General features: G+C 48.8%; 92 protein-coding genes, 1 tRNA gene, 1 other RNA gene, 1 riboswitch and 1 other annotated feature (1 of these 96 only partly in view). Of the genes, 86 read left to right on the top strand and 8 right to left on the bottom strand.

Translation table 11 applies throughout. The features are described 5' to 3' along the window. On the bottom strand, positions 1-872 hold the 5' portion of the coding sequence (locus DWV73_RS03250; RefSeq protein WP_117795667.1) for an MATE family efflux transporter. 508 nt of this gene lie to the left of the window's left edge; 872 of the gene's 1,380 nt are visible here — the first part of the coding sequence; it begins with the start codon at positions 870-872; the stop codon falls past the left edge of the window. Positions 873-1,109: 237 nt separating this feature from the next. Here DWV73_RS03250 and DWV73_RS03245 point away from each other — a divergent pair, with 237 nt between their 5' ends. The 11 genes from DWV73_RS03245 to DWV73_RS03195 all read left to right on the top strand — a co-directional run bounded on the left by DWV73_RS03245 (position 1,110) and on the right by DWV73_RS03195 (position 16,731). Beyond that, the gene (locus DWV73_RS03245; protein WP_022360338.1) at positions 1,110-1,346 is read left to right on the top strand and encodes a hypothetical protein; all 237 of its coding nucleotides are present in this window, start codon (positions 1,110-1,112) and stop codon (positions 1,344-1,346) included. Between the two features lie 375 nt (positions 1,347-1,721). Beyond that, positions 1,722-2,507 carry a ZIP family metal transporter gene (locus DWV73_RS03240; RefSeq protein ID WP_117795818.1) on the top strand — a complete coding sequence of 262 codons (786 nt, stop codon included), beginning with the start codon at positions 1,722-1,724 and terminating at the stop codon, positions 2,505-2,507. 421 nt (positions 2,508-2,928) lie between these two features. Then, on the top strand, positions 2,929-4,848 hold the full coding sequence (locus tag DWV73_RS03235) for a DNA gyrase subunit B (protein ID WP_117795665.1): 1,920 nt from the start codon (positions 2,929-2,931) through the stop codon (positions 4,846-4,848). Between the two features lie 85 nt (positions 4,849-4,933). Further along, a complete protein-coding gene (locus DWV73_RS03230) occupies positions 4,934-7,177 on the top strand; it encodes a DNA topoisomerase (ATP-hydrolyzing) (RefSeq protein WP_117795663.1) in 2,244 nt (747 codons plus the stop codon). Between the two features lie 53 nt (positions 7,178-7,230). Continuing rightward, on the top strand, positions 7,231-7,953 hold the full coding sequence (deoD, locus tag DWV73_RS03225) for a purine-nucleoside phosphorylase (RefSeq protein WP_117795661.1): 723 nt from the start codon (positions 7,231-7,233) through the stop codon (positions 7,951-7,953). Between the two features lie 46 nt (positions 7,954-7,999). Further along, complete coding sequence (locus tag DWV73_RS03220) at positions 8,000-9,571, top strand: nitrite/sulfite reductase (protein WP_117795659.1); 1,572 nt, start codon at positions 8,000-8,002, stop codon at positions 9,569-9,571. Positions 9,572-9,825: 254 nt separating this feature from the next. After that, positions 9,826-10,911 (top strand): aspartate-semialdehyde dehydrogenase, encoded by a 1,086-nt coding sequence (asd, locus tag DWV73_RS03215; RefSeq protein WP_117795816.1) that lies wholly within the window; start codon positions 9,826-9,828, stop codon positions 10,909-10,911. Between the two features lie 698 nt (positions 10,912-11,609). After that, positions 11,610-12,659: an aldose epimerase family protein gene (locus tag DWV73_RS03210; RefSeq protein ID WP_117795657.1), complete on the top strand. Its 1,050-nt coding sequence runs from the start codon at positions 11,610-11,612 to the stop codon at positions 12,657-12,659. Positions 12,660-12,705: 46 nt separating this feature from the next. Next, positions 12,706-13,596, top strand: a complete 891-nt coding sequence (locus tag DWV73_RS03205; RefSeq protein WP_117795655.1) for a DMT family transporter — start codon at positions 12,706-12,708, stop codon at positions 13,594-13,596. 53 nt (positions 13,597-13,649) lie between these two features. Next, positions 13,650-15,947: a DNA topoisomerase gene (locus DWV73_RS03200; protein ID WP_117795653.1), complete on the top strand. Its 2,298-nt coding sequence runs from the start codon at positions 13,650-13,652 to the stop codon at positions 15,945-15,947. A gap of 58 nt (positions 15,948-16,005) precedes the next feature. Further along, a complete protein-coding gene (locus tag DWV73_RS03195; protein ID WP_117795651.1) occupies positions 16,006-16,731 on the top strand; it encodes a UDP-N-acetylglucosamine pyrophosphorylase in 726 nt (241 codons plus the stop codon). Here the strand turns inward: DWV73_RS03195 and mgtE are convergent. Continuing rightward, the gene (mgtE, locus tag DWV73_RS03190) at positions 16,723-18,174 is read right to left on the bottom strand and encodes a magnesium transporter (RefSeq protein WP_242995717.1); all 1,452 of its coding nucleotides are present in this window, start codon (positions 18,172-18,174) and stop codon (positions 16,723-16,725) included. The genes DWV73_RS03195 and mgtE overlap by 9 nt on opposite strands. 418 nt (positions 18,175-18,592) lie before the next feature. Beyond that, complete coding sequence (locus DWV73_RS03185; protein WP_107000022.1) at positions 18,593-19,177, bottom strand: TetR/AcrR family transcriptional regulator; 585 nt, start codon at positions 19,175-19,177, stop codon at positions 18,593-18,595. Between the two features lie 410 nt (positions 19,178-19,587). Here DWV73_RS03185 and DWV73_RS03180 point away from each other — a divergent pair, with 410 nt between their 5' ends. Genes DWV73_RS03180 through DWV73_RS03165 form a run of 4 tightly spaced genes read left to right on the top strand, consistent with a single transcriptional unit; the run spans position 19,588 to position 26,305 of the window. Further along, a complete protein-coding gene (locus DWV73_RS03180) occupies positions 19,588-20,220 on the top strand; it encodes a cytidylate kinase-like family protein (protein ID WP_117795649.1) in 633 nt (210 codons plus the stop codon). Positions 20,221-20,266: 46 nt separating this feature from the next. Continuing rightward, positions 20,267-21,214 (top strand): cell surface protein, encoded by a 948-nt coding sequence (locus DWV73_RS03175; RefSeq protein ID WP_181986205.1) that lies wholly within the window; start codon positions 20,267-20,269, stop codon positions 21,212-21,214. A 35-nt stretch (positions 21,215-21,249) separates the two neighbouring features. Continuing rightward, positions 21,250-23,691, top strand: coding sequence for an MMPL family transporter (locus tag DWV73_RS03170; protein ID WP_117795647.1), 2,442 nt, complete (start codon positions 21,250-21,252; stop codon positions 23,689-23,691). Beyond that, positions 23,675-26,305, top strand: coding sequence for a hypothetical protein (locus DWV73_RS03165; protein ID WP_117795645.1), 2,631 nt, complete (start codon positions 23,675-23,677; stop codon positions 26,303-26,305). Before DWV73_RS03170 ends, DWV73_RS03165 begins: the two co-directional genes overlap by 17 nt. Before the next feature lie 74 nt (positions 26,306-26,379). Here the strand turns inward: DWV73_RS03165 and ssrA are convergent. Then, positions 26,380-26,720: a transfer-messenger RNA gene (gene ssrA / locus DWV73_RS03160) on the bottom strand. A 593-nt stretch (positions 26,721-27,313) separates the two neighbouring features. Here ssrA and thrS point away from each other — a divergent pair. From thrS to radA, 14 genes are all read left to right on the top strand, one after another. Further along, positions 27,314-29,251 carry a threonine--tRNA ligase gene (gene thrS, locus DWV73_RS03155; RefSeq protein WP_107000018.1) on the top strand — a complete coding sequence of 646 codons (1,938 nt, stop codon included), beginning with the start codon at positions 27,314-27,316 and terminating at the stop codon, positions 29,249-29,251. A gap of 355 nt (positions 29,252-29,606) precedes the next feature. Then, a complete protein-coding gene (locus DWV73_RS03150; RefSeq protein WP_107000017.1) occupies positions 29,607-29,921 on the top strand; it encodes a DUF1540 domain-containing protein in 315 nt (104 codons plus the stop codon). Positions 29,922-30,424: 503 nt separating this feature from the next. After that, a complete protein-coding gene (infC, locus tag DWV73_RS03145) occupies positions 30,425-30,919 on the top strand; it encodes a translation initiation factor IF-3 (RefSeq protein ID WP_107000016.1) in 495 nt (164 codons plus the stop codon). Positions 30,920-30,956: 37 nt separating this feature from the next. After that, positions 30,957-31,154 (top strand): 50S ribosomal protein L35, encoded by a 198-nt coding sequence (gene rpmI / locus DWV73_RS03140; RefSeq protein ID WP_022358435.1) that lies wholly within the window; start codon positions 30,957-30,959, stop codon positions 31,152-31,154. 31 nt (positions 31,155-31,185) lie between these two features. Continuing rightward, entirely contained in the window at positions 31,186-31,542 is a 357-nt protein-coding gene (gene rplT, locus DWV73_RS03135; protein WP_022358436.1) for a 50S ribosomal protein L20, read from the top strand. A gap of 525 nt (positions 31,543-32,067) precedes the next feature. Further along, on the top strand, positions 32,068-33,561 hold the full coding sequence (locus tag DWV73_RS03130) for an oxaloacetate decarboxylase subunit alpha (RefSeq protein WP_022358437.1): 1,494 nt from the start codon (positions 32,068-32,070) through the stop codon (positions 33,559-33,561). Between the two features lie 372 nt (positions 33,562-33,933). Further along, positions 33,934-36,468, top strand: coding sequence for an SH3 domain-containing protein (locus DWV73_RS03125; protein ID WP_117795643.1), 2,535 nt, complete (start codon positions 33,934-33,936; stop codon positions 36,466-36,468). 124 nt (positions 36,469-36,592) lie between these two features. After that, positions 36,593-38,977: a cadherin-like beta sandwich domain-containing protein gene (locus tag DWV73_RS03120; protein WP_117795641.1), complete on the top strand. Its 2,385-nt coding sequence runs from the start codon at positions 36,593-36,595 to the stop codon at positions 38,975-38,977. A 359-nt stretch (positions 38,978-39,336) separates the two neighbouring features. After that, positions 39,337-39,711 (top strand): GntR family transcriptional regulator, encoded by a 375-nt coding sequence (locus DWV73_RS03115; protein ID WP_022359631.1) that lies wholly within the window; start codon positions 39,337-39,339, stop codon positions 39,709-39,711. Between the two features lie 73 nt (positions 39,712-39,784). Continuing rightward, positions 39,785-40,351 (top strand): UvrB/UvrC motif-containing protein, encoded by a 567-nt coding sequence (locus tag DWV73_RS03110; protein ID WP_107000012.1) that lies wholly within the window; start codon positions 39,785-39,787, stop codon positions 40,349-40,351. Further along, complete coding sequence (locus tag DWV73_RS03105; RefSeq protein ID WP_117795639.1) at positions 40,335-41,369, top strand: ATP--guanido phosphotransferase; 1,035 nt, start codon at positions 40,335-40,337, stop codon at positions 41,367-41,369. Before DWV73_RS03110 ends, DWV73_RS03105 begins: the two co-directional genes overlap by 17 nt. A gap of 28 nt (positions 41,370-41,397) precedes the next feature. After that, complete coding sequence (locus DWV73_RS03100) at positions 41,398-43,845, top strand: ATP-dependent Clp protease ATP-binding subunit (RefSeq protein WP_117795637.1); 2,448 nt, start codon at positions 41,398-41,400, stop codon at positions 43,843-43,845. A gap of 124 nt (positions 43,846-43,969) precedes the next feature. After that, complete coding sequence (locus DWV73_RS03095; protein WP_022359635.1) at positions 43,970-44,383, top strand: hypothetical protein; 414 nt, start codon at positions 43,970-43,972, stop codon at positions 44,381-44,383. Positions 44,384-44,544: 161 nt separating this feature from the next. Beyond that, complete coding sequence (radA, locus tag DWV73_RS03090; protein ID WP_117795810.1) at positions 44,545-45,948, top strand: DNA repair protein RadA; 1,404 nt, start codon at positions 44,545-44,547, stop codon at positions 45,946-45,948. A gap of 251 nt (positions 45,949-46,199) precedes the next feature. Here radA and DWV73_RS03085 read toward each other — a convergent pair. After that, a tRNA-Trp gene (locus tag DWV73_RS03085) sits at positions 46,200-46,270 on the bottom strand. A 493-nt stretch (positions 46,271-46,763) separates the two neighbouring features. On the opposite strand from DWV73_RS03085, the gene DWV73_RS03080 reads away from it, so the two are divergent. Both DWV73_RS03080 and DWV73_RS03075 read left to right on the top strand, forming a co-directional pair. Further along, the gene (locus tag DWV73_RS03080) at positions 46,764-47,006 is read left to right on the top strand and encodes an HPr family phosphocarrier protein (protein ID WP_107000009.1); all 243 of its coding nucleotides are present in this window, start codon (positions 46,764-46,766) and stop codon (positions 47,004-47,006) included. Between the two features lie 355 nt (positions 47,007-47,361). Then, positions 47,362-49,800 carry an ATP-dependent DNA helicase gene (locus tag DWV73_RS03075; protein ID WP_117795635.1) on the top strand — a complete coding sequence of 813 codons (2,439 nt, stop codon included), beginning with the start codon at positions 47,362-47,364 and terminating at the stop codon, positions 49,798-49,800. On the opposite strand, the gene DWV73_RS03070 is transcribed toward DWV73_RS03075, so the two are convergent. Further along, the gene (locus tag DWV73_RS03070) at positions 49,736-50,659 is read right to left on the bottom strand and encodes a LysR family transcriptional regulator (protein ID WP_117795633.1); all 924 of its coding nucleotides are present in this window, start codon (positions 50,657-50,659) and stop codon (positions 49,736-49,738) included. The genes DWV73_RS03075 and DWV73_RS03070 overlap by 65 nt on opposite strands. A gap of 139 nt (positions 50,660-50,798) precedes the next feature. On the opposite strand from DWV73_RS03070, the gene DWV73_RS03065 reads away from it, so the two are divergent. The 24 genes from DWV73_RS03065 to DWV73_RS02955 all read left to right on the top strand — a co-directional run bounded on the left by DWV73_RS03065 (position 50,799) and on the right by DWV73_RS02955 (position 81,323). Next, the gene (locus tag DWV73_RS03065; protein ID WP_117795631.1) at positions 50,799-51,353 is read left to right on the top strand and encodes a sigma-70 domain-containing protein; all 555 of its coding nucleotides are present in this window, start codon (positions 50,799-50,801) and stop codon (positions 51,351-51,353) included. Positions 51,354-51,359: 6 nt separating this feature from the next. Further along, positions 51,360-51,998 (top strand): histidine phosphatase family protein, encoded by a 639-nt coding sequence (locus DWV73_RS03060; protein WP_117795629.1) that lies wholly within the window; start codon positions 51,360-51,362, stop codon positions 51,996-51,998. A gap of 358 nt (positions 51,999-52,356) precedes the next feature. Continuing rightward, a complete protein-coding gene (locus DWV73_RS03055) occupies positions 52,357-56,121 on the top strand; it encodes a phosphoribosylformylglycinamidine synthase (RefSeq protein ID WP_117795627.1) in 3,765 nt (1,254 codons plus the stop codon). Positions 56,122-56,499: 378 nt separating this feature from the next. Next, the gene (locus DWV73_RS03050) at positions 56,500-57,603 is read left to right on the top strand and encodes a hypothetical protein (RefSeq protein WP_117795625.1); all 1,104 of its coding nucleotides are present in this window, start codon (positions 56,500-56,502) and stop codon (positions 57,601-57,603) included. 234 nt (positions 57,604-57,837) lie between these two features. Next, a complete protein-coding gene (locus tag DWV73_RS03045) occupies positions 57,838-58,338 on the top strand; it encodes a DUF3783 domain-containing protein (protein WP_117795623.1) in 501 nt (166 codons plus the stop codon). Between the two features lie 52 nt (positions 58,339-58,390). Then, positions 58,391-59,899: a polyphosphate:AMP phosphotransferase gene (pap, locus tag DWV73_RS03040; RefSeq protein WP_117795621.1), complete on the top strand. Its 1,509-nt coding sequence runs from the start codon at positions 58,391-58,393 to the stop codon at positions 59,897-59,899. A 177-nt stretch (positions 59,900-60,076) separates the two neighbouring features. Continuing rightward, a complete protein-coding gene (locus DWV73_RS03035; protein WP_227589675.1) occupies positions 60,077-60,493 on the top strand; it encodes a VOC family protein in 417 nt (138 codons plus the stop codon). Between the two features lie 37 nt (positions 60,494-60,530). Beyond that, positions 60,531-61,796: an NAD(P)/FAD-dependent oxidoreductase gene (locus DWV73_RS03030; protein WP_117795619.1), complete on the top strand. Its 1,266-nt coding sequence runs from the start codon at positions 60,531-60,533 to the stop codon at positions 61,794-61,796. Positions 61,797-61,819: 23 nt separating this feature from the next. Beyond that, positions 61,820-62,521, top strand: coding sequence for a (d)CMP kinase (cmk, locus tag DWV73_RS03025; protein WP_117795616.1), 702 nt, complete (start codon positions 61,820-61,822; stop codon positions 62,519-62,521). A gap of 86 nt (positions 62,522-62,607) precedes the next feature. Continuing rightward, positions 62,608-63,369, top strand: a complete 762-nt coding sequence (locus DWV73_RS03020; RefSeq protein ID WP_147341922.1) for a hypothetical protein — start codon at positions 62,608-62,610, stop codon at positions 63,367-63,369. A 297-nt stretch (positions 63,370-63,666) separates the two neighbouring features. Next, a riboswitch (cobalamin riboswitch) is annotated at positions 63,667-63,844 on the top strand. A gap of 41 nt (positions 63,845-63,885) precedes the next feature. Continuing rightward, positions 63,886-65,115, top strand: coding sequence for a sirohydrochlorin cobaltochelatase (locus tag DWV73_RS03015; protein WP_106999997.1), 1,230 nt, complete (start codon positions 63,886-63,888; stop codon positions 65,113-65,115). A 5-nt stretch (positions 65,116-65,120) separates the two neighbouring features. Next, positions 65,121-66,044, top strand: a complete 924-nt coding sequence (locus DWV73_RS03010) for a hypothetical protein (RefSeq protein ID WP_117795806.1) — start codon at positions 65,121-65,123, stop codon at positions 66,042-66,044. A gap of 87 nt (positions 66,045-66,131) precedes the next feature. Beyond that, positions 66,132-66,383: a YlmC/YmxH family sporulation protein gene (locus DWV73_RS03005; protein WP_106999996.1), complete on the top strand. Its 252-nt coding sequence runs from the start codon at positions 66,132-66,134 to the stop codon at positions 66,381-66,383. Between the two features lie 122 nt (positions 66,384-66,505). Continuing rightward, positions 66,506-67,003: a transcriptional regulator NrdR gene (gene nrdR / locus DWV73_RS03000; RefSeq protein ID WP_117795612.1), complete on the top strand. Its 498-nt coding sequence runs from the start codon at positions 66,506-66,508 to the stop codon at positions 67,001-67,003. Then, positions 67,003-67,518 (top strand): YqeG family HAD IIIA-type phosphatase, encoded by a 516-nt coding sequence (locus DWV73_RS02995; RefSeq protein ID WP_107000417.1) that lies wholly within the window; start codon positions 67,003-67,005, stop codon positions 67,516-67,518. The genes nrdR and DWV73_RS02995 overlap by 1 nt, the downstream gene beginning before the upstream one ends. A 36-nt stretch (positions 67,519-67,554) precedes the next feature. After that, on the top strand, positions 67,555-67,686 hold the full coding sequence (locus DWV73_RS13065) for a hypothetical protein (RefSeq protein WP_270228417.1): 132 nt from the start codon (positions 67,555-67,557) through the stop codon (positions 67,684-67,686). Between the two features lie 70 nt (positions 67,687-67,756). Further along, entirely contained in the window at positions 67,757-68,314 is a 558-nt protein-coding gene (gene efp / locus DWV73_RS02990) for an elongation factor P (protein WP_022358740.1), read from the top strand. A 305-nt stretch (positions 68,315-68,619) separates the two neighbouring features. Further along, complete coding sequence (locus DWV73_RS02985; RefSeq protein WP_242995716.1) at positions 68,620-69,396, top strand: peptidoglycan recognition family protein; 777 nt, start codon at positions 68,620-68,622, stop codon at positions 69,394-69,396. Positions 69,397-69,592: 196 nt separating this feature from the next. Next, a complete protein-coding gene (gene argS / locus DWV73_RS02980) occupies positions 69,593-71,362 on the top strand; it encodes an arginine--tRNA ligase (protein ID WP_117795611.1) in 1,770 nt (589 codons plus the stop codon). A gap of 22 nt (positions 71,363-71,384) precedes the next feature. Further along, entirely contained in the window at positions 71,385-74,612 is a 3,228-nt protein-coding gene (locus DWV73_RS02975) for an SNF2 helicase associated domain-containing protein (protein ID WP_117795609.1), read from the top strand. A gap of 105 nt (positions 74,613-74,717) precedes the next feature. Then, complete coding sequence (locus DWV73_RS02970) at positions 74,718-76,400, top strand: ABC transporter ATP-binding protein (RefSeq protein ID WP_117795802.1); 1,683 nt, start codon at positions 74,718-74,720, stop codon at positions 76,398-76,400. Next, a complete protein-coding gene (locus DWV73_RS02965; RefSeq protein WP_106999992.1) occupies positions 76,397-78,262 on the top strand; it encodes an ABC transporter ATP-binding protein in 1,866 nt (621 codons plus the stop codon). The genes DWV73_RS02970 and DWV73_RS02965 overlap by 4 nt, the downstream gene beginning before the upstream one ends. Positions 78,263-78,512: 250 nt before the next feature. Beyond that, positions 78,513-79,499 (top strand): diaminopimelate dehydrogenase, encoded by a 987-nt coding sequence (locus DWV73_RS02960; protein WP_117795607.1) that lies wholly within the window; start codon positions 78,513-78,515, stop codon positions 79,497-79,499. Between the two features lie 405 nt (positions 79,500-79,904). After that, on the top strand, positions 79,905-81,323 hold the full coding sequence (locus DWV73_RS02955) for a D-alanyl-D-alanine carboxypeptidase family protein (RefSeq protein ID WP_117795605.1): 1,419 nt from the start codon (positions 79,905-79,907) through the stop codon (positions 81,321-81,323). Positions 81,324-81,436: 113 nt separating this feature from the next. Here DWV73_RS02955 and DWV73_RS02950 read toward each other — a convergent pair whose 3' ends face one another. Beyond that, entirely contained in the window at positions 81,437-82,576 is a 1,140-nt protein-coding gene (locus DWV73_RS02950) for a DUF362 domain-containing protein (RefSeq protein WP_117795603.1), read from the bottom strand. 308 nt (positions 82,577-82,884) lie between these two features. Between DWV73_RS02950 and DWV73_RS02945 the strand changes: the two genes are divergently transcribed. The 29 genes from DWV73_RS02945 (at position 82,885) to DWV73_RS12700 (ending at position 111,774) form a co-directional block, all read left to right on the top strand. Beyond that, complete coding sequence (locus tag DWV73_RS02945) at positions 82,885-83,976, top strand: glycosyltransferase family 2 protein (protein WP_117795601.1); 1,092 nt, start codon at positions 82,885-82,887, stop codon at positions 83,974-83,976. A 426-nt stretch (positions 83,977-84,402) separates the two neighbouring features. Further along, positions 84,403-85,416, top strand: coding sequence for an ATP-binding cassette domain-containing protein (locus DWV73_RS02940; RefSeq protein ID WP_117795598.1), 1,014 nt, complete (start codon positions 84,403-84,405; stop codon positions 85,414-85,416). A gap of 1 nt (position 85,417) precedes the next feature. After that, complete coding sequence (locus DWV73_RS02935) at positions 85,418-86,083, top strand: methionine ABC transporter permease (RefSeq protein ID WP_022358729.1); 666 nt, start codon at positions 85,418-85,420, stop codon at positions 86,081-86,083. A gap of 193 nt (positions 86,084-86,276) precedes the next feature. Beyond that, the gene (locus DWV73_RS02925; RefSeq protein WP_117795596.1) at positions 86,277-87,158 is read left to right on the top strand and encodes a MetQ/NlpA family ABC transporter substrate-binding protein; all 882 of its coding nucleotides are present in this window, start codon (positions 86,277-86,279) and stop codon (positions 87,156-87,158) included. Positions 87,159-87,353: 195 nt separating this feature from the next. Then, the gene (locus tag DWV73_RS02920; protein WP_207661035.1) at positions 87,354-88,286 is read left to right on the top strand and encodes a type II secretion system protein; all 933 of its coding nucleotides are present in this window, start codon (positions 87,354-87,356) and stop codon (positions 88,284-88,286) included. Positions 88,287-88,556: 270 nt separating this feature from the next. Then, positions 88,557-88,853: a binding site (T-box leader), on the top strand. Positions 88,854-89,039: 186 nt separating this feature from the next. After that, positions 89,040-89,231, top strand: coding sequence for a DUF6472 family protein (locus tag DWV73_RS02915; protein ID WP_107000412.1), 192 nt, complete (start codon positions 89,040-89,042; stop codon positions 89,229-89,231). A 110-nt stretch (positions 89,232-89,341) separates the two neighbouring features. Further along, positions 89,342-91,993, top strand: a complete 2,652-nt coding sequence (locus DWV73_RS02910; RefSeq protein ID WP_117795594.1) for a valine--tRNA ligase — start codon at positions 89,342-89,344, stop codon at positions 91,991-91,993. Positions 91,994-92,282: 289 nt separating this feature from the next. Next, positions 92,283-94,241: a fructose-1,6-bisphosphatase gene (locus DWV73_RS02905; protein WP_117795592.1), complete on the top strand. Its 1,959-nt coding sequence runs from the start codon at positions 92,283-92,285 to the stop codon at positions 94,239-94,241. Positions 94,242-94,604: 363 nt separating this feature from the next. Next, on the top strand, positions 94,605-94,856 hold the full coding sequence (locus tag DWV73_RS02900) for a hypothetical protein (protein ID WP_117795590.1): 252 nt from the start codon (positions 94,605-94,607) through the stop codon (positions 94,854-94,856). A 1-nt stretch (position 94,857) separates the two neighbouring features. Next, positions 94,858-95,634: a CpsB/CapC family capsule biosynthesis tyrosine phosphatase gene (locus tag DWV73_RS02895; protein WP_117795588.1), complete on the top strand. Its 777-nt coding sequence runs from the start codon at positions 94,858-94,860 to the stop codon at positions 95,632-95,634. Between the two features lie 79 nt (positions 95,635-95,713). Then, entirely contained in the window at positions 95,714-96,505 is a 792-nt protein-coding gene (locus DWV73_RS02890) for a Wzz/FepE/Etk N-terminal domain-containing protein (RefSeq protein ID WP_117795586.1), read from the top strand. Positions 96,506-96,511: 6 nt separating this feature from the next. Continuing rightward, positions 96,512-97,231 (top strand): CpsD/CapB family tyrosine-protein kinase, encoded by a 720-nt coding sequence (locus DWV73_RS02885; RefSeq protein ID WP_117795584.1) that lies wholly within the window; start codon positions 96,512-96,514, stop codon positions 97,229-97,231. Further along, positions 97,228-98,256, top strand: coding sequence for an LCP family protein (locus tag DWV73_RS02880; RefSeq protein WP_117795582.1), 1,029 nt, complete (start codon positions 97,228-97,230; stop codon positions 98,254-98,256). Before DWV73_RS02885 ends, DWV73_RS02880 begins: the two co-directional genes overlap by 4 nt. 37 nt (positions 98,257-98,293) lie before the next feature. Further along, entirely contained in the window at positions 98,294-98,929 is a 636-nt protein-coding gene (locus tag DWV73_RS02875; RefSeq protein WP_117795581.1) for a hypothetical protein, read from the top strand. A 114-nt stretch (positions 98,930-99,043) separates the two neighbouring features. Then, positions 99,044-100,504 carry a sugar transferase gene (locus tag DWV73_RS02870; protein ID WP_117795579.1) on the top strand — a complete coding sequence of 487 codons (1,461 nt, stop codon included), beginning with the start codon at positions 99,044-99,046 and terminating at the stop codon, positions 100,502-100,504. Positions 100,505-101,582: 1,078 nt separating this feature from the next. Then, positions 101,583-102,026, top strand: coding sequence for a DUF1972 domain-containing protein (locus tag DWV73_RS02865; RefSeq protein ID WP_242995715.1), 444 nt, complete (start codon positions 101,583-101,585; stop codon positions 102,024-102,026). After that, on the top strand, positions 101,990-102,331 hold the full coding sequence (locus DWV73_RS02860; protein ID WP_207661033.1) for a polysaccharide pyruvyl transferase family protein: 342 nt from the start codon (positions 101,990-101,992) through the stop codon (positions 102,329-102,331). Before DWV73_RS02865 ends, DWV73_RS02860 begins: the two co-directional genes overlap by 37 nt. Before the next feature lie 26 nt (positions 102,332-102,357). Further along, positions 102,358-103,365, top strand: a complete 1,008-nt coding sequence (locus tag DWV73_RS02855) for a nitroreductase family protein (RefSeq protein WP_117795575.1) — start codon at positions 102,358-102,360, stop codon at positions 103,363-103,365. A 32-nt stretch (positions 103,366-103,397) separates the two neighbouring features. Next, positions 103,398-104,810: an oligosaccharide flippase family protein gene (locus DWV73_RS02850; RefSeq protein WP_117795573.1), complete on the top strand. Its 1,413-nt coding sequence runs from the start codon at positions 103,398-103,400 to the stop codon at positions 104,808-104,810. A 259-nt stretch (positions 104,811-105,069) separates the two neighbouring features. Beyond that, positions 105,070-105,831, top strand: coding sequence for a nucleotidyltransferase family protein (locus DWV73_RS02845; RefSeq protein ID WP_242995714.1), 762 nt, complete (start codon positions 105,070-105,072; stop codon positions 105,829-105,831). Beyond that, entirely contained in the window at positions 105,800-106,006 is a 207-nt protein-coding gene (locus DWV73_RS02840) for a 4Fe-4S binding protein (RefSeq protein WP_242995713.1), read from the top strand. Before DWV73_RS02845 ends, DWV73_RS02840 begins: the two co-directional genes overlap by 32 nt. A 12-nt stretch (positions 106,007-106,018) precedes the next feature. Next, complete coding sequence (locus tag DWV73_RS02835) at positions 106,019-106,921, top strand: sugar phosphate nucleotidyltransferase (RefSeq protein ID WP_117795571.1); 903 nt, start codon at positions 106,019-106,021, stop codon at positions 106,919-106,921. Between the two features lie 143 nt (positions 106,922-107,064). Beyond that, a complete protein-coding gene (locus tag DWV73_RS02830; RefSeq protein ID WP_117795569.1) occupies positions 107,065-107,880 on the top strand; it encodes a hypothetical protein in 816 nt (271 codons plus the stop codon). Positions 107,881-108,098: 218 nt separating this feature from the next. Next, the gene (locus tag DWV73_RS12705; RefSeq protein WP_181986197.1) at positions 108,099-108,275 is read left to right on the top strand and encodes a hypothetical protein; all 177 of its coding nucleotides are present in this window, start codon (positions 108,099-108,101) and stop codon (positions 108,273-108,275) included. Between the two features lie 67 nt (positions 108,276-108,342). Beyond that, positions 108,343-108,660, top strand: coding sequence for a hypothetical protein (locus DWV73_RS02820; protein WP_117795565.1), 318 nt, complete (start codon positions 108,343-108,345; stop codon positions 108,658-108,660). Between the two features lie 140 nt (positions 108,661-108,800). Further along, the gene (locus DWV73_RS02815; protein ID WP_117795563.1) at positions 108,801-109,184 is read left to right on the top strand and encodes a VOC family protein; all 384 of its coding nucleotides are present in this window, start codon (positions 108,801-108,803) and stop codon (positions 109,182-109,184) included. Positions 109,185-109,186: 2 nt separating this feature from the next. Beyond that, positions 109,187-109,933, top strand: a complete 747-nt coding sequence (locus DWV73_RS12920) for a hypothetical protein (RefSeq protein ID WP_242995712.1) — start codon at positions 109,187-109,189, stop codon at positions 109,931-109,933. Between the two features lie 343 nt (positions 109,934-110,276). Then, positions 110,277-111,494 carry an ATP-binding protein gene (locus DWV73_RS02800; protein ID WP_117795559.1) on the top strand — a complete coding sequence of 406 codons (1,218 nt, stop codon included), beginning with the start codon at positions 110,277-110,279 and terminating at the stop codon, positions 111,492-111,494. A 121-nt stretch (positions 111,495-111,615) separates the two neighbouring features. Continuing rightward, positions 111,616-111,774 (top strand): hypothetical protein, encoded by a 159-nt coding sequence (locus DWV73_RS12700; protein ID WP_181986207.1) that lies wholly within the window; start codon positions 111,616-111,618, stop codon positions 111,772-111,774. Between the two features lie 168 nt (positions 111,775-111,942). On the opposite strand, the gene upp is transcribed toward DWV73_RS12700, so the two are convergent. Then, positions 111,943-112,572, bottom strand: coding sequence for a uracil phosphoribosyltransferase (gene upp / locus DWV73_RS02795; protein ID WP_022358719.1), 630 nt, complete (start codon positions 112,570-112,572; stop codon positions 111,943-111,945). A gap of 566 nt (positions 112,573-113,138) precedes the next feature. Between upp and DWV73_RS02790 the strand changes: the two genes are divergently transcribed. Next, a complete protein-coding gene (locus DWV73_RS02790) occupies positions 113,139-113,852 on the top strand; it encodes an IMP cyclohydrolase (protein WP_117795557.1) in 714 nt (237 codons plus the stop codon). Between the two features lie 300 nt (positions 113,853-114,152). Further along, positions 114,153-115,331, top strand: coding sequence for a phosphoribosylaminoimidazolecarboxamide formyltransferase (locus DWV73_RS02785; RefSeq protein WP_106999982.1), 1,179 nt, complete (start codon positions 114,153-114,155; stop codon positions 115,329-115,331). Positions 115,332-115,343 lie beyond the last annotated feature (12 nt).

The following is a 115,343-nucleotide window of genomic DNA, read 5'->3' as shown; positions in this document are numbered from 1 at the left end:
GTTGCAATTTCACGGATGGAGTTGATAACGGTCATAACACCGACGTAGAGATCGCCGCCGTATACCTGTAAGGTTGCGTTGCACATGATCTGGACGGTGCAGTTGGTGATCGCCATCGTGAAACCGGACAGACCGAGTCCGACGATTTTCCGGACCCTCCGTGCGGAAAGGCGCATCGAAGAACGTCTCAGTTTCAGAATTGTTTTGTCACTGGTTAAAAACCGCAGAATCCAGATGGCAGAGAGAAGCTGCGACAGGATGGTGGCGAGCGCCGCGCCGCGGATTCCCATGTGAAGCATAAAGATAAAAATCGGGTCGAGCAGGATATTGGCGGCAGCGCCCAAAAGGACGGTCATCATGCCGATGCGCCCGAATCCCTGTGAATTGATGAACGAGTTCATGCCGAGTCCGACCATCACGAACAGGCTGCCGAGCAGATAGATTGTAATGTAGGCGTCCGCATATGGATAAGTAGCGTCGCTGGCTCCGAACAGATACAGCATTGGTTTGCGGAATATCAGGCAGAGTACGGTCAGAAGCATACCGGAAATAACCATCATGGAGAAGGAATTTCCCATGATCGCCTCGGCTTCTTTGATATCCCCGCGTCCGCGCTCAATTGAGCAGAGCGGCGCGCCGCCCATGCCAAACAGGTTGGCAAATGCGATGACGAGCGTGATGATCGGCAGCGAAAGCCCGATGCCGGTCAAAGATAGGGTGGCATGATCGGGTATGCGTCCGATGTAGATGCGGTCAACGATGTTGTACAGGACATTGATAAGCTGCGCCAACGTCATCGGGATCGCGAGATTCATGATATTTTTAACGATACTTCCTTTGGAAAAATCGTTCTGTGTATTGGAAGCACTCATACAAACTCCTTTTTTCTTGCGTTTGGATACAATCTGATATTATAATAAGAAAAAAGAAATTTGTCCAGAGAGAAAGTCATTCAAAAGAGATTCAAAAAGGAAGTATATTATCAAAAAATGCGTTTTATTGAAATGGAGATTACTCTGATTGATGAAAAACTTGGTTTTTAAACGAATCGATATTGCACAAATAAGAGATTTGTGCTATTCTCAAAGAAAACGAAAGGGGTATGTATTATGCCGAGAGGACCGAAACGTTCTGCATTAGAAGTAAACAAAGAGAAGCTGGCAGCGGTAGAAGAGAAGCTGGCTAAATTAGAAGAAACCGTTAAAGCTCTGAAAGCAGAGAAAAAGGAATTAGCGGCTGAGATTCGTAAAGCTGAATTAAGCGAATTACTGGATGCGATCGAAGAGAGCAATTTAAGCGTAAACGATGTTCATGAGTTTATTAAACAGAATTCTGAGCAGAAATAAATTAAAGAGTGATAAATTATTGTATTCAAAGAATGAAAAGAGAACTGGAAATTAGGGACATCCTGATTTTTGGTTCTCTTTTTTTGTTTGCGGAAAGACGTTTGCAAACGAGAAACATATGAAAGAATGCCGATGTATAAACAGAGGGTTGTTTGAATCGGATTTGAGCCGGGATTGGTGGATGAAACTGGCTTAATGATAAAAAGGAACCGTGCAAAAGAAAGGCGCATATGCTACAATAGGAATATTCAATCAGAGGAACTTGAGATGACTTCTTTGAACGACCCGGTACATCAAAGAGAAATAGAAGAAAAAAAACGAGGTTCCGGGAAAAGAACCGTTCAGATATTTAAAAAGAAAAAGAAAGGAATGAATATGGATCAAAATACGCTTCTTGGGGTTTTGATTCCGTTTGTCGGTACGACGGCGGGAGCAGCCTGCGTCTTTTTTTTGAAAAATGAGTTAAAGCCGATCATCCAGAAAACGCTTCTGGGATTCGCATCGGGGGTGATGGTGGCGGCGTCGGTCTGGTCACTTTTAATTCCGTCGATGAATATGTGCGAAGCGATGGGGCATCTGGCATTTCTGCCGGCATCCATTGGTTTTATGGTGGGTATTCTGATGCTGCTTTTGCTGGATCGTGTGATCCCGCATCTGCATCTGGGAAGTGATGAGCCGGAGGGGCATGTGTGCGGGCTCAAGAAGACGACGATGCTGGTTCTGGCGGTCACACTTCACAATATCCCGGAGGGCATGGCAGTCGGAGTGGTGTTTGCCGGATTCTTAGCAGAAAAGAGCGGTATCACGCTTGCAGCGGCGCTGGCGCTTTCGCTTGGAATCGCGATTCAGAACTTCCCGGAGGGAGCGATCATTTCCCTGCCACTTCGGAGTGAGTCAGGGATGAGCCGGAAAAAGGCATTTGCGATGGGAACACTCTCCGGTATCGTCGAGCCGATCGGGGCGCTTGCGACGATCGCCGCGTACCGCTATCTGGAACCGGTTCTGCCGGTTCTCCTGGCGCTTGCAGCAGGGGCGATGATTTACGTGGTTGTGGAGGAACTGATTCCAGAGTCGGCGCAGGGCAGTCATTCCGATATGGGAACGATCGGATTTGCGGTTGGATTTGTGCTGATGATGATTCTGGATGTGGCGCTGGGATAAAAGAAAGCTGCCAGTGCTGGCATGGAATCTGGTTGCCTAGAGAAGAGACGAACATTTGTTCTAAAAAATGCATTGCAAAATTTTTGAATTTATGTAATAATATTTGTAGCTGTTCAGTAGGTCCGCGCATTTACTGCGCTGACCGTACGAAAACATGGACCAGCATGCAAAAATCCCATTGCCGCAGGCAATTTTTAATGGTTTTTTGCGCGTGACTGTGAAGGTACTGAACAGTTACTAATATTTTATAGTGAATGAGAACGGTTTACTACTTTTTTCAAAGTCATAAAATAGATATGTATTATTATTTTTATAAGTAGAAGAAATCAGCTTGACCTGTGAAATAAAAGCTGCCGTTTGCATCACACGTGTAAATGGCAGCCAATATTATTCCCAGGTCGGGCACAGGAGGAATGAATCTATGGGTAAAACACAGTATGATGCGGACAGCATAACGGTCCTGGAGGGGCTGGAGGCTGTCCGTAAGCGTCCTGGTATGTATATAGGAAGTGTGGGAACGAAGGGACTGAATCACCTGATCTATGAGATCGTGGACAACTCGGTCGATGAGCACCTGGCGGGCGCCTGTTCCCAGATCCGCGTGACGCTGGAGGCGGACGGCTCCTGCACCGTCCGGGACAATGGACGCGGTATTCCGGTGGAGATGCATAAAAAGGGTGTGGCGGCGGAGCGAATCGTACTCTCGACCTTGCACGCGGGCGGCAAGTTTGACAACAATGCGTACAAGACGAGCGGTGGTCTGCACGGCGTCGGTTCGTCGGTTGTCAACGCCCTCTCAGCGCATCTGGAGGTCAATGTATATAAGAATGGACAGATTCATCACGATGCGTATGAGCGCGGCATCCCGACGGTTGAGCTGATCGATGGTCTTCTGCCGGTGGTCGGAAAGACAAGAGAGACCGGAACGGAGATCAATTTCCTGCCGGATCCGGAGATTTTTGAAAAAACGCGGTTCAAGGCGGACTGGCTCAAGAGCCGCCTGCATGAGACGGCATATCTGAACCCAAAGCTGACGATTCTTTATGAGAATAAGCGGGCGGGCGAGGCTGAAAAGGTGACTTATTCGGAGCCGGACGGCATCGTGGCGTATGTGCGTGAGCTGAACAGCACGAAGACGCCGATTCATGATCCGATTTATTTCAAGGGCGTCAGCGACCAGATCGAGGTTGAAGTGGCATTCCAGTTTGTCGATGCATTTGAGGAAAATGTACTCGGCTTCTGCAACAATATTTTCACACAGGAGGGCGGCACGCATCTGGCGGGCTTTAAGACGCGTTTTACCCAGATGATCAACAACTATGCGAAAGAGCTGGGAATCCTGAAGGAAAAAGATACAAAATTTACAGGACCGGATACGAGAAACGGCATGACGGCGGTTGTGGCGGTCAAGCATCCGGATCCGATCTTTGAGGGGCAGACGAAGACAAAGCTGGCGAGTGCCGATGCGACAAAAGCGGTGTTCAGCGTGACAGGGGACGAGCTGCAGCTTTATTTTGACCGGAATTTAGAGGTATTGAAGGCGATCATCGCCTGTGCGGAGAAATCTGCAAAGATCCGGAAGGCAGAGGAACGCGCCAAGACCAATATGCTGACGAAATCCCGTTTTTCCTTTGACAGCAACGGAAAGCTGGCAAACTGTGAGAGCCGCGAGGCAGAGAAATGTGAGATTTTCATTGTCGAGGGAGATTCCGCGGGCGGTTCAGCTAAGATGGGACGAAACCGCCGCTATCAGGCGATCCTGCCGATCCGGGGCAAGATTTTAAATGTGGAGAAAGCTTCGATGGACAAGGTGTTGGCGAATGCCGAGATCAAGACGATGATCAATGCGTTCGGCTGCGGCTTTTCGGAAGGATATGGCAATGATTTCGATATTGCGAAGCTGCGTTACCACAAGATCGTCCTGATGACGGATGCCGATGTGGACGGAAGCCATATTGATACGCTGCTTCTGACTTTCTTATACCGTTTTATGCCGGAATTGATTCAGAACGGGCACGTATATATTGCGATGCCGCCGTTATTTAAGGTGATTCCGAAAAAGGGAAAAGAAGAGTATCTATACGATGAGAAAGCGTTGGAGCGCTACCGCAGAACCCACACAGGGGAATTTACCCTGCAGCGCTACAAAGGTCTGGGCGAGATGGATGCGGAACAGCTCTGGGAGACGACGTTAAACCCGGAGAACCGTGTGCTAAAGCGTGTGGAGATCGAGGATGCCCGAATGGCGTCGGAGATCACGGAGATGCTGATGGGAAGCGACGTGCCGCCGAGACGGCAGTTTATCTACGATCACGCGGATGAGGCGGAGATAGATGCTTAATAGAAAGATTATGAGTGACTGTGAAGGCACTGAACAGTTACGATTATGAAAGTATATGACAGGAATTTAGGAGATAGAAAATAGAATGGCTGAAACGATCATTACGACAGAATATTCAGAGGAAATGCAGCGCAGCTATATGAACTACTCGATGAGTGTCATCACGGCCCGCGCCATCCCGGATGCGAGGGATGGTTTGAAACCGGTACAGCGCCGCGTCCTTTACGATATGGGGGAGCTGCATCTGGGGCATGACAAGCCGCACCGGAAATCGGCGCGTATCGTCGGTGATACGATGGGTAAATACCACCCGCACGGCGACAGTTCGATCTATGAGACGCTGGTCGTGCTTTCCCAGAATTTTAAGAAAGGAATGCCGCTGGTAGACGGACATGGAAACTTTGGTTCCATCGAGGGCGACGGGGCGGCGGCGATGCGTTACACGGAGGCGCGTCTCCAGAAGTTTGCGGAGGAAGTATATTTAAAGGATTTGGATAAGACCGTCCGCTTTGTGCCGAACTACGATGAGACGGAGAAAGAGCCGGAGGTTCTGCCGGTCCGTGTGCCGAATCTTCTGATTAACGGTGCCGAGGGAATTGCGGTCGGCATGAGTACCAGCATTCCGCCACACAATCTGGGCGAGGTCATCGATACGGTGATGGCGTATATCGATCAGCCGGAGATGGAGACGGAAGCGCTTCTGAGCGTCTTAAAGGGACCGGATTTCCCGACAGGCGGCATCATTGCGAATAAGAGTGAGCTTCCGGCGATCTATGAGACGGGAATGGGGCGCATCAAGCTGCGTGCCCGGATGGAGGTGGAGCTTGGAAAACGCCGTTCTGACCGGGACAAGCTGATAATCACGGAGATTCCGTACACGATGATCGGCGCGGGCATCAATAAATGTCTGTCGGATATCGCAGATCTGGTTGAGTCCAAGAAACTTGCCGATGTGGTGGATATTTCCAACCAATCGAATAAAGAAGGAATCCGGATTGTTCTGGAACTCAAGAAAGATGCGGATATTGAGAAAATCCAGAATATTTTGTATAAAAAGACAAAACTGGAGGATACATTCGGCGTCAATATGCTGGCGATCACGAATGGACGCCCGGAGACGCTGAATTTAAAGGGAATCTTAAAGAATTACCTGGATTTCCAGTATGAAAATAATACCCGCAAGTATCAGGTACTTCTGGAAAAGGAACAGGAGAAGAAGGAGATCAAGGAAGGTCTGATCACAGCCTGCGACTGCATCGATCTGATTATCGCGATCCTGCGCGGTTCGAAGAATCTGAAAGATGCGAAAGCCTGCCTGATGGAGGGCGATATTTCCAAAATCCAGTTCCGCACACCGGGATTTGAGGAAGACGCCAAGAAGCTTCATTTTACGGAGAAACAGGCATCTGCGATTCTGGAAATGCGTCTCTATAAACTGATTGGCCTGGAGATCTTGGCATTGCAGAAGGAGTACAAAGAGACACTTCGCAAGATCAAAGAATACCAGAAGATTCTCGGCAGCCGTGAGGCGATGGATGAGGTGATTAAAGAAGATCTGCAGTCAATCAAGGAAGAGTTTGCAGTGGAACGCCGGACGAAGATCGAGGATGGACGCGAGGCGGTGTATGACGAGGCGGCGGAGAGCGCCAGACCGGGCGTGTTCGTGCTGGACAAGTTTGGTTACTGCAAGATTCTGGAACCGTCGATCTACGAGCGGAACCGGGAGACAGTGGACACGGAGAATGTGTATGTACTGCCGTGCCATACGACGGATAAGATCGGATTGTTTACGGATCTGGGTGCATTCCATCAGGTGAAGGTGACGGAGATTCCGTTTGGAAAGCTGCGCGATAAGGGCGTGCCGATTGATAACCTGAGTAAATTTGATGGCACCAAAGAACGTCCGGTCTGTGTGGTGAATGTGGCGCAGTTAAAGGGACAGAAGCTATTATTTGCAACGAAGGATGCGATGATCAAGATCGTGCCGGGCGGGGAATTTGAGACAAATAACCGGACAGTGGCGGCGACCAAGCTGCAGGAGAATGATATGCTTCTCTCGGTACAGCCGTCGGACGGCATGAGAGAGGCGGTTATCCAGACAACCAGCGGTATCTTCCTGCGATTCCCGATCGAGGAGATATCGGAGATGAAGAAGAATGCGAAAGGTGTGCGCGGCATCAAGCTGGGACGTACCGAGTCGCTGGAGGCAATCCATCTGCTGGACGGCACTGAGGACGATCCGATCGTTATGTATAAAGAAAAACCGGTTCATTTGAGCCGTTTGAAAATAGGGCACCGCGATGGCAAGGGAAACCGGGCGAGAAGCTAGAATCAAACAGAAAGATTCCGAGAGTACATTTACGAAAAAAGGAGGTATTTCATATGGCTGAACTTCAGAACACACCGACCCCTCATATCGGGGCAAAGCAGGGCGAGATTGCGGAGACGATTCTGCTTCCGGGCGATCCGCTGCGGGCAAAGTATATCGCAGAACATTTTCTGACGGATGCAAAACAGTTCAATACAACGAGAAATATGTACGGTTATACCGGCTATTATCAGGGCAAACGCGTGTCTGTCATGGGAACCGGCATGGGCTGTCCGTCGATGGGAATTTATTCGTATGAGCTGATTCATTTTTATGGATGCAGGAATCTGATCCGGATCGGAACTGCCGGTGCGCTGCGTCCGGAGGTAAAGGTGCGCGAGCTTATTTTTGCGATGGGCTCCTGTACGACATCCAACTATGTAAAACAGTTCCGCCTGCCGGGGGATTATTCCTGCGTGTGCAGCTATGAGCTGCTGGAAAAGGCAGTTGAGTCCGCGAAAAAGAGAAATTTAAAGTATCATGTCGGTAATATTTTGTGTTCCGATATGTTCTACAACCCGCCGCTTGAGCCGGCCGGGACTACCTGGGCGCAGATGGGCGTTCTGGCAGTGGAGATGGAGTCGGCGGCACTTTACAGCAACGCTGCCTATGCGGGCGCAAATGCGATCTGTATCCTGACCGTATCGGATTCGGCAGTGACCGGAGAGGCGACGACGGCAGAAGAACGCGAGAAGACGTTTACCAATATGATGGAAGTGGCGCTGGATCTGGTGTAAGATAAGCTGGTAAAAGTAGAATTTGAAGAGAAAACAGGAGAGAAAAATGATAGGAATTGCTCCAAAGGAGTGGAAAACAGATCTTCCGGAGTTTTGTGAAAAAACGAGGGATTTTTATGCAGGAAAGATGGATAAGGGCTCATATAAGGGCTTTTCAGGACGTTACGGCAGTTATGCACAGAAAGGCGGCGTGGCGAGCATGCTGCGTCTGCGTATGACGGCAGGATGTGTGTCGAAGGAGAAGCTTGCATTTATCGCAAAGGCAATCCGCGCATATCAGGTAAATATGGTACATTTTACGACTTGTGAGAGCGTGCAGTTTCACAATCTGGATGAGAAATCAGTCTGTGAATTGATGGAGCAGGCACTCGATGCCGGGATAGTGACGATGGGCGGCGGCGGAGATTTCCCGCGAAATGTGATGTGTTCTCCGCTTTCCGGTGTGGAAGAGGGCGAATATTTCGACGTTATGCCGTGGGCGAAGGCGGCGGGCGAATACCTGATGACCTTCATCAATGCGGAAAAGATGCCGCGCAAGCTCAAGGTTTGTTTCTCTAATTCACCGGCGAATGTGACGCACGCGACCTACCGAGATCTGGGATTTGCGGCTTGCCCGGACGGAACGTTTGAGGTATACAGTGCAGGCGGTCTGGGAAACAATCCGCAGTTTGGCGTTAAAGTTGCCGAGGGCGTTGCGCCGGAGAAGATTCTTTATTACATTAAGGCGATGTGGCTGACATTCCGGGCATATGGCAATTACGAAAACCGCGGAAAAGCGCGTACCCGGTATATGCAGGAAGCACTCGGCGGAGCGGAAAATTACCGGAAGGCGTATCAGGAAAAGCTTCAGGAGGTACTGGCATCCGGGGAACAGCTGGATCTTTCACGTGAGGAAGTGATGGCAGCGGCAGGAATGAAAGAAAAGCAGGGCAAAACAGGCGATGGAAGCAGCGCGTCGGGAGAACGTGTGCTGGAGCAGAAACAGCCGGGACTTTATACGGTTATCTGGCATCCGATTGGCGGACAGCCGCGCCCGGAGACGCTGGCATCCCTGGGAGAACTGATGCAGTCGATTGACGGCACAGAGCTTCGCTTGGCACCGGATGAAACTGCTTATATCATCAATTTGACCGGAGCAGAAGCAGAGAAGATCCTGGAGGCGACGAAGGAGACGGCTCAGACAAAGTTTGAGACATCGGTAAGCTGTATCGGTGCGTCGATCTGTCAGGTTGGTGCACGCGATTCGCAGGCTCTGTTACAGGCGTGTGTAAAGGCGGTCGGGGAGGCACAGATCCCGGACGGCGCACTTCCGCAGATTCATATTTCCGGATGTCCGTCTTCCTGCGGTACCCACCAGACTGGACCGATGGGATTCCGCGGAGGCGTGCGGATGGCAGATGGCAAGGCACAGCCGGCATTTGTATTTTATCTGGGCGGAAATGAGGTACAGGGAAAAGAGACGATGGGACGTGAGCTTGGCACGATGTTTGAGAGCGAGATTCCGTCGTTCTTAGTCAAACTTGGAAAAGAGATTGCGGCAAGGGGGCTTGATTTTGAGAGCTACCGGACGCAGTACCCGGATGGGATTGAGAAGGCTGCAGCGGAATACTTAGCTTAGAAGAACCTATTTTGAGTTAAAACATCGTTAAATCCGTGACAGACGTTATAAATTTATCAAATGTCCGCGAGTGACGTACAAATGTATTTTTCTTGCGGAAAAATGTTGATTTTTTGTTTGTTTTGTTATAGGATAGACAAGAATTACAGCGGCAGAGTGAAAACGTGTTGCAGAGCAGGAGCTTCCTATCCAAACTCCATCCTGCCATGAGAAGCTGAAAAAGCCGCTGTCAGAAGAGGAGAAAAACGATGAACATGGAAAAGAAATTACGTGTAGGCATTCTGGGAGCAACTGGTATGGTAGGTCAGCGTTTCATCACGCTTCTGGCAAATCATCCGTGGTATGAGATTACTGCGCTGGCAGCAAGCCCGCGTTCTGCAGGAAAAACATATGAGGAGGCAGTCGGCGGACGCTGGAAAATGCAGACCCCGATGCCGGAGTGTGTGAAGAAGATGGCCGTTATGAACGTAAACGAGATCGAGAAGGTAGCATCCGAAGTTGATTTCGTGTTCAGCGCCGTAGATATGACAAAAGAAGAGATCCGTGCGATTGAAGATGCGTATGCAAAGACAGAAACACCGGTTGTTTCCAACAACAGCGCACACCGCTGGACACCGGATGTTCCGATGGTAGTGCCGGAGATCAATCCGGAGCACTTTAAGGTGATTGAGTTCCAGAAAAAACGTCTGGGAACCAAGAGAGGCTTCGTAGCGGTAAAACCGAACTGCTCCATCCAGAGCTATGCACCGGTTCTGACTGCATGGAAGGAATTTGAGCCATATGAGGTAGTAGCTACGACGTATCAGGCAATCTCCGGAGCTGGCAAGACGTTCAAAGACTGGCCGGAGATGGAAGGCAACATCATCCCGTACATCGGTGGTGAGGAGGAGAAGAGCGAGCAGGAGCCGCTTCGTCTCTGGGGAGAGATCAAGGACGGCGAGATCGTGAAGGCATCCGAGCCGGTGATTACCTGCCAGTGCATCCGTGTATCGGTTCTGGACGGACATACAGCAGCCGTATTTGTAAAGTTCAGAAAGAAACCAACCAAAGAGCAGCTGATCGAGAAGCTGGTTAATTTCAAAGGACTTCCGCAGGAACTGGAGCTTCCGAGCGCACCGAAGCAGTTCATTCAGTATCTGGAAGAGGATAATCGTCCGCAGGTACAGCTGGATGTCAACTATGAGAAGGGTATGGGCGTATCTGTTGGCCGTCTGAGAGAAGACAAAGTTTACGATTGGAAGTTTGTAGGTCTCTCCCACAACACACTGCGCGGCGCAGCCGGCGGTGCGGTACTGTGTGCAGAGCTTCTGACCGCACAGGGATATATCCAGGCGAAATAAAGAAATCTGTTCAGAGAATCCGTGAAATAGAAAATTAAAACTGATAAAAGTAAGAACTGCCGCCCAGTGGCGGAGAGGCTGTTTAAAAAACGATGGCTGACTCTGTCCGGAACGGCAGTTTTTGTTTGTGTCATAGGAAACTTCGTCCTAAGACACAAAAATGCTCCGCGTGATGCGTCAAGGAACATTCTTTTTTATCTGAAATGGAATCTTGGTAATTGTTCACAGGTGGGAATTTTCTGAACTGAAAATTCCGTAAGATACAGTTCTGGCTGCAGCTTTTGCCGATTTGGAATGTGAAGCATCGGCAAAAGCCTGTTACTGGGCACACATGTGTGAACAGTAACGAATCTTTAAATTTTTATAATGGGATTTGGAAAAAATGGGTGTGCATGAGGGGAAAAGTATTGTATACTTAATAAATCAGCTATTTATCTCAGTCGAGAAGACGCCCACCTCTTCAGGTGGTGAGTAATAGCAAATTTGTCTCAGTGGAAGCCTTGTCTCCGACTGAGATAAACGCTCCGCGAGGATGCACAGTGATTCTGATAGGAATATGTCAGCTTCGCTGACCAGAATCACGCGCCAAGTCTCACGGACGTTCGACTTGAAAAGTTAAATAGATTTATTCTGACATAGGTAAGCATAAAAAATGCGAAAAATATTTTTCGGATTCTAAAAATGAAAGGGGATTTGGCATGGTTGAGAAGACAATCTTTGGAACAATGGAAGATGGCAGAGAGGTCAGCCGTTATACATTGACGAATCAGAATGGAGTTTCTGCATCCTTTTTAGATCTGGGTGCAATCTGGTCCACGATGCTGGTGCCGGATCGGAACGGAGAGATGGCGGATGTCCTGCTGGGACATGAAACAGTAGCAGACTGCCTGGTAAGCGATGGGCATCTGGGCGAGGCTGTTGGACGAAATGCAAACCGGATTGGCGGCGCGGTGTTTACGTTAAATGATAAAAAATACGAATTGACGGCGAATGATGGTCCGAACAACCTGCACAGCGGCATGGATTTTTACCGGAACCGTATCTGGGCGGCAGAATATGAGACGGGCGTTAATCAGGTTTCGTTTACACTGGAAAGCCCGGACGGCGATCAGGGATATCCGGGAAATGCCTCGATCCGTGTGACCTACACGCTGACAGATGAAAATGAAGTAAAGATTCATTACGAGGGGACCTGCGATCAGGATACCATTTTTAATATGACAAACCATGCGTATTTCAATCTGGCAGGCCATGAGAGTGGTCCGTCGCTTTCACAGATGGTTTACATTGACAGTGATGCGATCACGGCGGTAGACAAGGTGCTGATCCCGACCGGTGAGATCCGCAAGGTAATGGGGACTCCGATGGATTTCTCAGATTTCAAGCCGATCGGACGTGATATTGAAGCGGATTACGATCAGTTAAAACTGGGCGGCGGCTACGATCATAACTGGATTCTCAACCATGAGTCAGGCGTATTCAGTCTGGCGGCGGCTGCGATCGACGAGGAGAGCGGGCGCAAGATGGAGGTATACACCGATCTGCCGGGAGTTCAGTTCTACACGGGCAATTTCCTGGACGGACAGGTTCCGGGTAAGGGCGGCGTGAAGTATGTGAGACGCCAGGGATACTGCTTTGAGACGCAGTATTACCCGAACGCAGTCAACATGCCGGGATTTGCATCCCCGATCGTGAAAAAGGGCGAGAAATACGATACAACGACCAGTTATAAATTTATGACGGTTTAAATTTGTATTTGATTTGTGATTATTTTGACATAGGATAGAGATTGACATGAGTGAGACAAACAACAAGGGAGTAAAAGTGCTGGCATCTGCCAGCCTTTTATTTGTAACAATTATCTGGGGCAGCGCGTTCGTTGTGATGAAAAATTCGATGGACGCGATCACACCTACATACCTTTTGGCGTACCGGTTTACGATCGCGGCGCTTGGGATGGCGGCTCTTTTCTGGAAACAGATCCGGGGAATGTCGATGCAGGAGTTTAAATGTGGCGCACTGGCGGGATTGTTTCTATTTATCAGTTATTATTTTCAGACGTATGGGCTGAAATACACGACCGCGAGTAAAAATGCGTTTATTACGACGTTGTATGTGGTGATCGTGCCGTTTCTGGCATGGGCGGTTAATCATGTGCGCCCGAAGGCAAATAACCTGGTCGCAGCGGGATTTGCTGTTGTGGGATTGGCTCTTTTATCGCTGAAAGGCGATCTGTCGGTCAATTTTGGTGATTTCCTGACGCTGGTGTGCGGCATCTGCTTTGCGGTTCATATGATTTTTTTGGATCGCTTCACGGCATACTGCACTCCGATCCGCCTGACGGTCATGCAGATGGGAACAGCGGCGGCGTGTTCGTGGGTGCTGGGGCTTCTCGCGGAAGGCGCGTTCCATCCGGAAGTATTTACACTGCCGGGAGTAGCAGTTTCGATGCTGTATCTGGGACTCGCATCCAGTATGCTCTGTTTTCTGCTTCAGACAGTGGGGCAGAAATATCTGAGCGCCAGCACATCCTCGATTCTACTGTCGTTTGAATCGGTGTTTGGACTCCTGTTCTCTGTCTGGCTGCTGCATGAGAAGCTGACGGTGCGGATGCTAATTGGCTGTGCGCTGATGTTTGCGGCGGCGATTCTGGCGGAGTGGACGCCGAAGCGGAAAAGGAATTAGAGGAAATTAGGTACTGAACAGTTACGAAATTAGTAAGATAGGAGCAGAACAACGTGGCAAAATCGTTATTTATAGCCGAGAAACCGAGCGTGGCGCGTGAGTTCGCAAATGCACTCAAGGTAAATGGACGATCGGTGGATGGCTATATTGAGTCGGAAAATGCGGTTGTGACCTGGTGTGTTGGACATCTGGTCACGATGAGCTATCCGGAAGTATATGATATGAAATATAAGCGCTGGAGTCTGGAGACACTTCCATTTCTCCCGAAAGAATGGAAATATCAGGTTATCGACAGCGTGAAGAAACAGTTTGGAATCGTGAGCGGTCTCTTAAACCGGGCGGATGTAGATACAATCTACGTCTGTACCGACTCGGGACGGGAGGGAGAATATATCTACCGCCTCGTCGCGCAGATGGCTGGCGTGCAGGGCAAGAGACAGAAGCGCGTCTGGATCGATTCACAGACGGAGGAAGAGATTCTGCGCGGCATCCGCGAAGCGAAGGATCTGTCCGAATACGATCATCTGGCGGATTCGGCATATCTGCGGGCAAAAGAAGATTATCTGATGGGAATTAACTTTTCCCGCGCACTGACGTTGAAATATGGACCATCTGTTTCTAACTATATGCGAAGTTCTGACCGGACCGTGATCTCAGTCGGACGCGTCATGACCTGTGTCCTCGGTATGGTAGTCCGCCGGGAGAGGGAGATCCGGGAATTTGTCAAAACGCCATTTTACCGCGTGATTGGTACATTCGGACCGGCAGGCATCTCGATTGACGGCGAATGGCGGGCGGTGGAAGGAAGCCGGTACTATGGAACGCCTTGTCTGTATAAGGAAAATGGTTTTAAGGAGCGAAAGGACGCGGAGGCGCTGATTGCATGGCTGTGGGAACGCGAGAATGGAAGCGAAAATTCGGGAGTCATGCAGTCAGAGGTCAGCGACGCAGGAAAAGCGAACGCGGGTTTAATGAGCGTATATAATACTTCGCAGGGAACCATTTTAAAAGTGGAAAAGAAAAAGGAAACCAAAAATCCACCTCTTCTCTATAACCTGGCGGAGCTCCAGAATGATTGTTCTAAAATGTTTAAAATCAGCCCGGATCAGACCCTGAAAGTGGTGCAGGAGCTGTATGAGCGAAAACTGGTTACCTATCCGCGAACGGACGCGCGTGTGCTTTCAACGGCGGTGGCGAAGGAGATCAGTAAAAATATCGGCGGTCTGACGCATTATGAGCCGCTGGCGGCATTTGCATCGGAGGCGATGCAGGCGGGGCTGTGGAAAAACATAGCAAAAACGCGCTATGTCAATGATAAGCAGATTACCGATCACTACGCAATCATACCGACCGGACAGGGACTCGGTGCGCTGCGAAGTCTCCCAGAGTTGAACCGTAAGATTTACCAGGTGATTGTGCGCCGTTTCTTAAGCATCTTTTATCCGGCGGCGATTTACCAGAAATATGCGGTTGAGATTGAGGTAAAAGGTGAACATTTCTTTGCCGGTTTCAAAGTATTGAAAGAAGTGGGATATCTCAAAGTGGCAGAAATTCCGAAAAAGAAAAAGGACACTGCCGGGGAAGGTGTCGGCAGAACGAACCGTCTTGAAACAGGTATAGATGGAAATGATGCGGAAAATCCGGCAGGAGAAGCAGATGGAACGGACGGCAGCCAGCCAAAGGTAATTGACGCGTCCCACCCAGAGTTTATCCAGATGCTGGAACAGCTCAAAAAGGGGATGAAAGTGTCACTGGATGATTTGCAGATTAAAGAGGGCGAGACGTCTCCGCCGAAGCGTTATTCCTCCGGTTCGATGATTCTGGCGATGGAAAATGCCGGTCAGCTTATCGAGGACGAAGAGCTGCGCGCTCAGATCAAGGGCAGCGGCATCGGAACGAGTGCAACCCGCGCGGAGATCCTGAAAAAGTTGTTCAACATCAAATATATGGCGCTCAATGAAAAAACGCAGGTTATCACGCCGACCTACCTGGGCGAGCTGATTTACGAGGTTGTACACACATCCATGAAGCAGCTTCTCAACCCGGAATTGACGGCAAGCTGGGAAAAAGGTCTGACCTATGTGGCAGAGGGCAGCATCACGCCGGATGAATATATGCAGAAATTAGAGCGCTTCGTTATCGGACGCACTTACAATGCGGTTCATATGGGAAATGCGTATGGGCTGCGGCCGGCGTTTGATGCGGTTGCTGTGTTTTACCAAAATGCAGAGAAAGTGTCGCGAAGCAGAAGCGTAAAGAGTAGGGGAACTGCGAAGACTGCAAGAACAGTAAAAGCTGAAACTAGCTCTGAGACGACAAGTATTACATCCGGACAGGAACAAAGTAAGTGAAAGTAAACAATCTATTTATAATAATAGAAGAAATTGAATTTCAAGAAAGGCAATGATCATGAAAAAAGAAGAAATGAAAATCACAGAATTATATGATTTAACCCATACGCTGGCTTCAGATTATCTGAAACAGTTTACCTACCCGTGGGAGGCGCTGGCAGGTCTCAGTGATTTTATCATCGAATTGGGAAATAGCCTGGATCCGGCAGAATATGAGAAACGTGGTGAAAACATCTGGGTTCACAAGACAGCGAAGGTATTTGACAGCGCCTATCTGCACGGACCGGTCATCGTCGGCAAAGACGCCGAGGTGCGCCACTGTGCATTCATCCGCGGCAGCGCCCTGATCGGAGAAGGTGCAGTAGTCGGAAACTCTACCGAGCTTAAAAACGTCATCCTGTTCGATAAAGTACAGGTACCGCATTATAATTACGTCGGAGACTCCATCTTAGGCTATAAATCCCACATGGGTGCCGGTTCCATCACCTCCAACGTAAAATCCGATAAACTTCTGGTGGAAATCCACGCCGAAGACGGCAAGATCAAAACCGGACGCAAAAAAATCGGCGCCATGCTCGGTGACAACGTAGAAGTAGGCTGCGGCTCTATCCTAAACCCGGGCAGCATCATCGGACGCGGTACCAACATCTATCCGCTTTCCAGCGTGCGCGGCGGGGTAGATGCAAACTCTATCTATAAGAAGCAGGGAGAAGTTGCTAAAAAGGAAGAGTCCTGTTTTGCGTCCGAATCACAAATACCTATTTTCACCGGTTCTCTACACTAAATGAAACACATCCACCAGCAAAATCTCTGCCAGTCCATAATAAGTCACAACCGCTACCAGATCATTCACCGTCGTGATAAGCGGACCAGACGCAACTGCCGGGTCAACCTTCAGCTTGTGAAACAGCATCGGCACCAGTACGCCGACCAGGCTGGAGATTACCATTGCGGTCAGAAGAGAGATGCCGACACAGCCGGAAAGTGCAAACGAGAAGAAAAGACTCTTCTGCTTCATAATATGGATGAAAATGCCGATTACGACGAACGAAGCCGATCCGAGCAGCAGTCCATTTAAAAATCCGATTCGCATTTCCTTGAATACAAATCCCAGCTTCTGCATCGCGGAGATATCCTCATCCATCAGGACACGGATGGTGACAGCCAGCGACTGGGTGCCGACATTGCCTGCCATGTCGAGGATCATCGACTGGAAGCAGATAAGAAGTGCGATACGGTCAACGATCGGCTCGAAAATGCCGACTACTGAGGAAACCCCCATGCCGAGGAAGAGTAGCAGCACCAGCCACGGGAGACGTTTTTTCAAACTCTGCAACAGTGGTTCGTGCAGATCCTCTTCCGAAGTAAGACCTGCCAGCTTTGCGTAGTCATCACCCATCTCGTCGTCGATCGCCTCGGCGATGTCCTCGTAAGTGATGGCACCGATGATCTTATGGTTCCGATCGAGTACAGGGATAGAATCCTCGCTGTAATCGATCAGCTCTTCCATACAGTCCGAAGATTTTTCATCCGCGTACACATACGGATAGGAGGTACTGATAATGTCCTCCAGCTTCATGTACTCACGGGCAGTGATTAAATCCTTCAGCTCGATCGCACCGAAATAGCGCCCATTTTCGTCTTCGACGTAGATGGTGTCGATGTTGTCGTTGTCCTCCGCCTGGGAGATCAGATGGCGCATTGCCTGCTTGATCGTACAGTTATTGGGAATGACGATGTAGTTGGTCGTCATCCGGCTACCGATCTGTTCCTCATCGTAGGAAAAGATCAGGTGGATATCATCCTTAGATTCCTGATCCATGCGCGCGATCAGGGCTTCTTTTTCCTCCGGATCTAAATTTTCGAGGATATCGACCGCCTCATCGGCATCCATCTCTGCCAGAACGGCTGCCGCCCGGTCAAGCCCCAGCTCATGCAGATAAGGCGCCGGTTCATCGAGATAGGTGAAAATCTCTGCCGTCATTTCCAGAGAGAGAATATTGTAGAGGCGTTTCCGGGTCGCAGTGTCCAGTGTTTCCAGAACCTCGGCAATATCGTTTGCATGGTAATTGTCGAGGTCATCCCGGATTACGCTTGCCGGTTTTCCGCTGCGGATGATCGCGCGGATATTTTCTTCAAAATTAGCATTATGCTCTGCGGTTGCGGCGATCGGAGCCGTTTCCGGGGAGCTTGTTTTCTTTTCGTCCATTTCTGGAGTCTGATTCATATTTGGTTCCCTCGCTTTCTGTCGTTCTATTTAATGCCGTTTGGGACGTACAGGGCGAGCAGTGCGGGGATAAAAAAATCCACCGCCAGTCGGGAACAGGATGAAATGCCGCAGATGGCAGTTTCAAACCCGCGCCAGGGCGATGGACAAATATATATGAAAACCAATCGTGCCGGGAAACGTTCAGCACTGAATCACCAGCCTGTTAAAGCAGGCGGAAATGTGCTGCCAGACAGCCCGATTCACACTCAAAAAGACCCTGCGGCAGACCAACAGTCTGGTACGCATGGTTGGAATTCATAGTTTGATTTTGCCCATCGCGACGACTTCGCCCGTTGCTGTCACAACTGTCCATGTGGTTCTCCTTTCTGAATTTTTAAAAATTGCAGTTTTATTAAAGCACGGAATTTCGTGAAAGTCAAGCCGGATTTTCCAGCACCCGGATGCCTTTTAAGATAAAGTCCTCTGTCAAGATTGCCATCTGTTCTGTGGATTCCTTCATGCCGCTTTCGATCCAGTACTGAACGGTACCGACACAGCCGGAAACGATAAAGGCGGAAAATGCCGCGAGCGTATCCGGATCGCTGGAACATTTGAGATCCAGCCAGCCTTTTAAACATTTATCGCTGACAATGCGTTTCAGGCGGTTGACAAAATTCAGATCACCGTTTTCTCCTATTAAGATAGAAACAATCTCTGCATTTTCCTGTACAAGAGGAAATAGTTCTGAGAGTGCGAGGGAAGGGCGCGCTACCAGTTCGGGAACGGGATGGTGCGTCAGGACAGACTCAACCTCTTCGATCAGTTCATTTTTGATCTGATCCATCAGGTCAAAGACATCTTTATAATGAAGATAAAAGGTGCCGCGGTTGATGTCAGCCATCTCGGCGAGTTCGCGTACCGTGATATCCTGAATTTTTTTTTCTTTGAGGAGGCGGGTTAAGCATTCTTTTAACTGGCGTCTCGTCTTTCGTACACGCCGGTCGAGTATTTCTTCTTTCATAGTGACTTCCTTTCTGAACGTTTCCAGACAGGGAAACGCCGTATGACTGTGTATCGGAGGCTGTGGATGAAGGGAGTGTTAAAAATAAGTAAAAATGGGCACACCAGATACAAAAAACAAACATAATGTGATGAAATGTTGATTAAAATACAACTGACGTAAAAATGATTATTGTATTCATTCGAACAACTTAGTATAATGCATTATAGTTCAAAAATGAACAAATGTCAATTAAACAGACATGAGTTGTATATGCTCTATTTTAGATGTAACTGTTCACTGCGAAGAAGTCTTTTGTATGGAACGTTTCACAGACGGCAGGAGTGGCTGACAATCGGGAAAGGAACGGCTATGAGAACCTGCAGCATATGCGAAAGCAAAAGGAAATAGATACGAAGGTGGAATCTGGTATGAAAAATTTTGTCATTACAATCGGAAGAGAGTTTGGAAGCGGCGGCCATAATCTGGGGCAGTCTCTGGCAAAGGAACTGGGAATTCCCTGTTATGACCGCCATCTGATAGAGGAAGCAGCGGTGTGCGGCGGATTTAAGATGGAGGAACTGGAAGAGGCGGACGAGATGAAGGCGAACCGTTTTCTTTTTAAGGTTCCGGCCAAGTGCAATCCGTTTACCGGTTATGGAAAGCCGATGAATGATACCTTGTTTGTCGTGCAGTCCCAGTTGATCCGGGAGTATGCGAAGAAAGGTCCATGCATCATCGTGGGACGCTGCGCTGACAAGATCCTGGAGGAGACAGAAGGGCTTATTTCTCTATTTATATATGCCCCGATGGAGGCGCGCGTGAAGGAGATTATGCGGCGTTACGAGACAGATGAAAAAGAAGCTGAATACCTGATCAAACAAGCGGATAAAATACGGAAAAATTATTATAATTTTTATGCAAAAAAGACGTGGGCGGATAAAGCAAGTTATGATATGTTGATTGACAGCAGCCGGATCTCGGAAAAGGAGCTGGCGGCGATGCTCCGGGCACTTTTAACGGCACGGGGGGTGGAACTGGAAACAGATGGATCCGATCAATAAGCATAAAGAAGAGTGAGGACAGCGTATGAAGGACAGAAATTTGTGGATGAAGAAGGAAGAAAAGCGGACGGCGCCGGGGTTAAAAAGGGCGCTGAAAGCGGTTCTGGGACATAAGATAGTACGGCTGGCAGGAATCGCAGGAGTAAGTCTCCTTTTCTCAGCGTCTGCCGCCCAGACAGTGTTTGCGGATGATGCGGGTGTCTGGCAGCCGGTGGAGAATGGTTATTATCTGGTGGGAATGGACGGTTCTTACCTGACGGGCTGGCAGCAGATGGGCGGAAAATGGTACCTGCTCGGAGCAGACGGTTTGATGAAAACGGGCTGGGAGCAGGAAAAGGGAACCTGGTATTATCTGCAAGGGGACGGCGCGATGGCGACCGGCTGGCAGAATATCGACGGAAAATACTATTTCCTGAAAGACAGCGGCGCGATGGAGGGAACGACCTTCACAAAGGATGAGACGCAGTATACGATCAACGCGGACGGCAGCCTGGCGAACGCCAAAAAGAAGAAAAACACGGGCGGCGGCGCGTACACGCTGGCATTTCTGGATGCAGATACCCAGGCGATGGCGGACAGCTTAAATGAGCTGAAGGCGGACGCGTTTGACGGGGATGAGGAAGAAGATTACTATGACGATGACAAAAAAGATTACGATAAAGATGCCAGCTTTATTTTAAATGGAAAATTACAGCAGATCGCCGAACACCGCCTGGCGATGGCACGCAGTAAGGGTTATGGAAGCAGCCGGATCCCGGATGAAGGCACACTTGATGATTACCTCAAATCCATCGGGGAAAGCACTGCGAGACGTCATACGGAGATTTACCTCATCAACTGTGATGATGTGACGCAGGCAGAAGAAAAGCTTCTGCGTAATCACGACAGCGACGAGAAAAAGCGCGTGGACCGGGTGATTTATTATAAGGAAATGGGTGTTGCACATCAGCAGGTCGGCGATAAGCATTATTATATGATTATTTTGATGCGGTAAGGATCGCAATCATTGTATGACAGGAGCAAGCAGGCATGAAACTGAAATTTTTACATAAACGCAAAGAAGAAAAACAGACGGAAAAAGAAGCCTTCTCCCTGCCGAAATTCATCATTGAGCGGAGCAGGGCGATCGAGATTGTCTTTCTGGTTTTGGTGCTGATATCAGCGCTCATGGCGCCGTTTGTCGAGATCAACTATGATCTGACGGAATACCTGCCGTCGACCGTCCAGTCCAAACAGGGACTGGACCTGATGGAAGAGAAATTCGGCTACCCCGGCACGGGGCGCATCATGATTGATGATGTTTCGCTTTATGAGGCGAAAGCCTACAAGGATAAAATAGAGGCGTTGGACGGAGTCGATCAGGTCATGTGGCTCGATACATCGACCAGCGTATACGCGGCGGACGCATTTATCAACTTTAATAGTGTTGATGAGTATTACAAGGATAATACGGCGGTTATGGATATTGTTTTTGTAAACGGCGACACGGATAAGAGGACGTCCCAGACGATCGATGAGATCAAGGACATTCTCGGAGACAAGGGACATTACGTTGGCATGGCGGTTCAGAATAAATCGCTGCAGGAAAATGTTTCGAGCGAGATGAAGCTGATTATGACGCTGGCGGTCGTGGTTATTTTCCTGATTCTGACCGTGACGACGAATTCCTGGTTTGAACCGGTGCTATATCTGACGGTCATGGGCGTGGCGATCGTCCTGAACAAAGGAACGAACCTGTTTATCGGGCGGATATCCTTTTTGACGAACAGTGTGTCGGCGGTCCTGCAGCTCGCCTGCTCGATGGATTATTCGATTTTCTTAAGCCACGCGTTTGCGAGGGAAAAGGCAAAGGGACTGGATCAGATGACCGCGTTAAGCAACGCGATCAATGAGGCATTAAACTCCATTTTCGCCAGCAGCCTGACGACGATCGTCGGATTTATCGTTCTGTGTTTTATGAAGTTTAATATCGGATTTGATATGGGACTCGTGTTGGCAAAAGGTATTGTCCTGAGTCTGCTGACAGTGGTGTTTTTCATGCCGGCGATGATTCTGCGTATGACGCCGATGATTGAGAAAACATCCCATCGTTCGTTCCTGCCGTCGTTTGATAAGCTCAGCCACGGTATCTACAACAGCCGCCGCATCGTGCTGATTCTGATTGCGGTGCTGGCGATCCCGGCATACACGGCGCAGAGCATGAACGATTTCCTCTACGGAAATGACGCGGTTGGCGCCAGCGAGGGAACGACGGTATATGAGGATGATGAGCTGATTACAGCGAAATTCGGACGAAGCAATATGATGATGGCAATCGTGCCGGATACTTCTTTTATCAAGGAAAAACAGTTCACGGATGAGCTGGAAGACCTGCCGTACATGAAGAGTGTAACGTCCTTGTCCGGGCAGCTCCCGGAGGGCGTACCGGAAGATTTCCTTCCGTACAGCATCACAAGCCAGTTACATAAAAAAGATTATGCGAGAATCCTTATTTACGTTAAGAGTAAGGGCGAGAGCAAGCTGGCGTACCAGTGCTCGGATGAGATCCAGGCGATCATGAAGAAATATTATCCGGAAAATTCGTATCTGGTCGGCACAACACCGTCCACACAGGACATCCAGACGACGATCACGAAGGATTACAGCCGTGTCAATGTGATGTCGCTGATCGGCGTATTTGTGGTTGTCATGTGGAGTTTTAAATCACTGATTATTCCGCTCCTTATCATGATTCCGATTGAGGTCGCGATTTTCGTCAATATGGCGGTACCGTACATCGTCGGAGACACGATGATTTTCATTGGTTACATTATCGTAAGCTGTATCCAGCTGGGCGCGACCGTCGATTATGCGATTCTGACGACGAACAATTATCTGGAATGCCGCAAGACGATGGATAAGAAGGAAGCGGCGATCGGGGCGCTGAATCTTGGTATTCCGGCGATTCTGACATCCGGTTCGATCCTGACCTGTGCCGGATATATTGTATACAAGGTATCGAGTGTCGCGGCGATCGGCGATCTGGGACATTTGATTGGACGGGGGGCTCTGATTAGTATGCTTTTTGTCTGCTCCCTGATGCCGGCATTTCTGGTATTGTTTGATCATATCCTGATGCAGAACGAATTTGAGAGGATTCATCTGTTTTTCAAAAAACGGCGCGAACGCCGCCATGCCCGTATGAAACGGGCGGCAAGACGCGTGGCTGGTGCCGTGTGGAAAGGGAAAGAGCCGCTGGTGGATTCAGTTACGTCGAAAAGAAAACAATTCGAAGCTGAAACGAAAGCGCTGGAAGATACAGAAATGACAGAGATGGGCGGTTCTCAAGAGAAAACAGATTCCGATGCGGAGGCGCGGGAGAAACACAGAAGAAAGCTCCGGCTACTCGGAAAAGTGAGAGAACGAAGAAAAGACCGGAAACGGAAGATGACAGAAAAAAGGGAGGCTGGAAGCCATGAAGAAGATCATTAGAAGAGGAGCGGCGGCGACGCTGGCAGCGGTTACGCTGGTAACGAGTGCGGCAGTTCCTGTCCGGGCGGCTGCACCAAGAGTTCAGGTAGATGAAACGATGTATGTCAATCTGGACTATTATGGAACGGCAACGCAGATCAATGTGGTCAAAGGCTGTACCACGAATGGACTGACCGAATATACCGATTATGGTACCTATGACAAGGTGGTCAACATGACGGACGACACGGCGCCGGAAATTGGCGATGGAACCGTCACATGGAAACTGCCGGAGAAGAATTCGCGTTTTTATTATCAATGTACGATGCCGAAAAACAGCGTCGATCTGCCCTGGACGTTTGACGTTTCCTATAAACTTAATGGAGTGGAAGCGGATGCATCCAAACTGGCGGGGGCGTCTGGTCTGGTTGAGGTCAATGTAAAGGCGACCCCGAATGAGAAGGCGAAGGCATATTATAAAAATAATATGGTGTTGACCGTGCTTGTGCCGGTGGATATGGAGAAATGCTATAGTGTCGATGCGCCGGGTGCGCAGGTGCAGTCGGTTGGAAGCTATCAGGCGGCAATGTTTGCGGCGCTTCCGGGCGAGGACGGCGATTTTACAGTCCGGGTCGGCACGGATAATTATGAGAATATCGGAGTCATTATGATGATGGTTCCGGGGACCCTGGATGAGCTGAACCGCATCAAGGATCTGAAAGAGGCGAAAGATACCTGGCGCGAGGATGGAAACAAGATGTATGATAGCATGAATGCGCTGTTAAAGACGATGGAATCCATGAAGTCGGATGTTTCCGGCGTGAAGGGCGGTCTGGCAAATCTCGATCAGGCGCGTGGAACCGTCAGTGCTAACCGGAAACAGATCGAGGCGCTCTCGACACAGGCGCTTGCCGATCTGCAGGCGGTTACGGATCAGACGACGGTCATGATTCCGTATTTACAGACGGCGCGCGATGCAGTGACGGATATTAACAGCAACACACAGGCGCTTTCCAATACGATGGAAGATATGCAGGATGAACTGGATCGCCTGTATGACCGCCTGGGAAGTCTGAGCAAATCGCTCCGGTCGGCTTCGGATGAATTAAATAAGGGTCTTGTCAGTCAGCAGACGCAGGATGCGATCGAGAAAGATATTGTCCAGCGGATGGCGGAAGTCCAGAAAATTTTGGAAGAACTCGATAAACTTCTGGGACTGGGAAATACCTCCCTGGCGGTGACAGAACAGGGGATTGGAAGCCTGAATCAGAGTTTAGCCACGTTAGACGGCATGAAGCTGAAACGGATCCGCAAGATGAAGAGTGCGGAGAAGGAAGAGACATCTGTATCGTCGGAGGCGGCATCTGGAAACGGAAATGGTCAGACAACGGGGGCGGCTGGCAGCGCAGATATCACGGATTCTGCAGGTGCCGCCGATCATGCAAGAACTACGGGTTCTGCAAATACCATGGATGATGCGGAAATGGCAGCAGGCACTTCGGCCTCTGGCTCAGCAGGAACAGAAAGTAAAGATTCGGCTGAACAGGAAGCAGCGGGCGCAGGCATAGCGTCTGGTGCAGCTGGTAACCAGGCGGAAAAAGCGGCTGAATCAGCGACAAAGACGGAAGAGAAGAATCCTGCTTCGACGGCAGACAAGGCAGAGACGGATTCTGCTAAGAATTCGGGTTCCGCTTCGGAAGACAACTCCTCGGGTCAGGATGCAGAGGTGAATGCATTTGGAACCGAGGTTTCTGCGGGAGCCCTGACAGCCGGACCGTCCGGCGAGCCGGGAAGCGGCGGTGTCAATGATGCGAGCTGGGAAGATGAGATTGGCAATGCAGAAGATGATGTAGAGGAGGCGCTGGAGTCTCTGTCAGCGACTACTTATTCTGCGGATGCTGCAAGTCTGGTGGAAGAGACGAAGGGCATTTTCCAGAAAGTGGAGCAGGCGCAGAAAACTGCGAAAACGATTGTGAATAAAGTGAATGGTGCGTTCAAGACGGCGGGAGATATTACTGGCAAGACGGGTTCGACTTTATCGGCGCTCAGAAGTTCGACCGATGAACTGATTAATTTGCTGGATGATATGCGGGTCCTGATTGACACAACGGATAAATATGTGCCGACGATGCTGGATTCCCTGTCTGATTCTGAAGAACTGATGAACCGGCTGACCAGGGCACTTTATACCACACATGATATGCTCAGTCTTTTGAATGACACGCTGATTTCGGCAGGTGATTCGCTGGATGCCGGAACCAAGGCAACGCTGCAGGGCATGGAGAAGATTCTTGATAAGAACCTGACCCTGATCGATCAGCTTGCGGCGGTTCGGGAAGCGGGGGAAGACATGAAGAGTACGCTCGATGAGCAGATCGATAAGTTTGAGGATGAGAACAACTTCCTGAACATAGATCCGGAGGCGGAGAAGATTTCCTTTACCTCCTCGAAAAATCCGTCCCCGAACAGCGTGCAGATCGTCCTGCGGACCGATGAGATCAGCGATGATGATGAATCAACCGATATCTCCGATCAGGAGGCAGACGGCAGCAGTGAAGAAGGTCCGTTAAAACGGATGTGGAATGTGCTGGTGGCGATCGTGAAGGCGATTATTGAGATATTCCAGAATCGGTAAAAGATGCAGAATAAAAATAGATAAGAAAAAGAACTGCCGCATCAGCAAATGATTTGCTGGGCGGCAGTTCTTTTTAGTGGACCAGACGGGAGTTGAACCCGTGTCCAAAAACCAATTCCCTGTTCTTCTACTATCATAGTCCGTTCTTTGACATTCCCTCTATCCTGCGGAAACGAACATCCTCAGAACTTCAGTAGTTCCTGATACGCCTGACAGTCCGGAACCCGCCTGTCATCGTTTCTCACATATTCGATGCCAGATTCTTAAAGTGTGAGTGCTCTAAGGCTGACAACTGCCAAATTAGGCAGCGTATGCTAATTTGTTGTTAGCGTTTAATTTTAAGTTTGCCATTTAACGCATCGCATGCGGATAGCTTCACCAGCTTCATGATCCCTGTCGAAACCGGTACTGGCCCTTATATTTAGATCCTTATTATCATACCATGAAAGAGGCGGTCTGTCAATGCAGTGAAAACTCAAGAGAAAAATATCTTGACAAAATAGAAACAGCTGATATAATCGAGACTGTAATGATGAACCAGAAACGGGTTTATCTATATAAAGAAAGTGTTGAGAAGACCAGTAGGATTGTGGAACTGGACAGAGAACGGCGTCGCAGGAAAAGCCTGAAATAACAGAGGCAGGTGGCTGTGGGTGGAAACGTCGGACAGGAAAACAAATCTGAATACCAGCTTTGAATGTCCCTTAATCGGGAACGGTGATTCCGTTATCATCAGAATGAAGTGGAGTCGATCCGAAAGATCGATTCAATAAGGGTGGAACCGCGATTAATCGTCCCTTAGTCAGAAACATCTGGCTAAGGGACTTTTTGTTTCATAGGAAATTGCGTCCTATGAAACAAAAAACGCTCCGCGGGATGCGCACTCGCGCGAAGAAGCAACATGTCGCAGGCGATCGTGCTCGGCGCGAGAATGTGCCAAGACACATTCTTTCGTGGTTCTTCTGGTCAGGAAGCTTTTATTATTTCAGAACGAAAAGGAGAAAAAAGATGAAGATCACATTAAAAGATGGCTCTGTCAAAGAATATGCGAGCCCGATGTCCATCATCGATATTGCAAAAGACATCAGCGAAGGCCTGGCGAGAGTGGCATGTCTGGGTGAGGTTGACGGTAAGGAAGAAGATCTCCGTACCGTGATCGACCATGACTGTCAGTTAAATATCCTGACTGCAAAGGATGAGAAAGGTCTGGCAGCTCTGCGCCATACCGCCAGCCATGTAATGGCACAGGCTGTAAAACGCCTTTACCCGGAGACAAAACTTGCGATTGGACCGTCCATTGCAGACGGTTTCTACTATGATGTCGATCCGGCTACCCCTCTGACTGCAGAGGATCTGCCAAAGATCGAGGCAGAGATGAAGAAAATCATCAAAGAAGCACTTCCACTGGAGCGCTTTACTCTGCCGAGAAATGAAGCGATCGAGTTCATGAAGGAGAAAGAGGAGCCGTACAAGGTAGAATTAATCGAGGATCTGCCGGAGGATGCAGAGATCAGTTTCTACCGTCAGGGTGATTTTACTGACTTATGTGCAGGACCTCACATGATGAACACCAAGGGTGTTGGTAAGGCATTTAAGCTGATGAATCTGGCAGGCGCATACTGGAGAGGCAGCGAGAAGAACAAAATGCTGACCCGTATCTATGCGACCGCATTTGCAACCAAAGAGGATCTGGAAGCATACATCACAATGATGGAAGAGGCAAAGAAACGTGACCATCGTAAACTGGGCAAAGAACTTGGCCTGTTCATGATGCACGATGCAGGTCCGGGTTTCCCGTTCTTCCTGCCGAAGGGCATGGTACTGAAAAATACCCTGCTTGATTACTGGAGAGAAATCCATAAAAAAGCTGGTTATGTAGAGATTTCCACTCCGATCATCCTGAATCGCAAGCTCTGGGAGACTTCCGGACACTGGGATCATTACAAAAACAATATGTATACAACTGTGATCGATGAAGAGGATTACGCAATTAAACCAATGAACTGTCCGGGCGGCGTTTTGGTATACGCTTCTGAGCCACGTTCCTACCGTGATCTGCCGCTGCGTATGGGTGAGCTTGGTATCGTTCATCGTCATGAGAAATCTGGTCAGCTTCATGGTCTGATGCGTGTACGCTGTTTCACACAGGATGATGCACATATTTTCATGACACCGGAGCAGATCAAGGACGAGATCAAGGGCGTTGTACACCTGATCAATCAGGTATATTCCCTGTTTGGGTTCAAATATCACGTAGAGCTGTCCACCCGACCGGAAGACAGCATGGGAAGTGATGAAGATTGGGAGATGGCAACCGAAGGCTTGCGTTCCGCTCTGGAAGAGCTGGGACTGCCGTATGTGGTAAACGAGGGCGATGGCGCATTCTATGGACCGAAGATCGACTTCCATCTGGAAGATTCTATCGGAAGAACCTGGCAGTGTGGTACCATCCAGCTTGACTTCCAGCTTCCACAGCGATTTGAATTAGAGTACACCGGAGCAGACGGCGAGAAACATCGTCCGATCATGATTCACCGTGTTGTATTTGGTTCCATCGAGCGTTTCATCGGTATCTTGATCGAACACTTCGCAGGTGCATTCCCAACCTGGCTGGCACCGGTACAGGTAAAGATTCTTCCGATTTCTGACAAATACGCAGATTACAGCAAGGAAGTTCTGGACAAGCTGACCGAGGCTGGCATCCGTGCAGAGATGGATACACGTTCCGAGAAGATCGGCTATAAGATCCGCGAGGCACAGACCCAGAAGATCCCGTACATGCTGGTTGTTGGACAGAAAGAGGAAGAAGAGAAGACCGTTTCCGTCCGCAGCCGTTTTGCAGGTGACGAGGGTGCAAGCAGTGTAGAGAGCTTCATCGAGTCCATCCAGAAGGAGATCGAAGAGAAAAACCTGCGTGAGACTGTGAAAGCAGACGAAGCTAAATAATTTTGAAAAATTAAAAAATTAGGCAGACGCATCTGTGAGATAAAATCATGGATGCGTTTGTTTTAGTTTACACGAATAAATCCAAAAAAGAAGCAGATACTACTCCTGAATCTAAAAACCAGTAACTGTTCACAGGCAGGAATTTTCTGAACTGAAAATTCCGTACGATACAGTTCTGGTTGCAGATTTTGCCGATTTGGAATGCGAAGTATCGGTAAAATCCCGTTACTGGTCATACATGTGTGAACAGCAACGAAAACCATGACACATTGAAAAGTGTATCGCTGAAAAGTTTGACGGCTGGATGCCGGAGGAGACTTTCGGTGATGCATGTCAGAAAACAGGAGGAAAAATCATGACAAAACTGGATTGTAGTGTAACCGGATGTATGCACAATGCGGAAAACTGCTGCTGTAAAAATACCATTCTGGTAGAAGGAAAGACGGCGCAGGATAAATGCGATACCTGCTGTGGCAGCTTCGACGAGAAGAAAGGCGGCACATTCCGCAACCTTTTTAAAACACCGGAGAGCCGTCTCGAAGTAGAGTGCGAGGCAACGAACTGTGTTTATAATACAGACCGCCGGTGCAGCGCGGAACACATCGGAATCACCGGAGGCAATGCGACAGTTTCTATGCAGACGGAATGTTCGAGTTTCCAGAAACGGTGACTGATGCGGTTTTCTTTTTTAATAGAAGAAAGACTGCATAAATATTCGAAATAAAAAATGCCGCCGGATATGGAAAATTCTGTCAGGAAGGAAGCAAAACCGGGCAGAGGTAATGATATCCGGCGGTAGTTTTTAGTATGTCCGTAAATGTATTTGCGTACGTTGCCGTCATTTGCGCAACACGTGAACCATATTTAAAAATCATTTGTAAATCTTCTCAAAAATCTTCTCAAAAATCTCGAAAAAACCGGTTGACATTCCAAAGAAACCATAGTATACTAACAAAAGTTGTGAGGAAACAACTTTACGAAGACAGGAAAGCAGGTTATCTACCTCACCTCAGCACGAGCAAGTGACTGTGGGTTCATAAATTTGAGAAATTTCCTATATTGGATTTCCTATTATGAGTAAGTGGATGGTCTGTACTGTTCACTTATTTTTTTTGACACTGAATCAACCAAAATCATCACATATCATGGGGGTGCACGACTATTAGCGAGTTAATGATTAACGAACAGATTAGAGACAGAGAGGTTCGTTTGATTGGCGAAAATGGAGAGCAGCTTGGAATCATGTCCGCAAAGGATGCTTACAAGTTAGCGAAAGAAGCGGAACTGGATTTAGTAAAGATTGCTCCGACTGCGAAGCCGCCGGTCTGCAAGATTATCGATTACGGTAAATACAGATACGAGCTTGCAAGAAAAGAAAAAGAAGCTAAGAAGAAACAGAAGGTAATCGAGATCAAGGAAGTTCGTCTTTCCCCGAATATCGATGAAAATGACCTGAATACCAAGATGAACAATGCGAGAAAATTCCTGGAAAAAGGCAATAAAGTAAAGGTTACACTTCGTTTCAGAGGTCGTGAGATGGCACATATGTCAAAGACAAAGTATATCCTTGACGATTTTGCAGAGAAGCTTGCCGATATCGCAGCCGTTGATAAACCGGCAAAAGTAGAAGGAAGAAGTATTGTACTGTTCCTTTCTGCGAAACGCTAGATATAAGGACATAACTATTATTAAGGAGGACTACACCATGCCTAAAATGAAAACAAGCAGAGCAGCTGCTAAACGTTTTAAAACAACCGGAACCGGAAAGTTAGTAAGAAATAAAGCTTACAAATCCCACATCTTAACTAAGAAATCTACAAAGAGAAAAAGAAATCTTAGAAAAGACATCGTTACTGATGCTACAAACAGCAAGGTAATGAAGAAGATTTTACCGTACTTATAAGATTCGAGGATTAAGAAGGAGGAAATAACCGATGGCAAGAGTAAAAGGCGGATTAAACGCTAAAAAGAAACACAATAGAGTATTAAAGCTGGCAAAGGGTTACAGAGGCGCACGTTCCAAACAGTACCGTGTAGCTAAGCAGTCCGTAATGAGAGCTCTTACAAGCTCCTACGCTGGTCGTAAAGAGAGAAAGAGACAGTTCAGACAGCTGTGGATCGCTCGTATCAACGCAGCAGCACGTATCAATGGTCTGTCCTACAGCAAGTTCATGTACGGCTTAAAGCAGGCTGGTGTTGAGATGAACCGCAAGATCCTTTCTGACATGGCTATCAACGATGCAGAAGGTTTCGCAAAACTGGCAGAGCTGGCTAAGTCCAAACTTGCGTAAGCAAAGAGCAGTGCGAAAAAAAGAAGCCACACACAGAAGCGTTGTGTTTACACAAAAGCGGCTGTGTGTGGCTTCTTTTTTTCATAGGGCGAATGCCCGACAGCGAGGAAAAACGAAGTTTTTTCGAGCTGCCGCACTGCGGACTAGAAAGATGTGACACACAGAAGCGTTGTGTTTACACAAAAGCAGCTGTGTGGCTTCTTTTTTTCATAGGGCGAATGCCCGACAGCGAGGAAAAACGAAGTTTTTTCGAGCTGCTGCACTGCGGACTAGAAAGAAGTGACCAAGAAATTTTTTTCCTCCAGCCGCCCCCACGCGGCGCAGAGGAAAGCTCCCTGACATCAGCAAAAATCACAACCCACATTTCCACGATATAGAATTTACTTATGAAATTATATTAAAAAAACTATCCAGAAATCGAGAAACTTGTGGTATAATGGATAAAAATATGGCTGTGAATTATTTAATCAGCCAGGTCGCAGATAGTTGACTCATAATAAAAGTGTATTGGGAGGTATCTTTAGAATGGCAAATGAAAAGAAAAAGCCGGTTAAGATCGTGGAAACTGTCCTTCGTGACGCGCACCAGTCTCTGATTGCAACCAGAATGACAACGGAGCAGATGCTTCCGATCATCGGAAAGATGGATGAGGTTGGATATCATGCAGTAGAATGCTGGGGCGGTGCGACATTCGATGCCAGCCTTCGTTTCCTGAAGGAGGATCCGTGGGAGCGCCTTAGAAAGCTGAGAGATGGTTTTAAGAAGACAAAACTTCAGATGCTGTTCCGCGGACAGAATATTCTGGGTTATAACCACTATGCAGATGATGTGGTAGAATATTTCGTACAGAAATCAGTTGCCAATGGTATTGATATTATCCGTATTTTTGACTGTTTAAATGATATCCGCAACCTGGAGACAGCGGTAAAGGCAGCCAACAAAGAAAAAGCACACGCACAGATAGCACTGAGCTATACACTGGGTGATGCATATACACTGGATTATTGGAAAGACATTGCAAAGAGAATCGAGGATATGGGCGCTGATTCCCTGTGTATCAAGGATATGGCAGGTCTTCTGACTCCGTACAATGCAGAGATCCTTGTAAAAGCACTGAAAGAGGCAGTTGATCTTCCGATTGATATCCATACGCATTACACCTCCGGCGTTGCATCCATGACGTACCTAAAGGCAGTGGAAGCGGGCGCTGACATGATCGATACCGCGATGTCCCCATTCTCGATGGGAACGAGCCAGCCGGCGACCGAGGTTATGGTTGAGACCTTCAAAGGTACTCCGTATGATACCGGACTGGATCAGGAAAAACTGGCGGAGATCGCAGATTACTTCCGCCCGATGCGTGAGGAAGCGTTAAAGAGTGGTCTGATGAATACCAAGGTTCTGGGCGTTGACATCAATACCCTGCGTTATCAGGTCCCGGGCGGTATGCTTTCCAACCTGGTTTCCCAGCTGAAAGAAGCGCGCGCAGAGGATAAATACTACGATGTTCTGAAAGAGATTCCGAGAGTCCGCAAAGACTTCGGTGAGCCGCCGTTAGTTACTCCGTCTTCCCAGATCGTTGGTACGCAGGCTGTATTAAATGTCCTGATGGGCGAGCGCTACAAGATGTTCACAAAGGAATCCAAGAAACTTCTGATGGGCGAGTTCGGACAGACTGTAAAGCCGTTCGACAAAGAAGTTCAGAAGAAAGCAATCGGCGATGCAAAACCGATCACCTGTCGTCCGGCAGATCTGATCGAGCCGCAGCTTGAGAAGATTGAGGCGGAGATGAAGCAGTGGAAGCAGCAGGATGAGGATGTTCTGACTTATGCACTGTTCCCACAGGTAGCAAAAGAGTTCTTCGAGTCCCGTCCGGCAAAGAAACCGCCGGTTGAGAAACGCGAAATCCTGAAAGCAGCTGCGCCGGAAGTAAAGAAAGCACCGGTGTCCACTGAGGAGATGGATGGAAACGGAATCAATACCTGGGCTGGAAGAAAAAGCGAGTCTTACCAGATCTAAGCTAAAAAGAATTTAAGGATTTTGAGCCAAAAGGAGTGCCAGAATCGGTAGAGTGTACCGGGTTGGCACTCCTTTTTATGCTACTATGCATTCAAAAATCATATATCCGGAAAACATTTCAAAGCCAACCTATACTGCTTCTAAAAATTAAGGAAATCTTACAATTTCGCGCAAAGGCCCCAAATTTTGCGAAGTTTTTTCGGTAAGGTTGACACATATGGTCTTTTTTCATTATAATAGATACGATTGTAAAAACGTGAAAAAGATGGAAAACAGTCGAGCGGCTGTCTGGAAATGCGGCGGCAGACAGAATAAGAATTCCGCTGCGGGGGATGAATTGCAGAAAACGCAGCAGAATGAGGAGATAGACGGATGAAAAAATGGAAGTTATTGGGGAAACGGGCGGCGGCGTTTCTGCTGGGCGCTGTGATGGCGGTCAACCCAGGGCTGGCAGGTACTGCAGCAGAGTCTTTGCTGGGGATCGTCAGCTATGCGGAAGAGAGAACCGCGTCGGTCAATGCGACAAACCTGAATGTCCGGAGTGGACCGGGCACTTCGTATCAGGCACTAGCGAAGCTGTCCAAGGGCGCACCGGTTACAGTACTTGGTGAGCAGACGGGAACGGATGGCGTCGTATGGTATCAGATACGATATAGCGGAAGCGGCGGTGAGCAGACGGGGTATGTTTCGAGCAAATACATAAAGTTTCCGACGGCGATCAAATCGGATTCGGATTTTGAAATCTATCTGACAAAGCAGGGATTTCCGGAGAGCTATAAACAGGGGCTCCGGGAATTGCATGCACAATATCCGAATTGGACGTTCACGGCGTTCCAGACGAATCTGGATTGGAACACAGCGTTGAAAAATGAAAGCGTGATCGGGCGGAACCTGGTTGCGAGCAGCAGCATTTCGTCCTGGAAATCGACCGAGACAGGCGCGTATGACTGGGGAACCGGAACCTGGCCGGGCTTTGACGGAAGCTCCTGGGTACAGGCGTCTTCGGATATTATCGCCTATTATATGGATCCGCGGAATTTCTTAAATGATAAATATATTTACCAGTTCATGAAACAGTCGTATGACAGTTCGCTTCACACGAAGGCGGGGCTGCAGAACATGGTAAGCGGGACCTTCCTTTCCGGAACAGTGTCGGGTGGCTCGTCGGTATCGACTGGTACGGGAGGCAGTTCTGGAACCTCTTCTTCCGGTTCAGCGACAGGACCGGGAAGTTCGTCAGGTTCGAGCGGAAGCAGCACCGGTCTGTCGTCTCCGATTGCCTCGATCAGCGATCATAAGACAGAGCGTGTGGCAGCGATCAATGGACCGGGCATGGCGGGAGACGGATTTTCTTCCAACAATGCAGACGGGGAGACGGCGCCGGTCAGCAGCGGCACATCGAATAAGTCATCGGGGACAACCAGCAGCACGGCTGGAACCACCAGTGGCAGTACAAGCGCACCAGGAAGCAGCACAACTGGAACAACTTCTGGTTCAACCAGCAGCGGAAGAACAAGTGCACCGGGAAGTGGCACTTCCAGCAGTTCGGGAACTTCCACGGGAGTGGCGCAGCAGTCTGCAATCGGTACTTCCTATGTAGATATCATCATGAATGCGGCATCCGAATCGGGAGTCAATCCATATATTCTGGCGTCGATGATTCTGCAGGAACAGGGCAGCCAGGGAACCGGACGCAGTATTTCCGGAACGGTGTCCGGCTATCAGGGATATTATAACTTCTTTAATATAGAGGCATATCAGTCCGGCTCGATGAGTGCGGTAGAACGCGGACTCTGGTGGGCATCCCAGTCGGGAAGCTATCTGCGCCCGTGGAACAGCATCGAGAAATCGATCCGCGGCGGTTCGGTTTATTATGGCGAGAATTATGTGAAAAAAGGGCAGGATACGCTGTACTTAAAGAAATTTAATGTGCAGGGCAGCAACCTTTATAAACACCAGTACATGACGAACGTGCAGGCGGCAGCTGCCGAAGGACTGACGCTTTCGAAGATCACGGCATTGGCAAATACAACACTTGAGTTCTCGATTCCGGTGTATAAAAATATGCCGGCGGGCGCCTGCGTCAAACCGACGCTGGACGGCAGCCCGAACAACAAGCTGTCGGCGCTGGGTGTCGATGGATTTGCACTGACACCGACCTTTAACCGAGATACAGAGTCCTACGATCTGATCGTGGATCCGTCGGTGGCAAGCGTGACGGTAGCAGCGAGCGCGATTGATTCCAAGGCAACGATTGCTGGAACGGGAACGGTCGATCTGCAGAGCGGTGTCAATGAGATCACCGTGACGGTCAAAGCGGCAAATGGAAATCTGCGAAATTACGTCCTTCACGTAGTGCGCCAGTCAGGCGGTCCGACCTACTCAAGCTCGATTGGAAGCGGCGTTTCCTCTGGAAGCAGCTCTAGCGGTCCGGCGACGGGACCGGGCATGTCTTCAGGAAGCAGTTCAGGAAATTCTTCCTCCGGCGGTTCGGATGTGCAGATTGTCGGTCCGACCTCTTCGGGAAGCAGTTCAGGAAGCTCTCCTTCCGGGCAGTCTGCACCGGGATCGAATGTGAATGGATTTGGGAGCGGCAGTTCCGGAACCCTGATTGCGCCAAATGGGGAGTCTGTCGGGAGCGCCGGCAGTCCGCAGGGGAGCCAGTCGCCGACCAGCGCGGCGGCACCATCCCAGTCCACATCGGGAACGCATGCGGCATCGTCGGTGCGCGGGGATGTCAACGGCGACGGTAAGCTGAACATCATGGATATCCTGCTGGCACAGCGGTCGATACTGGGACTTGGAAAGTTAAGAGCGGAGGAAATCGCGCGCGCCGACCTAAATGGAAATGGAAAAGTAGATATTTTGGATATTCTTCTGATGCAGAAGAAGATTCTGGGACTGTAGGGATATTTCACGTACCTGCGGCTGGTCTTGAGAGATGGCAGCGGGTACGTGAAAATTTGTAAAGAAAGGGAACGGTGCAGATATGGGACCGTTACCAATAAAGAATATAGGACAGGGCAGTTGAATGAAAAGGTTTAAAAATATCATATTAGGTATACTTGCGGCAGGTATGCTGACGGTGGCGGCGCCGGTTGGCGGGATCAGCGCCTATGCATCCAGCGCAAAAATTTCATTTTCCGATCCGAGTGCGACGGTGGGTCAGGAGTTCAGCGTCAATGTGAAGATCTCCTCTCAGGATGGAAATCTAGGGGCATCCGACGTGGTACTTTCCTATGATCCGTCGGTCATTGAGTTTGTGAGCGGAAATAACGCAAGCGGCGGTGCAGGTTCCGTCCGCCTGGTTGGAACGATGGATTCCAATTCGACGAAGGCATTTTCCTATACGCTGAAATTCAAGGCAGTGCAGGCGGGAAATACGTCGATCTCTGTGGGAAGTTATGAAGTCTATGACTCAGATGCACAGGCAGTCACAGTTTCTAAAACGGGAACGGCGAGCGTCAAAGTAAAAGCACCGGCAACCTCCTCGGCGGAAGCGGCGCTTTCGTCCTTGAAGATTTCTCCAGGAACACTTTCCCCTGCATTTTCGCCAAATGTGACTTCCTATACGGCGCAGGTAGGAGCCAGCGTCGATAAGCTGGCGGTCAGCGCGAGTGCGAAGGACAGCAAGGCGAAAGTCCTTGTCAGCGGTGATTCCGGCTTAAAGGTAGGTGCTAATACCGTTGTCTGCAAGGTGACGGCGGAGGATGGACAGACAACTAAGAGCTACACGATCACAGTCAATAAGCTCGATACGGTCGATGTGCCGTCAGAGGCGGAGACAGGGGCTGAAACAGAGGCAGTTGGGACAACGCCGGTTGTGAAAAACGGGCTGGATGTGGAAATAGACGGCGTTTCCTATACGGTGGCGACGGAATTTGATGCCTCCCTGCTTCCGGAAGGATATACGCAGTCTACCTGTACTTATGGCGGTTCAGAGGTCCAGTGTGGAAATGGCAATGACCTGACGCTTCTGTATTTGCAGGGTGCCGATGGAAATGGTGCGTTTTATATTTATATACCGGAATCCGGTGTGTTATCGCCGTATGTGACGATCGATGTGACAGCAAAGTCGATTCTGGTGCTTCCACCGGATGAGTCGGTTCAGATTCCGGATGGATTTATGGAGACGACCATTCAGTTAAACGGCACGTATAAAGTGCAGGGCTGGGTGTGGAAGAGCGATGAACAGCAGAAGTATTGTGTCGTATATGGTATGAATGAGAGCGGCGAGAAGTCGCTGTACCGGTATGATATTGCAGAAAAGACCTTCCAACGGTATTTTGAAGACCCGTCTCTGGCAACTAAATACGATGATGCACAAGTGGAAGAGATTGTAGATAAGTACAACGCACTTTGCAGGGATTATAATATCCGCTTTATCATGCTTGCGGTTCTGGGCGTGGCATGTGTAATCTTGTTCTTTATCGTGATCAATCTTCTGCTCAAGCGGAAAGAGTGGAGAGGGGAAGCGCAGGCAGCCGGAGGCAGACAGAGGTCCAAGCGCCGTCCGCCATCGCCGAATGCACGACCGGCGGCAGACGCACGGGTGAAACGAGGCACTGGGCGCGACAAGAGAGAAGATGGGGAAATGACGCCGGCAAGACCGGCAGCGCGGAGTGAGAAGGAGCGCATGGCAGCGGATGACAGACGCCGCCCGTCTGCAGAGCGGATGGAGGAAGGGCGTCGGAGTGCGCGCCGAACCCAAGAGATGCTGGAGACAAGACCGGTCCGCCGGGAGCGGGAAGAGGAGCGCGAGACGCCGCCGGCCCGCCGGACAAGGGATGAGGAGCGCGCGTCCCAGCCGGTTCGCCGGGAGCGGAGTATGGAGGCAGCAGCATCGGCAGACCGCGCAAAACGGATGCCGGAGGAAAGACGCCGCCGGGAAGCAGGAAGCGAAAATCGTTCCGAACGCGTCCGTAGAGAAATACCAGAAGAAAGCAGTCCGGCTTGTGTCCGCAGAGAGGCATCAGAAGAAGAACGTCTGCAGCGCACCCGCAGAGATGCGGCAGAGGAAAGCCGTTCAGAGCGTCCGCGCAGAACTTCGGCAGACGGAAGCCGCGCAGAGCGGGAACGCCAGGCAGTGGCAGAAAGCCGACGCACAGAACGGGAACGTGCTGTTTCAGCAAAAGAAAGTCGCCTGCAGCGCGATTACACGCCGGCATCGGCGCATCGTGCGGCGAAAGAGTCTGCAGCATCGGGAGAACGCCGGAATGCGCGCCCGGCGATTCATGTGCGCCCGGCATCCCGCTCGGAGCTTTACTACACGCTGGAACGGGAGGAATACGGTGATCGCCCAACGAGATATGAGTCGGAATCAGAGCGATCCAGACGCGCCCGCGAGGCAAAAGCCCGGTTAGAGCGGGATCGGCGTGATGAGGATGGATTTGAGTATATCGACGATCCGCAGTAAATAAAAGAGGAAAAGATGGATATCTGTCCAGGAGATTTCTGGTGGGTATCTGTCTTTTCTTTTATATCGATTTTTTTGTAACAAGTTCACGTTACTGTTCACGCATACGTGCCCAGTAACGGAATTTGCCGTGGCTTCGCATTTAAATACGGCAAATTCCTGCTGCCACCACGTTTTCTTACGGCACTTTCAGTTCCAAAAGTGCCTATCCGTGAACAGTAACAAGTTCACACAATTAACACAGTTTTACAGTTGACGAAAACACCTGTTTGTTATACAATCTATATAACAAATGATAAAATAAGCGGCTGACTGTATTTAGAAACGGGGTCTGCCGTCAGAATGAAAGATGGTGGAGTATGATTGTAGAGATTGATTTTAACAGTGAGGAAGCGCTTTATATTCAGCTCATAAACCAGATCATCATCGGGATTGCGACCGACCAGATCCGGGAGGGCGATACGCTGCCATCCGTGCGCCAGTTAGCGGATAACATCGGAATTAACATGCACACGGTCAACAAGGCATATTCTGTACTGAAACAGGAAGGCTTTCTGCGTGTGGACCGCCGCCGCGGGGCAGTGATTGCACTTGACACGGATAAGATGCGGACGATCTCGGAGATGCGCCGGGATCTCAGTGTGATTCTGGCAAGAGGTGTCTGTAAAAATGTGAGCCGCGAGGAGGTTCACAATCTGGTGGATTCCATTTATGACGCATTTACAGCGGAATAGCAGGTTCCGGCTGCGGGCGATGGTTTTTGTGTATTGGAACCGTTGCGGGATGTGTATGTTGGGAGGATAAATTATGCTGTGTGAGAAATGTGGGATTCGCGAAGCGAATATTAAATATACAGAAGTGTTTAACGGCGTCAAGACAGAGCATAATCTCTGCGCCCAGTGCGCGAAAGAGATGGATCTGGGACCGTACTCGGCACTGATTGAGGGAGAATTTCCGCTTGGAAAACTGCTTTCGAGCCTTTTGGGACTGACGGATGCATCTGCCAGCCAGGCACCGAAAGAGGATGTGGTATGCCCGACCTGCGGCACGACGTATGAAGAATTTATCAAGAACAGCCGTTTCGGATGCGCGGACTGTTATCATGTGTTTGATCCGTTGCTTGGAGAGAAAATTAAGAAATTGCAGGAAAATTCGAGCCATACCGGCAAACATCCGAAGATCCAGCCGCGCAGTCAGGCGGCTGCAGAGGTGACGAAGAAAGGAGAACTGGAATTCAGCCCGGAAGAGCAGATTAAGCAGCTGAAACGCAGGCTGGAAGCGGCGTTGCAGGAAGAAGACTATGAGACGGCTGCTGCCTGCCGGGATAAGATACACAGTCTGGAAGGAGAGATGAGACATGACGAAATGGTTTGAGGAAGTGGCGAATGATGCGTCCAATATCGTTTCCAGCCGGGTGCGTCTGTCTCGGAACTGGGAGGAATATAAATTTCCGAGCCGTCTGGAGCCGGATGAGGCGCGGACGATGATTGCCCGTTTAAAACAGAATTTTCGCGATCTGGGTGACCGGGACGGTCAGTTTTATGAATATGAAGATCTGGAATTGATGGAGAAGCTTGACCGCACCGCATTGCGGGAACGGCGGCTTTTAAACCGCACGCTGGCGGAGAAGACGACGCCGGGTGGGATCCTCTGTTCGGAGGATGAGCGGGTCAGCATGGTATTAAATGCGGACGATCATATCCGTTTACAGGTGCTGGCATCGGGACTCGATCTGCAAGAATGTTATGCAAAAGCGGATGAGCTGGATGATTATATCAACGAGAAGATTCCGTATGCATTTAATGAGAAATATGGGTATCTGACGTCCTATCCGACGAATGTCGGAACAGCAATGAAGGCGTCCGTGGTCGTGCATCTGCCGTCTCTGACAATGAATAAGAAATTTCAGGAACTTCTGGGCGATATGGGACGTTTCGGCACGACCGTGCGCGGCGTTTATGGCAGAGGCAATGAAAACTACGGCGATCTGTACGAGGTAGTCAATCAGAAGACACTCGGAATCACCGAACAAGAGATTCTGGAGCTGGTAGCCAACGTGGCGGGGCAGCTCTCGGCGCAGGAAAATCAGTTCCGCGAGGTTTCTCTGTCGAGGCACCGCCTGGAGCGGGAGGACGAGGCGTACAAGTCCTACGGCGTTCTGAAATATGCGCGCCGGATGACGCTCAAGGAAGCGATGACATTTCTATCTCATGTCTGGGCGGGCATCGCGGACGGGCTGTTAAAACCGGCAGAATTTGTGAGCATTTACCGCCTGATGATCGGCATCCAGCCGGCAAACTTACAGAAACGTTCGAGCAAGCCGCTGGGACGTGAGGAATTGGAGGCAGAGCGGGCGCGGTATCTGCGTGAGGAACTGCCGAAGCTGGTGTAAAGTAAAAAGAAACAGGAGGAACAGTAAAATGATCGATCGTTTTACTCAGAAAGCCAGAGAAGCGATCCGTCTGGCAGTCGAGACAGCGCAGGAGCTGGAACACGGCTATGTGGGGACGGAGCATCTGCTTTTAGGACTGATAAAAGAGGGAACTGGCGTGGCGGCAGCGGTTCTGGCAGAACATGATGTGACAGAAGAGCGTGTCATGGAACTGATGGAGCGTCTGATAAGCCCGGCAGTGGCGACTCAGGTAGAGGGACAGATTGAATATACGCCGGGGGCGCGCGCCGTGCTGCAGGCGAGTTATGATGAGGCGGTTTTTTTCAAAGCGCCTCTGATTGGAACGGAGCACATCCTGATTGCCATCATCAAGGATGGAAAATCAACTGCGTGCCGTTTACTCAATACAATGAATGTTAATATTCAGAAATTATATGTGGATCTGATGGGGGCTATGGGCGATGATGCGCCGTCCGAGGCGGCGGAAGATGCGGCAGCAGGACGGGTGCGCCCGGAGAAAGGCAATACACCGAATCTGGACAATTTCAGCCGGGATCTGACTCAGATGGCGCGGGACGGAAAGCTCGATCCAGTCATCGGTAGGGAACGGGAAATGAAACGTGTTATTCAGATTTTAAGCCGCCGGACGAAGAATAATCCGTGCCTGATCGGGGAACCAGGCGTCGGAAAAACGGCGGTTGTGGAAGGTCTGGCGCAGTTCATTGTTTCCGGCAATGTACCGGAGACGATCGCGAAAAAGCGGGTTGTCAGCCTCGATTTGTCCGGCATGGTCGCAGGATCCAAGTACCGCGGTGAGTTCGAAGAGCGGATTAAGAAGGTACTTGCCGAGGTGCGGGAGAGTGGAAATGTGCTCTTGTTTATTGACGAGATTCACACGATCATCGGCGCAGGCGGCGCGGAGGGCGCGATCGATGCCTCTAATATCCTGAAACCGTCGCTGGCGAGGGGCGAGATTCAGCTCATTGGTGCGACGACGCTGGAAGAATACCGCAAATACATCGAAAAAGATGCGGCCTTGGAACGCCGGTTTCAGCCGGTTATGGTGGATGAGCCGACGGAGGCGGAATCCATTGAGATTTTGAAGGGGCTTCGCAGCCGCTATGAGGAACATCACAAGGTGACGATCCAGGATGAGGCACTGGTGGCAGCGGTGCGCCTGTCTGCCCGCTATATCAATGACCGTTTCCTGCCGGACAAGGCGATCGATCTGATCGATGAAGCATCCTCGAAGCTGCGTCTGACTGTATATACGGAGCCGGAGGAGATCAAAAAGCTCGAAGCGGAGATCAAAAAACTCGAAGGTCAGAAGGAAGAGGCGATCAAGGCTGAAGCCTATGAGAAAGCCGGTGAGATCAAGAAGAAGCAGCAGAAAAAGCAGGAAAAGATTGAAAAGATTCGTGAAAAATGGGAAAAAGAGAAAAATTCACGCAAGTTAGTGGTCGGTGAAAATGAGATTGCGGACATTGTTTCTGACTGGACGAAGATCCCGGTTCGCAAGCTGGCAGAAGAAGAGTCAGAGCGGCTGTTGAAACTGGAGTCCATTCTGCATGAGCGCGTGGTCGGACAGGAGGAAGCTGTATCCGCCGTGGCGCGTGCGATCCGCCGTGGTCGTGTGGGACTCAAGGATCCGAAGCGGCCAATCGGTTCGTTTCTGTTCCTGGGGCCGACGGGTGTCGGAAAAACAGAGCTTTCCAAGGCACTCTCGGAGGCGATGTTTGGCACGGAAAATGCGATGATCCGCGTTGATATGTCGGAGTACATGGAGAAACACAGCGTTTCCAAGATGATCGGTTCGCCGCCAGGATATGTTGGCTACGAGGAGGGCGGACAGCTCAGCGAGAAGGTGCGTCGCAATCCATATTCGGTTATTCTCTTTGATGAGATTGAAAAAGCGCATCCGGATGTATTTAACATTCTGCTGCAGATCCTCGATGACGGGCACATTACGGACGCACAGGGACGGAAGGTGGATTTCAAGAACACGATTCTGATTATGACCTCCAATGCGGGCGCTGAAAATATTATTTCCCCGAAGCGGCTTGGATTCTCGTCGGAGAGCGGTGAGAAAGCGGATTATGCGTTTATGAAAGAACGCGTGATGGAGGAAGTGCGCCGGATGTTTAAGCCGGAGTTTTTAAACCGAATCGATGAGATTTTAGTATTCCATCCTCTGACGAAGGAGAATATCAAGACGATCGCGGGCATTCTGCTGCGCGGCATCGAGAAAAGGACGAAGGATCAGCTTGGAATGACGCTCACGATCACAGATGATGCGATCGATTTTCTGGCAGACAAGGGATATGATTCCAAATATGGTGCAAGACCGTTGCGCCGGACGATCCAGACGCAGATCGAGGATCAGCTTTCTGAGAAGATCCTGGAAGGCACGATCCGGAAAAAAACAGAGGTTCGGATTGAAAAAGATGGCGATCAGCTGAAATTTGAGACGGTCTAAAGGGCTGGAAGCGAAAAGACTGGTAAACCCGGTCGAAGTGTGTTAAAATGATACTACTGAGTAACTGTGTAAGTGCGGAGCAGTTGCGATATTGATTAAAAGGATACTAGGAGGATAAAGCATTATGCCAGTAGTTAGCGAGTTAATCCGCATCGAGGATGACGGAACCATCAGTTTTGGCAATTATATGTTAGCAGCAAAGTCCAAGCTGCAGGATTTTGAATTTCAGGGCGATCTTTATAAGGTAAAAACATTCGGCGAGATTACCAAGCTGGAGCGCAACGGAATGTTCGTATATGAGTCGGTACCGGGCACGGCAGTCAATCATTTCCAGGCGGGAGATACTTCCGTACAGTTTTCGGTTGAGGGCGAGAAGGATGCTCAGATTACCATTCAGTTAGAGGATGAGCGTGAGTATGAGGTATATGTAGACGGCGTATCGGTCGGCGGCATGAAGACCAACGTCAGTGGCAAACTGGTACTGAGCGTGGAGCTGAACCCGGGCAAGGCAACCGCAATCCGGATTGAAGCCAGATAAGGAAAAGAAAAACAAAGCGTTACGTACAAGTTACAATGCGTGAGATGAAAGTTGCTGCATGGCAGGAATGGCGGGCGTGTGCGCCGGAAGCCGGTTTCCGCCATGCAGCAGCTTTTTGTGTAATAAGAAATATGAGAAGAAGTGTTTGGAAAGGAATCAGAATGGCAAAGGCAAAATCAACGGGATTTTTCTGCAGGGAATGCGGTTATGAATCTTCCAAATGGATGGGGCAGTGCCCGGCGTGCAAGGCGTGGAATACGATGGTGGAAGCGCCGTCCGCACCGGCATCATCCGGTACGGCAGCAGGGCGGTATGCGGCAGCGGCTTCGCTGACGGCGGCACCGGGGAAACGGGTTGGCGCGCAGGCAAAGCCAGTCAGCTTAGATGAAATTGAGCTTTCCGATACGGATCGGACGAGAACCGGATTTGCAGAACTTGACAGGGTGCTTGGAAGCGGCGTGGTGCGTGGCTCCCTGGTGCTGGTCGGCGGAGATCCGGGAATCGGAAAATCAACCCTGCTTCTGCAGGTCTGCCGGAACCTGGCAGGACAGGAACAAAAGGTTTTATACGTCTCCGGCGAGGAGTCATTAAAACAGATCAAACTGCGGGCAAGCCGGATCGGGACGGTGCGCGGACCACTTTCGTTCTTGAGTGAGACGAACCTGGATACGATTGCGGAGGTGATCCGGGAGGTACGCCCGGATGTGGTCGTGATCGACTCGATCCAGACCATGTTTATCGAGGCGGCAGGTTCTGCACCGGGCAGTGTCAGCCAGGTAAGAGAGTGCACCGGCGTCCTGATGCAGCTCGCAAAAGGACTGGGTGTGACAGTCTTTATCGTCGGTCATGTGACGAAAGAGGGTGTTGTGGCGGGACCGCGTATGCTGGAACATATGGTCGATACAGTGCTATATTTTGAGGGCGATCGCCATGCGTCCTACCGGATTCTGCGGGGAGTGAAGAACCGTTTCGGTTCGACCAATGAGATCGGCGTGTTTGAGATGCGGGAGGAAGGACTGGCGGAGGTGCCGAATCCATCCGAATTTATGCTGGAAGGGCGCCCGGCGGAGGCATCCGGTGCGGTGACTGCCTGCTCGATGGAGGGAACCCGCCCGATTCTTCTGGAAGTGCAGGCGCTGGTGTCAAAGACGAATTTCGGACTGCCGAGGCGGACGGCAGCGGGCGTCGATTACAACCGTGTGAACCTGCTCATGGCAGTGTTGGAAAAACGATGCCGTTATGCCCTGTCCGGGTACGATGCCTATGTCAACATTGCAGGCGGCATGAAGATGAACGAGCCGGCGCTTGACCTTGCGATCGTGATGGCGCTGATTTCCAGCTATAAAGACCGTCCGCTGGATGAGAAAACGATCGTATTTGGCGAGGTCGGACTCTCCGGAGAGGTGCGCGCCGTCTCGATGGCAGAGCAGAGAGTCCATGAGGCAGTCAAGATGGGATTTACAAGGTGCATTCTTCCGATGGTCAATGTCAGTAAATTGAAACCAAGGTCGGATATCCGGCTGGAAGGGGTGGCAAATGTGCGGGAGGCGATTGGGCTGCTGTAGGTTGCTTGGATTTTGGGAAAATTTAAGAAAAATAATATTAGCGTAATGTGAGTAACAGCAAATTTGTCTCAGTGGGAGTTAGGTCTCCGACTGAGATAAACGCTCCGCGAGGATGCGCAGTGATTCTGATAGGAATATGTCAGCTTCTCTGACCAGAATCACGCGCCAAGTCTCATGGACGTTTGACTTGAATGTTTAAAAAAACAAAAAACGCCAATGACTCATCTCTGAATCACTGACGCCTTTAGAAGCAGGGGAAGAGGGATTCGAACCCCCATTAACGGTTTTGGAGACCGTTGCTCTGCCATTGAACTATTCCCCTTCGCTGCTGACTCAGTTATGATATCATAGCCATAACGAAAAGTCAACAATTTTTTTATAATTTTTCATTTTTTTTGATTTAATATATTTTTTTCCATTTATTAAGTATCATTCATCATTTTATATGGAAACTAGAGATCAGGATAATTTGGTAAAAGAGAATTTGTGTGCTCATGCTGGGTGGAAAATCACAATGAATATTTAGTTCAACTGCCCAAAAACAATCCGCTAAACCATTTGATGTATATAAATAATGACAATATATCATGAAATGAATACGACGATAGTTCTAGACGTCGGAATATTTTGCCAAGAAACACTCTGCTTTTTTGGTAAAAATCATGTATTAAAAATATGCGGTATAAAAGAAATCAAATTGACATTCGACAAAAATCATGCTATAAACACTGAATAAATCTTTATGGTTTTAAATGTGCCTAAAAAACGGAGGGAAAAATTCTGTTGGTACATTCAGGAAAAAGGAGTTGTTTATTATGAAACAGAGAAAAATTATGCTGAAAACGATAGAAGATGCAAAGAAATTTGTCAATGCTTCTATGAAATGCGATTTTGATATTGATGTTTTTTATAACCGTGTTGTCATTGACGCCAAGTCGATTCTGGGAGTTATGAGTTTGGATCTGACACAGATTCTGACCGTTGAGTACACGGGCGAGGATGCAGAGTATGAGGCGTTCCTTGACACGATGGAAGCGGACAATGTGACAGCGGCATAAAAGGGCTGGAAGGCTGGTTCAAGTGGAACATAGATATCATAGATATTTTGGAAGGATATGTATGGCTCGAATCGGCATGATGAAAGAAAAGTTGATAGTACGAAAATAAAGAAAGACTGCGGGTGCCGGAGAGAAGATGGTGTCTGCAGTCTTTTTGATAGACATATATATGTACTCTCGGAGTCTTTCTGCACGTGCTTTTGTGGCTGATTTTCCGCCAGCCGCACCCGAATTTCATCAACGTACGCACCGCGTACGCCTCAGAAATTTGGGCACAACTGACAAAAAATCATTTCACAAAATCAAGCACAGAAAGATTCCGAGAGTACATGTACGGGGAAGGGAGGAACCACACATGGAGCTGACCGGCAGGCAGATACGGATCTCCGTCCGCAATCTGGTTGAGTTCGTTCTGCGTTCGGGGGATATTGATAACCGGCGCACGGCGGGTGCACAGAAAGAGGCGATGTTAGCTGGGGGACGGATGCACCGGAAGATACAGCGGCGGATGGGATCAGGGTATCAGGCGGAGGTGTCGCTGCGCCATTCGGTGGAGGAGGACGGATTCCAGATCGTGGTCGAGGGGCGTGCGGATGGAATCATCCGGGATGGAAAAGATGTCACGATCGATGAGATCAAGTGTGTTTACCAGGATGTAAACTGTCTGGAAGAAGCGGTTGGCGTGCATATGGCGCAGGCGCGCTGTTATGGCTATATCTATGGATTACAGGAAGCGCTGGACGAAGTGACACTGCAGCTCACCTACTGTAATCTGGAGACGGAGGAGATCCGCCGCTTTCAGGAGATCCAGACGATGAACGAACTTTCTGAATGGTTTGCTGGTCTGATCCATGAATATGTCAAATGGGCGCGTTACCTCTATCACAACGGGCTGCGACGTGATGAATCAATCAAAGCGCTCGAATTTCCCTATCCGTACCGGGCGGGACAGCGGGAGCTGGCGGTGGCGGTTTACCGGACGCTGGAGCGCGGGCGCAGGCTGTTTGTCCAGGCCCCGACCGGGATTGGAAAGACACTTTCGACGGTATTTCCGGCGCTTAAAGCGATCGGGGAAGGGCATGGGCAGAAACTCTTTTACCTGACGGCGAAGACGATCACGCGGACGGTGGCGGAAGAGGCGCTGGCGATTTTGCGGGAACGCGGGCTGTATTTTCGTTCGGTCACGATCACGGCAAAGGAAAAGTTGTGTATTTTGGAAAAACCGGTGTGTAATCCGGAAATGTGCCCGCGTGCGAAAGGGCATTTTGACCGTGTCAACGATGCGGTGTATGAAATTTTGCATCAGGAATTTGGAATCACGCGTTCGGTAATTTTAGAGTATGCGGAAAAATTTCAGGTCTGCCCGTTTGAGTTCTGCCTTGATATTTCTTCGTTTGTGGATGGGATCATCTGCGATTATAATTATGTCTTTGACCCGGATGTGCGCTTGAAGCGTTATTTTGCGGATGGGGCGGAGGGAGACTATTTCTTCCTGATGGATGAAGCTCACAATCTGGTATCGCGCGCGCGGGAAATGTACAGTGCTTCTATTATAAAGGAAGAAGTGCTTTTGACGAAAAAGGTACTGGGACATCGTGCGCCGGCGCTGGGGCGGCAGCTTACAAGGTTAAATAAGGCGCTTCTGGAGATGAAGCGGGAGTGCGGCGGCTACCAGCTGCTCAAGGATGCCGGACATCTGGTTTCAGTGTTAAACGGTGTTTTTGGAGAAATGGAAAAGTATCTGGAAAAGCCGGGCGGGGAAGACGGACGGGACACGATTCTGGATTTTTATTTTTCGGTGCGACATTTTTTAAATATGTATGAGCGGGTCGATGAGCATTACAGGATTTACACGGAACTTCTGCCGTCCGGCGAATTTGTCATCCGGCTTTATTGTGTCAATCCGATTGAAAATCTGGCGCAGTGCCTGTCGCAGGGAAAAGCGGCGGTCTTTTTCTCGGCAACGCTTCTGCCGCTTCGGTATTACCGGATGCTTCTGTCGGATCAGGAGGAGGACTATACGGTCTATGTGCCGTCCCCGTTTCCGCAGGAGCGGCGTCTTCTGCTGGCGGCGACGGATGTGACGAGCCGGTATACGCGGCGCAATGAGACGGAATACCGGCGGGTGCTGCGGTACATCCAGACGATGGCAAGTGTGAAAAAGGGCAATTATATTGTGTTTTTTCCGTCGTATCAGTATATGAACCGGGTACGTGAGGTGTGTGAAGGGGAATATGCGTATCAGAATGTTGAATTGGATGATAATGAAAAAATGAAAAATCATTCCGGGAAAAACGGAAAAAGCATGGAAATCCTGGTCCAGGATTCTCACATGACCGAGGAGGAGCGGGAAGCATTTTTACAGAAATTTTCTCCCGAACGAACAGCTGAACGTGATACCTCCCTGGTGGCGTTCTGCGTGATGGGCGGTCTGTTTTCGGAGGGAATCGACTTGACAGGCGACCGGCTGATCGGCGTGATCGTGGTCGGAACCGGGCTCCCGATGGTATGCACGGAGCAGAAAATTTTGCAGGGATATTTTGAAGAAGCGGGAAAAGATGGATTTGCATATGCCTACCAGTATCCGGGCATGAATAAGGTACTCCAGGCGGCAGGGCGGGTCATCCGGACCGCGTCCGATCAGGGCATCATCCTTTTACTGGATGACCGGTTCTGGCGTCGGGAGTACCGGGAATTATTTCCAAGGGAATGGAGCGATGTCAAACGGGTCAGTCTTTCGTCTCTGGAGCAGGAGCTCCAGGCGTTTTGGAGCCGTTTTCCAGAAGTTCAATAAATTCACGCGATGCCTGTGAGATCAGCATTGTCTCATTGTGGACGACGACGAGCTGGCGCGGCGGCAGGGCTTCAGTCAGGGTCAGGGCATAAAGTTCTTTTTCGCCAGCCGGGAGACAGAAATCCGGGACAAATGCGATGCCGAGACCGATGCGCGCCAGATCGATGAGCAGATCGTTGCTGCTTAATTCAATCTCCGGTACGAGGTCAAGCTGGTGCTTCTGGAACATGTTGTGCAGAAATTCGCTGGTGGTACTCTTGCGATCCAGCATGAGGATCGGGAGCGCCTGCAGCTCGTGCAGTGTAACTGGGCGGTCTTTCATCGGGAAATAGGTTTCATTGGCAACGAATATATCGTTGAATTCGCGCAGCACATGGATATTCTGCGTTCCACCGAGCCCGGAGTTTGGATAGTTCGTTAGGATAAAATCGACCTGTCCGTTGTCCAGAAGCCGCGCACATTCGATGGAGGTACGGTTGGTAACCTTGATGTGGATATTCGGGTAGCGCTTGTGAAATTCGTTTAAAAATGGCACCAGATAATAGCGGCAGATCGTGTCGCTTGCGCCGATGCGGAGCTGACCGCCGTTTAAGCTGTTAGAGTCGAGCAGCTGGTTTTCGCCCTGACGGATCAGGTTCATCGCCGGTTCCACGTGCTTGAGCAGGATCTCGCCTTCCGGGGTAAGCTGTACTTTTTTTGTGCTGCGGATGAAAAGAGTCTGGTTCAATTTCTTCTCCAGTACCTTGATCGACTGGCTGACCGCCGACTGGGAGATGAAAAGCTGCTTGGATGCCTCGGAGAAACTTAACGTCGAGGCTACGTGGTAAAATACTTTATATAATTCATAGTTGATATCCATTTATTAGTCCTCCTTATAGAACTGTATTCAGTGTAACATGATTGAAGGACGGAGTCAATAATGATTGTATCTGTGTCTTGTTTGTGATAAAATGACGGAATCATCTTAGAAGTATGTATTTTTTAGGAGGGAATATCACATGGAATCTAATACATTTTATGATATTTACTTAGAGGAACTGAAAAATCTCCCGCAGGGCACGCCGGAGGAGGAAGCGGCGCTTCTGAAAAAACTGACGGAGGGGGACAAGACAGCGGCTTCCCGTCTGACGGAGTTAAAACTGGCGAAGGCGGTTCAGATCGCGGAGGAGTACCACGATCGGGGACTTCCGGCGGGCGATCTGGTGCAGGAGGCAAATATGGCACTGTTCCTGTTTGCAGGCGAGTATGAGGGAGGCGATTTTGACGCACAGATGGAGAAACGGGTGCGCGCGGCGATCGAGGATGCGCTGCAGATTCAGAACCGCGAGACGAAGATTGAGGAGGAGATGGCGGCGCGCGTTAATGTCCTCAAGGATATTTCTGCGAGCATGGCGCGGGAGCTGGGACGCGAGGCGACCCTTGCGGAATTGGCAGAGCGCATGAAGATGAGCGAGGATGAGATCCGTGACATCATGAAGCTGACGATGGATGCGATGAAGGTCAGCGGTCAGGCGGCAGAGATGGCTCAGAAAGAGATAGATGAACAGGAGTAATAGAAAATGCTGTTTTATTTGGTGCGCCACGGTCAGACTGACTGGAACCGGGCGGGAAAGATACAGGGAACGACGGATATTCCGCTGAATGAGACAGGACGGCAGCAGGCGGAGCAGCTAGCCGCTGTTCTAAAAGAGAGGAGTGGCTATCCGGCGGGAACGCGGATCGATGCGGTTTATACCAGCCCGCTTGCGCGGGCATTCCAGACGGCGGAGATCCTGGCAAAGGAAGGAAAATTACCGCTCCGCCGCCTGACGGGGCTGCGGGAGCGCGATTTTGGATGCTGGGAAGGCAAAAGCTGGCAGCAGGTGGAAGCAGAGTACCCGGACGAATTTCATCTGTGGAGGGAACAGCCGATGGTCGGTATCCCGTCCGGCGGAGAATCAAGAAAATCCTGCGAGGCGCGGAGTGAACGGGCGATCCGACAGATTTTGGAGGAGACAGCCGGGGATGCGGTGATCGTGGCGCACGGTGGGATCCTCGTCTTTTTGATGAATTATCTGCTCCGTTTCCATCGGGAGCCGCAGGAGATCATTGTGGCGAATGCCAGTCTGTCGGTTGTTTCGTATGACCGTTCGACGGGGATGGGAAAGCTGCTTGCACTGAATGAGACAGGGACGTTGGAACAGAAAAAATCGTTTTAAAGAATGATTTCAAAATGAAAAAAGCAGGAATGAAATAAGGCAAGAGATACAATAAGAGTTACTGTTCACGGGTAGGCACTTTTGGAACCGAAAGTGCCGTAAGAAAACGTGGTGGTAGCAGGAATTTGCCGTATTTAAATGCGAAGCCACGGCAAATTCCGTTACTGGGCACGTATGCGTGAACAGTAACCAATAAGATGTGTTAATAAAAAATATTAAATATATTAATTTTACTAATCTATAAAAATTGTGTATGATAAAGGCAGATGCTAGAAGAAGGCATTTGCCTTTTATGCTAAAAAATGAATGTATTTTACAGAACATGAAACATTAAAATACGAAAAAACAGGAGGAAAACATGAGCGTAAGACGTATTTTCGTTGAGAAAAAACCGGAATTTGCCGTATTGGCTCACGATCTGAAAGAGGAGATCGCAAGCTATCTGGGGATCGACACGATCACCGATGTCCGCGTACTGATCCGCTATGATATTGAGGATGTATCGGAGGATGCATATCAGAAAGCGCTGATTACTATCTTCTCTGAGCCGCCGGTTGATTTTGTCTATGAGGAGGCATTCCCGTCCAAGGAAGGCGATACGATCTTTTCCGTTGAGTTCCTGCCGGGACAGTTCGATCAGAGAGCCGATTCCGCAGAACAGTGTGTGAAACTTCTGAATGAAGAGGAAAATCCGGTGATCCGTTCCGCGACAACTTATGTTATTTCCGGAACACTGACCGCGGAGCAGATCGAGGGCATCAAGTCCCTGTGCATTAACCCGGTGGATTCCCGTGAGAATAACAACGCAAAGCCGGAAACGCTGGTAACGGTATTTGAGCAGCCGGAGGATGTCAAGATTTTCGATGGTTTCTGCGGTTATGGCGAGGCAGAGTTAAAAGAACTCTACGATTCCCTGAACCTTGCGATGACGTTCAAGGATTTCGAGCATATCCACAACTACTTTAAGAACGAAGAGAAGAGAGATCCGTCTGTGACCGAGATCCGCGTGCTGGATACATATTGGTCCGATCACTGCCGTCATACGACCTTCCAGACTGAGTTAAAGGACGTTACCTTTACAAAGGGCGATTACAATGAGCCGATGGAAGCTTCCTACAAACAGTATCTGGCAGATCGCGAGGTTCTCTACAAAGATCGCGATGACAAGTTTGTCTGCCTGATGGATCTGGCTGTTCTCGCTATGAAGAAGCTTCGCCGTGAGGGCAAGCTGGAGGATCTGGAGGAGTCTGAGGAGATTAATGCGTGCAGTATCGTAGTTCCGGTTACCATCGACGGCAAGGAAGAAGAGTGGCTGGTAAACTTTAAGAATGAGACCCACAACCATCCGACCGAGATTGAGCCGTTTGGCGGCGCTGCCACCTGCTTAGGCGGTGCTATCCGTGACCCGCTTTCCGGACGTACCTATGTATATCAGGCTATGCGTGTGACCGGTGCGGCTGATCCGACCCGTCCGATGTCGGAGACACTGCACGGCAAACTTCCGCAGAAGCGCATCGTAAAGGATGCAGCACATGGCTACAGCTCCTACGGTAACCAGATCGGTCTTGCTACCGGCTATGTAAAAGAGATTTATCATCCAAATTATGTGGCAAAACGTATGGAGATCGGTGCTGTTATGGCAGCAGCTCCGCGCAAAAATGTCATCCGTGAGACTTCCGATCCGGGCGATGTAATCATCCTGATGGGTGGACGTACCGGCCGTGATGGTATCGGCGGCGCAACCGGTTCTTCCAAGGTACATACCGAGGAGTCCATCGAGGTCTGCGGCGCAGAGGTTCAGAAGGGCAATGCACCGACCGAGCGTAAATTACAGAGACTGTTCCGCCGCCCAGAGGTCAGCCGTCTGATCAAGAAGTGTAACGACTTTGGCGCCGGCGGCGTGTCGGTAGCGATCGGTGAGTTAGCTGACGGACTTCAGATTGACCTTGACAAGGTTCCGAAGAAATATGCAGGTCTGGACGGAACGGAGATTGCGATTTCCGAGTCACAGGAGCGTATGGCTCTGGTGGTAGACCCGAAAGATGTTGATAAGATGCTTGCTTATGCAGCAGAAGAGAACCTGGAGGCAGTTCCGGTTGCCGTTGTTACTGAGTCCCCGCGCCTGGTTCTGAACTGGAGAGGCAAGACGATCGTAGATTTAAGCCGTGCATTCCTGGATACCAACGGTGCTCATCAGGAGACAACCGTTACCGTTGAGGTTCCGACCAGGGAAGGCAATGTATTTGATAAACAGGAAGTAAAGGATGTCAAAGAAAAATGGCTGTCCATGCTTTCTTCCTTAAATGTATGCTCCCAGAAGGGTCTGGTTGAGATGTTCGACAGCACCGTGGGCGCAAGCAGTGTATTCCTGCCATACGGCGGTGTCCACCAGATGACCGAGACACAGGCGATGGTGGCAAAACTGCCGATGAGCAAGGGCAAATGCGATACCGTTACCATGATGAGCTACGGCTATGATCCGTACCTGTCCAGCTGGAGCCCGTACCACGGCGCTACTTACGCAGTGCTGGATTCTGTTGCTAAGATCGTGGCAAACGGCGGTGATTTCCACAAGATCCGCTTTACCTTCCAGGAGTACTTCAAACGTATGACGGAAGATCCGAAGAGATGGGGCACACCGTTCTCCGCTCTGCTCGGTGCTTACAGTGCGCAGCTCGGATTTGGACTTCCGTCCATCGGCGGCAAGGACAGTATGTCCGGCAGCTTCTATGATGAAGAGCACGGCGAAATCGACGTACCGCCGACACTGGTTTCCTTTGCAGTTGATATTTCCGATACCAAACACGTGGTATCTCCGGAATTTAAGAAAGCGGGCAGCAAGATTGTTCTCTTTACCATCGAGAAAGATGCACATGACCTGCCGGTTTACAGCCAGATCATGGATGGTTACGAGAAAATCTACCGCGATATGGAGTCTGGAAAGATTATTTCCGCATATGCGGTTGAGGGTGCTGGTGTAGCAGAGGCTGTCAGCAAGATGGCATTTGGTAACCGCCTGGGCGTAAAGATTGAGCACAATGTAGATCCGAGAGACTTCTTCGCCGCTGGCTGGGGCAATATTGTCTGCGAGGTTCCGGACGGCAAGGTAGGCGAGCTGTCCATTCCGTACACCGTGATCGGTGAGGTAACCGACAAGGGAACCTTCGAGTATGGCAGTACCGTGATCTCCATGGAAGAGGCTCTGAAAGCATGGACCGGAACCCTGGAGAAAGTGTTCCCGACCGCTTCCGGCGCACCGATGAAGGCAGCAGAAGAGACACTTTACAATACCGATAAGGTATATGTATGCAAACATAAAGTGGCAAAACCAACCGTATTTATTCCGGCAATGCCGGGTACCAACTGCGAGCTGGACAGCGCGAAAGCGTTTGAGGCAGCCGGAGCGGAGACGATTGTGCGTGTATTCCGCAACCAGAATGCATCCGATATCCGTTCTTCCATCGAGCAGTACAAAGAGGATATCAAGAAATCCCAGATCATTATGTTCCCGGGTGGATTCTCCGCAGGTGATGAGCCGGATGGTTCGGCTAAATTCTTCGCTACGGTATTCCGCAACGAGGCGATGATGGAGGAGATCGACAAACTGCTTCATGACCGGGATGGCCTGGTACTGGGTATCTGCAATGGCTTCCAGACATTAATCAAACTGGGACTTTTAACCGGAGGCAAGATTGAGCCTCAGAAAGCAGATTCCCCGACTCTGACAACCAACAACATTGGACGCCACATTTCCCGCATGGCATACTTAAAGGTTGTATCTAATCTGTCCCCGTGGCTCAGAAAAGCAGAGCTGGGAGGCGTATACTGCAACCCGATGTCCCATGGTGAAGGACGTTTCGTAGCCAACGAGGAGTGGCTTGCAAAACTTCGCGCAAATGGTCAGATCGCGATCCAGTACAGCGATCCGAACGGAAACTTATCCGTCAGCGAGGAGTGGAACCCGAACGGTTCCTACCAGTGCATCGAGGGTATCACAAGCCCGGATGGACGTATTCTTGGTAAGATGGGTCACAACGAGCGCTGCTGGAGCGATACAGGCATGAATATCTATGGAAATCAGGATATGCAGCTGTTTGCTTCAGGTGTGGAGTATTTCAAATAAAATGAACACCTGCTTTTAAGTAAGGTAGAAATAGACCGGACCGCAGAAATCTGCCCCGGTCTATTTTTTGTGTGATAGAAAATTCCTTGGAATTCCCCATCACACAAAAAGGTACATTCTTTTTTATGTCACAGGAAATATCAATTATGATATAAATTCTACCATTGACGAAAATGTCAGAAAACCTTAAACAAAAAGTTATTCTCAGGTAATAAAAGTGTGCTATCCTGTCAATAACAGAAAGCAGACATCTACTTCAAAAAAACAAGGGGAAAATTTTGAAAATACCGACAGTTTATTTTGACGCAGGCGGATATGTTTGTTATAATGGAAACAAGATTTTGTACGCGAGAGTACATTAAAAAAGGAGGATGGGATATGAGACATAACCTGAAGGCAGCGGCGGTTTCCGTTCTTGCTATCATGGCGGCACTGGCTATGAGTATTCCGGCATACGCGGCTGACAAAAAGATCTCGGAAGTTAAGTTCCGTGTCAATGCGAAACCGGAAGCGGGCGACAGCATCGGGGATCCGGATGTACAAGTTACGAAGGGTAATGTTGAGATTACCGAGCAGGAGTTTGACAATGACGACAGCGAGTGGGAGAGAGGTGATAAGCCGGTCATCTACCTGACGATCGAGGCAAAGGACGGTTATCAGTTATCCGGCACAAAGCTTTCTGCAACCAAGTCGGCTTACAAAGTTACGAAGCGATCTGGCGATAAGAGCGAGTGGAAAGTTAAGATTACGATGTCAGCTGTTGACGGCGATTTGGATACGGTCGAAGATCTTAGCTGGAGCAATCGTACCGCAACCTGGGACAGCGTATCGTATGCAAGCAAGTATGAAGTTAAACTGTACCGCAACAGTTCTACCGTAACGACTGTTACAACTACAGGCACAAGCTACAATTTCTACCCATACATGACGAAATCCGGCGATTATACCTTTAAGGTGCGCGCGGTTGACGGAAGCGATAAGGGTGAGTGGAGTGACGAGTCCGATGAATATTATATGAATTCTTCAGATGTGTATACAGGTACACCTCCGACCGATAATTCTTCTGGTGGTTCCACTCCGGCAAATGCGAATGGTCAGTGGGTAAACAGCATTTACGGCTGGTCTTACTACATCAATGGTGTACCGGTTAAGAACAACTGGGTATATGTTGATAATGAGTGGTATCATCTGAATGCAAACGGATTCATGGATACAGACTGGATCTATACTGATAATAACTGGTTCTATTTAAACCCGGTATCCGATGGTACGAGAGGCAAGATGCTGACCGGCTGGCAGCAGATTGGACCGTACAAGTATTATCTGAATCCGGTATCCGACGGCACTCGCGGTGCAAGAAAGACAGGCTATCAGTTCATCGATGGCGCATGGTATCTGTTTGACCTGAATAGCGGAGCACTCTGGACTAACATGGTAGCTCCGAACGGTATGATAGCGGATGCAAATGGTGTTCTTCACTAAGGAGATATCCGACTGCAGACCGGAAGAGAATCTGAAATGCGGAAACATACATAAATGAAATAAAAATCAGACAGCGGCAGACAGCGGACGAGCGAAAGCAAGTGGCTGATGCCGCTGTTTTTTGTTTTTCTTGCACAGAAGGGGAGAAAAAGGATATAATAGAGAATCATATTGAGAAGCCGGAGAATTGATGAGGCGGGAATAAGAAACAGAGAGGAGAATCGATAAATTACGATGAAACCAACTGTATTATTGTATAATTTTACTGATTCCAAAAGAAAAATGAAGGTGCAGCAGGCGCTTATGCCGCTGGGATTCCGTTTAAGGGCAGTGAAAAAGGAGGAGTACGGGCTGCCGGTGGGCGTGCTGGCTGGTGTGAAAGGACTGAATGAGGATGTCCTCAGGGAAGCCGGACAGGCAATAGAGGCCGGGGAGGAAACGCAAAAAGAAGGGACCGCGCAGAAACAGGCAGACGGGAGGCTGCAGCGAGAAGTGCCGGAGAATGATTCTTCCAGGAAAATGGATTTCTCGGATGAGATGGCGATCATGGCAGGCTTTTCTTCCGCCCAGATCGATGCATTTATCTATGCACTCCGAAAAAAGGGAGTCGGACGGATTGATTATAAAGCAGTCCTGACACCGTATAATATGAAGTGGGATTCGGTACAATTATACGAAGAGATCAAAAAAGAGCATGAGATGATGACGGGGAAAGGTAAAGACGAAGCATTGTGATGCCATGGGATTGGTGAAAGGTCATTTTACTGCTTGATGTGGAGGTGGAAAGATGCTGGAAAAAGTAGATTTGAATAAATCAGTGGATAAGGAAAACTACAAGAAGCTTCGGGAAGAGATGGATGTGAAGCTGGGAGAATTGCAGCGCGCCTGTAAGGCGGAAAAGATCCCGGTTGTCATCGTATTTGACGGCTTCGGGGCAGGCGGTAAGGGAACGCAGATCAACCGCCTGATCCAGCCGCTGGATCCGCGCGGCTTTGATGTTTATGCGAGCCGGGAGACGGGAGAAGAGGAACGGATGCGTCCATTTCTCTGGCGGTATTGGACGAAGACACCGGAAGATGGGCGAATGATGATCTTTGACAAGAGTTGGTACGATAAGGTTACCGTTGACCGGTTTGACAAAGAGACGAAGCGGCAGGAGCTAAACGGGGCGTTCCGGGATATCCTTTCATTTGAAAAGCAGCTGGCAGATTCCGGCATGATTCTGATCAAATTGTTTCTGTATATTTCCAGGGACGAGCAGAAAAAGCGCTTTAAACGGCTGGAAGAAAGCAAAGAGACTGCGTGGCGTGTGACGGAGGCGGACTGGAAGCGCAACAAGGATTACGATACATTTCTGGAGATGAATGAGGAAATGCTGCAGCGGACGGATACCGGGTACGCGCCGTGGACGATCGTGGAAGCGACTGATAAAAATTATGCGGCAGTCAAGATTTTATCCACCGTCACAGACCGGCTGGAGTATGAGCTGAACCGCCGCCGAATGGAACGCGAGGAAGGGGCGGTGCATCCGCCGGTCAAACTTCCAGATGAGCGGTTTAAAAATGGCGTGCTTTCCGGCGTGGATCTGACGAAAACACTGACACGCGAGGAATATAAGGAACGTCTGGATAAGCTGCAGAAAAAGCTGGAGGTGCTGCACGGCGAGCTGTACCGGCTGCGGATTCCGGTGGTGATCGGCTTTGAAGGCTGGGATGCGGCGGGAAAAGGCGGTGCGATCCGGCGCCTGACAAGCCACCTGGATCCACGCGGCTACAAGGTCAATCCGACGGCGGCACCGAATGATGTGGAGAAGGTACACCATTATCTGTGGCGTTTCTGGCGGGAGATGCCGAAAGCGGGGCATATTGCGATCTTCGACCGCACCTGGTACGGGCGCGTGATGGTGGAGCGGATCGAGGGCTTCTGCAGTGAGGCGGACTGGAAACGGGCATATCAGGAAATCAACGAGATGGAAGAGCACATGGCGAATTTTGGCGCGGTGATCGTGAAATTCTGGATTCATATTGATAAAGATGAGCAGGAACGCCGCTTTAAGGAGCGCATGGAGGCTCCGGCAAAACAGTGGAAGATCACGGACGAAGACTGGCGCAACCGTGAAAAATGGGACGCATACGAGCAGGCAGTCAATGAGATGCTGGTGCGGACCTCTACTACCTATGCCCCGTGGACGATCATAGAAGGAAATTCCAAATATTTCGCGCGCGTCAAGGTGCTGGAAACGGTTGTGGAGGCGATGGAGGAGAAGATCCGTGAGGTAAAAAAGCTGCGTAAGTGATAGAAAGAAGCGGACGGCCGATTTGGTAATCATGTGTGGAAATATGAAGAAGCGCGGTTGCAATTCTTCGTAAGATACAGTAAAATCAATATTTAAAGAAAAAGACGGCAATTTTGAAAAACACAAACATTTGTGTAACTTTGCGTTAAGTGTAGCGATAGAAAGGAAGCGGACAAAATGGAGCAGACAGCAAAAGAGCGCACACTAGCATTTATGGCAGAGCATGCGGGGGATCCAACCCCGATGGAATTATTTCATATGCACGTAAAACACGTGGGAATCAATACAAAATCGGAAGACGAGGCCTGGGAGGTTGCTGAGACACTGGCGCGCCTGATGGGGCTGATGCCGCGCGAGACGGAGAAAGCTGTGTTCAGCGGTGACCTGACGGAAAATATGAAGGTGGAGAGCCACGGAACCTACGGCCATATTGGCTTTGGCGTAAATGATTGCGAGGCGGCGATCCGATACTTTGTGAACCGCGGTATGACGCTTCGGGAAGAGACGAAGCGCTTTGATGAGCAGGGGCGCTGTATTTTCGCCTATTTTAAAGAAGAAGTCGGCGGATTTGCGATCCACCTGGTACAGGATTGATAGCATCAGGCGATATAAAAACGAAAAGGATAGCAATATGAAAAAAATAATCGTGATCGGCGGCGGGGCAGCCGGCATGGCGGCTGCGATTGCGGCGGCGGAAAATGGCTGCGCGGCAACGATCTATGAAAAGAATGAGAAACTGGGAAAAAAGATCTATATCACGGGAAAAGGGCGCTGCAATGTGACGAATGACTGTGATATGGAAGGCCTGTTTGACAGTGTTGTGACAAACAGCCGCTTTTTATACAGTGCATTTTACGGTTTTAGTAACCAGGATATGAAGAATTTTCTGGAGGCGAACGGCTGTCATGTTAAGGTGGAGCGCGGCAACCGTGTCTTTCCGGTGTCTGACCGGGCATCGGATGTGACATCGGCGTTTGCAAGACGGCTGCGGGAACTGCGCGTGAAAGTAGAATTGAATCAGGGAGTCCGGGAACTGTGGCTGGAGGATGGTGTATTAAAAGGTGTGATTCTGGCGCAGGGCGGTAATGAGCGTGGGAAAAAGGGCTCCTACATAGCTGCGGATGCAGTGATCGTGGCGACGGGCGGTTTGTCCTACCCGACGACCGGCTCAACCGGCGATGGTTACCGGTTTGCGGAGGCTGCAGGGCACAAGGTGACGGAACTTTCGCCGGCGCTTGTTCCGTTTGAGACGAAGGAAGATGTGAAGGAGCTGCAGGGACTCTCCCTGCGGAACGTGGAAGCTGCTATTTTAAATGGAAAGAAAGAGGTTTACCGTGAATTTGGTGAGATGCTGTTTACCCATTACGGCGTTTCGGGTCCGGTACTCTTGAGTGCCAGCAGTTATGCAGCGAAAAAACTGAAAAAGGGTCCGCTGACTCTGATGCTCGATCTGAAACCGGCGCTTTCCATGGAACAGCTCGATGCGCGGATTCTGCGCGATTTTGAGGTGGAGAAGAATAAACAGTTTAAAAATGCGCTGAACCATCTGTACCCATCAAAACTGATACCGGTCATAATTCGCCGCAGCGGCATTGAGCCGGACAAGCAGGTCAACGCCGTGACGAAGGAAGAGCGGAGACGGCTGGCGGAGGTGACAAAGCATTTTACACTGACGCTGACCGGGCTGCGAGGTTTCAATGAGGCGATCATTACCCAGGGCGGTGTGACGGTAAAAGAAGTTAATCCATCCACGATGGAGTCGAAGAAGCTTCCAGGGCTTTATTTTGCTGGGGAAGTGCTGGATCTCGATGCAGTCACGGGCGGTTACAACTTACAAATTGCGTGGTCGACCGGTGTGCTGGCAGGACGGAGCGCAGCGGAAAATCATGAATTATAACGATATGAAAAAGGGGAAACGAAATGCCGATTAATATAGCGATTGATGGACCAGCCGGGGCTGGGAAGAGCACAGTGGCAAAGAAGCTGGCGGAAGATTATGGATATATTTATGTAGATACGGGGGCGATGTACCGGGCGATGGCATTGTATTTTCTGCGCCAGGGCATCGACAGCCATGATGAGGCGGCGATCGGACGCGCCTGTGAGACGGTTTCCATTTCACTGGAATATGAAAATGGGATCCAGCAGGTTTATTTAAATGGGGAGAATGTCAGCAGCGAGCTTCGGACGGAGGCGGTTGGAAATATGGCTTCGAATACCTCTGTCTATGCGCCGGTCCGCAAAAAACTGGTGGAGCTGCAGCGTGAATTAGCCGGACGCCGGGATGTCGTGATGGATGGCCGGGACATCGGAACGGCGGTTCTGCCGGATGCGACCCTGAAAGTATATCTGACCGCGAGCAGCCGTGTGAGAGCTGGACGCCGTTATAAAGAGCTGACCGAACGCGGGGAAAGCTGTTCCCTGGAGGCGATCGAGCAGGATATCATCGAGCGCGATTACCGCGATATGCACCGGGAATTGTCGCCTCTCAAGCAGGCGGAGGACGCCATTTTACTGGATACTTCTGCGTTGAATTTTGAAGAGGTAATGCGGGAGATGGAGAAGCTGGTTGAGGCGGCGAAGAAAAAGCAGAAAAATCCCATTGCCGTAGGCAATTTTTGATGGATTTTTGCGCGTGACTGTGAAGGTACTGAACAGTTACGAAAATGCCAGGAAAAAGGAGAAGCCGAAAAGGGGCGGCAGCAAACATGAGACGATTGAAACAAACATGGATCGCCGCAGCACTTGGGATGAGTGTATGGATGACCGCCTGTGCGGGCGCGGCATCGGAGACAGCCACACAGGAAGGGGTTGTCGATGAGGAGAGCCAGGGGGCGATCCGTGAGGCTGTGGCTGAAAATGATCAGGCGCAGGAGCGGCCCAAACGGGATAAAACGCAGGAAACTGAGCGGACGGAACCGCTCACGGTTGAACCAGTCCGGGAAACCCTCAATATGACGCATTTTGACAACTGTACCTTTGCAGCTGGGTTCAAACCGCAGCAGATCCATCAGGATGAAAGCAATGTTATCATCACATTGACGGTCTATGACTATGAGCATTTTCATAAGGCAGATATCGATGAACTGCAGGCGGGAGATACGCTGCTTATCGATGGGAAAGAATGTCTCATTACTTCGATTGACCGACAGGAGTCTGGGCGGATCGAGATCAATGGCGGTCCGGCACAGGGGGGAGAAGAGCTGAGAATGGTAGAGGAGGATTCCTTTTATGGCTCGGAGATGGCAGTCGGGAGAAGTTACCATAAGCTGGGAGAGGTTACGCTGCAGATGGATGAGAACTTTGTCCTGACAGATGATTCTGACCCGGATACACCGCCGCAGGTGTATACCGCGGAAGAATTATTCGCGATCCGTGATCGGCTGATCGGGGAGTTTAAGCCATACAACACGGCTGTGACGGTGAAGAATGAGAAAATTATTTCGATTTACCGGAAATTTATGCCATAAAAAATATAAAATCATTAAGAGGAGGAGAGCACCTTTTATCCGGATGAGAGGTGCTTTTTTGTGTAACAGGAAATTCCTTGGAACTCCCTATTACACAAAAAGGCACTAACGTGCCAATGATGCGCACTCGCGCGAAGCAGAAACATGTCGCAAGCGACCGCGCTCGGCGCGAGAATGTGCCAAGGCACATTCTTTTTCAATATAATTTCCGGGATAAATTGACTTTTAAACATACCCCATCTATAATGAAACAAGCTGATATGGGCAGTGGGTGCCGCTGTTTGTGCCAGATCAGTCAGATTGCTCGGATTGGCAGGCATGGACAGGGGGTAAAAGGGAAACAGGTGCAAAACCTGTGCGATCTCGTCACTGTGAACCGGAGAGTGGCGCCGCAGATGCCATTGCGAAAGTGAGAAGGCGCGGCGTGCATGATGACCCGAAAGCCAGGAAACCTGCCGGCTGTCGTGAACATATCAGTTAAAACTATTTTTGTGCGAGTCACACAAGGAGGAAAACATGAGAAAAAACAAAAAAGTAGTTGTAAGTGCAGCGGCAGTTACGATGTCCGTATTGCTTGGAGCCTGCGGCGGCAGTACATCCAGCCAGGCAACCTCGACGGAGGCGGCTTCTGAGGCAGAGACCGAGGCAGCTGAGAGCGCCGATTCCGATCAGGAAGCAGCAGATAAGGTGGCAAAGCTGATCGATGACATCTATGTACAGGAGCGCACCGATGACACGGATGAGCAGTGCAAGGCAGCCAAAGAGGCATGGGATGCCCTGACTGACGAGCAGAAGGAGCTGGTAGAAGGCGAGAACGCAGATCCAGATTATTTTGGTCGTGATACCGGCGACGCGAGCCTGGACGATCCGCGCAATCAGGATGAGATTGGCGACAAGGAGATCCTGGTAGTCAGCTTTGGTACTTCCTTCAACGACAGCCGTGTGAAAGATATCAAGAGTATCGAGGATTCCATCCAGGAGGCATTCCCGGATTGGGCAGTCCGCCGTGCATTTACCGCACAGATCATTATCAACCACGTTGAGGCTCGTGACGGCGAGTGCATCGACAATATGGATCAGGCACTGGAGCGAGCCGTGGAGAACGGAGTTAAAGAGCTGGTTGTCCAGCCGACCCACCTCATGCACGGTGCTGAGTACGACGAGATGGTTGAGGCGATCGAGAAGTATCAGGATAAATTCGAGCAGGTAGCTGTCGCAGAGCCGCTGTTAGGTGAGGTTGGCGACGATGCAACCGTTATCAATGCAGATAAAGAGGCAGTTGCAAAAGCAGTTGTAGCAGAAGAAGCTTCGGAAGCTGGTTTTAAAGATGCAGCTGACGCAGCCGATCAGGGAACCGCATTCGTTCTGATGGGTCATGGTACCGCACACGTTGCAAAGGTAACCTACAGCCAGATGCAGACCCAGATGCAGAATCTTGGATATAGCAACGTATTTATCGGTACCGTAGAGGGCGAGCCGGAAGAGACTTCCTGTGAGTCTGTTATCGAGGCAGTGAAGGCAGCTGGTTATAAGAACGTCGTTCTTCGTCCGCTGATGGTAGTTGCAGGTGATCACGCAAACAACGATATGGCAGGCGATGATGATGATTCCTGGAAGAGCCAGTTTGAGGCATCAGGTGCATTTGACAAGGTAGATACTCAGATTTCCGGTCTGGGCAGAATTAAAGCGGTAGAATCATTCTATGTTGCTCATACACGGACAGCCATTGATTCTATTGCGAAATAATGTATATGAAAAAGAAATTGAATTTAGCGGCGCTTCTGCTTGCTGCCGCTTTTCTCGGAGCGTGCGGAGGACAGAAACAGGACGCAGCTGACACCGTGGCGCAGACAGAGAGCGCAGAAACCGAGAATGCCGATCAAAAGAGCAGCATTGACCTTGCAGACGGCGTCTACACCGTCGATTTTAAGACGGACAGCAGTATGTTCAAGGTCAATGAATCGAAAAATGGAAAAGGCGTCCTGACGGTCAAGGATGGCGAGGCGACACTCCATATCAGCCTGACCTCGAAAAATATCGTGAATTTGTATCTGGGTACTGCGGACGAAGCCAAGGAAGATGAAGCCGGTTGGCTGCAGCCAACCGTGGACACGGTTACTTACAGCGACGGTCTGAGCGAGGAGGTCAACGGCTTCGATGTGCCGGTTCCGGCGCTCGGAGAAGAATTTGACCTGGCTCTGATTGGTAAGAAGGGCACCTGGTACGACCACAAAGTAAGGGTAGAAAATCCGGTTTCCGGAGAGGCAGAGGACGCGGAAGCGGCATCATCCGAGACGGAGAATAGCGATGATGCGGCAGATGCCCAGAAACCGACAGGGCAGACTGCAGATGTGGCAGACGGCACTTATACCTGTGAGGTAACCCTGCAGGGAGGTTCCGGCAGAGCATCGGTGGACAGCCCGGCGACCATTATCGTCAAGGATGGAAAGGTGACTGCCGATATTGTCTGGAGCAGCCCGAACTATGAGTATATGCTGGTGGATGACGTGCAGTATGATCCGATCCAGACCGAGGGCAATTCCGAGTTCCAGATTCCGGTAACGCTGGATGAGGATGTAGCGGTCAGTGCCTTGACGGTGGCGATGAGCCAGCCGCATCTGATTGATTATACGTTGCATTTTGACAGCGTGACGTTATCAGAAGTTACGAAATAAAAGTAGATAAAAATACCTGTCCAGGAAGAACCTCCCGGTCCTTTTGTACATATTTTGATTACAGAAGGATCCGGGAGGTTTATGTCTATGCGTATCTGTGAACTCAAACAGCGGGAAGTTATAAATGTAAAAGATTGCAAGCGCCTTGGTTTTGTGGGCGACGTCGATTTTGACATCAGCACGGGAAAAATGCTTGCGATCATCGTGCCGGGACCGGGCTGTGTCTGGGGCTTTCTGGGGCGGGAAAAAGAGTACATAATTCCATTCTGCGACATCTGCCAGATAGGGGATGACATTATTCTAGTGAGGCTGAAAGAAGAGAGAGAAAAGAAAGAATAAAGAAGGAGTAGCGGAAAACTTCTGCTTGCAGAAGCGCACTTCCTGCGATATTATAATAAGTATGATATGTTATGAAAACTTGGCGGGGGCATATCAATAAAACCAGAAAAGGGGAAGAGCGATTGAAGTGTCCATTTTGCAACGCGGCTGACACGAAAGTAATCGATTCACGGCCTGCGGATGATAACAGTTCTATCAGACGCCGGAGACAGTGCGAGACTTGTGGAAAGCGTTTTACCACATATGAAAAACTTGAGACAATCCCTCTGATGGTTGTCAAAAAGGATAATACCCGGGAGATGTACGACCGGGCGAAGATAGAGGCAGGAATCCTGCATTCCTGCCACAAGCGCCCAGTCTCTCCGGGACAGATTTCGGCGTTGATCGACGATGTGGAAAACAATTTATTTAACCGGGAAGAACGGGAGATCTCGACCGCGGTGATCGGGGAACTTGTGATGGAGCGGTTAAAGGATCTGGATGTGGTTACCTATGTGCGGTTTGCATCGGTATACCGGGAGTTTAAAGACGTCGATACATTTATGGAGGAACTGCAGAAGATACAGCAGCGGAATGTGCCGTCGTATGAGTCTGGAAAGAACGGGGAAGAGACCAGATGATGGGAAATGCGTTTTATCCGGATGAATGGCTGGATTCTGCGTATGATATCCCGTATGAGCAGTTTTACCAGAAGGGAATGCGGGGTATCATATTTGATATTGACAATACGCTGGTGCCGCACGGTGCCCCGGCGGACGAGCGGGCAGTACAGCTGTTTGAACGTTTGCGGGCGATCGGGTTCCACACCTGTCTGCTCTCGAATAATAAGGAGGCGCGGGTCGCCCCGTTTGCCGGACAGGTAGGTTCGGATTATATTTACAAGGGCAGAAAACCGAAGCGCAGCGGATACAGGCAGGCGATGCGCCGGATGGGAACGGGCGAGCGCTCGACGATGTTTGTCGGGGATCAGCTCTTTACGGATGTGTACGGGGCGAGGCGGACAGGCATCTATTCGATTCTTGTAAAGCCGATCAATCCGAAGGAAGAGATCCAGATCGTGTTAAAGCGGTATCTGGAGAAAATTGTCCTGTGGTTCTATGTGAGAAGACAGGAAAAAAATAGCGGAAGTTTGTAGTTGGGTGTTTTTGAACGGTTTGAAAGAGCTTGCCAAGTGGCAGAACTGGATGCTGACAGGAGTGCCGGAAACGGTGGAAAATCAGTTGTTTTCAGAAAAAATATCGGCAATTTTAGAAAAATAAGGGGCGGAATTGACATGATGTGCCCTGTGTTTTCAAAAAAGTAGTTGAAAAAGAGGATTTTATAGTATAAAATAAAAAAGATAAAGCGAGTATTTTCAAGGAGGAGCATCATTTATGATATCAGCGGGCGATTTTAGAAACGGCATCACACTGGAGATTGATGGCAACGTATACCAGATCATGGAATTTCAGCACGTAAAACCGGGAAAGGGAGCTGCGTTCGTTCGTACTAAAATTAAGAACGTAATGAATGGCGGCGTTGTAGAGAAAACCTTCCGTCCGACCGAGAAGTTCCCGTCTGCCAGAATCGACAGAGTTGATATGCAGTATCTGTATTCCGATGGCGACTTATACAACTTCATGGATGTAAACACATATGAGCAGGTAGCTTTAAACCAGGAGACAATCGGCGACGCACTCAAGTTCGTAAAAGAGAACGAGATGTGCAAGATCTGTTCTTACAACGGCAAGGTATTCTCCGTAGAACCGCCGCTGTTCGTAGAGCTTGAGATCACAGATACAGAGCCGGGCTTCAAGGGCGATACTGCTACAGGCGCTACCAAACCGGCAGTTGTAGAGACTGGCGCTACTGTATATGTACCGTTATTCGTAAACCAGGGCGATAAGATCAAGATCGATACACGTACTGGTGAATATCTGTCCAGAGTCTAAGTTATAACATATACGTCAGAAAGGTCTTCACGATACCGTTTGTACCCTTGTAGGGAGGCAGTCGTGTCACTGACAGGTTTCTGACTGGAAACAGAGATTACTGTTTGTGGCAGGCATTTTCCTTTGCTGGTTATGCAGCGCATGAACAGTAGCAAGCAGAGAAACTGTTGTAAGATCCGGAGGAAACGTCGAGATTTTACAGCAGTTTTTTTGCTTAACATATCGGGGAGGCGTCTATGACGCGTCCGTTGGTTCATCTCAGAGAGCAGCTTCAGAGTGAGCAGTGCTCATGGGGAGTGATAAATATGGAGAACGGAAGAGAAGACCGTCTGCGTCTGGGGGAAGAGGATGAGCTGGGCCGAAGATCTGGTGGCAGGAAGAGGCGTACATCCGGCAGGCAGACGGCAATCCGCCGGGAGAGGACGAGGCAGCAGAAGAAGCGCCGTGTGATGATGCGGCTGTTTTTGTGTCTGCTTATTTTCCTCCTAGGTGTGGGGACAGGCTGGACGCTGCGCGGGAAAACAATCCGCAAGCTGATCGATCCATCCACGATCGAGATGCCCAACTGGGTAGATGAGCAGCTTCTCACGGTCAACCGATATTCCAGACCGGGGACGAATATCCCGGTCATCAACGGGATCGTGATTCACTATGTGGCAAATCCTGGGACGACGGCACAGCAGAACCATGATTATTTTGAGGGATTGAAAGATCAGAGCGGCAGTAACACCGTTTCTGTTAGCAGCAATTTCGTGATCGGCCTGGACGGCGAGATCATCGAGTGCGTTCCGGTCGGGGAGAAGGCATATGCCTCCAATGAGAGGAATGCGGACACCGTTTCAATCGAGTGCTGCCATCCGGCGGCGGACGGAAAGTTCACAGACGAGACGTATGACTCGCTGGTAAAACTGACCGCATGGCTGTGCAAACAGCTCGATTTAAGTCCGAAGGACGTGATCCGTCATTATGACGTAACTGGAAAGGCGTGCCCGAAGTATTTCGTGGATCATGAGGATGCCTGGAAGCAGTTCCGCAAGGATGTGAAAAAGGCAATGCGGAAGGATATATCAGATGAGAGATGACTCCCACCTCTTCAGGTGGCGAGGAGCAAATTAGTATCAGTGGTGGGAGTGGGGCTCCCATCTGATATAGCCTCCGGCAGGATTGCTTAAGATGCGCAAAAGAAATATGTCATGCTTTGCATGACGCGCATCTCGCAGCAAGAATGCAGAGGCATTCTTGAAAATATGCGATATAAATTATGAAAGGGAATCTAGTATGAAAACGATTTTAGATTTGATCGTGGAAGAACTGAAACCGGCGTTTACCGGCTGCGGGTACGATGAGAAGTACATCCGCGTAACGGTATCAAACCGCCCGGATCTCTGCGAGTATCAGTGTAACGGCGCGATGGCAGCTGCCAAAGCGTATAAAAAGAAACCGATCGATATTGCCAATGAGGTGGTGGAAAAGACAGCCGGAAGCAAGATGTTTTCCGAGATCAACGCTGTGATGCCAGGATTTATCAATATCCGTCTGAATCCGTGCTACCTGGCATCCTATGTACAGCAGGTGGCAGAGGATGAAAAGCTGGGACTCAACGCAGCTGAGAAGCCGGAGACGATCATTATCGATTACGGCGGTGCCAATGTAGCAAAACCGCTGCATGTCGGACACTTACGTTCCGCGGTCATCGGAGAGAGTATCAAGCGCATCAGCCGCTATATGGGACACCATGTCATCAGCGATGTGCATCTGGGTGACTGGGGATTGCAGATGGGACTGATCATCGAGGAGCTGCATGACCGTCAGCCGGATCTGGTATATTTTGATCCGGATTATACCGGCGAGTATCCGTCGGAGCCGCCGTTTACGATCTCCGAGCTGGAGGATATCTATCCGGCAGCGAGCGCGAAATCCAAGGTAGATGCGGCATTCCGTGAGCGGGCACAGCAGGCGACCTTCAAGCTGCAGAGCGGCTATGCACCGTTCTATGCGATCTGGAAGCATATCATGAATGTGTCCTTGAAGGATCTGAAAAAGAACTATGGCAATTTAAATGTATCGTTCGACCTCTGGAAGGGCGAGAGCGACGCGCAGCCATATATTCCGGGATTGATCGAGGATTTACAGAAAAAGGGTCTCGCCTATGAGAGCGATGGCGCGCTGGTTGTCGATATCGCACAGGAAGGGGATGCGAAGGAATATCCGCCTTGTATCGTCCGCAAATCCGACGGTGCGGCGCTGTATGCGACTTCCGATCTGGCGACGATCATCGAACGTGAGCAGGATTTCCATCCGGACCGCTACATTTACGTTGTAGACAAACGCCAGGAGCTTCATTTTATCCAGGTATTCCGTGTGGCGAAGAAGGCGGGCATCGTCAAAGAAGATACACCGATGATCTTCTTGGGCTTCGGTACGATGAACGGCAAGGACGGTGGTCCGTTCAAGACACGTGAGGGCGGTGTTATGCGTCTGGAGCACCTGATCAAGAATATCGATGAGAAGGTATATGAGAAGATTCAGGAGAAGCAGAAGGTTCCGGCGGATGAGATGACACGCACGGCGGAGATTGTCGGTCTGGCGGCACTTAAATATGCCGATCTTTCGAATCAGGCGACCAAAGATTACATTTTCGATGTAGACCGCTTTATTTCCTTCGAGGGAAATACAGGTCCACATATCCAGTATATGATCGTCCGCATCAAGTCCATTCTGGAGAAATACAAGGAACTGTGTGGTGCGGATGCTAAAGTGGTTCCGATCCGTCCGGCTGAGAGCGAGACAGAGAAAGCACTTCAGATGGCGCTCTGTCGTTTCGGCGAGGTGACAGAATCTGCATTCTACGAGACGGCGCCGCATAAGCTCTGCCAATACATGGCGGCAGTGGCGGATGCGTTCAATGCATTCTATCTGGAAAATAAGATCCTCTCCGAGGAGGACACAGCGAAGCAGGCAGCCTTTATCAGCCTGATCACGCTGACCAAGCGGGTGCTGGATACCTGTATGGATCTGCTCGGAATGGAATCGCCGGAACACATGTAATCTGTAATATGGAGGAATCCTCATGAAAATAATAAAAATGTCCGTAGATACCTTCTGGAAGGGCGAAGTACGGGTACAGGGACAGATTGAGGATGAGACAAAGGTATATCAGACAAGAATTTTTATCAAGGGTAGTCAGATCTATGACTACTCTTGTTCTTGTGCGGAGGGAAATTCATTCCGGGGTCCCTGCGTGCATGCAAAAGCGCTTCAGGAGGCGTTTGCCCGCCAGCAGAAAGCCGAGCATACACCGCCGGTTTCGACTTCGCCGGAGATCCGGATGATGATCCGGGAGTACACGAACCGGGAAGTAGCGCGGATTCTGGGCGAGGAAGAGCGGGAACCGGTCTATCTGCATCCCTATTTACAGATCCGGCGCGGCGAAGTGCTTTTGGAGGCACGGATCGGACGGGAAAAACGGTATATTGTGAAAAACCTGCTGGAATTTGCACAGGCGGTTCACAGCGGAAAACGGGTGGAATACGGAAAAGGCATGGCGTTTGAACACGTCCCGTCTGCCTTTGCGCCGGAAAGCCGCCCATTTTTAGATCTTCTGCTGGAGGAGGCGGACGCCTACATACGCCATTATGAGGAGATGCGCGGTCATGCGGGGCTGCCGCTTCCGGTGATGCGGGCGTTAACGCTGGGATCTGCAGCGAGGGATCGGCTGTTTGATCTTTTAGAGGGAAAAGAAGTCCAGACGGAGGACGAGAAAGGTGCTGAACGTGTGTGCCGGGTTGAGCGCAAGGATCCGCGTTTCCCGGTGGAGGTGGAAGCAAGGGGCGATGGAATTGCGGTTACGGTTCCATCGGCTCTAACTTCGTTCCGGGGAGAACAGCGTCTGTATGTGGCAGATGGATTGCATCTGTTTGGATGCAGTGAACTGTATACAGAAACGATGGGCGTTTTCCTGGAGCAGATGGAACAGGGCGGAAGAGAGTGTGGAAGCCGGAAAGAGAAGCGGGAGCTGCTGGTTGGAAGCCGGGATATTCCGCTCTTTTATGCGCGGGTGCTGGAAGGCATGGAGGCACTTGGGATCTTGCAGAGTCCGGAGATCGATTGGGAGAAATACCGCCCAGAGGCGTTGAAAGCCCGGTTTGAGTTTGACAGTGATTCGCCGGACGAGCTGCGTCTGCGTCCGACGCTTTCCTATGGAGATTTTACGTTTTCGCCGCTGGCGGACGAGCATGTTCCGCGGGAGATCTGCCGGGATGTACCGGCGGAATTTTATATCAGCCGCCTGATCACGCGGTACTTCTCTTACTGGGAGGATGAGAGCGGCGAGCTGGTGATCCGCGGGGATGAAGAAGCGCTGTACCAGGTTCTGAGCGAGGGAATGCCGCAGTTTCAGGAGGTGGGAGAGGTATGGCTGTCAGAGTCTGTCCGCCATCTGCGCGTCCTGCCCCCGCCGGAAGTGTCGATGGGGGTTTCTCTTGGAGGCGGTTGGCTGGATCTGAAGATTGAGACGGCGGGAATCGACCCGGCGGAGCTTTTGCAGGTACTCAGTGAATACCGCCAAAAAAAGAAATATTACCGCATGAAAAATGGCGAATTTTTGCAGCTCTCGGGCGGCGGTCTGCAGGCGCTTGACAGCCTGACTGCGGATCTGGGACTGACAAAGAGTGAATTTCAGGCGGGGGAGGCGAAGATACCTGCCTACCGTGCTTTTTATCTGGACAGTCTCTCGGGCGACGGCAGGATGAAACTGTTTCAGCGGGATGAAGCCTACGGGATGATGGTGCGCGATCTAAAAACGGCGCAGAGTGTCAGCTATGCGGTTCCGGCGGTGCTGGAAAAGACGCTGCGGGAATACCAGAAGATCGGATATACGTGGATGCGGACGTTGGCGCGGTATCATTTCGGCGGGATCCTGGCAGATGATATGGGACTGGGAAAAACGCTGCAGGTGATTGCGCTTCTGACAGCATTTTATCAGGAAAAAACCGAGCAGAAAGCGGCTGGAAATGAAGGCAGTGGGTCAGAATTACCTCTTCCGTCTTTGATCGTCTGCCCGGCGTCGCTCGTCTACAACTGGGGACAGGAATTTGCCCGGTTTTCGCCGGGGATCCGCGTGCTTCTGATTGCCGGGACGGCGAAAGAACGGCAGGAACAGCTGGAGGAGCAGATGCGGATGGAGGCGTCTGAGGGGGCGCAGGTGATCATCACGTCCTATGATCTGTTGAAACGGGATCGGGAGGCGTATCTGGGACGCACGTTTGAATATGAGATTATTGACGAGGCGCAGGTCATTAAAAATGCAAAGACACAGGGCGCGAAGGCGGTAAAGGAGATTTCGGCGAATGCCCGTTTCGCTCTGACGGGAACGCCGGTGGAAAACCGGCTCAGCGAGCTTTGGAGCATTTTTGATTTCCTGATGCCGGGATTTTTATACAGTTACCGGAAGTTCCGTGAGCGGTATGAGCTGCCGATCGTGAAAAATCAGGATCCGGAAGCATTGACGGCACTGCGGCGGATGACGGGACCGTTTGTCCTGCGCCGCTTGAAAAAGGATGTGCTGCGGGAGCTTCCGACCAAGGAAGAGAGGATCGTTTATTCGGCGGCGTCGGGGCGGCAGCAGAAGCTTTATACGGCGTCGGCGTTGAAACTGAAAGAGGCGCTGGCTGGCGGCGCGTGGTCGGGTAATGGAAAATTGGAAGTGCTTTCCCAGCTCATGCGGCTGCGCCAGATCTGCTGCGATCCGGCACTCTGTTTTGAAGATTATACGGGGGAATCGGCGAAGCTGGAGACCTGTGTTTCGCTGATCGCATCGGCGTCTGCGGCGGGACATAAGATCCTGCTCTTTTCCCAGTTTGCCTCGATGCTGGAGCGGATTCGGGAACGCCTTTTACAAGAGGGCATTTCGTCCCATCTTCTGGTCGGCGCGACCCCGAAGGAAGAACGCAGCCGGATGGTGCAGGCGTTTGCCTCGGATGAGGTTCCGGTGTTCCTTATTTCCCTGAAAGCCGGGGGAACGGGACTCAACCTGACGGCGGCGGATATCGTGATTCATTACGATCCGTGGTGGAATGTGGCAGCGCAGAACCAGGCGACCGACCGCGCGTACCGGATTGGGCAGGAAAAGCCGGTCACGGTATACAAACTGATCTTAAAGGATACGATAGAAGAAAATCTTTTGAAGCTGCAGAATGCGAAGCTTGCGCTGGCGGCGCAGGTGGTTTCAGAGGGAATGGTTTCACTGGGCGATTTGAGCCAGAATGAACTGATGGAGCTGTTTGAACAGAATCCATAAAAAAATTTGCAGAAATAACGGGCAGGAGGAAAAAGCGTGAAGCAATGGAAACGATACAAATCATATATACTGCCATATAAGAGCGCCTTTATTCTGGGACCGCTCATGATGGTAACGGAGGTGCTGGGTGAGATTCTGCTGCCCAAATTTATGTCGATGATTATTAACCATGGCGTGGCGCAGAAAGACGGCGGATACATTCTCAAAATGGGACTTGTGATGGCGATTACCTCCTTTTTGATGGCGGCAGGCGGCATTCTGGGGGCATATTTTGCAGCGAAGGCGTCGATTTCCTTTACCAGCGATCTGCGCCGCGACTTATTTGCCAGAGTGCAGCAGTTTTCATTTAAAAATATCGATACGTTCAGCACGGGATCACTGGTAACCCGTCTGACGAACGATATCCAGCAGGTACAGAACCTGGTTATGATGGGACTTCGGATGATGCTGCGCGCGCCGGGCATGTTTCTGGGGGCGCTTGTGATGGCGTTCTGGATGAATGCGGAACTGGCAGCTGTCATCCTGGTGGTGATTCCGCTTCTGACGGCGGCGATCGTCTGGATCCTACGGACTGCATACCCGCGGTTTACGGCCATGCAGAAAGCGCTGGATACACTCAATAGCGGCATCCAGGAGGTGCTGACGAACGTGCGGGTGGTGAAATCCTTTGTGCGGGAAGACTACGAGGAAAAGCGGTTTGCCGGCACGAACCGGGAGCTCAAGGAGGCAGGGCTGCGGGCGCTGAAGATCGTAATTGCGACGATGCCGGTCATGATGTTCGCGATGAATGTGACGACACTGGCAGTTGTCTGGTTCGGCGGAAACCTGATTATCGGCGGACGGATGGCGGTCGGGGATCTGACGGCATTTACGACCTACATTGTACAGATTCTGATGTCACTTATGATGCTCTCAATGGTATTTTTGCAGAGTTCCCGCGCGATGGCGTCCATCCGGCGAATCGATGAGGTGCTGGATGAGCCGATTGATCTGAGCGATGAAAATGCATCACAGAAGGATCGGAAGGTTGAGAAAGGACGCGTGGAATTTAAGAATGTTTCCTTTTCCTACCGCGCTGGCGGTGAGCCGGTTCTATCCCACATCAGCCTGACGGCAGAGCCGGGAGAGACGATCGGCATCCTCGGTGCGACCGGAAGCGGAAAAACGTCGCTGGTACAGCTGATTCCCCGCCTCTATGATGTGACAGAGGGGAGTGTGCGGGTGGATGGTATCGATGTGCGGGAGTATTCCCTGAAAAATCTCCGGGACGGCGTTGGCATGGTTTTACAGAAAAACGTCCTGTTTTCCGGCACGATCGAGGAAAACCTGCGCTGGGGTGATGAGACGGCGACGGAGGAAGAAGTGCGGCGGGCAGCAGTGTATGCGCAGGCAGATTCCTTTGTGAATTCGTTTGCCGAAGGCTACAAAACGGAGATGGGACAGGGCGGCGTCAATGTATCCGGCGGTCAGAAACAACGGCTGTGCATCGCAAGGGCACTCTTAAAGAAGCCGAAGATCCTGATTCTCGACGACAGCACCAGTGCGGTCGATACGGCAACGGAGGCGGCGATCCGGACGGCATTCCGGGAAGATTTGAAAGATACGACGAAATTTATTATCGCACAGCGGCTGAGTTCGCTGGAATACGCGGATCGGATTCTCGTCCTTGAGGACGGCAGGATTATCGGAGAGGGAACGCAGGAGAAGCTGCTGGCATCCTGTGAGGCGTACCGGGAGATCTATGAGACGCAATATGGAAAACGGGCAGACGGGGAGGGGATGGCATGATGGATGAAAAACAGATTGAAAGCCTGAAACGCCGATATGGCAGCCGCATAGCCGACGCGCCGAAACGCCGCCGGGGACCGGAACGGATGGCGGTCATGAAGGGCGGAAAGCCCAAGGCGGGCGGTCAGACGATGCTGCGCCTGCTTTCATACTTAAAACGCGACCGGATGGCGATGACAGCCGCCTTTTTCTGTGTGATCCTGGGGACGGTGACGAATCTGGTGGGCGCCTATATGCTGCGCCCGATCATCAATCGGTATATTGTGCCTTTAGATGGCAGCCGGGGCGATGTGGCGGGGCTGTTCCGTTCCCTGTGCGTGATGGGAGCGGTTTATTTAGTCAGCGTTGCCGCTTCCTATATGCAGTCGCGCATCATGCTGCAGGTGGCGCAAAACGCGCTGCAGCGGCTGCGGGAAGAGCTGTTTAACCATATGCAGACGCTTCCGCTCCGGTTTTATGATACCGGCAGCAACGGCGATCTGATGAGCCGTTTTACAAACGATGTGGATACGATCGGCATGATGCTCAGCAGTACGCTGGTGCAGCTTTTATCCGGCGCACTCAGTATTGTGGGAACGCTGGTCCTGATGATTTACACGAACGTGTGGCTGACGGTGATTACGCTTGCCATGATGCCGGTGATGCTGCGTGCCGGTAAATTTGTTGCCGGACGGAGCCAGAAATATTTCTCTGCTCAGCAGGCGGCGCTTGGCGCGATGAACGGCTATATCGAGGAGACTGTGCAGGGGCAGAAGGTCGTCAAGGTATTCTGCCATGAAGAGATCGCAGAGGAAGAATTTGGATGGCTCAATGCGGATCTGAAAGAAAAACAGATCCGGGCTCAGTTTTTCGGCGGTGTGATGGGACCGGTCATGAACAATTTAAGCCAGCTAAATTATGGACTGACAGCCTGCATTGGCGGTCTGCTCTGTGTGTTCCGGAACTTTGATGTCGGTGGACTGACCGTATTTTTAGGTTTTTCGCGGCAATTTTCCAGACCGATCAACGAGCTTTCCATGCAGGTTGGAAACGTATTTTCGGCGCTGGCAGGCGCGGAGCGCGTGTTTGCAGTGCTGGATGCGGAACCAGAGGCGGCAGATGCGTCGGATGCGGTTTCGATCGCGCCGATCCGCGGTGAGGTGGTGCTTGACCATGTGACTTTCGGCTATGAGCCGGGGCAGGTGATTTTGAAGGATATTTCGCTCTATGCGAAGCCGGGACAGAAGATCGCCTTTGTCGGCTCGACGGGAGCCGGAAAAACGACGATCACGAATCTGATCAACCGTTTTTATGATATACAGGGCGGCTCGATCACGGTGGACGGCGTCGATGTCCGCCGGATGCACCGGAAGGAGCTGCGGGAAAATATCGCGATGGTTCTGCAGGATACGCATCTTTTTACCGGCACGGTACGGGAAAATATTCGATACGGGCGGCTGGATGCCACGGATGAAGAAGTTGTTGAGGCGGCAAAAACGGCATCGGCGCATTCCTTTATCATGCGTCTGCCGGATGGGTATGACACGATGCTGGAGGGCGACGGTGCAAACTTAAGCCAGGGACAGCGCCAGCTATTAAACATTGCGCGGGCAGCAGTTTCTAAAGCACCGATCCTGATTCTGGATGAGGCGACGAGTTCGGTCGATACGCGGACGGAGAAGCACATCGAGCACGGCATGGACCGGCTGATGGCGGACCGGACGACCTTTGTCATCGCCCACCGGCTTTCGACAGTCCGCAACGCCAATGCGATCATGGTGCTGGAGCACGGGCAGATCATTGAGCGCGGCGACCATGAAGATCTGCTGGCGCAGAAAGGGCGGTATTTTGAGCTGTATACCGGAATGAAGGAGCTGGAATAAGGCTTTCGTTGAGAATTAAATGAGAATTTGTTTCCTGTACGCGTGAACTCACCTATATTGAAAAACGGATGGATCTAGTGTATAATGGGAACACTTGAAATTTTGTAACTGTTCAGTGGGTCTGCACATTTACTGCGCGTGACTGTGAAGGTGCTGAACGGTTACGAAATTTTTAAGTAAAATCGAGTCACGGAACCTGGAAAGTCGAGATGGATCCGTGGCAAATTTCGTACCGTGAGGAGGAATATCTATGAGTATCCGAGTTGGAATTTTAGGATATGGAAATCTGGGACGCGGCGTGGAGTGTGCGATCCGCCAGAATCCGGATATGGAACTGAAAGCAGTATTTACACGGCGTGCGCCGGAAACGGTCAAGATCCTGACCGAGGGCGTACCGGTTTATCATGTAGATGAGGCAGAGGCGAAGAAAGACGAGATCGACGTTTTGATTCTCTGCGGCGGTTCGGCTACAGATCTGCCGGTCCAGACCCCGAAATATGCACAGTGGTTTAACGTAGTGGACAGCTTCGATACCCATGCAAAGATTCCAGAGCATTTCGCAGCAGTCGATGAGTCCGCACAGAAATCCGGAAAGGTTGGCATCATCTCCGTTGGCTGGGATCCGGGTATGTTCTCCCTGAACCGTCTCTATGCAGCTGCATGCCTGCCGGAGGGCGAAAATTATACATTCTGGGGCAAGGGCGTCAGCCAGGGACATTCCGATGCGATCCGCCGGATCGAGGGCGTCAAGGATGCCAGACAGTACACAATCCCAGTTGAGAGTGCACTGGAGGCAGTCAGAAGCGGCAGCAGCCCAGAGCTGACCACCCGCGAAAAACACACCAGAGAGTGCTTTGTTGTGGCAGAAGAGGGCGCGGATCAGGCAAAGATCGAGAATGAGATCAAGACCATGCCGAACTACTTTTCTGATTATGACACAACGGTTCATTTCATCACCGAAGAAGAACTGAAACGCGATCACAACCGTCTCCCGCACGGTGGTTTCGTACTCCGCAGCGGTAAGACCGGCTGGAACAAAGAGAACCACCATATCATCGAGTACAGCTTAAAGCTGGATTCCAACCCGGAATTTACTTCCTCCATCATCGTGGCATACGCACGCGCGGCATACAAGATGAACCAGGAAGGCCAGAAAGGCTGCAAGACCGTCTTTGATGTGGCACCGGCGTATCTGTCGGCAGAGAGTGGGGCAGATCTGCGGAAGAAGTATCTGTAAAAATTTATTAAATAAAAATAGAAAGCGTCTGGAATGCAGAAGATCTGCATGACAAGATGGATTCTGTGACGCACGGCGTATGCAAAGACGGCGTTAACTGGAAACCGGCGAAGCTGGTCAACGATTTAAAGAGAAGATACAAAAAGAATCAAGCGGTAGCTGGAGGATCTGAATGTCCTTCGGCTACCTGTTTTTGTAATAAAATTGTAATAATTTCAAATTTTCCTTTCAACTTGTATTGTCGCTTAAAATGAAGTAAAATGTAAGACAGATTTGCATGATTTGTACCTGCGCAGCACTGGCAAAATCCGTTAAAGTCCGCGCAATGAGTGAACGTAACTTTACGTTTGCGGGAGCTGGCGGGTAGGAGAAAAGCGAAAATACATACAGGAAGGACAATATACGATGAATAAATGGAAAAAATCCGTGCGTTCCCTCTGCCTGGGAATGGCACTTATGATGTCTGTGTCATGGACGGCATTTGCTGCGACAGACGGGGCGACCGGTCCGGGACAGGCGGCAGGAGGCACGGTCTCCGGCGCAGTTCCTTCGGGAGCAACGGTTACTTCACAGAATGCAGCTCAGCCGACGGTGGCAGCGCAGGGCGCAGTGCTCTATGATGCGACGCACAACCAGTTCCTGTTTTCCAAGAATGCGGATACGCAGTATTATCCAGCCAGCATCACGAAGCTGATGACGGCGCTTCTGGTAGCGGAAAACTGTAAGCTGAGTGATACGGTAACCTTTTCCCAGACGGCAGTTTCGAATCTGGAATCGGGCGCGGTGACGCTGCAGGTCAAGGCGGGCGATACCTTTACGGTTAAGGACTGTCTCTATGGTCTGCTTTTAAAATCGGCAAATGAGGTGGCAAACGGACTGGCGGAGCATGTGTCCGGCAGTGTCAGCGCGTTTGCGGATAAGATGAATGAGAAGGCAGCGTCCTTAGGATGCACGCATACGCATTTTGCAAACCCGAACGGTCTGAATAATGCGAACCATTTTACAACCGCACATGATATGGCGCTGATTGCAAATGCTGCATTCAATAATGCGACGGTGCGTCAGGTTGCATCGACCCTGCATTACGATTTCCCGGCGACTGCCAGCGTGCCGACGGTGCGGACGCTTACGATGGGACATAAGATGCTCAATCCGGCAAATTCCCAGTACTATGAGGGAATCATAGGTGGAAAGACCGGTTATACCTCCCTGGCAGGCAACACGCTGGTAACGTGTGCAGAGCGAAATGGCGTGCGCCTGATTGCAGTTATTTTAAAGAGTTCGCAGACCCATTATGACGATACGAAAAAGCTGCTGGACTATGGTTTTGCGGTGGCGGGAAGCGCATCCGGCACACCGGCTGGCACGAACACCTCGGTATCGGATGCGGCGAACAACAGTACGTCAAATTCCAGCAAGCCGTCCGGCAATACGACCAGCAAAAATACCTCTTCTTCCGGCAGCCAGGGTGGACCGGGTAGCTCTGGAGCTGGCAATACAGCTGCTCAGGGCGACGGTGCGTGGCAGCAGTTTGGAAATGAATGGAAATACCTGAAAGCAAACGGAACCTACGCGGCAAATGAGAGTCTCCTGATCAAGGGGGAGACATACTATTTCCATGCAGATGCGTGGATGGCGCGTGACTGGCAGATGGTAAACGGCTCCTGGCATTATTATACCGAAAGCGGGGCTATGGCGAAGAGCCGCTGGATTCAGACGAATGGATACTGGTATTATGTGAGTGCTGACGGAGCATTGTTTGTCAATGGAACGACACCGGACGGATATAGAGTCGATGCGAATGGTGTCTGGATTCAGAAATAAAGAAGAGCATAAAACGGAGCCGACCGGCAGAAAAGACTGGGGCGGCTCCGTTTTTCACAGCTCTGCGGCCGCAAAAAGACCGGCGGCACAGCTGGCAGATGGGGGCGATGTTATTATAGTGTGATCAATTCATACTCCCGGCTTCCCAGACCGATCTTCTCCGCGTGTGCCAGGCAGCTTTTCCACTCAGATTCTGGTGTGGAATTTGTGAAATGGTCATGGTGATCGTGGAAATCCGGATCAGCAAGATGTTTTGCAAGCTGGCTGCCCGGCATCGGAGCAGCGGCCAGACAGGCGTCCACACAGGCCTGATCGAGTGCCAGCGGATCGAAAGAAGCAAACATACCAAGATTTGGAAGGATCGGTACGTCATTTTCACCGTGGCAGTCGCAGTTCGGGGAGACGTCAACGACCAGGGAAATATGGAAGTTTGGACGTCCATCCACAACGGCTTTTGTGTATTCCGCCATACGGCAGTTTAACAGCTCGTTGGCTGCGTTGTTGTCAAATTCGATTGCGTCAAAATTGCAGGCACCGAGACACCGTCCGCAGCCGACGCAGTGCTCAGCATCCACGTGCATTTTTCTGGAGGCTTCATCGAAAACGAGACCGCCGTTGGCACATTCCTTCTGACAGCGGCGGCAGCCCCGGCAGAGCTTTTCCTTGACGTGTGGTTTTCCACTGCTGTGCTGATCGGTCTTACCGGCGCGAGAACCGCAGCCCATGCCGATATTTTTGATCGTACCGCCGAAGCCGGTCATCTCATGTCCCTTGAAATGGGTCAGGCTGATAAAGACATCGGCGTCCATGACGGCGCGGCCGATCTTAGCTTCTTTGATGTATTCGCCTCCGGCCACCGGAACAGCGATGTCATCGGTGCCTTTTAATCCATCACCGATGATGATTGGACATCCAACAGTCAACGGGGTAAATCCGTTTTCCCAGGCGCATTCCAGGTGCTCGAGCGCATTCTTGCGGCTGCCTGGATACATCGTATTGCAGTCTGTTAAAAATGGTTTGCCGCCCAGCTCTTTGATGACATCAACAACGGCTTTGGCATAATTCGGACGCAGATAACTGATATTTCCAAGTTCACCAAAGTGCATCTTGATAGCGACAAATTTACCATCCATATCGATGGAACCGATCCCGGCTTTACGGATCAGTTTTTTTAATTTGGCAGGGAGACCGTCGCCAAATGCAATGGTGTGGAAATCTGTAAAATATACCTTTGCTTTTTCGTTTTTTGACATATGAATACCTCCTGATAGATGGCTTTTTTTGATTTTTTTCTCAGTCGAGAAGACGCCCACCTCTTTAGGTGGCGAGTAATAGTAAAGTGATAAAAATATCAATTCTATTATACCGGAATCGGGTGGATGTGTCAAAAATTTACTTTTCTTTTTAATGTAGTTCCTATATAATAAAAAAATATGGAAAAAGCAGATTTCAGCTGCAGGGAGGATTCTGGCAAGATACCTGTATCTGGAAACCTGCTTTTGAAAATACGAGGGGACTTGTCTGCATAGAAGGGACAGTGACCCGGGCAGGAGATGACAGTATGAGAAATGCACCGGTTATCTATATCGTGGTGCCTTGCTACAACGAAGAGGAAGTTCTGCCATTGACGGCAGAATTTTTAGGTAAAAAATTAGATGATTTAACCCGCAGCCGCCGGATTCATCCGGGAAGCCGGGTGCTGATGGTAGACGACGGTTCGAAGGATAGAACGTGGAAGCTGATCGAGGAACTCCATGAGAAGGACGAGCGATTTGCAGGTGTGAAGCTGAGCCGCAACCGCGGTCATCAGAACGCGCTTTTAGCCGGGCTTTTTGAGGCGGCGAGACGGCGGTGTGACGCGGCGATCTCGATGGATGCCGATCTGCAGGATGATGTGGACGCATGCGACGCGATGATCGAGCGGTATATGGCTGGCTGTGACATCGTGTACGGTGTGCGTCGTCACAGGTCGACGGATACATTTTTTAAGCGTACAACAGCGCTGGGATTTTATAAGATTATGAATGCGCTGGGAGCGAACACCGTGTATAATCATGCGGATTACCGCCTGATGAGCCGGAGGGCACTGGAAGGGCTGGCGGAATTTTCGGAGGTCAATCTGTTTCTGCGCGGGATTGTCCCGATGATCGGCTATCCGTCCGATGTGGTATATTATGACCGTAAAGAGCGGGCAGCAGGGGAGAGCAAATATCCGCTGAAAAAGATGCTGGCTTTTGCGATCGAGGGCATCACTTCGCTGAGCACAAAGCCGATCCGGATGATTACGTTCATGGGAATTGCGGCATTTTTTGTCAGTATTGGATTCCTTATCTGGGCGGTGGTTGATTTCTTCCGGGGCAATACGATCACCGGCTGGGCGAGCATGATGGTATCGCTCTGGTTTATCGGCGGACTGCTTCTTCTCTCGGTCGGAATCGTCGGAGAGTATGTCGGAAAGATTTATCTGGAGTCGAAGCACCGCCCGCGCTATATCATTGAGAGCCGCACGCCGGATCGCATCCGCGAGCGTGAGAAAGGGCGCAGCCGGAAACAGGAGATGCCAGGAGAAAATTTGCGCCGCAGCCGTGCAGAAGCACGGGAACTCCAGATATCAAAAAGAAGAGAAGCTGTGCAAAAACCGGAGCAGGAGTGAAATAGCTCTAAAAAATAGCTCTTAAAAATTCAGGAAACACTTGACAAACCCGGAAAATGGGTGTATCTTCATAAACAAATAATTCCTATCAGGAATAAGGGAATATAAGCTGAAAGGGGACAGGTCCGATGCGTCAGAGTAAAGCCATGCAGATGAATATGATGATGAACGGCATGTGTATGATGTGCTGTCATATTTGTGTGCATGAAAGACGGAACGGGCTGGTCGGATAGACCTGTAAGTATAGCATAGAAAGCCGCGATCCGTACTGGATTCGCGGCTTTTTTGTGTCATAGGAAATTCCTTGAAATTCCTTATGACACAAAAAGGCACTAACTGCTTCCTGTGACAGAAAAACAGTAGTGGCATCTTTTATGCGACAGGGTATCAATGCTGTATATTCGGAAAAAGAGAGGGGAAAAGACCATGGAGCAGAGAAAGGAAGCGATCATCTGCCTGGAAGGACTGGGAAAGCAATTCCAGACAACGAACGGAACGGTGACCGCGTTAGATGATATTAACCTGGAAATCCTGAAGGGCGAGATTTTTGGAATTATCGGTCTGTCAGGTGCAGGAAAGAGTACGCTGGTCCGGTGTATCAATTATCTGGAGACACCGACGGCGGGACGGGTTATTTTTGAGGGACAGAACCTGTCGATGATGAAAGAGTCGGAGATTCGGAAAGCCAGACAGTCGATGGGGATGATTTTCCAGCAGTTCAATCTTCTGGCACAGAGAAATGTACTCCAGAATGTGTGCTTTCCGATGGAGATTGCCGGTGTCCCGAAAGCAGAGGCGAAGAAACGGGCGGCTGAGCTTTTAAAATTAGTCGGTCTGGAAGAACGGATGAAGGCATATCCGGCACAGCTCTCCGGCGGACAGAAGCAGCGTGTGGCGATTGCGCGTGCGATGTCCACGAACCCGAAGGTGCTGCTTTGCGATGAGGCGACGAGTGCGCTCGACCCGAACACGACAAAATCGATTTTGGAGCTTCTCAAGAAGATTAATCGCGAACGCGGCATTACTGTGATCGTGATTACCCATGAGATGGCGGTTATTGAGTCTATCTGCGACCGTGTGGCGATCATCGACCACAGCCACATTGCAGAGTCTGGCAGGGTATCAGAGATTTTCTCCGGTCCAAAGTCGGAGATTGGGCGGCAGCTGATTCTCGGTGAGACGGCAGGGCAGAAGACAAGCTTTGCCAGAGCGCGCCAGATCCGCGTTATTTTCAATGGACAGGAATCCTCGGAGCCAATTATTTCCAATATGGTATTAGCCTGCAAGGTTCCGGTCAATATCCTTCTCGCGGATACCCACGATATCGGGGGCAAGGCGATGGGACAGATGCTTCTGCAGCTCCCGGAGGACGAGGTAGATGCAGGGCGTATCTGCAATTATTTAAAAACGGTCGGTGTGACCTATGAGGAGGTGCGCTAAGATGGTATTTGATGCGAAGACAGTCAGTATGCTGGTAAAAGAGACCTGGAGAACCTTATATATGGTAGGTCTTTCTTCCCTGATTTCTTATTTGATCGGCATTCCGCTCGGCGTGGCGCTGGTTGTAACCGATAAAGACGGCATCCGTCCGGTGCCGCTGTTCAACAAAGTGGCGGGCGTGATTGTCAACCTGCTCCGTTCGGTGCCGTTTATCATCCTGTTAGCGATGGTAATGCCGCTGACCCGCGCGATCGTGGGAAAGACGATCGGAGCAAATGCGGCAGTTGTACCGCTGGTAATCGCGGCGTTCCCGTACATCAGCCGTATGGTAGAGGCATCATTAAAGGAAATTGATGCAGGCGTGATTGAAGCAGCAAAATCAATGGGCGCTTCAACCTGGCAGATTATTTTCAAGGTGCTGCTTCCGGAGTCCAAGCCGTCCCTGTTAGTCGGCGCAGCGATTTCGATCACGACAATCCTCGGATATTCCGCGATGGCAGGCTGTGTCGGCGCCGGCGGTCTGGGCGATGTGGCGATCCGATATGGATACCACCGTTATCAGGCAGATATGATGCTGGTTACCGTTGTGATTCTGGTTATTATCGCACAGCTGATTCAGGAGATCTTTACGCGGAGTTCGAGAAGAAGTGATAAGAGAATCCGTTAATAAGATATTTACAGAAATGAAATGCAGCCTATCGTCTGTGGCAGATGCAGGACATTTCTGAAATATAAATTTAAAGTACCTGTTCAGTAGGCAAAAATCCCATTGCCGTAGGCAATTTTTAATGGATTTTTGCGTGTGACTGTGAAGGTACTGAACAGTTACAATTTAAACACACAAAGAGGAGGAAATCACTATGAAAAAATCATTCTTAGGAACCACATTCCTGGCACTGCTGGCAGCTGCATCCTTAGCAGGCTGCTCTTCCAGCTCGAATGAGACAACTGCTGAGACCGCTGCAGAGGCAGCAGAGGAGACTACCGCAGAGGCAAAAGAGGCAGACGGCGATCTGGAGAAGCTGGTAGTAGGCGCAAGCCCGGCACCGCATGCTGAGATCCTGGAAGCTGCAAGAGACCTTCTGGCAGACAAGGGCTACGATCTGGAGATCGTAGAGTATACTGATTATGTACAGCCGAACAACGCACTGGAGTCCGGCGATCTGGATGCAAACTACTTCCAGCACAAACCATATCTGGATACCTTCAATGAGGAGAATGGCACTCACCTGGTAAGTGCAGGTGCAATCCATTATGAGCCATTCGGCATCTACGCAGGCAAGAGCGATTCTTTAGATGAGCTGGCTGACGGCGCAGAGGTTCTGGTGCCAAACGATGTAACCAACGAGGCAAGAGCACTTCTGCTTCTTCAGGATCAGGGTCTTCTGACACTGAAAGAGGATGCAGGTCTGACCGCAACTATCAATGATATTACAGAGAACCCGAAGAACCTGGATATCGTAGAGCTTGAGGCAGCACAGCTTCCGCGTTCCTTACAGGATGCTGATATCGCAGTTATCAACGGCAACTACGCAATCGAGGCTGGTTTAAAGGTAACCGATGCTCTGGCAGTAGAGGCTTCTGATTCTCTGGCAGCTCAGACATACGGAAATGTCGTAGCAGTCCGTGAAGGTGACGAGGAGAGCGACAAGACAAAAGCTCTGATGGAAGTCCTGACAAGCGATGATATCAAAGAATTTATCGAGACGAAGTACGATGGAGCGGTTGTTCCGCTGTTTTAATTGACGGCAGGAATTTGATTACAGCAATGAAATGGGGAAGAGGCGGATGCTTTGCGGTGAAAACCGCAGGCGGAGTCCTCTTCTTTCGATTTATGGGAATGTGCGTCAGATGCAAAACGTTTTGCGTGAATTTTTTAGAATCATGTGATAGAATAAAACAAAAAAAGGGATAAAGGTGACAGGTGGGTGATAAGAATGGAAATTCATATACAGAATAGGAAAAAGGGCTTTACGCTGGCGGAGCTTTTGGTAGTCGTTGCGATTGTTGCCATTTTAGCTGCAATTTCTATTCCTATTTTCACCAGGCAGCTGGAGGCCAGCCGGGAGGCCACGGATCTTGCCAATGTCCGTTCTGCCTATGCAGAGGTGATGGCAGCGGTCATGATTGAGGATACAGAGAATGAAGTGAAGGTTGTAAAGCTGAAGCAGAAAAAAGCAAAATGGCAGTCGCATGACCCGGTGACGATAGGTGGAGTGATGCATTATAATGATCAGGGTGATACGGCCAACTGGATTGGTTATCCGGTTCCAGGTGGGGAATGTGAAGTTTCCTATCAGCCAAATTCGGGAGTGCTTTTTAACTGGAAAGGTAAAAATGGTACAGGCGGTTCGGAACAGAAATATACGTTTAATATCAATTGCGATATGCATGCGCCCTTGAATAACAGCGGCGTATTGGAAATGCTGGGTAATAACAACAATTTTGAAATTGATTCCAACTGTACAAAATCCAATATGCTTCCAAAGATACAGGCAAAGATTGAGGAGGACAGCCTGTTAAAAAAGGGAACCTGGGCCTATCTGGGAGATGCGAAGGATAAGTCGAAGCGATATTTATTTTGGACATCTGTAGATATATCATCCGATTCGGTTGGTGCAGGAAAGAAGATACCGGTTATTATCAGTACAGCAGATGGAAGGTTTTATATTTCAGAAACAACTACCGCTATTCGAAAGAATGCAGCTGGTAATTATGTAGCAATCGCCGATCATCTAACTCCAAAACAGTATACGGAATATCTTTCGAAGGATAAAAAGTATGAGAATCTGCAGGAGGCATATGATGCATACGCAAAGCTGGTGACGGATGGGACGTATCAACAATATAAGGATACGTTGCCGAAATAGGGGCTGTGCAGCTGTTACAGCTGGGCGTCTTTAAAGTGGGAAGAGCCAGGGCATATGTTACTGTTCACGCATACGTGCCCAGTAACGGAATTTGCCGTGGCTTCGCATTTAAATACGGCAAATTCCTGCTGCCACCATGTTTTCTTACGGCACTTTCGGTTCCAAAAGTGCCTACCTGTGAACAGTAACGGGCATATATCATTTACCAACCTGTGCCGAAAACCTTGACATTTTCCTGAAAAACCTCTATGATAACAAGGAACTGAAAAATGAAAGGCAGTGAAGAAGAGGAGTACACATAGAAGCCCTGACAGAGAGAACCGCGCAGGTTGAGAGACGGTTCCGGGAAACGGATGTGGAAGGTAGCTTCGGAGCCGGATTTCTGAAAAACCGCGTTCTGCTATGACTTAGGAATGTTGTGAAAGAGAGTGGTGGATAAGAGATCCCGGGAGTTCCCGTTATAGAATCAAGAGGATTGGGGTAAAGTCTGGATGTGTGCAAAGAAAACACCGGCAGGCGGAAATCCTGATTGAATTAAGGTGGTACCGCGTATATGACGCCCTTTGCAGATGATATGTCTGCAAGGGGCTTTTTCATTTCATAGGAAATTACGTCCTATGAAACAAAAAACGCTCCGCGAGGATGCGCACTCGCGCGAAGCAGAAACATGTCGCAAGCGACCGCGCTCGGCGCGAGAATGTGCCAAGGCACATTCTTTTTCATAGGAAACGCGCTTCGGAAAGGACAAAACAGATGAAAAAACAGGGTCCGCTGACAAGCTGTGATACGTGCGGCAATTATGTCTATGACGATGATTATGGGTATTATCTGTGCGAGGCAGATCTGGATGAGGACGAGATGGCGGCATTTTTAAGCAGCCAGCGTTTTGTCTGCCCGTACTACCAGACGGATGATGAGTACAAGATTGTCCGGAAACAGATGTAAGAAACTGCATCGGAAATTACACAAAATGAAGGTAAACAAGATGCGGTTCATGATAGAATGCGAGGATAAACAGCATTTGATGAGTTAAAACACAAAAGGAGAATCGATCAATGAAAGAACTGGAAAAGACATATAATCCGGCGGATATTGAAGATCGCCTGTATCAGAAATGGCTGGACAGCAAATATTTCCACGCCGATGCAGAGCGTGGACGCAGAAACGGCAAGAAGCCGTTCACGATTGTGATGCCGCCGCCAAATATTACCGGACAGCTTCATATGGGACATGCGCTGGATAACACCATGCAGGATATCCTGATCCGTTACAAGAGAATGCAGGGCTATGAGGCACTGTGGCAGCCGGGTACCGACCATGCGGCGATCGCAACGGAGGTTAAGGTTATCAATAAGCTGAAAGAGCAGGGCATTGACAAGCATGATCTGGGTCGTGAGGGCTTCCTGGAGAAAGCATGGGAGTGGAAAGAAGAGTACGGCAGCCGTATCGTAAAACAGCTTCACAAGCTGGGTTCCTCCGCTGACTGGGACCGCGAGCGTTTCACGATGGACGAGGGCTGTTCCGAGGCGGTTCTGGAAGTATTTACCAGACTGTATGAAAAAGGTTATATTTACAAGGGATCCCGTATCATCAACTGGTGCCCGGTCTGCCAGACTTCCATTTCGGATGCCGAGGTAGAGCATGAGGAGCAGGACGGCTTTTTCTGGCACATCAATTACCCGATCGTCGGCGAAGAGGGACGTTTCGTCGAGATCGCAACCACCCGTCCGGAGACGCTGTTAGGCGATACTGCGGTAGCTGTCAACCCGGAGGATGAGCGCTACAAGGATATCGTAGGCAAGATGTTAAAACTGCCGCTGACCGACCGAGAGATTCCAGTCATCGCGGATGAGTATGTAGATAAAGAGTTCGGTACCGGCTGCGTAAAGATCACACCGGCACATGACCCGAACGACTTTGAGGTAGGAAAACGCCACAACCTGGAAGAGATCTGCATCATGAATGACGATGCAACCATCAGCGTACCGGGCAAATATCAGGGCATGGACCGCTACGAGGCGAGAAAAGCCATGGTAGAGGATCTGAAGGAAATGGGACTTTTAGTCAAAGTCGTTCCGCATTCCCACAACGTAGGTACTCACGACCGCTGCGGCACAACCGTAGAGCCGATGGTAAAACCACAGTGGTTTGTCAAGATGGAAGAGATGGCGAAACCGGCGGTAGAGGCACTTAAATCCGGCAGACTTAAATTCGTTCCGGAGAGCTTCGGAAAGACCTATCTGCACTGGCTTGAGGGCATCCGTGACTGGTGTATTTCCCGTCAGCTCTGGTGGGGACACCGGATTCCGGCTTATTATTGTGATGACTGCGGCGAGATGACTGTTGCCAAGAGCGCACCGGCGGTATGCCCGAAATGCGGCGGCACCCACCTGCATCAAGATGAGGACACGCTGGATACCTGGTTCTCCTCCGCCCTGTGGCCGTTCTCTACGCTCGGCTGGCCGAAGGACACACCGGAATATGAATATTTCTATCCGACCGATGTGCTGGTAACCGGATACGATATCATTTTCTTCTGGGTTATCCGTATGGTATTCTCCGGTCTGGAGCAGACTGGCAAAGAGCCGTTCCACACCGTCCTGATCCACGGTCTGGTACGCGACTCCCAGGGACGCAAGATGAGTAAATCCCTTGGAAATGGTATCGATCCGCTTGAGGTTATCGACAAGTACGGCGCCGATGCACTTCGTATGACCCTGATGACCGGTAACGCACCGGGCAACGATATGCGCTTCTATTGGGAGCGTGTGGAAGCCAGCCGTAACTTTGCAAACAAGGTATGGAATGCATCCCGTTTCATTATGATGAACATCGAAAAAGCGCCGGTAACGGATGTGAAGCTTTCTGACCTGCAGATGGCTGACCGCTGGATCCTCTCCAAGGTCAACACGCTGGCAAAAGATGTTACCGAGAACATGGATAAGTACGAGCTGGGAATCGCTCTCCAGAAGGTTTACGATTTCATCTGGGAGGAGTTCTGCGACTGGTACATCGAGATGGTAAAACCGAGACTCTGGTCCGAGGAAGACACCACCAAGGCAGCTGCACTCTGGACCCTGAAAACGGTTCTGATTCAGTCCTTGAAACTGCTGCATCCATATATGCCGTTCATCACCGAGGAAATCTTCTGCAACCTGCAGGATGAGGAACCGTCCATCATGATTTCTTCCTGGCCGGAGTACAAGGATGAGTGGAATTTCGCAGACGAGGAGAAAGCTGTAGAGACGATCAAGGATGCAGTCCGCGCGATCCGCGGCGTCCGCACATCCATGAACGTACCGCCGAGCAAGAAGGCAAAAGTATACGTTGTATCCGAGGATCCGGAAGTTCTGGCCATCTTCGAGCACAGCCGTGTATTCTTCGCAACTCTTGGCTATGCGAGCGAGGTTGTCCTTCAGAAGGACAAGAGCGGAATCGCAGACGATGCCGTATCGGCTGTGACTGCAAAGGCAACCATCTATATGCCGTTTGCAGAGCTGGTGGATCTGGACAAGGAGATCGAGCGTCTGACCAAGGAAGAGGAGAAGTTGAAAAAAGAGCTTGCCCGTTCCGAGGGCATGTTAAGTAATGAAAAGTTCGTCAGCCGCGCACCGGAGGCAAAGATTGCCGAAGAGCGTGAGAAGCTGGAGAAATACCGCCAGATGATGGCACAGGTACAGGAGCGCCTGGCACAGCTGCGGAAATAATAGAAGACGAAGTAAAAGGCAGTATGGAAGGACGTCTGTCTGATATGTGAAATAAGCCAATGTGTATGGGGAAAATTATATGCATTGGCTTATTTTCAAAAAATGAGGAAATCTGCATGAAAAGGGGGCGGGAAGTTACTGTTTACACATGTCTGAACAGTAACGGCGGGAATACTAATAATACTTATTATAGGAATCGAAATGGCGTTTTTAGTGGAAATGTGATAAGATACAGATATCTGTATTAAAACTATGATGCCATTTTGATTTAGGAGGGGTTAGAGAAAACATGAAATCATTGCAGGCGCGTTATCTGGATCGACTGGCAGAGCTTTACCCGACGATTGCAGCGGCATCGACGGAGATCATCAATCTGGAATCGATCTTAAATCTGCCGAAAGGAACGGAACATTTCCTGACCGATATCCATGGGGAATACGAGGCATTTTCTCATGTATTGAAAAATGGTTCCGGTTCCGTCAAGCGAAAGATTGACGATGTATTTGGAAATACCCTGAGCCGTCAGGATAAGCAGTCACTGGCAACCCTTATTTACTATCCGGCGGAGAAAATGAGCCGGATTCTGCAGACGGAGAAGAACCCGGATGACTGGTATAAGATCACACTCTATCGTCTGATTGCGGTCTGCCGCCGGGCAGCGAGCAAGTACACGCGTTCGAAGATCCGCAAGGCGCTTCCGAAGGAATTTGCCTATGTGCTGGAAGAACTTCTGACTGAGCGCGGTGATCTGCAGGACAAGGAATCCTACTACGATGCGATCGTCCAGACGATTGTCCGTGTGGGACGGGCGAAAGCCTTTATCATTGCGCTAAGTGAGCTGATTCAGCGACTGACGGTCGATCATCTTCATATCGTGGGTGATATCTATGACCGAGGTCCGGGACCGCATATCATCATGGACAAGATGATGACCTATCATTCGATTGATGTCCAGTGGGGCAATCACGATGTGCTCTGGATGGGCGCGGCAGCGGGGCAGATGGGTTGTATTGCAAACGCAATCCGTATCTGCGCGCGATATGGAAACCTGGATATTTTGGAGGATGGTTACGGCATCAACCTTCTTCCATTGGCAACCTTTGCGATCAATACATATGGGGATGACCCGTGCACCTGCTTCCAGTTAAAGGGCAGTGACTCTTACAGTGCGTCTGAGCGCGAGATGAACCAGAAGATGCACAAGGCGATCTCGATCATCCAGTTCAAGGCGGAAGGGCAGATCATCAAGCGCCATCCGGAATTTGGCCTGGAGAAACGAAATCTTCTGCATCATATTGATTTTGAACGCGGTGTTCTGGAGCTGGGCGGCAAAGAGTACAAGATGCTCGATATGAATTTCCCGACCGTAGATCCGAAAGATCCATATGCATTTACACCGGAAGAAGCAGATATTATGGAACGTCTGGAACGTGCATTCATGAACTGCGAGAAGCTGCAGCAGCATATGAAATTCCTGCTGGCGAAGGGAAGTCTCTATAAAGTATACAACAATAACCTTCTCTACCATGGCTGCGTTCCGTTAAATAAGGACGGTACCTTCAAGGAGGTAGAGATCTACGGCAAGCAATATAAGGGAAAGGCGCTGTACGATATTCTGGACAATTATGTCCGCAAGGGATTTGTCGCGGTCGATAAGGCAGAGCGGGAAAAAGGCAGGGATATGATGTGGTATATCTGGCTGAATGAAAATTCCCCGCTGTTCGGCAAGGACAAGATGGCAACGTTTGAACGCTATTTTCTGGCAGAAAAAGAGACACATAAAGAAGTAAAAAATCCGTATTACGATATGCTGGAAAATGAGGAAGTGCTTGACCGCATTCTCCGTGAATTCGGTCTGGAACCGGAGGGCGCGCACATCATCAACGGTCACGTCCCGGTCAAATCCAAAGACGGCGAGAGCCCGCTCAAATGCGGCGGTAAGCTTCTCGTCATAGACGGTGGTTTCTCAAGAGCATATCAGAAAGAAACCGGCATCGCGGGGTATACGCTGATATACAACTCCTACGGTCTGATTCTGGCCGCGCACGATCCGTTTGAGTCCACCGAGGCGGCGATCGAAAAGGAGAGTGACATCCACTCCGAGAGCCGTATGGTCAAATGGGTGCCGGAGCGCAAGTGTGTCGGAGATACCGATATCGGACGGGAACTGAAGGAGAAGATCAAGGATCTGGAAAAATTGCTAAATGCGTACTATAGCGGTGCGATCGCGGAGAAATTTACGCGGTAGATCATTCGCCAGACAACGGATGTAAATGGAAATCACGTAAGTGATCCGATTGCAGTGAATGCTGTAGAGGCATATATTCGGAAATCAGAGAGTGTAAAATGAAAAGGAATACGGCAATGACATAATATGTATTATGTCATTGCTGCATTCCTTTTTTTATAAATTCTTTACTATTATACTTTAAAATATTACAAATCGCAACCGCAATGCAAATTTAAGTGTTGCATTTTTTTGTTTTGAAAATAATGTAATCAGAAAATCAACGTTTTCCTTTTTTCTTTTCTCTCATCGGCTGTAAAAGTCCTCATATCACGGCACACTGTATATGACATGATACATATTATGTCATATACAGGGACATATATGAAGCAGGAAAATCTGGTTGGCAGGAAATATGGACATCTTTTGGTTATAAGACAGAGCGAGAAGAAGACAGGAGTTCACCGATACTGGGTGTGCCAATGCGATTGCGGAAACATCTGTCTGGTTTACGGAACGCATTTAAAAAGTGGACATACAAAAAGCTGCGGCTGTTACCGCAGAAAAAGGCAGACGCATGGATGGCTGGATCTGACGGGAGAACAAAGCGGCGCTGAGAGCGAAGGGAGAGAATAGAATGTTGCAAAAATCGCAGGAAGAGCCGAAAAAAAAAGAACAAAGAATTTCGGACATACATACACACGTTCTTCCGGGACTTGATGATGGCTCGAAAAGCATAAGCGCCAGTGTTCGGATGCTTCAGAAATCATATCGGCAAGGTGTGCGCAATGTGATAGCAACCCCTCATTATACCGTCTATCACTGGCGGACAAAACCGGAACAGATACAGAGACTTATGGAGCAGATGGCAAAAGCGGTTCAGAAGGCGATGCCGGAGCTGCGACTGTATAGCGGGCAGGAAATACAATATTTTGAAGGCATGGCTGATATGCTTCAGAGGGGAGAACTGCTGACACTGGCGGGAAGTCATTATGTTCTGGTAGAATTCCTTCCCCAGACGCAGTGGAGTCAGATACAGAATGCAGTCCGGGAGCTGCTGCTGGCGGGATATTTCCCAGTGCTGGCGCATATTGAGCGTTATCAGTGTCTAAGAAAGACAGGACGTCTGACAGAGCTTCAGAGGGAGGGCGCTTATCTTCAGATGAATTACGGAAGTCTGATAAAGCTTAGAAATGTCTGGAATTTACGTGAGAGACTGGAACGGCGCTGGTGCCGTAAAGTGCTGCTGGCGGGATATATCAGTTTTCTGGGAACCGATATGCATGGGGTTCATCACCGTGCACCGGACAGTGACAGGGCGCTTGCCTGGATTCGGAAAAAAGGCGGGGATACATTGGCCAGGCAATTGTCAGTGGAGAATCCAGAAAAAATAATCCTGGATGAACGATTATAAGAGGAACTCTAAAATACATCTGAAACAGATTGGCAGAATGCCGGTCAGAAAAAAAGAAAGAAAAGGAAATTTGTAAGGTATGGAAACGAAAGAGAGTCAAAAACAGGCGTGGGATGACGAGGATGTAATTGATGTCGGAGAGATTTTGTATGCGTTGCTCCGGAAACTCTGGATTATCATCGGAGCGCTTGTGATTGGAGGAGCAATTGGAGGGGCATATAGTTACTTTTTGCTCACACCGCAGTACACTTCAACCGCAAAAATCTATGTACTGACAAAAGAAACAACGCTGACATCGTTGGCCGACCTGCAGATTGGCACGCAGCTGACGCAGGATTACAAGACGATCATTACCGGCCGCTCGGTCATGGAAGAGGTAGTCGATAAACTTCACCTGGACATGGACTATAAAAAGCTGGTTAAGAAGATTGAAGTGGAGAATCCGAAAGATACACGTATTTTAAGCATCTCAGCGCAGGATCCGGATGCGGAAATGGCAAAAAAGATCGTTGATACGACGGCAGAAGTGGCATCGGACTATGTAGGAGAAATCATGGAGATGACACCGCCGAAACTCATCGAGAGCGGTGAGGTGGCTGTTAAAAAGACCAGTCCGAGCAATACCAAAAATGCTGCGATTGGCGCTTTGATAGCAGCCTTTTTGGTGTGTGCATACATCAGCCTGACTGTTATTTTGAATGATACGATTCAGTCAGAGGAAGATGTGGAGAAATATCTGGAACTGCCGGTACTGGCTGTGATTCCGGAGAGCAAGATTCACGGAAGAGGCGAGAAAAAAGTAAAACGTACCTCCGGCATCTGGGATATCATCAATCCATTTGCCGGAAAAGAGAAAAACGAAAGAAGGTAGGAGAGCATGGCAAACAAGAATCTGTTCATCCAGGTTACACAGGATGAAAAAAAAGACTATCAATATGAGGAAGCAATGAAAACACTCCGTACCAACATTCAGTTTTCGGGCAGTGGATTGAAAGTGATCATGCTGACCAGCACGATGCCGGATGAGGGAAAAAGTGAGACATCTTCCCAGCTGGCGATTTCAATGGCACAGACAGAGGGACGAGTTTTATTTATTGATGCCGATATCCGTAAATCCGTGCTGGTATCCCGCTTCGGATTCGGGCAGCAGATTTACGGTCTGACGCAGTACCTGACAGGACAGAAACTGCTGGGGGATATTCTGTATCATACCAATCTGCCAAATCTTGACATCATTTTCTCTGGCCCGATGGCGCCGAATCCGGCGGAATTGCTGGGAGAGGACGCATTTGCGCGGCTGGTTGAATGGGCAAGAAATGAATATGACACGATCATCATTGATACGCCGCCTCTTGGAAGTGTCATTGACGCAGCTATTATTTCCCAGCGCTGTGACGGAGCTATCCTGGTAGTTGAAAGCGGGGCGCTCAGTTATCGCCTGGTGCAGAAAGCAAAAAACCAGCTTGAGCGGACGGGCTGCCGGATTTTAGGAGCCGTACTGAATCGTGTCGATATGGCAGGCAGCGGATACTATCATAGATATTATGGAAAATATTCCAAATATAGTAAATATTACGAAAACGAGTCGGATAAATGAAAAAGCAGAACATGATTCGATGGATTGCCGGAGCGGCGGTAGGAATCGCCTGCGTGGGATTCGGTATCCATGCATATTACAGATATGAAGAGAGAGAAGCAGCCGTGCAGGAGATGGAAGCACGCGGGCAGCAGGAAAACGAGGATGCAGAAGACCAGAAAAATGGGATTTTGACCTGGAATGGAAAGAAATATCGCCGGAATACAGCGATGAGAGCCATTCTTTGTATGGGTATTGATACGAAGGGCGAGATGGCATCACAGGCAGTTTCGGGAAAAGGCGGCGATGCCGATGCCATCTTTTTGATCGCCGAGGACGCGTCCAGAGATCAGGCTCAGATTGTTCTGATTCCAAGAAATACAATGACGGAGATAGAGGTATTTGACTATTTTGGGGAACCTCTGGGGACCGAGACACAGCAGCTGACGCTGGCGTATGCGTTTGGAGACGGGCGGGAAGAAAGCTGTGAACTGACAGCAGAAGCCCTTTCTAAACTTTTATTTGGTCTTAAGATCGACGGATACTTTGCAGTCAATATGGATTCGATTTCCTATTTTAATGATGCAGTCGGTGGTGTGCCGGTTACCGTGGATGATGAGATGGTCGCAAACCAGTATCCAGAAGATTTCAAGATGGGAGAAACAGTCAACCTGACCGGAGATCTGACAGAAAAATATGTCCGCTTCCGGGATGTGGACGAAGAGGGGTCCGCAAGTATTCGTCTTCACCGGCAGAAAGGATATCTGAAAGCGTTTATTCAGAAGGCAAAGGAAAGTCAGGCGGCAGACAAAACCACCATAACCCGGCTGGTGGATGGAATACAGAAATTGGCGATCACCAACATGGCGAAGGACCAGTACATGGACATGGGACTGGCGCTTTTGAACAGTCCGGATGCCATGGAAGACGGTGATTTTATTGAACTGTCGGGAAAAATATATCAGGGAAAATTCGAAGAGTTTTACCCAGATATGGATGAGCTAAAAGAGATTGTCATCAATCTTTTTTATAAAGAAAAAGCTTAAAAAGCAAAGGCTTTGAAAGCCGGAAAGGAAGGTTCAAATGAAAAAGAAGTACGCAGCACTCATGATGGCAGCAGCAATCATGGCAGTGCCGGGCACACTGGCAATGGCAGCGAGCCCGAACACAAATGTGACAGTCAGTCACGGAGGAAGCAGTTCAGGTTCTGCCTCTTCCAAGAGCGCAGGTCTCAATGTAAATGCGGGAACCATTACCAACAAGACATCTACGGGTATCAAGAATAGTGGTCAGAATGGTTCCAACGGTATTACTGTTTCGCAGGGAAATACTGCAAATGGCAGTTCGGTTGGGTTCGCATCCGATCAGCAGATCAAAGACGGCAATAGCTGGGCTGTTGCAGAAAAAGTGTTTGAGATCAATGCAGGTGTTCCGCTGTATCGTGTAACGGGTGATCCGGCACTGGTTGGATATTCTCCGCTTATGCCGGCACAGCAGCTCATGACAACCGATGCAAATGGCGTTGTAGTGAGTGATCCGGTCACGGTAAATATTGCAGTAGCAGCTCTGGGCGATGTTCAGAATGTAGAAATCTACTACTACAGTGAAACCGATCATAAGTGGAAATTAGCTCCGGTCAACGGGATTGATCATGCAACAAACTCTGTTAATGTAACAATTCCGGGCAATGCAGTCTTTACATTGGTTCATAAGAACTAATTGATAAGGCCGCGGAAGCCGGCAGGTACCTGGTAAGAGAGGTACCTGCTGGTACCTTGAGAGGCTGATTTACAAAGTCGATTGCAATAGGCATTGACGGGGGGAGCGGTAGATATGTACAGAAGAGATTCAGGCGGATGGATGAAGCATATCGATTTCATCATCCTGGATGTGATTTCTCTGCAGGCGGCATTAATACTTGCCTATGCATGCAGTGGGTATGGATGGGATATATACACACCGATTTTGTATCGGAATATGGCGATTTTTTTAGGAATGATGGATCTGATTTTGCTGGTTTGCCGGGAGACAATGCGGGGAGTCATAAGAAGAGACCATTTTGTGGAATTTATAGTAGCTGTCAAGCAGGCCGTTTTTATAGAAGGCAGTGCTCTTTTATATCTGTTCCTTCTGCAGGAAGGGCAGAAGTATTCCAGACTGGCTTTGATGCTGACGTCTGTCTTCTATATCGGAATCGCATATATTGTGCGTGAATGCTGGAAATGGCATCTGCAGCGAAAAAAAACAGTCGATGGAAACAAGCGTGTTCTGCTGATTGTGACAAATGAGGACATAGCCGGACGGACGGTCAAAACGATCAAGGAAAACAATTATGCACAATACATGATTGCGGGGGTCTGCCTGATCGGATGTCACGAATCGCATGTAGGAGAGAAAATCGAAGAAATCCCTGTGATAGTGGAGGAGGAAGAACTTCCCCATTATGTCTGCCAGGGATGGATTGATGAGGTTGTTGTTATAACCTCAGAGATGGTGCCATATCCGGATAAGCTGCTGAACCAGCTGACAGAAACCGGCGTAACGGTGCATCTGAACCTTGCAAAAGTGACAAGTGTGCCGGGAAAGAGACAGTTTGTGGAGAAAATAGGACCGTATACCGTGCTGACAACGAGCATCAATTATGCGTCGTCTTTCCAGCTTTTTCTCAAACGGATGATGGATGTCATAGGCGGCCTGATCGGCTGTGCATTGACGGCGGTACTCTTTTTATTTCTTGCACCTGCGATTTATCTGTCATCACCGGGACCGATCTTTTTTACCCAGGAAAGAGTCGGAAAAAACGGAAAACGGTTCAAAATGTACAAATTCAGAAGTATGTACATGGACGCCGAAGCACGCCGTGATGAGCTGATGAAAGAAAATAAGCTGGGCGATGGAAAGATGTTCAAGCTTGATTTCGACCCGCGCGTGATCGGAAATCAAATCATGCCGGATGGAAGCCATAAGACCGGAATCGGTGAATTTATCCGCCGGACAAGCCTGGATGAATTTCCTCAGTTTTTCAATGTGCTGAAAGGAGATATGTCGCTTGTAGGCACCCGCCCGCCGCTGATTTCAGAGACCAATCTCTATGAATTGCACCATAAAGCCAGACTGGCGATCAAGCCGGGTATTACCGGTATGTGGCAGGTCAGCGGTCGAAGTGAAATCACGGACTTCGAAGAAGTTGTCCGCCTAGACCGGGAGTATATCACTAATTGGAATATCGGAATGGATATAAAGATTCTGATGAAGACGGTGATGGTGGTTTTGAGGAAAGATGGGGCGGTGTAAGGGAATACAAGTTATCCATAAGTGGAAGGCTTTGATTGAGAGCAGAGAAAAGCCTGATTTCATGCGGGTTTGCGCGGCTTGACCTTTTCATCTCAACTTGTTTCTGCTTGTCACGGTGTGTTACGGCCAGCGTGCTTTCCGGGGTTAATGGCTTCTGGTTGCGCTCTATACTTAACCCATCACAGCGAAAGCTGATAGAGCAGAAAACAGAATAAGGAGGTACGAGGACAAGCCTGCGTATAGATTGTTGTTGCAATCTGTATACAGGCTTGTTGTTGTGCTGTGAAGTAAGTTGAGGGGTAAGAAATGTCTACGGGGCAAACAGAAGCAACGTAGCATAGTCAAAAAAGACCCGATTTTCACACTCAACATACCGAAGATTCGTTGCAAAACGCCCTGAAATATGAGGTGAAAATGGGTGATATCTACACAGTTTGCCGGTGGATGAGGAACACATAGCGGGAGGGATAAGGCGGATGTGGGTGGAATGAGAAAAATGGTGGCGCAGATGATAAATTCATCAAAAATCCATGAGCTTATCATCTACTCTGCTAATGTTCTATTGAGTACACTATCGCCGGTAAATATGAGGGCTACTTTGCTGCGGTTTGTTGAGTCATGAAAATATCGGGAAAAATGGCGATTTCTACTTCGCAACTTTTCTGTTGAGTAGACCTGTCGTGGGGATGATAGGTACATAAGGACGGGGTGTCGAGGATGAAAAATCTGCATGATTTGTTCATAGTGACGGTAGAAATATGGTTGAAAGTGGATAATATATACAGTTTCAACAACATATACGCGCCTACGCCCTTTGAGTGTATAAACCGACACTTCACAAAAATGGGGTATGAGCATGGACGGGGTTCGACAGTATAAAACAACACTTCGATGATTGCAAAAGCAAGACAGGTGTACTTAATAAAACGGAGAAAAGTAGAAATATGATTGCTGTGACGAGAGGGTATGACAGTAAGGAAAAAGACTTAGGCGTGTGTGGGCATCACACTTTATAAATTGGTTTTCCCATCTACTGGATGTGTACATAGATATAAAGATTATGAGGATGGATAGAGGAATGGAATCAAGAAAAGACGTTCAGCATGTATATCTTGTGGGTGCGAAGTCGTTGGGTGCGTATGGCGGCTATGAGACTTTTGTGTACAAGCTTACAGAGCATCATCAGAACAAGAAGAACATTAAATACCACGTCGCCTGCAAAGCCAACGGTAACGGTTGCATGGATGAAACCAAATTTGATGGTGTGACTAAAATCAATGACCATGAATTTGAGCTTCACAATGCACATTGCTTTAAGATTGATGTTCCACAGATTGGCCCTGCTCAAGCCATTTACTATGATGTGGCTGCACTGAAGGCTTGCTGTGAGCATATCAAGAAGAATCACATCCCTCACCCAATTGTTTACATAATGGCTTGCCTATTATTAAGTATGCTAAAGAACATAAGCTCAAAATACTATGTTTGGGACAGGAACTTAAGTGGGCAGATAAATCTGTAGAAAACGCAACTTTTGAAGAATGGATAACTGCTTTCAGACATGCAGACTGTGTGGTGACAGATTCCTTTCACGGTACAGTTTTTTCCCTTAAAAATAAAAAACAAATTGTTCTCTGTGGAAGAAATGATAAAAAAGCAAAAATTGCTTCATTGTTACATCAGTTTGATATTGATATTAGCATATATAATGGTGAAAATTTGACAAATTATCTCGCTGAAAATAGAATTGATTACAGTGAAAAGCAAAAAAATATTAATTATGAAATAGAAAAATCAATGAAATATCTTAGACAAGCATTAAAATAATCAAATTAAGTAAAGGCTGAGAAAAAATGAAAAATAGGTTTAAGGAAATATTAAAGGTAGTGCCTGGTGTTCGAATACTCTTGAAAAAAAGAAATGTTCATAAAGCAGTAAGAACTATTATTGGTAATGCTCGTAATTATGAAAGTGCTTTTCTCAAAAATTCTACTAGTTATCCAGAAAAGGCAGACGCTCTATATTATCGAAGAGAGTTGATTATTGGTGCGCACATTTTGGAAAAGGGGCTGAGCCATTCTGATTTTCGACCAGGGTTCGGCAGGGCAGCAATTATCGAACTTCAGAATAATATCCGGCTCTATATGAAAACTGATAAGCCAGATGGGTTTGCATTGGATAATGCTATTTCATTGCTTAGACAATATCATGAAGTTAATGCAATTCATGGGTTTGATGATACAGGGTACGTAGATGTCCAATTATTTGCATCAAGTGTACATAAGAGTTTGGCTCCATATTTATTAGAAACGGAAGAATACGAACATATGACTTTTTTAGAGTTGGCTCATAAAAGGCATTCCGTTAGAAGTTATGATGGATATGGGGTGCAAATTAGTGAAGAGGAAATTAAAGAAGTAATTACATTGGCAAATACTGCTCCAAGTGCATGTAATCGGCAAGCAACTCACGTTTTTGTTATTAAAAATAGAGAAATGATGAAGAAAATTGAAGAGTTGCATGGTGGATGTAAAAATTTTGGTGCACGTGCCAGTGCATTTGCATTAGTCACTAGCGATCTATCACTTTATTCAAGAAATGAAGTGAAAATTCCATCTTATGACGCAGGAATCTATTCAATGAATTTGTTGTATGCGTTACAAATCAAGGGCTTTTATTCTTGCATTTTGAACGGCTCTTTTCCCGGAAGTGCTTATAGAAAAGTGCATGAACTAACATCTATTCCAGAACGTTATGATATAAGTGGCTTGATAGTTATATATAAGCTAGAGAATACGGAGAATATTAGAATTGCAGCATCACCTAGAAGAAATGCGAAGGATGTTGTGACAATTCTTTAAGTATAAACATGACTATTAGGAGGTTTGAATAAATGAATCGTCAAAAAGAACTGGCGAAAAACACAATAATTTTGACGGTTGGAAAGATTTGTACGCAGTTCGTCAGTTTCCTTCTATTACCGCTATATACGGCATTATTAATACCGGCAGAATTTGGTATCGTAGACTTATACAACACTTACATTGCATTGCTGACCCCTGTATGTAATTGGCAATTCGAAAATGGATTGTTTCGGTTCATGATAGATTATAGGAATGATCCTGAGAAACAAAAGGCTTTATTTTCAACAGTATTTGTAACTAATATACTTCAAGCAATGGGGTATTTACTGTTTTTTGTTTTGCTACAAGGTTTTATTTCTTCTGAATATAAAATATTTCTTGCAGCTGATGTTGTTACTAATATTTTTTTAAATACACTTCTCCAATTTCCGAGGGGGCTTGGAAAGAACGGTATTTATTCAATTGCAAGCTTTCTATCTGCTGCGACCACAGTAATTTTTAATGTTGTTTTTATCGCAGGTTTTCGTTGGGGCGCACTTGGAATGTTTATTGCCACACTGCTTGCTAAAATGATTACTTGTACATATCTAATTTGTGCAATGAAAACCTGGAAGTATTTTTCTTTTAAGAGTTTTGATAAAGTAGTGCTAAAAAGTGTTACAAAGTATTCTATTCCATTAGTTCCTAATCAGTTATCATGGTGGGTCGTTGGAGCATCTGACCGTACAATTGTGGCACATTTCATTAGCGTAACAGCAAATGGTATTTACTCGGTTGCAAACAAATTCTCAACAGTATTTGTGACATTTTATAATATATTTAATTTATCTTGGACGGAATCTGTGTCGCTTCATATGAATGATGACGATAGAGATATATTTTTGACAGATATTATAAATACGATGTTTAATCTGTTCGCCGCTGTGGATATTGGCATTATTGCTTGTATGCCGTTTGTGTTTAACCTTATGGTTAATAATTTGTATGTAGATGCTTATTATCAGATACCAATATTAATGATTGCAGTCTTATTTCAAGTGATAGTTGGTTTATATAGCGTTATTTATGTTGCATTAAAGAAATCAACAGAGATAGCTAAAACCTCATTTTTGGCTGCGATTATCAATATTACGGTGGATCTTGCGCTAATCAGATTCATTGGCTTGTATGCAGCATCTGTATCAACACTTATTGCATATTTGGCAATGGCTCTATATAGATATTTTGACGTAAAAAGATATGTTTCTGTTTGCTTGAGAAAAAAATATATCTTTCTCACTTTTATTGTAGGAATGATAACGATAATTGCATATTATTCCAGAAATACATTTTCGTGTGCAGGGGCACTTATTATTGCAGTTGCATATGCGATTTCAATTAATTGGCAGTTTTTGATGTCAATATTAAGGCAGATAATTTACAAGGTGAAAAATACAAATTAGAAAGTATATAGAAGGTTTAGCACGGCTGGTTTAGAAAATGTTTGCTAAACGACTAATTATATAGTAAAAACTCTATGTATTGTATTTGTATGATGGTTACACTAATATCTAGAATGCCTAAGAATGAGTGCTAATAAATCTTTTAGCGTAGTTGTTGCATAAATAGTATTATGAAATTATTGTGTTCATGAAGGGGAAAATGAATTTTATGTAACTATTAAAAAACTCGAAGTATATTAATAAAGCTGAGGTGCGTATAATGGCGATGAAGGTTGTGATTATGGCAGACGGCAAGGGAACCCGAATTACTTCTGTGGCGAGTGATATTCCTAAACCGATGATAAAAATTGAAGGTATCCCCGTGCTGGAGCGAGAGATTGAATGCCTGAGAAAGCAGGGATTTGATGACATTATTATGACGGTAAGTCACCTAGGAAATATTATTATGGATTACTTTGGTGATGGTTCTGGAAACTCTCCGATAACAGGTGTGTCTTTTGGCGTACATATTGAATACTATTTTGAAAAAGAGCCGCTCGGCAATGCAGGTGCGCTGTTCAAAATAAAAGATAAGTTGACATCTGATTTTTTGCTCCTAAGTGCAGATGCGATGTTTGATGTGGATTTTAACAGATTTGTTGCATTTTATAAGGAACACGGTGGTTTGGTTACACTTTTTACACATCCGAATAGCCATCCATACGACAGTGGACTTATTATTGCTGATAAGAATGGTGCGGTTGAAAAATGGCTTGCAAAAGAAGATGAGCGTTCGCAGTATTACAGGAATCGTGTAAATGCTGGCTTGCATGTTATCAGCCCTCAAGTTCTAGAGCTGGCTGATATTAATGTAGATTTAATAGGTAAGATTGGCACAAATGGTAAACCGGTAAAGGTCGATTTGGATCGCCAGTTGTTAAAACCGTTGGCCGGAACAAACAAGATAAATAAATACTGCCCGTGGATGATTGGAAAAAATAAGGTGATTAATGTTGGAAAGAGAAATACCAGTATTATATAAAAGAAAAGAAGAATGCTGTGGATGTACGGCCTGTTATGCAATCTGTCCGAAAGAAGCCATCTCTATGGTAGAGGATGAGGAAGGATTTGAGTATCCTCAGATTGATGAAAATAAGTGTGTGCGTTGCCATCAGTGCATTAAGGTATGTCCGATAAAAGCAGCAAAAGTACAGTAAAGGGATAGAGTTATGAAAACAACATTACTTATCATGGTGGCCGGAATCGGTAGCCGATTTGGGACCGGAATCAAGCAGTTGGAACCGGTGGATGCTTCCAATCACATCATCATGGACTACTCAATTCATGATGCGATTGAGGCAGGTTTCAACCATGTAGTATTTATCATCCGCAAGGATATCGAGAAAGAGTTCAAAGAGGTTATTGGTGATCGCATTGCCTCTGTTTGCTCTTCTCATAACGTAACAGTAGACTACGCTTTCCAGGACATCAATGACATTCCGGGAGAACTTCCAGAAGGCCGTACAAAGCCGTGGGGAACTGGACAGGCAGTGCTTGCGGCGAAGAACGTAATTAAAACTCCGTTTATCGTCATCAATGCAGATGATTATTATGGTAAAGAAGGCTTCAACGCTGTTCATGAGTATCTGGTGAATGGTGGAAAATCCTGTATGGCGGGATTTGTGCTGAAGAACACGCTGTCTGATAACGGCGGTGTGACTCGTGGTATCTGCAAGATGGATGAGGATAACAACCTGACAGAGGTTGTAGAGACAAAGAATATTGTGAAGACCGCAACCGGAGCAGAAGCGGACGGTGTAGCTGTTGATATGAATTTTCTGGTTTCTATGAATATGTGGGGGTTGACTCCGGAGTTTCTGGATGTGCTAGAAAATGGTTTCAAGGCGTTTTTTGAGAAAGAAGTAGTTAAGAACCCTCTGAAAGCAGAGTATCTGATCCCAACCTTCATCGGTGAGTTGCTGGCTGAAGGCAAGATGTCTGTGAAAGTGCTGCGGAGTAATGACACCTGGTATGGCATGACCTACCATGAAGATGTGGCAGCGGTAAAGGGTAGCTTCAAGAAAATGTTAGAAAAAGGCGTCTACAAGGCTGATTTATTTGCAGACTTGTGATATACTGAGAGCGGTAGCTCCCTACGCTGCTCTATAAATAATCACACATGTCTCCGTGGTGAGCAGCAGGCAACGATCTTATAATCGGCTGAGATGTGAGAAAAGTAACTATCCATTTTGAATAATTAATGGAGAAGCGTATTATGGAATTTCAAACAGATATTTTTGAAGGAGTAGAACCGCCATCAAGCAGTAAATACAATTTGATAGATACAAAACTTCCGACGAGCCAAGATGTATATTTCGTAAGCAAGTGGCATGAACTTTTTGAACGCTATGAAATGGCGAGAATATTTTTACGCAAAACTGAGGAAGAAAATTGGGATTACTGGTTTAATAAAGTAGATGATGAGGTTGCTCAAAAAGGAATTGAATTAATGTTCAAATCCCAAATGCTTGAAACAGCATTAATAAATTATAATATTTTAGTTGATTTAACATGGACGATGACATATGTTTCAGCAGAATATGTTTTATACAAATTCGACAATGAAGGAAATGTGATTAATGCGGATGAAATCATTGGTATGCATTCGATTGAAAAATCATTGGATATGTTGCGAAAGACAGAAAATGGTGTGAGTACGCCACATGCGGAGGGAAATCCATTTCAATATCTTAAAGTAATGCGGCCAGAATTTTCTGATGCAATTGATTTAATTGTTGAGTTCTGGAAAGAATTTTCTGAGTCGAAAATCAGAAATATATATAACTATATTAAGCACAAAGGTACTCCTTGCTACAAGGAAATTGAAGCACTGAGAGATACTCGCTTTTTTAACCTTATTATAGGCAAGAAATCATATCCTACAGATATAAGAGATGTGAGAAAAGTTCTTTCAATAGGCGAATTAATAGATGAATTGAGAAAATTTGATGACGAAAAATTGTACCCGTATATTACTGGACTGATTGAAAAACTGAAAGTAGCAGTTGATCCATCTCCAATGATAATATAATAGATACTTTCAAGAGGAGATAGGGGTGAAAGAATGAGTAATCTAGATGGTATCAATGGATTACCACTGCTTCAAAGAAAGTTGGTGGTCCATTAAATCTTTTAGCAATAATTGGAGGCGGTTGTCTGGCTGTAGGTGGTACAGTGGGAAGCATGATCACAAATAAATACAGAGACATCAAGGGAAAAAAAGAATTAAAAACTTTGGGAACGTACTCCGTGACAAAAGATGCAGAAATCAAGAAGATAAAATTGCTTTTGAAAACAGGTGACCAGATTGCCATTCTTGCAGCCGATAATGATTCTATCTTAATTGCAAAAAACGGAGATAAAGATAATCCGTATTTCGTGTCTGCTGATTTTTTGATGGCGTGTTCAGATTACAAGGGAAAGTGAGCACATTGCTCTCACCTCAACACAGTGCTATACTTAAACAACTATAAAAGGAAAGAGGTTATCACTTATGCCCAGAACGAAAGGCAGCAAAAACCGTCCCAAAACCAATACCACCCAAGACTACGCATCCCAGATCGCGGAGAAGCAGGAATCTATCGTTTCCCTGACTGCTGAGATCGCATCCATCACTGCAAACATTGACACTTTGAAAGCTGACCTGAAGGAGAAGAAGGCCGAAAAAGAAGTGGCATCCCTGGAAGCGAAGAAGGCAAAGGCAGATGCTAAGGTCGCTGAAGAAGCAAAGAAGGCTGAAGCCGAGAGTGTGGTTAAGAGATTATTAGCCAGCGGGATGAGTGCGGACGAGATTCTGGAAAAACTGAAATAAACAAGAACCCAAGAAAAAATAAACGCCGTGTGGACAAACTGAACTCCAGGAGTTCACACGATCTTTTTTGAAGATTGACGTATAGTTTATAACGAAAATAAAACAAGGATATAAACAAAAGAAATGGAGCGTGACACAAAATGAACTTATCAAAAATACATCACATTGCAATCATCGTATCTGACTACGAAGCCGCAAAGGATTTCTATGTGAACAAGCTGGGATTCTCTGTCGTCAGAGAAAACTACCGCCCAGAGCGTAAGGACTGGAAGCTGGATCTTCGTGTCAATGGGCACACGGAACTGGAAATTTTCGCAGAGAAAAATCCGCCGAAGCGAGTGAACCGCCCTGAGGCCTGTGGGCTACGTCATCTTGCGTTCTGCGTGGATAGCGTGGAGCAGACAGTCAGAGAACTGGCGGAAGTTGGCATTGAATGTGAGACGATCCGTGTGGATGATTATAGCAGCAAGAAGATGACATTCTTCCATGATCCGGATGGACTGCCGCTGGAGCTGCACGAATAATTATGGGAGAGAAAAGAGCATATAAAGCCAGAAAGCCCGGCGGCGGCCGGAAGAAGCTGAAGCGGGAGTACGATGCAGGGAAAAATCTGAAAGAGCAGATGGATGATGCTGTGGCGCTTTATGATTCTGAGATGTCCTTGCAGGCCATCGGCGATGCGCTGAAACTAAATCCAATCAAAGTAAGAAAGCTGCTCATCACGGCTGGGGTGTATGAATCAGATGTGGCGGAAAAAGTAAAAAACACTTTTGAGGAATACCGAGAAATACAAGACTATAAAACTGCATTGCTATCAACCGCAGCAGCCCTTGACCTATCCAAAGCCTCCGTCACCTCGTACCTGCCTTATCAGAAAGGCGTGTACTTCCCCAGTACAGAGAAAGAAAAGATTAGTGTTGGAGCAGAGCGGCAGCGGAGATACAGAGCGATGAAGCGGTGGAGGTCTGATCCGACAGAAGAAAACTTCTGGGGTGTGGTTGTGGCTTATGCTGGTGTGAAATTCAAAACCTACTCCGGGTTGCCATTCTCTTACGAAATAAAAAAAGGCAGGAATGGCGAGTGCACAAAAGAGCTGTGGATCGATAGACGGGAGAAGAGCAAAAGTCTGGCGTGGAGTTCGGTGCTGCTGGCACTACGGAATATTAAAAAGGTGGGAGAAGTGGTAGACCGCCCGAAATCTCTGGGCGATATCCGGGGAGTGACTTACATTTATGGGATGTTCTATCGGTTTGGGCTGATCGATGTGCCGTAACTGAGGATGTGAATCTCAGTTGGGAAGGATGGTAGCATTATAGAAAAATTGAAGGAAATGATGGGCTGGAAAATATCTCAACATATGAATGCAGTGTGGAGGAACTGCCGGACTGGCCGGAAATCTATGTAAGACCGAGGGCAAAGCTCGCCTTTGAAGGAAAATCCCAACGCATAACAACACCCAAAAGGTACACGCCCTGAAAAGAGGCTGTGTCTTGTATCCAATATGTTTTTGAATTTGGAAAACATTACACTGAATAAAATGAAAGTTTCCGAAACGGGAAAATAATTTGATGTTTTGCGTATAATATGCTATACTGAGAAAAAGGAGGAATGCAGATATGGTTGAACGAAAAGAATATCTTGACCAACTTTGGGCATGGAAAGACGAGCAGCAGATCAAAGTCGTGACCGGAATCCGTCGCTGTGGAAAATCTGTACTTCTGGAACAGTATCAGCAGAGACTTTTAGCGAGTGGAGTCACACCGGAACAGATTATCTCTATCAATTTTGAAAATCTGGATTACGAACCTTTAAAAGATTATATGAAGCTGTACAACTACCTCAAAGAACGTTTGTGTGCTGATAGGATGACGTATATCTTTTTGGATGAGGTTCAGGAAGTTCCATTATTCGAGAAAGTGGTTGACAGCCTTTATATCAGAGACTATGCGGATGTTTATATCACAGGCTCCAATGCATATATGCTGTCAAGTGAGCTTGCAACGCTTTTGTCAGGGAGGTACACAGAGATCAAGATGCTGCCGCTTTCTTTCCGTGAGTATATGGCGGTTATAGGTATGGCAAAAGAGGAAGCGTTTGCAGAGTTTATGAAAACTGGTGGAATTCCGTATGTGGCAGTAATGAACCGCACAGATGAAAAAATAGATCAGTATTTAGAGGGAATCTACAATACCGTTATTGTAAAAGATATTGAGCAGCGTCAGGCAAGAAGAGAAAAAGAGGGCGGAAAACGAAAAATCACAGACATTGCGTTACTAAAGACAATTGCCAGGTATCTGGCAAGCGTTATCGGTAGCCCGGTGTCAATGAAAAGTATAACCGACTATCTGACCTCAGCGGGCAGAAAAGTATCCCAAAACACAGTCAGCGATTATGTTGAAGCCCTGACAGAGTCATTCATTTTTTATCCTGTGGTGCGATTTGACATTGTGGGAAAGCAGCTCTTAAAGGTCAACAATAAGTTTTACATGGTAGATATGGGAATCAGAAACCACATTCTTCCGAGAGAGCGATATGATCTTGGATTTACCATTGAGAACATTGTGTATCTTGAACTTTCACGAAGGGGCGGCAAAGTCAACATCGGAAAATATGGTTCTACTGAGGTTGACTTTGTGACACAGAAGGAAGGCGTGCTTACCTATTATCAGGTAACTGCTGATATGACGGCGGAAGAAACCTTTGAGAGAGAGATGAGACCGTTGCGGAGCATTCAGGATAATTATGAAAAAATTGTCCTGACATTGGATCGATTTTCACTCGGAAATTACGATGGTATAAAAGTTGTGAATGTCATTGACTGGCTTTTGGGATGAGAAATCTGCATATGAGTGATGTGGAAATTAGCAAAAAAAGCAGACTGATAGTAATAATCAGAAACCGAATGGAAAGAGTGTTACGGAATATCTTACCTTTTACCGCTTAAGACCAAACAATGTGGTTTATGTTGACCGTGTGATTTACGGTGGCAGAGATTATCAAAAACGGGATCGTCGATACGATGAGGAACTTCGTAAGGATGGGCGGAATGAGATTCTTGCATATGGGATCGCATTTTATAAGAAGCGCTGTAAAGTGGTAGTTGAAAGGCTGTAAATCCTTCAACAGTGTTCATAAATTAGAATTTTAATGATATATAATCAAAATAAATTCCGAAATGGGAATAAAGTTTGAGATTCAAGCCATGATATGCCTTTCTCGGAAGAAAGAAAGAGAGCGGACCAAACCGGAGTCCGCTCTCCTCATTTTCTATAGAACTCTGATTTATTTCGTACCAAAAATCCGATCCCCTGCATCTCCCAGGCCTGGGCAGATGTAAGCGTTTTCATTCAGGCAGCGATCGACATGACCGACATAGATCTGGACATCCGGATGTGCCTCATGCAGTCTCTTTAATCCTTCCGGAGCAGCGATGATTGCCATGAATTTGATGTTCTTTCCGCCGCGTGCTTTGATAAAGTCGATTGCCTCTACTGCGGAACCGCCGGTTGCCAGCATCGGGTCGGTAACAACGATGGTACGCAGTTCGATCGGGGTTGGCAGCTTGCAGTAGTATTCGTGCGGCTCATGGGTTGTCTCGTCGCGGTAGAGTCCGATGTGACCAACCTTTGCGGACGGAACGAGTGCCAGAATACCATTTACCATACCGAGACCGGCACGTAAGATCGGGACAACGGCAAGTTTTTTACCAGCCAGCATCGGAGTGCTGCAGGTTTCGATCGGAGTTTCTACTTCCTGATCTTCCAGCGGAAGATCGCGAAGCGCTTCATAGCCCATCAGCATCGCAATCTCATCGGTCAGGGAACGGAATTCGTTGGTTCCGGTGTTCTTGTTGCGGAGGAGCGAGATCTTGTGCTGAATCAACGGGTGATCGAGAATTGTTACATTTTTCATATTCATAACCTGCCTTTTCTTGAATTTTGATGATGAACGTTTTTTCGTAACGGTGCATAGCGCAGACCGCTTGCGAATTTTGTGCCATCTTCATGCCGTCATTTCCCAAAATCTGTATACATATGTGAAATGTATCGCCCTGATGGCATATTTTCTTTAATTATACACCGAATTGTACAGATTGAACAGTCTGTTTTATGATGTATTTTGGTAAAAGAGCGGTTTGGTTACTGTTCACAGGTAGGCACTTTTGGAACCGAAAGTGCCGTAAGAAAACGTGGTGGCAGCAGGAATTTGCCGTATTTAAATGCGAAGCCACGGCAAATTCCGTTACTGGGCACGTATGCGTGAACAGTAACGCGGTTTGTCATGAAGTAGTGCAGAGCATTTGTAAAAGAATGCAGGTGCTTTTATATGTTTATTAGAATAAAAAATAATACCAGTACTATATATAAGCAATACTTCTGAAAACAAATCAATAAATCTAACTGGAAATGAGAATAGAATGTGGTAAAATATAAAGTAGTGAATTATTGCACAACAATGAAGGAGGAAGCTTTGCCATTATGAAGACTGTATCGATAGCAGAGGAACTGAAAAACAATTCTTATCCGGGACGCGGAATTATCATTGGACGGACGCCGGACGGAAAGAAGGCGGTTACGGCATACTTTATCATGGGAAGAAGCGAGAACAGCCGCAACCGTGTGTTTGTAGAAGAAGGTGAGGGCATCCGCACACAGGCATTTGACCCGGCGAAGCTGGAAGATCCGAGTCTGATTATCTATGCACCGGTCCGTGTGCTGGGAAATAAAACGATCGTGACCAACGGCGATCAGACTGATACGATTTATGAGGGAATGGATCGCCAGATGACCTTTGAGCAGTCCCTCAGAAGCCGCGAGTTCGAGCCGGATGCGCCGAACTACACACCTCGTATTTCCGGTATCCTGCATATCGAGGATGGCGGTTACAACTATGCGCTGTCGATTCTGAAATCCAACGACGGCAATCCGGATTCCTGCCATCGTTATACATATGCGTATGAGAAGCCGGTTGCAGGCGAGGGACATTTCATCCACACCTATATGCACGACGGCAATCCGCTTCCGAGCTTCGAGGGTGAGCCGAAAAAGATCGAGATTCCGGACAGCCTGGATGAGTTTGCAGCGACACTCTGGGAGAATCTGAACCCGGATAATAAGGTATCTCTGTTTGTGCGCTATATTGATATTGCGACCAGAGAGACACAGACGAAGATCATTAATAAAAATAAGTAGGAACAGACTGGAAAATAGTTAAAAAAAGTCAAAAACCGTCTGAAAATGAAAACAGGTCAGAAACAAAATTGTTTATCTCAGTCGAGAAGACTCCCACCTCATCAGGTGGTAAGTAATAGCAAGTTTGTCTCAGTGGGAGTCCATTCTCCGACTGAGATAAACGCTCCGCGAGGATGCGCAGTGATTCTGTAAAGAATATGTCAGCTTCGCTGACCAGAATCACGCGCCAAGTCTCACGGACGTTCGACTTGAAACAGCATTTGAATCATGCGTTTAAATGGGTATACAGGAGGAATGAAGATGAACGAACTTGAGTTAAAATATGGATGCAACCCGAACCAGAAACCGTCCCGCATTTTTATGGCGGACGGCAGTGAGCTTCCGATCAAGGTACTTTGCGGCAAACCGGGATATATCAATTTCCTGGATGCGTTCAATGGCTGGCAGCTGGTAAGAGAACTGAAAGAGGCAACTGGGCTTCCGGCGGCAACTTCTTTTAAACATGTTTCGCCGGCAGGTGCAGCGGTAGGACTTCCGTTAGACGAGACGATGCGTAAGATTTACTGGGTCGATGATATGGGAGACTTATCTCCGCTTGCGTGTGCATATGCCAGAGCACGAGGTGCAGACCGCATGTCTTCCTTCGGCGATTTTATTTCTCTGTCGGATGTCTGCGATGCAGATACGGCGCGCATCATCAAGAGAGAAGTATCGGATGGCGTGATTGCTCCGGGATATACCAAGGAGGCTCTGGAGATTCTGGAATCAAAGAAAAATGGCAAGTACAATGTCATTGAAATCGATCCGGATTATGTACCAGCTCCGGTGGAGCGCAAACAGGTATTTGGCGTGACCTTTGAGCAGGGTAGAAATAATCTGGCAATCAACCGTGAGCTGCTGGAGAATATCGTGACTGAGAATAAAGAGCTGCCGGATAACGCGAAGATCGACATGATCGTATCTTTGATTACCCTGAAATATACACAGTCCAACTCTGTCTGCTACGTGAAGGATGGACAGGCGATCGGTATCGGCGCAGGTCAGCAGTCCCGTGTACATTGTACCCGTCTGGCAGGTCAGAAAGCCGACAACTGGTATCTGCGCCAATCTCCGCAGGTGTTAAATCTTCAGTTTGTGGATGGAATCAAGCGTGCAGACCGCGACAATGCGATCGATGTTTATATCGGAGAAGAATATATGGATGTGCTGGAAGAGGGCGCATGGCAGAAAATTTTCAAGGTAAAACCGCCGGTATTTACCCGTGAGGAAAAACGCGCATGGCTGGACGGCATGAAGGGTGTAACCATTGGTTCTGATGCATTCTTCCCATTTGGCGACAACATTGAGCGCGCGCACAAGAGCGGCGTTCAGTACATCGCACAGCCGGGCGGATCGGTTCGTGATGACAATGTAATCGAGGTTTGCAATAAATATGGCATTGTAATGGCATTTACGGGAATCCGTCTGTTCCATCATTAATGAAAAAGGGCG

Origin of the sequence: Clostridium sp. AF12-41 (genome assembly GCF_003461685.1) — a bacterium.
In the GTDB taxonomy this organism is placed as follows: domain Bacteria; phylum Bacillota; class Clostridia; order Lachnospirales; family Lachnospiraceae; genus Otoolea; species Otoolea fessa.
This window is presented reverse-complemented; position numbering and strand designations above follow the sequence as displayed.

Bases quoted from the DNA above. Each gene is read 5' to 3' on its own strand.
- DWV73_RS03045 (WP_117795623.1), top strand. From the start codon at position 57,838: ATGAAACCAACTGTATTATTGTATAATTTTACTGATTCCAAAAGAAAA.
- argS (WP_117795611.1), top strand. From the start codon at position 69,593: ATGAAAACGATTTTAGATTTGATCGTGGAAGAACTGAAACCGGCGTTT.
- DWV73_RS02865 (WP_242995715.1), top strand. From the start codon at position 101,583: ATGGAATCAAGAAAAGACGTTCAGCATGTATATCTTGTGGGTGCGAAG.
- DWV73_RS02855 (WP_117795575.1), top strand. From the start codon at position 102,358: ATGAAAAATAGGTTTAAGGAAATATTAAAGGTAGTGCCTGGTGTTCGA.
- DWV73_RS02890 (WP_117795586.1), top strand. From the start codon at position 95,714: ATGGAAACGAAAGAGAGTCAAAAACAGGCGTGGGATGACGAGGATGTA.
- DWV73_RS03075 (WP_117795635.1), top strand. From the start codon at position 47,362: ATGGAGCTGACCGGCAGGCAGATACGGATCTCCGTCCGCAATCTGGTT.
- DWV73_RS02900 (WP_117795590.1), top strand. From the start codon at position 94,605: ATGAAGCAGGAAAATCTGGTTGGCAGGAAATATGGACATCTTTTGGTT.
- DWV73_RS03210 (WP_117795657.1), top strand. From the start codon at position 11,610: ATGGTTGAGAAGACAATCTTTGGAACAATGGAAGATGGCAGAGAGGTC.
- asd (WP_117795816.1), top strand. From the start codon at position 9,826: ATGGAAAAGAAATTACGTGTAGGCATTCTGGGAGCAACTGGTATGGTA.
- DWV73_RS03235 (WP_117795665.1), top strand. From the start codon at position 2,929: ATGGGTAAAACACAGTATGATGCGGACAGCATAACGGTCCTGGAGGGG.
- DWV73_RS03060 (WP_117795629.1), top strand. From the start codon at position 51,360: ATGCTGTTTTATTTGGTGCGCCACGGTCAGACTGACTGGAACCGGGCG.
- DWV73_RS02985 (WP_242995716.1), top strand. From the start codon at position 68,620: ATGGAGAACGGAAGAGAAGACCGTCTGCGTCTGGGGGAAGAGGATGAG.
- DWV73_RS03165 (WP_117795645.1), top strand. From the start codon at position 23,675: ATGAAGAAGATCATTAGAAGAGGAGCGGCGGCGACGCTGGCAGCGGTT.
- DWV73_RS02995 (WP_107000417.1), top strand. From the start codon at position 67,003: ATGGGAAATGCGTTTTATCCGGATGAATGGCTGGATTCTGCGTATGAT.
- DWV73_RS03170 (WP_117795647.1), top strand. From the start codon at position 21,250: ATGAAACTGAAATTTTTACATAAACGCAAAGAAGAAAAACAGACGGAA.
- DWV73_RS02960 (WP_117795607.1), top strand. From the start codon at position 78,513: ATGAGTATCCGAGTTGGAATTTTAGGATATGGAAATCTGGGACGCGGC.
- DWV73_RS02935 (WP_022358729.1), top strand. From the start codon at position 85,418: ATGGTATTTGATGCGAAGACAGTCAGTATGCTGGTAAAAGAGACCTGG.
- DWV73_RS02895 (WP_117795588.1), top strand. From the start codon at position 94,858: ATGTTGCAAAAATCGCAGGAAGAGCCGAAAAAAAAAGAACAAAGAATT.
- DWV73_RS03195 (WP_117795651.1), top strand. From the start codon at position 16,006: ATGAAAAAAGAAGAAATGAAAATCACAGAATTATATGATTTAACCCAT.
- DWV73_RS02965 (WP_106999992.1), top strand. From the start codon at position 76,397: ATGATGGATGAAAAACAGATTGAAAGCCTGAAACGCCGATATGGCAGC.
- DWV73_RS03005 (WP_106999996.1), top strand. From the start codon at position 66,132: ATGCGTATCTGTGAACTCAAACAGCGGGAAGTTATAAATGTAAAAGAT.
- DWV73_RS02815 (WP_117795563.1), top strand. From the start codon at position 108,801: ATGAACTTATCAAAAATACATCACATTGCAATCATCGTATCTGACTAC.
- rplT (WP_022358436.1), top strand. From the start codon at position 31,186: ATGGCAAGAGTAAAAGGCGGATTAAACGCTAAAAAGAAACACAATAGA.
- DWV73_RS03240 (WP_117795818.1), top strand. From the start codon at position 1,722: ATGGATCAAAATACGCTTCTTGGGGTTTTGATTCCGTTTGTCGGTACG.
- DWV73_RS03065 (WP_117795631.1), top strand. From the start codon at position 50,799: ATGGAATCTAATACATTTTATGATATTTACTTAGAGGAACTGAAAAAT.
- infC (WP_107000016.1), top strand. From the start codon at position 30,425: ATGATTAACGAACAGATTAGAGACAGAGAGGTTCGTTTGATTGGCGAA.
- efp (WP_022358740.1), top strand. From the start codon at position 67,757: ATGATATCAGCGGGCGATTTTAGAAACGGCATCACACTGGAGATTGAT.
- DWV73_RS03110 (WP_107000012.1), top strand. From the start codon at position 39,785: ATGCTGTGTGAGAAATGTGGGATTCGCGAAGCGAATATTAAATATACA.
- DWV73_RS02905 (WP_117795592.1), top strand. From the start codon at position 92,283: ATGAAATCATTGCAGGCGCGTTATCTGGATCGACTGGCAGAGCTTTAC.
- DWV73_RS02920 (WP_207661035.1), top strand. From the start codon at position 87,354: ATGGAAATTCATATACAGAATAGGAAAAAGGGCTTTACGCTGGCGGAG.
- DWV73_RS03175 (WP_181986205.1), top strand. From the start codon at position 20,267: ATGAAGAAGGAAGAAAAGCGGACGGCGCCGGGGTTAAAAAGGGCGCTG.
- DWV73_RS03050 (WP_117795625.1), top strand. From the start codon at position 56,500: ATGAGACATAACCTGAAGGCAGCGGCGGTTTCCGTTCTTGCTATCATG.
- DWV73_RS02840 (WP_242995713.1), top strand. From the start codon at position 105,800: ATGTTGGAAAGAGAAATACCAGTATTATATAAAAGAAAAGAAGAATGC.
- DWV73_RS02850 (WP_117795573.1), top strand. From the start codon at position 103,398: ATGAATCGTCAAAAAGAACTGGCGAAAAACACAATAATTTTGACGGTT.
- DWV73_RS03095 (WP_022359635.1), top strand. From the start codon at position 43,970: ATGCCAGTAGTTAGCGAGTTAATCCGCATCGAGGATGACGGAACCATC.
- DWV73_RS03120 (WP_117795641.1), top strand. From the start codon at position 36,593: ATGAAAAGGTTTAAAAATATCATATTAGGTATACTTGCGGCAGGTATG.
- DWV73_RS03070 (WP_117795633.1), bottom strand. From the start codon at position 50,659: ATGGATATCAACTATGAATTATATAAAGTATTTTACCACGTAGCCTCG.
- DWV73_RS03130 (WP_022358437.1), top strand. From the start codon at position 32,068: ATGGCAAATGAAAAGAAAAAGCCGGTTAAGATCGTGGAAACTGTCCTT.
- DWV73_RS02870 (WP_117795579.1), top strand. From the start codon at position 99,044: ATGTACAGAAGAGATTCAGGCGGATGGATGAAGCATATCGATTTCATC.
- DWV73_RS02880 (WP_117795582.1), top strand. From the start codon at position 97,228: ATGAAAAAGCAGAACATGATTCGATGGATTGCCGGAGCGGCGGTAGGA.
- DWV73_RS03230 (WP_117795663.1), top strand. From the start codon at position 4,934: ATGGCTGAAACGATCATTACGACAGAATATTCAGAGGAAATGCAGCGC.
- DWV73_RS03125 (WP_117795643.1), top strand. From the start codon at position 33,934: ATGAAAAAATGGAAGTTATTGGGGAAACGGGCGGCGGCGTTTCTGCTG.
- DWV73_RS02800 (WP_117795559.1), top strand. From the start codon at position 110,277: ATGGTTGAACGAAAAGAATATCTTGACCAACTTTGGGCATGGAAAGAC.
- radA (WP_117795810.1), top strand. From the start codon at position 44,545: ATGGCAAAGGCAAAATCAACGGGATTTTTCTGCAGGGAATGCGGTTAT.
- DWV73_RS03150 (WP_107000017.1), top strand. From the start codon at position 29,607: ATGACAAAACTGGATTGTAGTGTAACCGGATGTATGCACAATGCGGAA.
- DWV73_RS03080 (WP_107000009.1), top strand. From the start codon at position 46,764: ATGAAACAGAGAAAAATTATGCTGAAAACGATAGAAGATGCAAAGAAA.
- DWV73_RS02885 (WP_117795584.1), top strand. From the start codon at position 96,512: ATGGCAAACAAGAATCTGTTCATCCAGGTTACACAGGATGAAAAAAAA.
- rpmI (WP_022358435.1), top strand. From the start codon at position 30,957: ATGCCTAAAATGAAAACAAGCAGAGCAGCTGCTAAACGTTTTAAAACA.
- DWV73_RS02975 (WP_117795609.1), top strand. From the start codon at position 71,385: ATGAAAATAATAAAAATGTCCGTAGATACCTTCTGGAAGGGCGAAGTA.
- DWV73_RS02875 (WP_117795581.1), top strand. From the start codon at position 98,294: ATGAAAAAGAAGTACGCAGCACTCATGATGGCAGCAGCAATCATGGCA.
- DWV73_RS02955 (WP_117795605.1), top strand. From the start codon at position 79,905: ATGAATAAATGGAAAAAATCCGTGCGTTCCCTCTGCCTGGGAATGGCA.
- pap (WP_117795621.1), top strand. From the start codon at position 58,391: ATGCTGGAAAAAGTAGATTTGAATAAATCAGTGGATAAGGAAAACTAC.
- DWV73_RS12920 (WP_242995712.1), top strand. From the start codon at position 109,187: ATGGGAGAGAAAAGAGCATATAAAGCCAGAAAGCCCGGCGGCGGCCGG.
- DWV73_RS03055 (WP_117795627.1), top strand. From the start codon at position 52,357: ATGAGCGTAAGACGTATTTTCGTTGAGAAAAAACCGGAATTTGCCGTA.
- DWV73_RS02785 (WP_106999982.1), top strand. From the start codon at position 114,153: ATGAACGAACTTGAGTTAAAATATGGATGCAACCCGAACCAGAAACCG.
- DWV73_RS02925 (WP_117795596.1), top strand. From the start codon at position 86,277: ATGAAAAAATCATTCTTAGGAACCACATTCCTGGCACTGCTGGCAGCT.
- DWV73_RS03205 (WP_117795655.1), top strand. From the start codon at position 12,706: ATGAGTGAGACAAACAACAAGGGAGTAAAAGTGCTGGCATCTGCCAGC.
- thrS (WP_107000018.1), top strand. From the start codon at position 27,314: ATGAAGATCACATTAAAAGATGGCTCTGTCAAAGAATATGCGAGCCCG.
- DWV73_RS03245 (WP_022360338.1), top strand. From the start codon at position 1,110: ATGCCGAGAGGACCGAAACGTTCTGCATTAGAAGTAAACAAAGAGAAG.
- DWV73_RS02835 (WP_117795571.1), top strand. From the start codon at position 106,019: ATGAAAACAACATTACTTATCATGGTGGCCGGAATCGGTAGCCGATTT.
- DWV73_RS03180 (WP_117795649.1), top strand. From the start codon at position 19,588: ATGAAAAATTTTGTCATTACAATCGGAAGAGAGTTTGGAAGCGGCGGC.
- DWV73_RS03185 (WP_107000022.1), bottom strand. From the start codon at position 19,177: ATGAAAGAAGAAATACTCGACCGGCGTGTACGAAAGACGAGACGCCAG.
- cmk (WP_117795616.1), top strand. From the start codon at position 61,820: ATGCCGATTAATATAGCGATTGATGGACCAGCCGGGGCTGGGAAGAGC.
- DWV73_RS03020 (WP_147341922.1), top strand. From the start codon at position 62,608: ATGAGACGATTGAAACAAACATGGATCGCCGCAGCACTTGGGATGAGT.
- DWV73_RS03010 (WP_117795806.1), top strand. From the start codon at position 65,121: ATGAAAAAGAAATTGAATTTAGCGGCGCTTCTGCTTGCTGCCGCTTTT.
- DWV73_RS02945 (WP_117795601.1), top strand. From the start codon at position 82,885: ATGAGAAATGCACCGGTTATCTATATCGTGGTGCCTTGCTACAACGAA.
- DWV73_RS02940 (WP_117795598.1), top strand. From the start codon at position 84,403: ATGGAGCAGAGAAAGGAAGCGATCATCTGCCTGGAAGGACTGGGAAAG.
- DWV73_RS02790 (WP_117795557.1), top strand. From the start codon at position 113,139: ATGAAGACTGTATCGATAGCAGAGGAACTGAAAAACAATTCTTATCCG.
- DWV73_RS03015 (WP_106999997.1), top strand. From the start codon at position 63,886: ATGAGAAAAAACAAAAAAGTAGTTGTAAGTGCAGCGGCAGTTACGATG.
- DWV73_RS03115 (WP_022359631.1), top strand. From the start codon at position 39,337: ATGATTGTAGAGATTGATTTTAACAGTGAGGAAGCGCTTTATATTCAG.
- deoD (WP_117795661.1), top strand. From the start codon at position 7,231: ATGGCTGAACTTCAGAACACACCGACCCCTCATATCGGGGCAAAGCAG.
- mgtE (WP_242995717.1), bottom strand. From the start codon at position 18,174: ATGAATCAGACTCCAGAAATGGACGAAAAGAAAACAAGCTCCCCGGAA.
- DWV73_RS03105 (WP_117795639.1), top strand. From the start codon at position 40,335: ATGACGAAATGGTTTGAGGAAGTGGCGAATGATGCGTCCAATATCGTT.
- DWV73_RS03220 (WP_117795659.1), top strand. From the start codon at position 8,000: ATGATAGGAATTGCTCCAAAGGAGTGGAAAACAGATCTTCCGGAGTTT.
- upp (WP_022358719.1), bottom strand. From the start codon at position 112,572: ATGAAAAATGTAACAATTCTCGATCACCCGTTGATTCAGCACAAGATC.
- DWV73_RS02845 (WP_242995714.1), top strand. From the start codon at position 105,070: ATGGCGATGAAGGTTGTGATTATGGCAGACGGCAAGGGAACCCGAATT.
- DWV73_RS03030 (WP_117795619.1), top strand. From the start codon at position 60,531: ATGAAAAAAATAATCGTGATCGGCGGCGGGGCAGCCGGCATGGCGGCT.
- DWV73_RS02830 (WP_117795569.1), top strand. From the start codon at position 107,065: ATGGAATTTCAAACAGATATTTTTGAAGGAGTAGAACCGCCATCAAGC.
- DWV73_RS03035 (WP_227589675.1), top strand. From the start codon at position 60,077: ATGGAGCAGACAGCAAAAGAGCGCACACTAGCATTTATGGCAGAGCAT.
- DWV73_RS02950 (WP_117795603.1), bottom strand. From the start codon at position 82,576: ATGTCAAAAAACGAAAAAGCAAAGGTATATTTTACAGATTTCCACACC.
- DWV73_RS02915 (WP_107000412.1), top strand. From the start codon at position 89,040: ATGAAAAAACAGGGTCCGCTGACAAGCTGTGATACGTGCGGCAATTAT.
- DWV73_RS02970 (WP_117795802.1), top strand. From the start codon at position 74,718: ATGATGGTAACGGAGGTGCTGGGTGAGATTCTGCTGCCCAAATTTATG.
- DWV73_RS03100 (WP_117795637.1), top strand. From the start codon at position 41,398: ATGATCGATCGTTTTACTCAGAAAGCCAGAGAAGCGATCCGTCTGGCA.
- DWV73_RS02820 (WP_117795565.1), top strand. From the start codon at position 108,343: ATGCCCAGAACGAAAGGCAGCAAAAACCGTCCCAAAACCAATACCACC.
- DWV73_RS02910 (WP_117795594.1), top strand. From the start codon at position 89,342: ATGAAAGAACTGGAAAAGACATATAATCCGGCGGATATTGAAGATCGC.